Origin of the sequence: Nitrosomonas marina (genome assembly GCF_900110145.1) — a bacterium.
GTDB lineage: Bacteria > Pseudomonadota > Gammaproteobacteria > Burkholderiales > Nitrosomonadaceae > Nitrosomonas > Nitrosomonas marina.
Map to the genome: position 1 here is coordinate 57,003 of NZ_FOCP01000001.1, position 115,343 is coordinate 172,345.

Annotated in this window: 103 protein-coding genes, 1 tRNA gene and 1 pseudogene (1 of these 105 only partly in view); 48 read left to right on the forward strand and 57 right to left on the reverse strand. The window is 46.7% G+C overall.

All coding sequences use genetic code 11. The features are described from left to right. The 4 genes and pseudogenes from BMX44_RS00305 to BMX44_RS17610 all read left to right on the forward strand — a co-directional run. On the forward strand, nucleotides 1-458 hold the 3' portion of the coding sequence (locus BMX44_RS00305; protein ID WP_090626904.1) for a hypothetical protein. It extends 355 nt beyond the left edge of the window; 458 of the gene's 813 nt are visible here — the last part of the coding sequence; its start codon lies beyond the left edge, outside the window; the stop codon is at nucleotides 456-458. 165 nt (nucleotides 459-623) lie between these two features. Continuing rightward, nucleotides 624-2,606, forward strand: coding sequence for an eCIS core domain-containing protein (locus tag BMX44_RS00310; protein ID WP_090626905.1), 1,983 nt, complete (start codon nucleotides 624-626; stop codon nucleotides 2,604-2,606). Nucleotides 2,607-3,146: 540 nt separating this feature from the next. Next, on the forward strand, nucleotides 3,147-3,305 hold the full coding sequence (locus tag BMX44_RS17605) for an EAL domain-containing protein (RefSeq protein WP_177167620.1): 159 nt from the start codon (nucleotides 3,147-3,149) through the stop codon (nucleotides 3,303-3,305). Continuing rightward, nucleotides 3,302-3,962 (forward strand): annotated as a pseudogene (locus BMX44_RS17610) (EAL domain-containing protein). Before BMX44_RS17605 ends, BMX44_RS17610 begins: the two are co-directional and overlap by 4 nt. Nucleotides 3,963-4,248: 286 nt before the next feature. On the opposite strand, the gene BMX44_RS00330 reads toward BMX44_RS17610, so the two are convergent. After that, a complete protein-coding gene (locus BMX44_RS00330) occupies nucleotides 4,249-5,289 on the reverse strand; it encodes a sodium:calcium antiporter (RefSeq protein ID WP_090626912.1) in 1,041 nt (346 codons plus the stop codon). Next, nucleotides 5,282-7,750, reverse strand: coding sequence for a vitamin K epoxide reductase family protein (locus BMX44_RS00335; protein WP_090626913.1), 2,469 nt, complete (start codon nucleotides 7,748-7,750; stop codon nucleotides 5,282-5,284). Before BMX44_RS00335 ends, BMX44_RS00330 begins: the two co-directional genes overlap by 8 nt. Before the next feature lie 561 nt (nucleotides 7,751-8,311). On the opposite strand from BMX44_RS00335, the gene BMX44_RS00340 reads away from it, so the two are divergent. Both BMX44_RS00340 and BMX44_RS00345 read left to right on the forward strand, forming a co-directional pair. Beyond that, the gene (locus BMX44_RS00340) at nucleotides 8,312-9,742 is read left to right on the forward strand and encodes a sodium/proline symporter (RefSeq protein WP_090626915.1); all 1,431 of its coding nucleotides are present in this window, start codon (nucleotides 8,312-8,314) and stop codon (nucleotides 9,740-9,742) included. Nucleotides 9,743-10,177: 435 nt separating this feature from the next. Next, nucleotides 10,178-11,326 (forward strand): GGDEF domain-containing protein, encoded by a 1,149-nt coding sequence (locus BMX44_RS00345; protein ID WP_090626917.1) that lies wholly within the window; start codon nucleotides 10,178-10,180, stop codon nucleotides 11,324-11,326. A 253-nt stretch (nucleotides 11,327-11,579) separates the two neighbouring features. On the opposite strand, the gene BMX44_RS00350 is transcribed toward BMX44_RS00345, so the two are convergent. The 7 genes from BMX44_RS00350 to BMX44_RS16690 form a co-directional block, all read right to left on the reverse strand. Beyond that, nucleotides 11,580-12,728, reverse strand: coding sequence for an eCIS core domain-containing protein (locus BMX44_RS00350; RefSeq protein WP_218143888.1), 1,149 nt, complete (start codon nucleotides 12,726-12,728; stop codon nucleotides 11,580-11,582). 255 nt (nucleotides 12,729-12,983) lie between these two features. Continuing rightward, nucleotides 12,984-14,261, reverse strand: coding sequence for an O-acetylhomoserine aminocarboxypropyltransferase/cysteine synthase family protein (locus BMX44_RS00355; RefSeq protein ID WP_090626919.1), 1,278 nt, complete (start codon nucleotides 14,259-14,261; stop codon nucleotides 12,984-12,986). Between the two features lie 213 nt (nucleotides 14,262-14,474). Further along, the gene (locus BMX44_RS00360) at nucleotides 14,475-14,897 is read right to left on the reverse strand and encodes an acyl-CoA thioesterase (RefSeq protein ID WP_090626920.1); all 423 of its coding nucleotides are present in this window, start codon (nucleotides 14,895-14,897) and stop codon (nucleotides 14,475-14,477) included. 77 nt (nucleotides 14,898-14,974) lie between these two features. Beyond that, nucleotides 14,975-15,895, reverse strand: a complete 921-nt coding sequence (locus BMX44_RS00365; protein ID WP_090626922.1) for a sulfotransferase domain-containing protein — start codon at nucleotides 15,893-15,895, stop codon at nucleotides 14,975-14,977. A gap of 90 nt (nucleotides 15,896-15,985) precedes the next feature. Further along, nucleotides 15,986-17,998: a CocE/NonD family hydrolase gene (locus BMX44_RS00370; protein ID WP_090626924.1), complete on the reverse strand. Its 2,013-nt coding sequence runs from the start codon at nucleotides 17,996-17,998 to the stop codon at nucleotides 15,986-15,988. A gap of 23 nt (nucleotides 17,999-18,021) precedes the next feature. Further along, nucleotides 18,022-19,335, reverse strand: coding sequence for an ATP-grasp domain-containing protein (locus tag BMX44_RS00375; RefSeq protein WP_218143889.1), 1,314 nt, complete (start codon nucleotides 19,333-19,335; stop codon nucleotides 18,022-18,024). Nucleotides 19,336-19,585: 250 nt separating this feature from the next. Continuing rightward, complete coding sequence (locus BMX44_RS16690; RefSeq protein ID WP_177167622.1) at nucleotides 19,586-19,735, reverse strand: hypothetical protein; 150 nt, start codon at nucleotides 19,733-19,735, stop codon at nucleotides 19,586-19,588. 205 nt (nucleotides 19,736-19,940) lie between these two features. Between BMX44_RS16690 and BMX44_RS00380 the strand changes: the two genes are divergently transcribed. The 3 genes from BMX44_RS00380 (at nucleotide 19,941) to BMX44_RS00390 (ending at nucleotide 21,820) form a co-directional block, all read left to right on the forward strand. Continuing rightward, nucleotides 19,941-20,228 (forward strand): hypothetical protein, encoded by a 288-nt coding sequence (locus tag BMX44_RS00380; RefSeq protein ID WP_090626925.1) that lies wholly within the window; start codon nucleotides 19,941-19,943, stop codon nucleotides 20,226-20,228. After that, nucleotides 20,197-20,508: a hypothetical protein gene (locus BMX44_RS00385; protein WP_090626927.1), complete on the forward strand. Its 312-nt coding sequence runs from the start codon at nucleotides 20,197-20,199 to the stop codon at nucleotides 20,506-20,508. The genes BMX44_RS00380 and BMX44_RS00385 overlap by 32 nt, the downstream gene beginning before the upstream one ends. A 511-nt stretch (nucleotides 20,509-21,019) precedes the next feature. Continuing rightward, complete coding sequence (locus BMX44_RS00390) at nucleotides 21,020-21,820, forward strand: ferritin-like domain-containing protein (RefSeq protein ID WP_090627227.1); 801 nt, start codon at nucleotides 21,020-21,022, stop codon at nucleotides 21,818-21,820. 42 nt (nucleotides 21,821-21,862) lie between these two features. On the opposite strand, the gene BMX44_RS00395 is transcribed toward BMX44_RS00390, so the two are convergent. The 4 genes from BMX44_RS00395 to pmbA form a co-directional block, all read right to left on the reverse strand. Next, the gene (locus tag BMX44_RS00395; protein ID WP_090626928.1) at nucleotides 21,863-23,107 is read right to left on the reverse strand and encodes an EAL and HDOD domain-containing protein; all 1,245 of its coding nucleotides are present in this window, start codon (nucleotides 23,105-23,107) and stop codon (nucleotides 21,863-21,865) included. Between the two features lie 215 nt (nucleotides 23,108-23,322). Continuing rightward, nucleotides 23,323-24,609, reverse strand: a complete 1,287-nt coding sequence (locus tag BMX44_RS00400; RefSeq protein WP_090626930.1) for a TRAP transporter large permease — start codon at nucleotides 24,607-24,609, stop codon at nucleotides 23,323-23,325. Further along, a complete protein-coding gene (locus BMX44_RS00405) occupies nucleotides 24,606-25,157 on the reverse strand; it encodes a TRAP transporter small permease subunit (protein ID WP_090626931.1) in 552 nt (183 codons plus the stop codon). The genes BMX44_RS00400 and BMX44_RS00405 overlap by 4 nt, the downstream gene beginning before the upstream one ends. Before the next feature lie 12 nt (nucleotides 25,158-25,169). Beyond that, complete coding sequence (pmbA, locus tag BMX44_RS00410) at nucleotides 25,170-26,534, reverse strand: metalloprotease PmbA (RefSeq protein WP_090626933.1); 1,365 nt, start codon at nucleotides 26,532-26,534, stop codon at nucleotides 25,170-25,172. 269 nt (nucleotides 26,535-26,803) lie between these two features. Between pmbA and yjgA the strand changes: the two genes are divergently transcribed. Further along, on the forward strand, nucleotides 26,804-27,343 hold the full coding sequence (yjgA, locus tag BMX44_RS00415; RefSeq protein WP_090626935.1) for a ribosome biogenesis factor YjgA: 540 nt from the start codon (nucleotides 26,804-26,806) through the stop codon (nucleotides 27,341-27,343). A gap of 262 nt (nucleotides 27,344-27,605) precedes the next feature. Here the strand turns inward: yjgA and BMX44_RS00420 are convergent, their stop codons facing one another. The 9 genes from BMX44_RS00420 to coxB all read right to left on the reverse strand — a co-directional run bounded on the left by BMX44_RS00420 (nucleotide 27,606) and on the right by coxB (nucleotide 34,805). Further along, on the reverse strand, nucleotides 27,606-27,878 hold the full coding sequence (locus tag BMX44_RS00420) for a DUF6677 family protein (protein WP_245738764.1): 273 nt from the start codon (nucleotides 27,876-27,878) through the stop codon (nucleotides 27,606-27,608). 104 nt (nucleotides 27,879-27,982) lie between these two features. Further along, a complete protein-coding gene (gene cyoE / locus BMX44_RS00425) occupies nucleotides 27,983-28,876 on the reverse strand; it encodes a heme o synthase (RefSeq protein WP_090626937.1) in 894 nt (297 codons plus the stop codon). 102 nt (nucleotides 28,877-28,978) lie between these two features. Next, the gene (locus tag BMX44_RS00430) at nucleotides 28,979-29,521 is read right to left on the reverse strand and encodes a hypothetical protein (RefSeq protein ID WP_245738765.1); all 543 of its coding nucleotides are present in this window, start codon (nucleotides 29,519-29,521) and stop codon (nucleotides 28,979-28,981) included. Nucleotides 29,522-29,528: 7 nt separating this feature from the next. Further along, nucleotides 29,529-30,257, reverse strand: a complete 729-nt coding sequence (locus tag BMX44_RS00435; RefSeq protein ID WP_090626940.1) for an SURF1 family protein — start codon at nucleotides 30,255-30,257, stop codon at nucleotides 29,529-29,531. Nucleotides 30,258-30,427: 170 nt separating this feature from the next. After that, nucleotides 30,428-31,285 carry a cytochrome c oxidase subunit 3 gene (locus BMX44_RS00440; RefSeq protein WP_090626942.1) on the reverse strand — a complete coding sequence of 286 codons (858 nt, stop codon included), beginning with the start codon at nucleotides 31,283-31,285 and terminating at the stop codon, nucleotides 30,428-30,430. A gap of 23 nt (nucleotides 31,286-31,308) precedes the next feature. Continuing rightward, the gene (locus BMX44_RS00445) at nucleotides 31,309-31,521 is read right to left on the reverse strand and encodes a DUF2970 domain-containing protein (RefSeq protein ID WP_090626944.1); all 213 of its coding nucleotides are present in this window, start codon (nucleotides 31,519-31,521) and stop codon (nucleotides 31,309-31,311) included. A gap of 4 nt (nucleotides 31,522-31,525) precedes the next feature. Beyond that, complete coding sequence (locus BMX44_RS00450; protein WP_090626946.1) at nucleotides 31,526-32,077, reverse strand: cytochrome c oxidase assembly protein; 552 nt, start codon at nucleotides 32,075-32,077, stop codon at nucleotides 31,526-31,528. 246 nt (nucleotides 32,078-32,323) lie between these two features. Beyond that, nucleotides 32,324-33,910: a cytochrome c oxidase subunit I gene (gene ctaD, locus BMX44_RS00455; RefSeq protein WP_090626948.1), complete on the reverse strand. Its 1,587-nt coding sequence runs from the start codon at nucleotides 33,908-33,910 to the stop codon at nucleotides 32,324-32,326. 13 nt (nucleotides 33,911-33,923) lie between these two features. Further along, nucleotides 33,924-34,805, reverse strand: a complete 882-nt coding sequence (coxB, locus tag BMX44_RS00460; RefSeq protein ID WP_090626949.1) for a cytochrome c oxidase subunit II — start codon at nucleotides 34,803-34,805, stop codon at nucleotides 33,924-33,926. Between the two features lie 752 nt (nucleotides 34,806-35,557). Between coxB and BMX44_RS00465 the strand changes: the two genes are divergently transcribed. From BMX44_RS00465 to BMX44_RS00475, 3 genes are all read left to right on the forward strand, one after another. Next, a complete protein-coding gene (locus tag BMX44_RS00465; RefSeq protein ID WP_090626951.1) occupies nucleotides 35,558-37,198 on the forward strand; it encodes a L,D-transpeptidase family protein in 1,641 nt (546 codons plus the stop codon). 71 nt (nucleotides 37,199-37,269) lie between these two features. Then, nucleotides 37,270-37,875 (forward strand): peptidoglycan L,D-endopeptidase MepK, encoded by a 606-nt coding sequence (gene mepK / locus BMX44_RS00470; RefSeq protein ID WP_090626953.1) that lies wholly within the window; start codon nucleotides 37,270-37,272, stop codon nucleotides 37,873-37,875. Nucleotides 37,876-38,322: 447 nt separating this feature from the next. Then, the gene (locus tag BMX44_RS00475) at nucleotides 38,323-39,090 is read left to right on the forward strand and encodes a flagellar brake protein (RefSeq protein ID WP_090626955.1); all 768 of its coding nucleotides are present in this window, start codon (nucleotides 38,323-38,325) and stop codon (nucleotides 39,088-39,090) included. Nucleotides 39,091-39,185: 95 nt separating this feature from the next. Here the strand turns inward: BMX44_RS00475 and BMX44_RS00480 are convergent, their stop codons facing one another. Together BMX44_RS00480 and BMX44_RS00485 are read right to left on the reverse strand one after the other, a co-directional pair. Continuing rightward, nucleotides 39,186-41,372 carry a primosomal protein N' gene (locus BMX44_RS00480; protein ID WP_090626957.1) on the reverse strand — a complete coding sequence of 729 codons (2,187 nt, stop codon included), beginning with the start codon at nucleotides 41,370-41,372 and terminating at the stop codon, nucleotides 39,186-39,188. A gap of 99 nt (nucleotides 41,373-41,471) precedes the next feature. Then, nucleotides 41,472-42,878, reverse strand: coding sequence for an adhesin (locus BMX44_RS00485; RefSeq protein ID WP_090626959.1), 1,407 nt, complete (start codon nucleotides 42,876-42,878; stop codon nucleotides 41,472-41,474). Nucleotides 42,879-43,128: 250 nt separating this feature from the next. On the opposite strand from BMX44_RS00485, the gene BMX44_RS00490 reads away from it, so the two are divergent. The 3 genes from BMX44_RS00490 (at nucleotide 43,129) to BMX44_RS00500 (ending at nucleotide 46,533) form a co-directional block, all read left to right on the forward strand. After that, on the forward strand, nucleotides 43,129-44,235 hold the full coding sequence (locus tag BMX44_RS00490; RefSeq protein WP_090627230.1) for an aromatic ring-hydroxylating oxygenase subunit alpha: 1,107 nt from the start codon (nucleotides 43,129-43,131) through the stop codon (nucleotides 44,233-44,235). A gap of 19 nt (nucleotides 44,236-44,254) precedes the next feature. Next, on the forward strand, nucleotides 44,255-45,112 hold the full coding sequence (locus BMX44_RS00495; RefSeq protein WP_245738766.1) for a DMT family transporter: 858 nt from the start codon (nucleotides 44,255-44,257) through the stop codon (nucleotides 45,110-45,112). 824 nt (nucleotides 45,113-45,936) lie between these two features. Continuing rightward, nucleotides 45,937-46,533 carry a hypothetical protein gene (locus BMX44_RS00500; RefSeq protein WP_143056854.1) on the forward strand — a complete coding sequence of 199 codons (597 nt, stop codon included), beginning with the start codon at nucleotides 45,937-45,939 and terminating at the stop codon, nucleotides 46,531-46,533. Nucleotides 46,534-46,581: 48 nt separating this feature from the next. On the opposite strand, the gene cysG is transcribed toward BMX44_RS00500, so the two are convergent. The 18 genes from cysG to BMX44_RS00595 all read right to left on the reverse strand — a co-directional run bounded on the left by cysG (nucleotide 46,582) and on the right by BMX44_RS00595 (nucleotide 66,134). Further along, nucleotides 46,582-47,967: a siroheme synthase CysG gene (cysG, locus tag BMX44_RS00505; RefSeq protein WP_090626964.1), complete on the reverse strand. Its 1,386-nt coding sequence runs from the start codon at nucleotides 47,965-47,967 to the stop codon at nucleotides 46,582-46,584. A 43-nt stretch (nucleotides 47,968-48,010) separates the two neighbouring features. Further along, nucleotides 48,011-48,754 (reverse strand): hypothetical protein, encoded by a 744-nt coding sequence (locus BMX44_RS00510; RefSeq protein ID WP_090626966.1) that lies wholly within the window; start codon nucleotides 48,752-48,754, stop codon nucleotides 48,011-48,013. Next, a complete protein-coding gene (locus BMX44_RS00515) occupies nucleotides 48,755-49,156 on the reverse strand; it encodes a type II secretion system protein (RefSeq protein ID WP_090626968.1) in 402 nt (133 codons plus the stop codon). A gap of 10 nt (nucleotides 49,157-49,166) precedes the next feature. After that, nucleotides 49,167-49,688 (reverse strand): type II secretion system protein, encoded by a 522-nt coding sequence (locus BMX44_RS00520; RefSeq protein WP_090626970.1) that lies wholly within the window; start codon nucleotides 49,686-49,688, stop codon nucleotides 49,167-49,169. Further along, nucleotides 49,689-52,004: a secretin and TonB N-terminal domain-containing protein gene (locus BMX44_RS00525; protein ID WP_090626972.1), complete on the reverse strand. Its 2,316-nt coding sequence runs from the start codon at nucleotides 52,002-52,004 to the stop codon at nucleotides 49,689-49,691. Then, nucleotides 52,004-52,603: a hypothetical protein gene (locus BMX44_RS00530; protein ID WP_245738767.1), complete on the reverse strand. Its 600-nt coding sequence runs from the start codon at nucleotides 52,601-52,603 to the stop codon at nucleotides 52,004-52,006. The genes BMX44_RS00525 and BMX44_RS00530 overlap by 1 nt, the downstream gene beginning before the upstream one ends. Further along, complete coding sequence (locus BMX44_RS00535; RefSeq protein WP_090626973.1) at nucleotides 52,600-53,193, reverse strand: hypothetical protein; 594 nt, start codon at nucleotides 53,191-53,193, stop codon at nucleotides 52,600-52,602. Before BMX44_RS00535 ends, BMX44_RS00530 begins: the two co-directional genes overlap by 4 nt. Further along, the gene (locus BMX44_RS00540) at nucleotides 53,175-53,726 is read right to left on the reverse strand and encodes a PilN domain-containing protein (protein ID WP_090626975.1); all 552 of its coding nucleotides are present in this window, start codon (nucleotides 53,724-53,726) and stop codon (nucleotides 53,175-53,177) included. The genes BMX44_RS00535 and BMX44_RS00540 overlap by 19 nt, the downstream gene beginning before the upstream one ends. Beyond that, nucleotides 53,723-54,550 carry a hypothetical protein gene (locus BMX44_RS00545; RefSeq protein ID WP_090626976.1) on the reverse strand — a complete coding sequence of 276 codons (828 nt, stop codon included), beginning with the start codon at nucleotides 54,548-54,550 and terminating at the stop codon, nucleotides 53,723-53,725. The genes BMX44_RS00540 and BMX44_RS00545 overlap by 4 nt, the downstream gene beginning before the upstream one ends. Continuing rightward, nucleotides 54,531-56,183 (reverse strand): GspE/PulE family protein, encoded by a 1,653-nt coding sequence (locus tag BMX44_RS00550; RefSeq protein ID WP_425433704.1) that lies wholly within the window; start codon nucleotides 56,181-56,183, stop codon nucleotides 54,531-54,533. The genes BMX44_RS00545 and BMX44_RS00550 overlap by 20 nt, the downstream gene beginning before the upstream one ends. Before the next feature lie 35 nt (nucleotides 56,184-56,218). After that, nucleotides 56,219-57,403, reverse strand: a complete 1,185-nt coding sequence (locus tag BMX44_RS00555; RefSeq protein WP_090626979.1) for a type II secretion system F family protein — start codon at nucleotides 57,401-57,403, stop codon at nucleotides 56,219-56,221. A 16-nt stretch (nucleotides 57,404-57,419) separates the two neighbouring features. Beyond that, nucleotides 57,420-57,854 (reverse strand): type II secretion system major pseudopilin GspG, encoded by a 435-nt coding sequence (gspG, locus tag BMX44_RS00560; RefSeq protein WP_090627234.1) that lies wholly within the window; start codon nucleotides 57,852-57,854, stop codon nucleotides 57,420-57,422. A gap of 84 nt (nucleotides 57,855-57,938) precedes the next feature. Further along, entirely contained in the window at nucleotides 57,939-58,622 is a 684-nt protein-coding gene (locus BMX44_RS00565) for a zinc metallopeptidase (protein ID WP_090626981.1), read from the reverse strand. 356 nt (nucleotides 58,623-58,978) lie between these two features. Continuing rightward, nucleotides 58,979-60,367, reverse strand: a complete 1,389-nt coding sequence (locus BMX44_RS00570; RefSeq protein WP_245738768.1) for a KamA family radical SAM protein — start codon at nucleotides 60,365-60,367, stop codon at nucleotides 58,979-58,981. A gap of 735 nt (nucleotides 60,368-61,102) precedes the next feature. Beyond that, complete coding sequence (locus BMX44_RS00580) at nucleotides 61,103-61,483, reverse strand: exosortase system-associated protein, TIGR04073 family (protein ID WP_245738769.1); 381 nt, start codon at nucleotides 61,481-61,483, stop codon at nucleotides 61,103-61,105. Between the two features lie 623 nt (nucleotides 61,484-62,106). Continuing rightward, entirely contained in the window at nucleotides 62,107-63,432 is a 1,326-nt protein-coding gene (locus BMX44_RS00585; protein ID WP_090626984.1) for an amidohydrolase family protein, read from the reverse strand. A gap of 115 nt (nucleotides 63,433-63,547) precedes the next feature. Then, nucleotides 63,548-64,735 (reverse strand): glucuronyl hydrolase, encoded by a 1,188-nt coding sequence (locus BMX44_RS00590; RefSeq protein ID WP_245738770.1) that lies wholly within the window; start codon nucleotides 64,733-64,735, stop codon nucleotides 63,548-63,550. Further along, the gene (locus BMX44_RS00595) at nucleotides 64,695-66,134 is read right to left on the reverse strand and encodes an alginate export family protein (protein WP_245738771.1); all 1,440 of its coding nucleotides are present in this window, start codon (nucleotides 66,132-66,134) and stop codon (nucleotides 64,695-64,697) included. The genes BMX44_RS00590 and BMX44_RS00595 overlap by 41 nt, the downstream gene beginning before the upstream one ends. Nucleotides 66,135-66,392: 258 nt before the next feature. On the opposite strand from BMX44_RS00595, the gene BMX44_RS00600 reads away from it, so the two are divergent. After that, complete coding sequence (locus BMX44_RS00600) at nucleotides 66,393-67,178, forward strand: alpha/beta fold hydrolase (protein ID WP_090626988.1); 786 nt, start codon at nucleotides 66,393-66,395, stop codon at nucleotides 67,176-67,178. Nucleotides 67,179-67,199: 21 nt separating this feature from the next. On the opposite strand, the gene BMX44_RS00605 is transcribed toward BMX44_RS00600, so the two are convergent. The 8 genes from BMX44_RS00605 to BMX44_RS00640 all read right to left on the reverse strand — a co-directional run bounded on the left by BMX44_RS00605 (nucleotide 67,200) and on the right by BMX44_RS00640 (nucleotide 76,423). Continuing rightward, nucleotides 67,200-68,420 (reverse strand): MFS transporter, encoded by a 1,221-nt coding sequence (locus BMX44_RS00605; protein ID WP_090626989.1) that lies wholly within the window; start codon nucleotides 68,418-68,420, stop codon nucleotides 67,200-67,202. A gap of 118 nt (nucleotides 68,421-68,538) precedes the next feature. Beyond that, entirely contained in the window at nucleotides 68,539-69,741 is a 1,203-nt protein-coding gene (locus BMX44_RS00610) for an acyl-CoA dehydrogenase family protein (RefSeq protein WP_245738772.1), read from the reverse strand. Nucleotides 69,742-69,767: 26 nt separating this feature from the next. After that, nucleotides 69,768-71,402, reverse strand: coding sequence for a class I adenylate-forming enzyme family protein (locus BMX44_RS00615; protein ID WP_090626991.1), 1,635 nt, complete (start codon nucleotides 71,400-71,402; stop codon nucleotides 69,768-69,770). Then, nucleotides 71,399-73,285, reverse strand: coding sequence for a CoA transferase (locus tag BMX44_RS00620; protein WP_090627242.1), 1,887 nt, complete (start codon nucleotides 73,283-73,285; stop codon nucleotides 71,399-71,401). Before BMX44_RS00620 ends, BMX44_RS00615 begins: the two co-directional genes overlap by 4 nt. 35 nt (nucleotides 73,286-73,320) lie before the next feature. Next, nucleotides 73,321-73,593, reverse strand: a complete 273-nt coding sequence (locus BMX44_RS00625; protein ID WP_090626993.1) for a MoaD family protein — start codon at nucleotides 73,591-73,593, stop codon at nucleotides 73,321-73,323. Between the two features lie 120 nt (nucleotides 73,594-73,713). Further along, nucleotides 73,714-74,157 carry a M67 family metallopeptidase gene (locus BMX44_RS00630; protein ID WP_090626995.1) on the reverse strand — a complete coding sequence of 148 codons (444 nt, stop codon included), beginning with the start codon at nucleotides 74,155-74,157 and terminating at the stop codon, nucleotides 73,714-73,716. Nucleotides 74,158-74,201: 44 nt separating this feature from the next. Further along, on the reverse strand, nucleotides 74,202-75,374 hold the full coding sequence (gene moeB, locus BMX44_RS00635) for a molybdopterin-synthase adenylyltransferase MoeB (protein WP_090626996.1): 1,173 nt from the start codon (nucleotides 75,372-75,374) through the stop codon (nucleotides 74,202-74,204). Between the two features lie 973 nt (nucleotides 75,375-76,347). Then, nucleotides 76,348-76,423, reverse strand: a tRNA-Arg gene (locus BMX44_RS00640). Nucleotides 76,424-76,695: 272 nt separating this feature from the next. Here BMX44_RS00640 and trxB point away from each other — a divergent pair. Both trxB and BMX44_RS00650 read left to right on the forward strand, forming a co-directional pair. Continuing rightward, entirely contained in the window at nucleotides 76,696-77,649 is a 954-nt protein-coding gene (trxB, locus tag BMX44_RS00645) for a thioredoxin-disulfide reductase (protein WP_090626998.1), read from the forward strand. A gap of 20 nt (nucleotides 77,650-77,669) precedes the next feature. Then, complete coding sequence (locus BMX44_RS00650) at nucleotides 77,670-78,242, forward strand: Smr/MutS family protein (RefSeq protein WP_090626999.1); 573 nt, start codon at nucleotides 77,670-77,672, stop codon at nucleotides 78,240-78,242. 16 nt (nucleotides 78,243-78,258) lie between these two features. Here the strand turns inward: BMX44_RS00650 and BMX44_RS00655 are convergent, their stop codons facing one another. Next, the gene (locus BMX44_RS00655; RefSeq protein WP_090627001.1) at nucleotides 78,259-78,630 is read right to left on the reverse strand and encodes a TraR/DksA family transcriptional regulator; all 372 of its coding nucleotides are present in this window, start codon (nucleotides 78,628-78,630) and stop codon (nucleotides 78,259-78,261) included. Between the two features lie 140 nt (nucleotides 78,631-78,770). Further along, entirely contained in the window at nucleotides 78,771-79,325 is a 555-nt protein-coding gene (locus BMX44_RS00660) for a peroxiredoxin (RefSeq protein WP_090627003.1), read from the reverse strand. 196 nt (nucleotides 79,326-79,521) lie between these two features. Here BMX44_RS00660 and BMX44_RS00665 point away from each other — a divergent pair, with 196 nt between their 5' ends. From BMX44_RS00665 to BMX44_RS00680, 5 genes are read left to right on the forward strand one after another with little or no spacing between them, the layout of a single operon-like run. Further along, nucleotides 79,522-81,105 carry a YeiH family protein gene (locus BMX44_RS00665; protein ID WP_090627004.1) on the forward strand — a complete coding sequence of 528 codons (1,584 nt, stop codon included), beginning with the start codon at nucleotides 79,522-79,524 and terminating at the stop codon, nucleotides 81,103-81,105. Nucleotides 81,106-81,131: 26 nt separating this feature from the next. Continuing rightward, nucleotides 81,132-81,263 (forward strand): hypothetical protein, encoded by a 132-nt coding sequence (locus tag BMX44_RS17360; RefSeq protein WP_281246227.1) that lies wholly within the window; start codon nucleotides 81,132-81,134, stop codon nucleotides 81,261-81,263. 55 nt (nucleotides 81,264-81,318) lie between these two features. After that, nucleotides 81,319-81,789: a universal stress protein gene (locus BMX44_RS00670; protein ID WP_090627006.1), complete on the forward strand. Its 471-nt coding sequence runs from the start codon at nucleotides 81,319-81,321 to the stop codon at nucleotides 81,787-81,789. Nucleotides 81,790-81,804: 15 nt separating this feature from the next. Next, nucleotides 81,805-82,470 carry a hypothetical protein gene (locus BMX44_RS00675; protein ID WP_090627008.1) on the forward strand — a complete coding sequence of 222 codons (666 nt, stop codon included), beginning with the start codon at nucleotides 81,805-81,807 and terminating at the stop codon, nucleotides 82,468-82,470. Nucleotides 82,471-82,497: 27 nt separating this feature from the next. Continuing rightward, nucleotides 82,498-82,668 carry a DUF3330 domain-containing protein gene (locus BMX44_RS00680; RefSeq protein ID WP_090627009.1) on the forward strand — a complete coding sequence of 57 codons (171 nt, stop codon included), beginning with the start codon at nucleotides 82,498-82,500 and terminating at the stop codon, nucleotides 82,666-82,668. A gap of 27 nt (nucleotides 82,669-82,695) precedes the next feature. Here BMX44_RS00680 and BMX44_RS00685 read toward each other — a convergent pair whose 3' ends face one another. From BMX44_RS00685 to ygfZ, 4 genes are all read right to left on the reverse strand, one after another. After that, complete coding sequence (locus BMX44_RS00685) at nucleotides 82,696-83,091, reverse strand: hypothetical protein (RefSeq protein ID WP_143056855.1); 396 nt, start codon at nucleotides 83,089-83,091, stop codon at nucleotides 82,696-82,698. A 20-nt stretch (nucleotides 83,092-83,111) separates the two neighbouring features. Beyond that, the gene (locus BMX44_RS00690) at nucleotides 83,112-84,290 is read right to left on the reverse strand and encodes an acetyl-CoA C-acyltransferase family protein (RefSeq protein ID WP_090627013.1); all 1,179 of its coding nucleotides are present in this window, start codon (nucleotides 84,288-84,290) and stop codon (nucleotides 83,112-83,114) included. Nucleotides 84,291-84,406: 116 nt separating this feature from the next. Further along, entirely contained in the window at nucleotides 84,407-86,815 is a 2,409-nt protein-coding gene (locus tag BMX44_RS00695; protein WP_090627015.1) for a response regulator, read from the reverse strand. Between the two features lie 261 nt (nucleotides 86,816-87,076). After that, nucleotides 87,077-88,120 (reverse strand): CAF17-like 4Fe-4S cluster assembly/insertion protein YgfZ, encoded by a 1,044-nt coding sequence (gene ygfZ, locus BMX44_RS00700; RefSeq protein WP_090627017.1) that lies wholly within the window; start codon nucleotides 88,118-88,120, stop codon nucleotides 87,077-87,079. Nucleotides 88,121-88,291: 171 nt separating this feature from the next. Here ygfZ and atpD point away from each other — a divergent pair, with 171 nt between their 5' ends. The 22 genes from atpD (at nucleotide 88,292) to BMX44_RS00815 (ending at nucleotide 112,111) form a co-directional block, all read left to right on the forward strand. Then, nucleotides 88,292-89,689 (forward strand): F0F1 ATP synthase subunit beta, encoded by a 1,398-nt coding sequence (gene atpD, locus BMX44_RS00705; RefSeq protein ID WP_090627244.1) that lies wholly within the window; start codon nucleotides 88,292-88,294, stop codon nucleotides 89,687-89,689. Continuing rightward, entirely contained in the window at nucleotides 89,686-90,093 is a 408-nt protein-coding gene (locus BMX44_RS00710) for a F0F1 ATP synthase subunit delta/epsilon (RefSeq protein ID WP_090627018.1), read from the forward strand. Before atpD ends, BMX44_RS00710 begins: the two co-directional genes overlap by 4 nt. Before the next feature lie 11 nt (nucleotides 90,094-90,104). Further along, nucleotides 90,105-90,377, forward strand: coding sequence for an AtpZ/AtpI family protein (locus BMX44_RS00715; RefSeq protein WP_090627020.1), 273 nt, complete (start codon nucleotides 90,105-90,107; stop codon nucleotides 90,375-90,377). Beyond that, the gene (locus BMX44_RS00720; protein WP_090627022.1) at nucleotides 90,377-91,054 is read left to right on the forward strand and encodes a F0F1 ATP synthase subunit A; all 678 of its coding nucleotides are present in this window, start codon (nucleotides 90,377-90,379) and stop codon (nucleotides 91,052-91,054) included. The genes BMX44_RS00715 and BMX44_RS00720 overlap by 1 nt, the downstream gene beginning before the upstream one ends. Beyond that, on the forward strand, nucleotides 91,047-91,313 hold the full coding sequence (locus BMX44_RS00725) for an ATP synthase subunit c family protein (RefSeq protein WP_090627023.1): 267 nt from the start codon (nucleotides 91,047-91,049) through the stop codon (nucleotides 91,311-91,313). The genes BMX44_RS00720 and BMX44_RS00725 overlap by 8 nt, the downstream gene beginning before the upstream one ends. 26 nt (nucleotides 91,314-91,339) lie before the next feature. Then, nucleotides 91,340-92,089, forward strand: coding sequence for a F0F1 ATP synthase subunit delta (locus BMX44_RS00730; protein ID WP_090627025.1), 750 nt, complete (start codon nucleotides 91,340-91,342; stop codon nucleotides 92,087-92,089). Then, nucleotides 92,079-93,590, forward strand: a complete 1,512-nt coding sequence (locus BMX44_RS00735) for a F0F1 ATP synthase subunit alpha (RefSeq protein WP_090627027.1) — start codon at nucleotides 92,079-92,081, stop codon at nucleotides 93,588-93,590. Before BMX44_RS00730 ends, BMX44_RS00735 begins: the two co-directional genes overlap by 11 nt. Next, on the forward strand, nucleotides 93,574-94,446 hold the full coding sequence (locus BMX44_RS00740; protein ID WP_090627029.1) for a F0F1 ATP synthase subunit gamma: 873 nt from the start codon (nucleotides 93,574-93,576) through the stop codon (nucleotides 94,444-94,446). Before BMX44_RS00735 ends, BMX44_RS00740 begins: the two co-directional genes overlap by 17 nt. A 150-nt stretch (nucleotides 94,447-94,596) precedes the next feature. Continuing rightward, nucleotides 94,597-95,463: an FkbM family methyltransferase gene (locus BMX44_RS00745; protein WP_090627031.1), complete on the forward strand. Its 867-nt coding sequence runs from the start codon at nucleotides 94,597-94,599 to the stop codon at nucleotides 95,461-95,463. A 46-nt stretch (nucleotides 95,464-95,509) separates the two neighbouring features. Further along, the gene (locus BMX44_RS00750; protein ID WP_090627032.1) at nucleotides 95,510-96,961 is read left to right on the forward strand and encodes a lipopolysaccharide biosynthesis protein; all 1,452 of its coding nucleotides are present in this window, start codon (nucleotides 95,510-95,512) and stop codon (nucleotides 96,959-96,961) included. Between the two features lie 681 nt (nucleotides 96,962-97,642). Next, nucleotides 97,643-98,017, forward strand: a complete 375-nt coding sequence (locus BMX44_RS00760; RefSeq protein ID WP_090627035.1) for an Hpt domain-containing protein — start codon at nucleotides 97,643-97,645, stop codon at nucleotides 98,015-98,017. Beyond that, a complete protein-coding gene (locus tag BMX44_RS00765) occupies nucleotides 98,014-100,134 on the forward strand; it encodes an EAL domain-containing protein (protein WP_090627037.1) in 2,121 nt (706 codons plus the stop codon). Before BMX44_RS00760 ends, BMX44_RS00765 begins: the two co-directional genes overlap by 4 nt. Next, nucleotides 100,131-102,062 (forward strand): GGDEF domain-containing response regulator, encoded by a 1,932-nt coding sequence (locus BMX44_RS00770; RefSeq protein WP_177167623.1) that lies wholly within the window; start codon nucleotides 100,131-100,133, stop codon nucleotides 102,060-102,062. Before BMX44_RS00765 ends, BMX44_RS00770 begins: the two co-directional genes overlap by 4 nt. 130 nt (nucleotides 102,063-102,192) lie before the next feature. Then, nucleotides 102,193-102,396 (forward strand): YfiR family protein, encoded by a 204-nt coding sequence (locus BMX44_RS17490; protein ID WP_090627039.1) that lies wholly within the window; start codon nucleotides 102,193-102,195, stop codon nucleotides 102,394-102,396. A gap of 561 nt (nucleotides 102,397-102,957) precedes the next feature. Further along, on the forward strand, nucleotides 102,958-104,868 hold the full coding sequence (locus BMX44_RS00780; protein ID WP_245738773.1) for a TonB-dependent receptor plug domain-containing protein: 1,911 nt from the start codon (nucleotides 102,958-102,960) through the stop codon (nucleotides 104,866-104,868). Beyond that, nucleotides 104,865-105,257, forward strand: a complete 393-nt coding sequence (locus BMX44_RS00785; protein WP_177167624.1) for a hypothetical protein — start codon at nucleotides 104,865-104,867, stop codon at nucleotides 105,255-105,257. Before BMX44_RS00780 ends, BMX44_RS00785 begins: the two co-directional genes overlap by 4 nt. Nucleotides 105,258-105,361: 104 nt before the next feature. Then, complete coding sequence (locus tag BMX44_RS00790; protein WP_245738774.1) at nucleotides 105,362-105,844, forward strand: YfiR family protein; 483 nt, start codon at nucleotides 105,362-105,364, stop codon at nucleotides 105,842-105,844. A 154-nt stretch (nucleotides 105,845-105,998) separates the two neighbouring features. Beyond that, nucleotides 105,999-106,889, forward strand: a complete 891-nt coding sequence (locus BMX44_RS00795; protein ID WP_090627045.1) for a hypothetical protein — start codon at nucleotides 105,999-106,001, stop codon at nucleotides 106,887-106,889. A 399-nt stretch (nucleotides 106,890-107,288) separates the two neighbouring features. Continuing rightward, nucleotides 107,289-107,546 carry a PP0621 family protein gene (locus BMX44_RS00800; protein WP_143056857.1) on the forward strand — a complete coding sequence of 86 codons (258 nt, stop codon included), beginning with the start codon at nucleotides 107,289-107,291 and terminating at the stop codon, nucleotides 107,544-107,546. 5 nt (nucleotides 107,547-107,551) lie between these two features. Then, a complete protein-coding gene (locus BMX44_RS00805) occupies nucleotides 107,552-109,225 on the forward strand; it encodes a two-component system sensor histidine kinase NtrB (protein WP_090627048.1) in 1,674 nt (557 codons plus the stop codon). Then, nucleotides 109,218-110,639, forward strand: a complete 1,422-nt coding sequence (locus BMX44_RS00810) for a sigma-54-dependent transcriptional regulator (RefSeq protein ID WP_090627050.1) — start codon at nucleotides 109,218-109,220, stop codon at nucleotides 110,637-110,639. The genes BMX44_RS00805 and BMX44_RS00810 overlap by 8 nt, the downstream gene beginning before the upstream one ends. A 77-nt stretch (nucleotides 110,640-110,716) precedes the next feature. Continuing rightward, entirely contained in the window at nucleotides 110,717-112,111 is a 1,395-nt protein-coding gene (locus BMX44_RS00815; RefSeq protein ID WP_090627052.1) for an alginate export family protein, read from the forward strand. Here the strand turns inward: BMX44_RS00815 and lgt are convergent. Beyond that, a complete protein-coding gene (lgt, locus tag BMX44_RS00820; protein WP_090627053.1) occupies nucleotides 112,101-112,943 on the reverse strand; it encodes a prolipoprotein diacylglyceryl transferase in 843 nt (280 codons plus the stop codon). The genes BMX44_RS00815 and lgt overlap by 11 nt on opposite strands. Before the next feature lie 127 nt (nucleotides 112,944-113,070). Here lgt and ilvD point away from each other — a divergent pair, with 127 nt between their 5' ends. Further along, nucleotides 113,071-114,744 carry a dihydroxy-acid dehydratase gene (gene ilvD, locus BMX44_RS00825; protein WP_090627055.1) on the forward strand — a complete coding sequence of 558 codons (1,674 nt, stop codon included), beginning with the start codon at nucleotides 113,071-113,073 and terminating at the stop codon, nucleotides 114,742-114,744. Nucleotides 114,745-114,879: 135 nt separating this feature from the next. Beyond that, the gene (locus BMX44_RS00830) at nucleotides 114,880-115,299 is read left to right on the forward strand and encodes a VOC family protein (RefSeq protein WP_090627247.1); all 420 of its coding nucleotides are present in this window, start codon (nucleotides 114,880-114,882) and stop codon (nucleotides 115,297-115,299) included. The last annotated feature ends 44 nt before the right edge of the window (nucleotides 115,300-115,343 follow it).

Genomic DNA, 115,343 nt, shown 5'->3' on the forward strand with positions numbered 1-115,343 from the left:
ATGGCGCTTTTGTATGGCATGTCGGTTTCAACACCACCGGACGAACAGGCTGGATTATTCAGGATGTCGTCAATACCTGGCGGGCAAAAGATGCCCGGGGCAATGCTGTCCCAAGCCCGGTTACACCGCATTTTCTGGAAGCCTGGGCAGTGGATAACACCGGCAAAGTAACGCCGAGCATTGGCACAGACAACGATTACTGGGACAACCCGAATCTGGTCGCAACTTATGGCGCCGTCGAAGGGCATCTGGCAACCAGAGCAAAGCTTTATTTTACAAAAACAGATCCCGCTGCTCAGGGTTTTATCAAAAACAATCCGGCCACTAACGCTGCCGGCCTGTTATCGTCAACCACTACGCCGGCAAACCTTGGCATTGTCCGGTTATATCGTTACGCGCAAAGTACCTGGGACTCAACAGGGGCTGCACCCATTCATTTTGGCTCTGCAGGACCGTAGACACGGCCAGATCCAGAATAACCTTTCCTGATCATTTGGCTGGTCATTAATTAATAATCGCGGGTTTGACAAAGAATACGGGGATTTGTATATTTTCACTTGACCGTGTTTGTTCTTTCCACCACGGACTTGCGCGAATGGCGAAAATAATGGAGGCCATGGACCATGCATACTGGTTTTGCAACATTCGCTTCACTGGCAACAACGACCAAACGGACTCGTCCGGCGTGTCACAGCCTCACGTCAAATCAGCATTCTGCTGTGCGTGCGATACTGCAACGCACCCTCGTGCAACCCATTTCAAACGCCCCGAACCAGACTATTCAGAAAAAGATAAAAATCGGACCGCCCGATGACCGGTATGAAAAAGAAGCGGATCGCGTGGCCGACCAGGTGGTATCACAGAACCCCGGATTGAGCACCGCAGTTCTGCAAAATACGGTTTCGACCAACGTACAGCGGCTGTGCGATGAATGCGAAGAAACACCACAACAAAAAGCGATGGACGCAGTTTCCGAAGCTCGCAATCCGAATGGAATCAGACAGAAAACATTCCCGGAGATTCCTTCACTTACAAAACACAACTCGAACGGGCGTCCATTGCCTTACGCATTGCGGCAATTTTACGAATCACGCATGGGGCGGGATTTTCGCGATGTACGGCTGCACACCGACAACAGCAGTACACAATCAGCCGAAGCGATCAATGCCAGAGCGTATACACTGGGCAACCACATCACATTCAACCGCGGCCAATATCAGCCGGGTACGACGCAAGGCAGGCATTTGCTGGCGCATGAACTGACACACGTTGTTCAACAGGGAAAAGCGGCACCAAAAAACACCGCTGAAAATTTATACACCGGCGGCGCAGCTCATGAGACCCATACAGTCCGGACAGCTGTCGCGGACACTGTGCAACGGGCCTGTGGCAGTACTGCAATCGGCGCACCAGGCGGTTGCACGCGTTCGCCTGATTACGGCGTTTTCAATCCGAGCAGTCCGGTCTATAAATTTGACTTTGATTGCGATACTTTCAAACCTGGCGAAGACATCAACCTGGAAAATGATCACCGCGGACTGCCAATCGGTACGCGATTTGCCGTGCACGGCTTTGCCAGCGTTGACGGCAATCCGGGCTACAATCACAATCTGGCCTGCGCCAGGGCTTTGGCTGCTGCAAATTTAATGATGACACCAGGTCCTTTGGGACTGAGTATTTCTGTTGGGAATATCGATGTCTTTAATCATGGACCAACACCCGGTCCGGTGGATGAACGCCGCAGCGTGACCATCGAACACAACGCACCGGCACAACCGGTTCCGCCCGAGGAAAGACCGCCGCTGTGCGGACCGGACGCCACGCAATGGCTGATCGATCAGATGAATGCAGCGCGCACCGACGCCGCCGTGCTTGCAATACAGGCGGACATTACCGCGGCTGACGGAATTGCGAGAAGACACGGCATCACGGCGCATCAGGTAGCCGAGGGGGCAACGACATTGCGCTTATTGGCCGAAGAGGCTTTACTTCAGGCGCAGGGAAAGAACCCTGCCCGCAACCCGACAATTAATTTACAAATTGCCGCTGGCAGTGTCTCGGGAGCAGCTGTTTCCAGGGCGCTTCGCGCGCATCCAATCGATGCGCTGACCATTGCCAATCATATTAACAACGCGGCCACTGCCTGGGCCGCACTGGTGACCCATGGCGCACGTTATGACTTTAAACTGAATCCCGCGCAGATGCATTTTCCCCGGACAGCAAATTGTCCCGAAGAAGAATGCGACCAGGGTGAAGTCGGTATCATCACCCTGTGCCCCGGCATGCTTCCGGAAAACTGCTACCAGTCCGATTTACCGGGAAACCTTTTCTTTTCGCGAATAGGCCAGTTTGCAGGATTCAGCGAACTGACCCTGCAACTGGGCTCGCAATTCGCCGAATTGCTGGATACCGTTCCGCGTCCCGCCCGACCGCATGTGACCTGGGATTCACCGGAAGACACAAGCGCGATACATGTGGCATCTTCACTCACGCTACCGTTAACGCGATCCTCGCTGTGCAGCATCCTTGCCGCCCACCGCGGCAGCCTCTCGCGCCGGAATGGCTGCCGGGACTGCACTCGATTGACAACGGCTGTCATTACCTAGGATTAACTTCGAGAACCGGCGATTATTGTCCTTCAACCAGGCAGCATCCCGATTTTGAAACTCATCATGCTTAAACCACACTTCAACATGTAGATAATCATTCCCTGCTCGCTTTTTGTTCGTCAGAGACAGAAGCTTTATACCGTGGAATACGCCCGAAAACTGATTGCGCTTTGATAACTGCCCCCGGTTTCCGATGTTTTCGATTCTGTTAAAGGCCGAAATCAACAATCCGAATTACCAGCAGGAAATTTTATTGTTGCGATTACGCTTTTAGTCAATAAATCTGGCATCTTACGCGCTTCATTTTACTCTATATCCAGATACTGGATCCTTACTTGATGGTTACACGCTGAAATTTGAGCTGAGCCGATATTCTATCCATGCCAATCCAAACAAGATCAAAAATAAAGTTATTGATTGTTATCATTTTTGGCGCCGCATTGTTCAATTGTACTTTTTCAACTGCTGGCTATATTAATAATCTGCAAAGCTGCTTTCGATCGCGTAATCTGGAATTCGGCGGCTGGATCAATGGTGGTGTCACATTCAATCCAAGTCAGTCAGACGGTTTTAACGGCCCTGCGCCTTGCCGTTACTAATGAAGCGTTCTTCTTGCAATACCAGCCATGGATACGCAGCCGCACACAGAAAATTATTGGAACCGAAACATTACTTCGCTGGAAGCACCCGGAATGAGAATAGTCCCTCCAAGTCGTTTCATTTCTCAACTCGAAGAATCGACTCTCATCATACAGGCAGGAACCTGGGTAATCAGGGAAGCATGCCGCCAGAACAAATTATGGCAGGATCTGGGATTCGAACCATTTCGCATATCGGCAAACCTCTCATCGCGGCAGTTTCGTAGTGAATCCCTGGTAAACACTGTACGTTCCGCCCCCGCCGATTCCGGACTGGAGCCGCGCTATCTCGAACTGGAACTGACTGGAAATCTGCTGGTGGACAATACTGAGCACGCCATTTCAACCCATGCATGCTCTGAAGGAGTTCGGTATCACCCTGTTCATTGATGATTTTGGCACCGGTTACTCGTCACTCAGTTATCTCAAGCGCTTCCCGTTTGATTGGTTAAAAATAGATCGCAGCTTCATTACAGAAATTGCCTGCAATACCGAGGATGCAGCCATTGTAGAAGCCATTTCAACACTGACCCAAAATCTCGGTATCGGACTCGTTGCGGAGGATGTTGAAAATATCAATCAGGCCACACTGCTGAAAGAATACGGGCGCAACGAAATGCAGGGCTACTATTACAGTGGGCCATTTGGTCCCAATCACCCGGCCAGTGTAATCATTCTGCAATACTCATTGATGTCGCCTACCAAAATAGCCTGACCCATACCGCTGAGTAGTATTTCTTGCCGCCAGCTTGATGGCATGGACGATATACGCCGCGCAAAAATGTTTCTGGAATGTCAATCGCGAGAAGAATCCATAGAATTTATTGATCAACATTTTTCAGCTAGCGAACACAGAAAGCAATTCTCATTTCAAACTATTCCGGCAAATCAAAATTTACTTCTCGTCTAATTTCGAGTTTAAAAGAACAAAACCAGAAGAGTCAGTTAATTTGCAGGTATGGATTATTTTAGAATTTTACAGTCTTTGCTAGCTGTCAAATCTATCGTACCTGATAGAGAATAAATAACCCCGCCATATAAAAAATCAAAACCAGTAACGAATCGATATTCATGCCAAAAAATTTCAATTTTGGACGTATTGTAATTCCAATACAATAAATTGATGTCAAGAGAATACCACCAACCAATGCAACTGAAGCTGACAAATCAATATGATTTAAAACCGGGCCATCTGAAAAAAAAGCATCCACCGGGAGTATCAGAAACGTCATGATCAGGTTACTTCCAAAAATATTGGAAATCGCCATGGTATGGGCTTTCACCCTGATTGCAGCAATGGCTGTACTCAGTTCCGGCAGTGACGTTGTCAGCGCCAATAAAGAAACTCCAATGAAACTGCTGCCCAGCCCGGTCTGATCGGCCAATGTCTCAGCAACATAAACGATAAACACGCCGCACACTAATATGGCCACCCCTGCAGCTACTGAAAAAAGAATCAGTATGTGCAAAGACAGATTATCATAATGATTGCTCCGTGCCTCTCCACGCTCCGGCTGTTCATTTGGAAGGTCAACCGGGCTCCAGGTATTGCGGTCCTGAATTCTCCAAAGTAAGTACATAAAGAAAACATACAACAGAGCGATTAAAATGCTGCCAAGTCCGATATGCGCTACTATGGGTATATCACCAATGTAACTTATCATAAGCAGTATCGAAAGCGATGGAATCAATAACAAACCGGCTACTAATACCGAAAGATTGCGTGGCGCGGAACTGAGCACGCCTTTTATGATAAAAATTTCGGCGATGGCCAGTACGGCCAACTGCATCATAATACCGCCGAACATATTGTTGATGGCAAGCGTACCGTTACCTGCAGAGACTGCGGTAATACTCGTTACCATTTCCGGCAATTCGGTGATTGTAGCCAGAAAAATAAGCCCCATAAAAGCACGTGCGATTTTCGTCTGCTCGGCAATCGCATCAACGAAGTATGACAAATACGTGCCGGATGTCCATATCGCACCGGCAAGCACAACAAAAATCAATAAATTGGTTGTTATTGAAAACGCTTCAAACAATGAACCGCCTCCAGTTTCCGTATTCGTTATAAATTTTGCCGCGCGGCAGGCACAGCCCGATTAAAAGCAAACCGCAGACCATACTGGAAATCAGGGAAACTGTGCTTGTATCGAAGAAAAACGGGGTAACCAGTAATGCTGTTCCCAAAGGCAATATAAAAAAACGAAATGCGCGGCCCGATTCGGCCAACGCAGTAACGGTTACCGTCAGTACCAGTGAACCAATCAAATGATCGGCATTCGCCATGCCCGCCTCAGTGCCGATTGTCACACGTGTAAACATCAGCCAGACCCCAACAGGAATGCAGAATACCAGGTTCCAGGGTAGCGTCACGCCTCCGCCGAGCATTTCCTTGATAATGATGGATGGTTTCTGCGCAAAATCATCCTCAACCGTTTCCCATTTACCTTCATCTGTATCGCCCTGAAAAAAGACGCGCAAAAGAGAGCGGCCTTGTTTTTTTCTACGGTAAAGAAATTCGGTGGTGGCTATCAATTCATCCAAAGAATAAGGAATCTGTATCAGCATCGCGGCCGCAGCAATTAAACATAGCGTGCACCATGTTCCAATCAGGATAGGTTGGATAATGATAAAGAAAATTGAAACAATACCGAGTGGCACTATCATAATACCGAACAGTATCACCAGCCATGGCATGGTACGCCAGCGTCTGGACGAACCCATAATTCCGGTTAGTATTTCGAGCGCGTAAGTCATTGCCCCAAGTCCAGCATCCGGTACCGGCCAGGCTTTGGAAACCGAAGATGTAATGATCTCTTCAGTACCATTTTTTGGGTCCTGTAGCGAACCTGAAAAGAAAGGTTCCCACACACTATCGATATGACCCAGCTGATAAGCACATAAATAGCGGGATATAAAAAAACCGATAAATGCCAGAATGATGATTGGCAATCGCTGAAACCAGCTAGATGGGGAATAGGTCCATCCTGGTGGTATGGTAGGCCCGGTTTGGGCGGCAACAGGTGAAATGCCCGGTACCGGTCTAGTCAAAACTGCAAAGCCCATGACAAGCATGCCAACTATTGTATCGTTTAAATAAGCAGCTGCCGTTGGCGCCCAGAAAATTAACGGTGCCCCAAGCAACCAGAGTCCCACTCCGCCACAAAGCCAACGCGCCAGACCAAAACGCCAGGATAACGAAACAAATGAGAGCACTAGCAGCGCTATACCAGATAAGACATCGCTCCAGATCATTGCCTGTGATTCATAACCCAGCGTATAAGGCGCCATTATCAGCCAGCCAGCCAGACCCATATTAAGAAAATGCGCCCAAATATTCTCGCTGTGCTGGCGGCGATAATCCGATTCGTGCTTTTCTCTGATTCGGTCTGCATTTTTATGTTTCTCTTGTGCAGCCCGCACCCAGTCTGGCTCCGTTATATGATTTCTTTCATACCAGGCAGCAGGGTCTTTTTTGAGACTGGCAACAATACTTTTCAATCCATCATAAATGCGATGTTTGGGCTGCCAATCAAGCAATTTTTGTGCCTGAGTAGTATCCAGATCGTAATGATCGGAAGCCAGATCAATCATAAATGGTTTAATAAAAGGCTTTTCACCACGGTCGATTACATCAGGAATAACGGGCTCTGCTTTTTCCTCCAACCACGCGCCCGATTTTGCCAGAAATTCAGGCATATCTATGGTTTGCCATTCTTTTTTACCAAATACCAGATACCCGATCCTATTTTGCAATTCCTGGTAACCCATCACTTCGCTTTCACCCGCGAGCATGATACTGTTTTCCGGCAGTTTCTTACGCCTGTCCACCACTTTCTGAAATAAAGCCACCATGTCTTCTTTATGGATAAAAGCCTGGCCGGCCATCAGGTCGCCCGCATAAAGATGGCTCTTGAAGTCGCGTTCATAAATTCTGGAAATCTGATAGGCTAATGTCGGTACTGCACTGTCATCATCATATACACCTGCCAGCCGCAAAATGGTATATGGCATTCGACCGTGCTGCTGCTTGATGATCTCTTCTGCTTCGGCTTTGGATTGTGGGTATGCCCAGCCTGGATTCAGCGGCATATTTTCATCAATTTTCTGACCAGGTACCGTTGGCTCATGGACCAGCATGGTACTGGCATAGACAAATCGTTCAACATCGAAATCTTGAAGAAATTTCAGTAAACGCCGGGTTCCGTCAACTGTTACATTCCTATACAGTGGGTGGTGCGCTCCGGTGAAATCATAGTAGGCCGCCAAATGGATGACGGCCGCTATTTTTTCTCCATGCTGCGCACGGACAGTATCCAAAGCTGTTCTTACAGAATCGTCAGACGTCAGGTCACATTCAATACTGGCTTCTGCCTTTTCACAGGGATTGATATCAAACCCAATAACCCGGTATCTTTGTTTCAAGCTTTGACTGAGCGTTTCGCCAATATTCCCGGAAGCGCCTGTTACAATTACGAATGGTTTCTGTCGGCTGGCCATTACTCTATTTACCTCTCTGATTCAATGAATTAACAGATTGATCTTGAAGGGTGGATTTTGTACTGCCGCGTAATATGCCGCGCTGGCTCCAGAGTTTTTGAATAATCAAAAACCCGGTTTAATCATTTTGAAGCGACTTTGTCGTAAGAGTTACGATACCAGAGATATCATAATTTTTGAAATCTGTAATAGAAACCATGCATGTTGTATTCATTCACTGCACGGGTCAGAATCGGCTTCGGAAATGGCCGGTAAACACCTCTTATCTTCTGTCAATCGCCAGCCAGATAACCAATTTAAATCATCGCAAAAAATAAAACCCGGTATTGATTCTCATATCAAACTTTAGATTTTGAACGTAAATTGTATTAAAATGCGGCACATTATTTTAGGATTATATAATCTTATTCAACAGGTTATCAATTACCTACTTCGTAACAGCTTTGGAAAAGCTATTTTCATACTCACCAACCAACAAAACATCATTATTTATATGACGCTGCCCACCTGCCGATTTATGCTTAAATTAACACCAGAATCCACGCGGCAGACAACTCCAAAATGAGCGAAACAATCTGGTCTTTCATTATTGTAATGATCTTGCTTACTATGAGCGGAACCATGGCGATGGTCCGAAAACGCAAAACCCCTGAAGATTATTTGGTGGCCAGCCGCAAAGTAAATCCCTGGCTCACGGCACTCTCGACTGTTGCTACCAATAACAGTGGTTTCATGTTCATAGGTATGATTGCCTATACCTACCGTTTTGGTTATGAATCTGTCTGGCTTATGCTTGGATGGATACTGGGCGACCTTATCGTTTGGATTTTCATTCATCCACGTGTACGCAGAATTTCCGGGAATGCCAACATAAACACATTGCCATTGTTAATCGGGACCGAGAATAATAGCGTCAATCGCTTGATAGTCGTCAGCGCTGGTCTCATTACCATTGTTTTCCTTGGAATCTACGCGGCAGCACAGTTGAAAGCCGGCAGCACTGCGCTACATGCATTATTTGGCTGGGAAATGTATGTTGGCGCACTTATCGGCGCTTTCATTGTGATCGTTTATTCGTTTGCTGGCGGTATACGCGCTGACATCTGGACCGATGCTGCGCAGTCTTTTGCCATGATTATCACAATGCTGGCAATCCTGATTGCCGGATTTTTCAAAGTGGGTGGGCTGTCTGCGCTGACAGCGAATCTAGGCGCCCAGGATCCGGCACTTGTTTCCTGGTTTCCACAAGAGCTGCAGTTTGGCGTGTTTGCATTTATTACCGGCTATATTTTTGCCGGCCTTGGCACGATTGGCCAACCACATTTGATGACGCGCTTGCTGGCTATCAAATCAGTCGACGCAATCAAGCGTGCACGCATATATTACTTTATATGGTATATCATATTTTTTGCCGCCTCTATTGGTGTTGGCTTGTACTGCCGTGCGATTATCCCAGATCTTGCCAATTTGCCAAGTGTTGCAGGTTTAAAAGAACCCACCGAACTAGCGCTACCAGTGCTCACTATGCAGCTGCTCCCGGGAATTTTTGTCGGGGTCGCCCTTGCAGGGCTATTTGCCGCGACAGTCTCCACGGCAGATTCGCAAATTATCGTGTGCTCGGGCACCCTAACCCAGGAAATTTTCCCGCGTTGGAAAGATTCTTATCTTGCCTCCAAGCTTGGCACGTTTGCTATCACGACCACCGCACTTGCGATTGCGCTTTTTGCACATGAAGGGGTCTTCGGTTTGGTACTTATTGCCTGGTCGGCAATGGGTGCAAGCCTCGGACCAGTTCTGGTTCTTCGTATGTTTTATCTCCCTTTGACTGCGCCGGTTGCGCTTGCCATGATGGCAGTTGCGATTATCACTGCAACCCTCTGGCATTTTTCAGGATACGATGACGACTTGTTAAAGATCTTCCCGGCTACAATCGCTGCACTGTTAATTTATCTGTGCTGGTACGTGATGAATCACGTTAAACTTTTCAAGTAAACTTTTTTACTTCTTTTCAACTAGAAAAATAACTTCCAGGCATTCAGAATCACACACAAAAAACAAGTTGGTAACTGATTCTGTTTTACGACTCAGCACCAAAAAAGACACGCCATGTTTGAAACTTGAATTTTTCCGATAAGAATCGGACAGGATATACGCATTAAGTTCTAACAAGAACATTTTTCTGCATATCTTTCCACACAAAACAGCAACAGAATCAGCAACACAACTGATTGGCATGGAACAGGTTTAAGATTCTAATTAAATGTATAATATTTCTAGTCAATGCTGCTCATCACCATTTCGAATCGAAAATTCAATATCGCTCAACTGTTACAACTCATCCCGCAGCAAATGATGCTATACTTCTGCCGTCATTGATGCTTTGAATTCACTCATCATGCCCACTGCGCCACAACCCTTGAATTACGCATGAGTTTAAAAACCAGCACGTTGGCACATGCGCGCAATCGCCAGCTGCAAAATACGCTGAATGACCTGATCAGACAGGCCAGGGAAAACGAAAAAAAGCAAGAGCTTTACGAAACCCTCGGTTTTGAAATTATCGCTGCCGGTTCTCCGAAAGCACTGCTTGATCTGCTCCTGACAGAAACAATTGTACGCTGCCAGCTTGATGAAGCCGTTCTGTGTCTGATTGATCGTCATAGAGATATCAAACGCCTGTTTTTCAATCACAATGATGAAATTCGCGTGCTATACGAAAACAGGCTGGTGATACTGGATTGCGTCAAAGAGACCGGATTTGTCGACTCTCTGACCCGTACGCCGTTACTTGGTGCCGCACCGTTAAAAAATTTCCACTGGATGGCTTCCGGCTTGAAAACAAGCAGCCCGTTCAAAAGCGCGGCATACCTGCCGCTATTGAGAGGCAACAGCATTATCGGCGCGCTATTTCTGCTGAGCCACGACAGTAACAGGTTTCCGAAAGATGCAGGTACGCTTTTTTTGCAAAAACTATCCATCATGGCCGCTGTTGCCGTGGAAAACTGCCTTAATCAGCAAAGAGTCAAGGAGATCAGTTATCAGGATGTGCTTACCCAGGTTTATAACCGGCGTTATTTTGATTTGCGCTTCAAGGACGAAATTGAACGCACGCTGCGTCTGCAGGACGACCTTGTCTGCATGTTTCTCGATGTTGATTTTTTCAAAAAAATAAATGACACCTATGGTCACCAGACAGGCGATAAAACGCTTATACACATTGCGAATCTGATAAAAGAACATTTACGCGCCTGTGACATAGTAGCACGCTACGGCGGAGAAGAATTTGTGGCTGCGCTGCCGGCGACAACTCTGCAGCAAGCCCTTGAAATCGCCGGACGCCTGCGCGAAACCGTTCAGTCAACGGCCCACCACTTGGAAACCGAGTCTTTTCATGTCACCATTTCAATCGGCATGACGCACTTCAAAAGTCTGGGCTCGCTTCAGCACCAGAACCGACCGGATAGTGAACAGATTGCCGCCCTTATGCTTGACTATGCGGATAAAGCACTATATCAGGCAAAATCCGAAGGCAGAAACCGGGTTGTGGTGTACGATCCGGACATCGTCATCACTTAAGGACTTTTCCCTGCATTGCGCTTGTTATACCAGTTTTCAGCAGTTTTATTGAAGGACTGGCATGCATAAAGATCGTGCGATGAGCCCCGCACCTTATCTGCCATTTTGATATCGTCCAGATCGATTTCCAAAAATCAGCCAGGATTTTCCAACGTTCCAACTACAATTCCAAATTTTTGTGCCCGTCTTCATTACGCTGGGATAAATGCCATTATGCCTGTTCAATAACTACGGTCACTCTATGTTGGCGATACTACGCAATATTATTTCTGATCCAGGTTTTACAATCTATGAAATCCTGGTTAGCCTTGGTGCCTGCCAGTCCGTTGTTCTGAATCACCTGTTCCCAGGCATATCCGACCTGCCTTCTTGTTCTTCCGGCAAAGTTGACTCTTGTGGCGTTATTACCGTTGTATTTGACGTGATCCCCGAAATGGATATGCCATCCGGCGCCGATACCCGCATCGAATCTTTTCTGGATGACCTGGTTACCGGATATCTGAAGCTGGACGGAACCAGTCTCCAGCTGCGTCGCGGAATGATTGGGCACAGTGTCAGGCACAGTATTGCGCATCGCTTCGTTCGAAGAAGCAATTTCCAATGACTTGTTTCCCATCACATCTGCTTCACGCTCCAGCGCGTGATCATCATTCACCGGCACGCCTTCTTTCAATTGCATCGTTGGTTGAACCCGCCCCTGGGCCTGCTGCACCACATGCCAGGCCTCGTGCGGCAAATGCTGTTCCTGCCCCGTGGCCAGATGTATATCGGTCCCTTGCGCATAGGCAAGTGCATTCAGCTGCGCCGGTTTGTCGGAATTGTAATGCACGCGTACATTGTCCATGGAAATGCCGGAAAGTGACTCGATCCCAGTTTTGAGATTATCCGGCAGGCCGGTGTTATTCGATGGTGCATCAGGTGTTTCCTTACGCTGCAGCAGTTTGTCGGAAACGGACTTGCCCTGCAGGGTCTCTTCTTCAAGTTTTTGTACCGTCATGGATTTCCCTTGCAGCAACTCTTCGTCTTCCATGCGCTGCAAGGTGTCGAATTTACCCTGGACAGGTTCATCTTCCTCCATACGCTGCGCAGCATCGAATCGTCCCTGCATCAATTCATCTTCGGGTGTGTTCTGCAATTGTGCAGCAGCATTGCCTGCGTAATTAAACCGGTTTCTCTGTACAGTCATGCGGGGGCTGTTATGGACCGACTCAGCCTCTCTTCGTTGTGAAACAACGCGTGGGCTGGCAGCGATGCCGGCAATTAACCTGCGCTGTGCAATGGTTTCTGTACGTGTATCTGCAAGACCGGGGGTATTGACTGCGCGGTGATTCCGACCTGCACGAGGACTGTTGTTTGCATGGCGGTTGCGCTGTTCCAAATCAGGCGATACGACTCGTCTCATACCTTCCTCCGTTAAAATTTACATTCAACAGGTTGCTCATGCCCGTCTATGCCGCTACAGCAGCAGCCCAGGAACGGATAAAGTTATTTGCGAATATTTTGTCACGTCCTGAACAGATAAGCATATCATGTTGCGATAATACCGGCAGCATAGAATATGCAGACAGCTCCCGGGTGCACTACTGGCCTGGACAGACCGTCCCTGTATCAGCATGTGCTGCTGGTAAATTCCTGACATACCTCTGTAACAGACAAATTAGATATCAGTCACAGCAAGTGCCTGCTCGATATCGCCAATAATATCGTCGATATGTTCAATACCAACGGATAAGCGTACCAGATCCTGACTTACCCCGGCAGCCGCCAGCTCATTCTCATTCAACTGCCGGTGCGTGGTCGATGCAGGATGACACGCCAGTGACTTGGCATCGCCGATATTTACCAGGCGCAGAATCATGTTCAACGCATCAATAAACTGTACGCCGGCGTTAAACCCGCCCTTAATACCAAAGCTTAAAATGCCTGAAGCTTTTCCACCGGTAATTTTCTGACAGGTCTGGAAATACGGGCTATTGGGCAATGCCGCGTAATTAACCCATTCGATTTTGTCATGATTTTGTAAAAACGCCGCCACTTTTTCGGCATTTTCACAATGTCGTTCCATACGCAATCCTAATGTCTCAAGGCCCTGCATAATCAGAAACGAATTAAAAGGTGATAATGCCGCCCCCATATTTCTCAGGGGCACAACACGGCAGCGCCCTATATACGCCGCCGGACCCAAGGCTTCAGTATACACCACGCCATGATATGACGGGTCGGGTTCGTTCAGCATCTTGAATCTATCTTTATGAACTACCCAGTCAAACCGGCCGGAATCGATAATCGCGCCACCGATACAGGTCCCATGCCCGCCAATGTATTTGGTCAGCGAATGCACGACGATATCTGCACCCAATTCAAATGGACGGCACAAATACGGCGTCGCAACAGTATTATCGACAATCAGCGGTACGCCAAACTTGTGTCCAATAGTCGCCAGACGTTCTATATCAACTACATTGCCTGCCGGATTGCCGATTGATTCGCAAAATATCGCTCGGGTATTTGCATCTATCGCCTGCTCAATCGCATCAAAATCTTCATGCGACACCATGCGAACGTCTATGCCCTGTCTGGGCAGTGAATGCGCAAAAAGATTATACGTGCCGCCGTACAACTGGCTGATACTGACAATATTCGTACCCGCGTCGCAGATACACTGTATTGCGTACGTAATTGCTGCCATGCCGGAAGCCACCGCAAGCGCACCCACACCACCTTCCATCGCCGCCAAACGCTGTTCCAGCACGTCGGACGTCGGGTTCATGATACGCGTGTATATGTTCCCCGGTACTTTCAGGTCAAAAAGATCGGCGCCATGCTGCGTGTCTTTGAACGTAAATGAAGTGGTTTGATAAATCGGCACCGCTGCGGCGCGGGTTGTCGCTTCAGACGCATACGCGTGGTGCAAAGCCAGGGTTTCAAGTTTCATGTTTTTTCTCTGCTTTATAGGTTAAAGATAGATTTCTTGTGCGCACCTGACGCACCCGTATCGCTCTCGAATTGACATTTTTACACCGAAAGAAAAGGGATTGAACAATCCGTTTCCTTTCTCTAAAAATAAAAGCTTCCTTGTTGAAAAGTTGTATGATCATTGATTCCGGAGATGAATGGAGTTCACATCCCGTCCGGGCTCAATCGTCATTCAGATTTTTGGTACCGGTCTTGGCCGTCGGTTCTCGTCGATGGCAACGTAAGTCAGTTCTGCCTCGGTGACTTTGATACAGATTTCCTCACCACCTTCGCGCAACCCGCGTTGAGCGTATACCGCCACATCGACGGTAATTGAAGTGCGGCCAATTTTGATAATGTCGGCGTAAAAACTGACAAGATCACCAACCAGCACAGGTTGTTTGAACACAAAGGAATTGACAGCCACCGTTGCCACACGCCCGCGCGCGCGCCGAATAGCGGGTATTGTGCCCGCAATATCGACCTGCGACATGATCCAGCCGCCAAAGATATCTCCAGCATGATTGGTATCCGATGATTTGGGTACCATGCGCAATACCGGCTGTGCCTCCGGCAAAGGAACATGAAGTGCCGGATCACTGTTGTTCTCACGCATAATTATTTTCTGCCATAAGTTTGTGATTGAAAAAGTAATGAACAAGCAACTGCGTTTTCATTGTCACACATACACTGTCAAACCGGACCGCCATTTTCAAGCCATTTCCTGCTATCGTCCGTCAGAACCTGTTTACAGGCCGCTTCGTAGAGCACCAGTTCTTCATCAGACAATACTTCGCGCCACCGTCCGTTGGTGCCTTTGTGGAGAAAAGCGGCCGCCCCGCCCTTCCAGAACTGACCGCCCCCCGGCGCATACAAGTCGCCTTGTTGTTTCATTTCGTTAAATGACACGGCCTTGATAAGCGTATCCCAGGCATGATCCGGCACGTCAATCTCCAGAAATGCTGCCATGCGCCGAATCTCTCGTTCTGTATCTGCCAGCATATCGCTGTAATGAAACAGTTGGATATTTGGTAAATGACGGTAAGGCCACCACGACTGCACATTAGACAAATGTGACCAGTACGGCCAGCCATCGCTTTCCCATTCAAACGCGCCACGTGTCATCCAGTTTTTCCAGAAAACATGAATATCTTTCGGCGGCGGAGGAAGTTCGTCGCCCTGCCGGCCCGGCAGATGATTCATCAGCATGAATGTTTCTTCTTTCATCGCTGAATAATGATTCCATAATGACATAAACACATCACGGGCATCACGGGCGATATAAAGGTATTTGATATCCTGACGATACGGCAGGCCATCCAGCGGCAGGTGTGTCTTGATAAAACGACGGTGCTGCTGCGCTTTCAGCTTGTTCAACACCACTTCGAGCGGCACTATCCGCATATCCAGCCACGGCGACATATCAAAGGGCGGAGCAGGAAAACGACCGCCAGGAAAAAGCAGATGCGCCAGAATTGCCTGTGTCCAGGTAGTGCCTGCTTTATATGAAGTCGCAATGACGATATCATCGTTCCGCGGTTCAAAGTAGTCCCAGCGGGTGCTGTCCATATGATGGTTCTGATATGTCCGGGTGCGTCGAGGCAGATTACTCATCCTGTGTGTCCTGTTCGAGAAAATCGAAATAATTTAATAGAAAACATGCTGACAGGCAAATAATCCTGCTTGCGAATAAAGCGCAGCCAATTACACCAGATTGCGTTTAATGCGGCGGTTCCAGTTTCTGGAAAAAATGCGTTTATCCGTTTCATAAGCATCAAGTTCTGCATCCAGAAAGAAACTGTTTTCGTCACAACGCAATACAGTCCGCGTCACGGTTTTGACATGCCAGTCATTTCGCTTAAGACCCCTCGTCCACAACGTTTCACCCCGTGCTGAGCTGAAATCATCACCCTGGTATGAATACCACTCTTCTGCTTTGCGCTGCACCGTCAAATCGATTTCCTCCAGCTGGTAAACGCCATTGTCGTTGATAACTTCCAGTATCGAAACATCCTGATCGAGTTCACGTATTACACGCCAGTTATGGCGCCCTTCAGTTATCTGGCGTTGCCCGCTGCTTACTGATCCCTCGGCCTCTGAGAAGCTAATGCATTCTTCCCGCTGCGAGCGTATCGGCAATATCAGCCGGCTGTTTCCAGTAAAAATTTTTATCTGGGTTGATTGCGGTGGTGGCCAGGCGAGCGGAAAATAAGAGGTGGAGATCGCGATGCGAATACGGTGACCCGCCGGAAATGTTTGCGCTACATCATTGAGCTGAACGCGTACAGAATAGCGTTTACCCGGCTCCAGGGGCAAAGGACTGGCATGGCTGTCGCGGTGTGTAAGATTCAGTAATCCGTAGGTAATACGCGTTACTTTATTGTCCGGTCGCATATCAGACAGGCGGACTGCAATCATGGCCACCGGCTGATTTGCCGACACGTCCAGCTCGAGTACGGGTGCACCCAGTATTTCAAGCGTATGAGGTAAAAAAGCTGAGGTAAACACCAAGGCACCGCCATCTTCTTCACGCTGGTCATGCGGCAAATCGGGTGTTGCACTGTAGGAGCACCATTTGCCGGCAAACAGACCGTTGCTCAAAGGTGATTGTAGTGTCAGCTCATGCTCCACTGTTGCCTCATGCTCTTCAACCAGACGGTATTCATCCAATGTGTAAACCATCGGTTTGATATTGGATGACGGCCAGCATGGCTCACTGATCCAGCGCCCGTAGCGCTGATGATAAAAGGTAGACGGTGGCATGCTGTCGAGCATCCATGCGCGCAGCATGGGTTCATTCATAATCCCGGTTTCCTTCTGCTTTAGCCATTGATCCCACCAGCGCAGACATTCCCGCAAGAAACCGATTGCAGGCCCGGGCACGCCTAAATGTGGATATTTATGACTCCACGGTCCGATCAGTCCCTGCCGCGGTCCGGGCAGATTTTTCAACAAACGGAACACTGCGTTTGAGTATCCGTCAGCCCAGCCGCTTACCGCCATAACAGGAATCTGCACACGGGAAAAATCTTCGCAGACAGAACCATGTTGCCAGTATTCATCCCGATGCTGGTGCTGCAACCAGGTATCGAGCCATAGTCCACTGTTCTCAAGTCGCTCGTACCACATATCGCGCCATTTGTCGCCGACAGTAACTGGATCGGGCGGCAGCGAATTATAGGCAAACATGGTTGAAGCCCAGGAAAGATTGTCGCCGAGCAGGCAGCCACCCATATAATGCACGTCATCTGCATATCGATCATCAGTAGAACAGACGCTGACAACCGCTTTTAACGCGGGCGGCTGCAAGGCGGCAATCTGCAATCCATTGAAGCCTCCCCAGGAAATACCGATCATTCCGACATTTCCATCGCACCAGCACTGTTGTGTCAGCCACGCAATGATGGCAACGCCGTCATCAAGCTCGCGCTGCAGATACTCATCGCGTAAAACGCCTTCTGAATCGCCGCTACCGCGAATATCTACACGAACACAGGCATAACCGTGACCCGCAAAATACGGGTGCATGCTTTCATCGCGCAAACGGACACCGTCTCGCTTGCGATAGGGAATATATTCAAGTATGGCAGGAACCGGATGCGTATTCGCAGACTCGGGCATCCAGATACGTGCGGCCAGCCGCACACCATCCGGCATTTGAATCCACTGATGTTCAATGTGAAGTATCCGACAAGGGAAGTCTTCAACCGTTTTCATAGGAATACACCTTTGTTCAGCAGTCAACTGACGGGATCGAGTTCGATCTGCATCGCTTTTTTCAAATCACGGTATTTTTGCAGCAATTCCTGTTGACTGTTACCCGCAAGAAAAATAACTGCGATTTCATAGCTGTAACTGTCCTGGTCCATAAGTTCCGACAAACGCATACCACTACGCACATGCAATTGAATGTTAGCATCGGCGTATTCATGTTCGAGTATCTGAAGGTCCCGCGCTGAGGGAACATGCCGTATATACGCGTCATGATAAACACGCCACATAAATTTTGCTGCTATTTTGTGTTTTCCCTCGCGACGTGGAAAAACCGGTTTTTCTCCTAATCCCAGCTCCAGCATGACTTTCTGATGTGTAGCGCCATCGACATCGCGAAATAACGGGCAATGTGATTTCGAAATCCGTGTATTGATCTCAAGCAACCAGATCCTGTCGTGACCAGCTTTATTAGATTCCCAGTAGTACTCGATATTAAACGGACCGTTATCAAAACCGATATGCTTGAGGAAACACTCTGTTGTAGCGACCATTTCCCGCTGGATACGCACTGGAATCGTTGACGGGTACTGATAACGCGCAAAGCTGGAACGATGCTGTCCTTCACGAATCGAGTCGACAACGCCATACACCGTCATTTCACCATGATAAACATAACCTTCGAGCGTGCATTGTCGTCCTCTGGAGATAATCCCTTCCACAATACAATAATTTCCATCCACGGCATCGATTTCGTCTGGTAGCTCAGCAAATTGCAACATATAGTTAAATGGCCGGGAAAAACGGAAAATTTTCTTACGGATAATCTGCAAAACCTGATCGAGCTCAGTTTCATTACGCACTTTAAAACCCAGATGAGAAGAAGCTGATTTGATCGGCTTGATCCAGAACGGGTATTGAACTGTTACAGATCGTTTTGCATTGTCGGCGAACGGATTGATGGCACAAAAATCAGGAATATAATCGGGAATAACTTTTTTTTGTTCCAACCGACACCAATATTTATGTTCACAAATAAGCACTGATCGATAGCTGGGCGAGGGTAAACCAAACGGTTGCCGAAGTAGCGGTAGCATTGTACTGACTGGAAAATCCCAATAGCCGACAATTGCATCGATTGATCCCGGAAAGGCCTTTAAACGCTCCATCGCACTTTTGTGAATATTTTGCAACGAATATCCATTCCAGCCTTTAACCTGTTGATGCGTAAGTAATTCATGAAAACAATAATCTTTTGCGGAAGCGAGCGCCTGCATTTGACTGATATTGAATTCGTCCGCTCCAAAAACGAAGATATTTTTAATACACGTATCATGCATCATGATATTTCACCCATCTTCCTGTAACACCGTCTCAGTCGTTACGATAACACATACCCGCATGGCATTCATGGACAAACCAGCACCACTCAAATAAAACGGATCACGTTCCCGCAACCGTACCAGTTGTGACGTAAAATCTATCTGCAGGAAAAAACTGAATACTGTAGAGAAATTTGAAATGGCACACGGACAACAAGTCTAACAGGCTCCAGAATAAAAAAACGGCCGGTTAAAGCTTCAGTCGTTTATATCAGCCATCATCAAGAACACCGGCAAGAATCCACGCGTCAAAATAATTCGCGGCTACATCGGGGAATCCGATGAAAAGGATTCTGTCAGGATTTAACTTGACGTTGAGCTGAGGTGTTTCGTCGATGTTCCTAACGATGGTATGGTGCATACTGAATACACCTCCAGAAACCGTAATTCCCTTGGGACGTGCCTATCTCTGGGTCCGTCAGGAGGCCCGGATTTCCCATCATGGTTCCTGATATGCTCTGGAAAACCCAACAACGATGGCCACCGAAGAAGAAGGTTCGGGAATAGAAAACCCGCTCGCTATCATCGCAACTCCCTTTGGCAGACTCTGACTGTTTTTGCTATCCATGGACAAGTCACTGACTCAATCCCGGCCTTCTACCAGGACCGACAACAAGCGCAAAGGAAAAATCCTGATTACCGAAGGACTGCATGACCCCGGTATTGCTTCGATCCTTCAGGCAACCAAAAGCCTGCATGTTGAAGTCATATCAATATTGATCGGAGAAAACTGCCATCCTTCACTAATCTGTGACCTTAATGCCAATACCCTGTCTATCAACGGGAAACAAATACAGGCAACGGCATTGTTCATGCGGCGCAATGTTTTTTTCCGGCAACATCGATGCCGCTAACGCCGATTTCCGTGTTTCTTCCTGGACTACAGCCTTGAACGGCTGGCTTGTCACCACAGCCCTTATTCGGATACTGAACCGTCAATGCATAGGACGCTTAACCATAAAACTGGAAACGCTGTACTGTGCAAAAGCTGCTGGTCTGCAGATACCCGTCACTCTGGTTACAAATGATTATAAATATTTTAAGTCGCGGAATTCAGCTCATGAAATGATTGCCAAGACTGTTACTGACGGCGGTTACGCAGAAAACATCCATAACCTGATGGAACAAACGTAGTTAAGAAACGGCATAGCCGTTTGTCCTGCAATTGTGCAACGCAAGCTGACCCGGACCGATCTGTGTATTTACGCACTGGACAAGATCTATTTCGGTTTCCATATTCAATCGGATGGTATTGACTGCCAGAAAGGCACAGAACCGTAAAATCACGCGCATCCAACGACTCTCCGATACCCTGTTAACCGGCCTTGATCAGTAAATGAGAACCTTGCGAATGGAGTGGAGCGCTGCAGATTTCAAATTGAACCCGGTAACAGGCGAGCCGGTATTTCTCGAAATCAAATCACAACCCATGTTCTCGGTTTTTGACTGAATAGCGCATGGGGATATTTCAAATGCTATCGTTGCCTATCTGTCAGAAAAAAGTGGCTGATTATTATGCCCGGTACTGCATTCAGGTATTTGCTTATTGGGCTACTATAACCGCCATCCCCAACTATCATAGCTTTGTTGTTTAAAACAGGCGACAATGATTAACAATCACAAATTTTCTGTTTTTGACATTACTATGGAATCGCTTTTTGACGCAGCTCAACGCTGTTTGAACGCTCGGGAAATAGACCATAAGCTGTATTTAACCAATCAAACCGCCCAAATGTGGCATCAGGAACTGTTATCAATCGAATCCCGACAGGTACCCGAACCCATTGGAGAGCCCGGACGCCCGGCGAAGCCAGAGCTGGTATTACCGGCCAGTGTGCCCAAACGTCGACTAGGCACGAAAACCGGGCTTGTCTCATTAATTCATGCTGTTACACACATTGAGTTCAACGCCATCAACCTCGCCTGGGACGCGGTGTATCGTTTTCGCCAGCTTCCTGCGCAATTTTATAGTGACTGGATACGTGTCGCCTGCGAGGAAGCCCAACATTTCCAGTTACTGCGAAATCGCTTGCTTGAACTGGAGCACGATTACGGCGACTTTCCAGCCCATAACGGCTTGTGGGAGATGGCCAGAAAAACGGCCTTTGATCCAATGGTACGTATGGCCCTGGTCCCGCGTGTACTGGAAGCCAGAGGGCTAGATGTAACACCGGGCATTATCAATCGCCTGCATATCGCTGGAGATGAAAAAACCGTTGCGATACTTGAAATTATATTGCGCGATGAAATCGGCCACGTAAAAATCGGTTCATACTGGTTTCAGTATTTTTGCAATCAACGACAATTGAACGCGGACCGCACATTCAGCGACTTGCTCAATCAATACTTCACGGGACAGCTCTCGGGCCCGCTTCACTATGAAGCGAGGCAACAGGCAGGTTTTACTGAAACCGAGCTTAAAGCACTCGAAAGCATGAAACGCTGAAATCCTGGCAAGTTTTTTTCCACATGGATTGTTACCTGAGCATCAGCATTCTGAGTTGACCATATCGTTGATACGATTTGCCCAAACCAGTGCCTCCAGTTCCAGTTGTGTAAATTCTGTCATATTGAGGAATCCCAGTTCCGACAGTATTGATGACACTGTTTCGAATTCACCAATTTCATGTGCTTCAATCAGTGCCAGTTGGCGGCCCAGATAACCTCGCCTTGACAACAACGCATCACTCATATCTTTCTGGATACTCAGCGTTTTAACGAGCTCGGACATTTTCATGCCCAACAAGGTATCCAGTAACGATAACACACCCACCATGAAAGCACGGTCATGATGATTCTTGTCATGAGGCCGGTCTGCTATTGCGATGAGCTCGAGTAATTTTCCACGAACAGATGCGGTCTGAATAAGTGCATCCGATGTACTGCCATCTTTTTGTTTGGCAGAATAAAGCAGAATCTGCACCCATCGCTGGAGCTGTTTTCTGCCCAAAATCATGATTGCTCTTTTAATCGAATTTACCGTTCTGGCCGTACCCGTGGCAGCAGAATTCACCATGCGAAGCAGGTTGTAACTCAATCCAGGTTGATACTTAAGCTCGTTCTCGATATCGACAACCTCGCTGTCTTTGACAACGAGCAGCAATAGTTTCAGTAGTGACAGTTTAGATGGATCAATACGTTTTCCAGAAATGATCTCGGGTCTTGCAAAATAAAAGCCCTGCAACATATTAAAACCCTGCTCGATGCATTTCCTCGCTGTTTCCCGGTTTTCAACTTTCTCTGCCAGCAATAAGACAGGCCACCGTCTCAGTTTCTTGATCAGCCTGACTAACTCTTTACTCTCCAGCTCGCTAACATTAACTTTAACCACATTTACCATTGGCATTAGCCTGTCCAATCGCTCATCGACATACACCACGCCTGTCAAAGCGATCTGATAACCCTTCCGCCTTATTTCCTTGCAGCGCTTTATGAGGGCATCGTCTATTTCAACACTTCTAAGAATTTCGAAAACAATCTGGCTTTTAGGCAGCAAAAATACAGCGTCACTCATTAAAAATTTGGCATCAACCTTGATGAAGCCGCGCCGTTTGCCCATGACTTTCTCAATACCCAATTGCCCGTAGGTATCGATGATGACATTCGCCGATGCCGCCCGGTTGTCCGTAACACGCACTTTATTCAGCTGATTGGAACGAAACAAGAGCTCAAATGCAACGATGTTCTGTTTATTGTCCAGTATCGGAAGCCTGCCTAGAAATACTTCATTCATTCATTGTTTGTCCTGTAAACGCGCAAGCTGTAGCAGATTCTTCAATATTAACGTTTTAAGCTATATTTACTTGTTACGCACAATCTGACACAGAACATGCGATTCGTTGATATCGAGCAGGAGTCTAACCGATAATAAACTCGCAGGATTCTTCGTTTAAGGAATGTTTATGCCTTTATTTATCCGTTTTAGCACTTTATGCGACTGATCGCGCTTTATAAAAGCACCCGCACAATGTCAGGAAACATCATGACGATTACCAGCCCAATCAACTGCAAAATAATAAACGGTATCACGCCGCGATAAATATGCAACGTACCGAGGGATACCGGTGCCACTCCGCGCAGATAAAACAGTGAAAACCCGAATGGCGGCGTCAGGAAAGAGGCCTGCAAATTCAGTGCAATCAGGATACCGAACCACAGTGGATCAATATCGAGTTTCAGCAGTACAGGCGCTATCATGGGAACGAAAATATAGGCTATCTCGACAAAATCAATAAAAAATCCCAGCAAAAAAATGACGATCATCATCAAGACAACAAATCCCCATTGGCCACCAGGCAGATATTCCATGATTTGTTCAACTGCGTCATCGCCACCCGTATAAGTAAAAACCATTGAAAAAAAAGTTGCGCCAGCCAGGATGGTAAAAACCATGGCACTGATCTTTGTCGTTTCCATCGCAACCTGATGCAGCATGGAAACGCGCAGGTTACCGCCAAGCACAGCAAGAATGATTGCGCCTACGGTACCCATCGCTGCTGACTCGGTAGGAGTTGCGATACCTGTTATCACGGTGCCAAGCACCACCATCACCAATGTCAGTGCAGGAGCAATTGCAAGGAATGCCTGCCAAAATTGTTTTGAACTTATCCGGGATGCCCGCGGAATGGCTGGAGCGATTTCCTTTTTAAAATAAGCTGCCGCCAGACAGTAAATTATATACAGCAGAACCAGAAGCAGGCCGGGGAACAATGCAGCACGATAAAAATCACCCACGGGCTGGTGCAACACATCAGCCAGAATGATCAATACGATCGAGGGTGGAATGATTTGGCCCAATGTACCCGAAGCGCAAATCACACCACAGGCAAGCCGCTGATTGTAGTTATATTTCAGCATGACAGGTAAAGCAATCAGCCCCATAGTCACAACCGAAGCACCCACGACGCCAGTGGATGCAGCAAGCAACATGCCAACAACGACTGTGGATACCGCCAATCCACCGCGGATGTGCCCGAACAGCAGTCCCATAGACTCAAGCATTCTTTCTGCGATGCCGGATCTTTCCAGTACCAGCCCCATGAAAATAAAAAGCGGTACTGCCATTAACGTGATATTGGTCATTATTGCGTACAGGCGATACGCAATCAGCATAAACAGGTCTAGTCCTTCAGCGTAAAGTCCGAAGAATACAGAAACACCGGCAAATGTAAAAGCTACAGGATAACCCAGTGTCAGCATCAACAAGCAGACGACAAACATGATCAAACCGATCATGATTTTTTCCGATGTCCTGGGGTGCTTTGACCTGGATCTAGAGAATCACCGGCAAGTAAACGAATATTTTGCGATATAACCGCGATCGCCTGGACCAAAACCAGAAAATATCCAAATGGCAGCAGCGCCTTGAACGTAAACCGGTAATGCAAACCGCCAGGGTCGTTGGATACCTCCTGAGTTTCATAAGAATAAGCAACAAAATCGAATGAGCTGTACAGAATCAATGTACTCATAGGAATGACAAAAAACACTGTTCCGAACAAATCAATCGCAGCCTTTCTGCGAATGGAGAGTTTTTCATACAATACGTCTACACGCACGTTTGCATTTTCACGCATGGTATATGCCGCGCCCAGCAAAAACACAGCAGCAAATAAATGCCATTCCAGTTCCTGCATGGCAATTGACCCGGATTCAAATGCGTAGCGCGCTATCACATCAACGAACACGACAGCAATCATAAGTATACACAGCCAGCCAGCCAACCAGCCAAACAGACCGGATATTCGACCTATGTATAGCTCCAATTGACGTAACTTCTGCATAACGGATATGCTTTAGCCACCAGCGACGGTCATATGATCAATCAGAATAGAACCGCTTAGTTTGGAGCCGCGAACGACGACGTCGTTACCAATTGCTGCGATTCCCAGGAACATATCTTTCAGATTGCCTGCAATGGTGATTTCTTCGACGGGAAAACTGATCTCACCATTTTCTACCCAGTAGCCGGACGCACCCCGCGAATAATCCCCGGTCACTGTATTGATGCCATGTCCCATCAATTCGGTTACCAGCAATCCTCTGTTCATTTGCTTCAGCAGAACGTCAAAACCCACTGGCTCACCGTTTTCTATCATCAGGTTGTGTACACCGCCAGCATTGCCCGTTGTCTGCATACCCAGTTTTCGTGCGGAGTAGCTGCTCAGGAAATAGCCCTGGACTATGCCATTTTCAACCACATTTCGTGTCGCCGTGGCAACGCCTTCGTCATCAAAAGCGCTGCTGGCCAGCCCTTTGGGTAAATGAGGCCATTCACGTATATTGATATTGCCGCCAAAAATTTGCTGACCCATGCTGTTCAATAAAAAGGTCGATTTACGATACAGGTTGCTCCCGCTGACAGCTGATGCAAAATGACCAAGCAAGCTAGCCGCGACCGGCGCTTCAAACAATACGGGTACTTCGCAGGTCGGAATCTGGCGTGCTCCCAGACGCGTAACAGTGCGCTCCCCTGCTTTTCTGCCTATTTGCTCGACAGATTCCAGATCTTGAACATCACGTGCTACGCTATACCAGTAATCCCGTTGCTTGGCGCCATTTTGCTCGGCAATAGCAACACAACTCATGCTATGCCTCGAATATGGGCACCCCCCTACAAACCCCAGGCTGTTGGCATAAACAAACTGCGATTCATCCGTTGATATACTAGCACCCTCAGAGTTGGTAATCCGTGCATCAATTGCAAAAGCGGACTGTTCGCAATTTCTGGCCAATTCGATGGCCTTTTCTACAGGTAAATTCCAAGGGTGGTACAAATCCAAATCAGGGAAACTTCGGGCAAGCAGTTCTGGGTCAGCCAGTCCTGCACAATCATCTGTAGCGGTATGTCGCGCTATCGACAAAGCGGCACTTACTGTTTCACTGATCGCTTGTGGCGTAAAATCCGATGTGCTGGCATTTCCACGCTTCTGCCCAATATAAACAGTAACCGAAAGCCCTTTATCGCGGTTATATTCTATGGTCTCGACTTCATTTTTGCGAACCGTTACCGTTTGCCCGAAACCATCGGAAACATGCGTTTCACAGGCACTGGCACCGCCACGTTTGGCATGATCCAGAATATCGCAGGCAATTTGCTCAAGCCTCGAAAAGGTATTTGAAAATCGAGTAGGTTGCTTTTCGGCTGATAACGTATTCATAAAATTATTTTCTGTATTGATTAAATTATTATTAATTCTCTAGACTGATTACTGTAGAGACAGATTTGAAGCATGACATGCAAAATGCTACTGTGAAATGAATTGCTAATCTACAGGCGCATTATCTGCACGAGTGCTTCCTTGATATAACAGGATTATACGCAATATTACAAAAAGAACAGATTGGGTTCGTGTTAATAAATAAATGTGGTTAGACTTTGATCTAAAGGTTAAGATGAATCGCATTCATTCTAACTTACACAATTAACGTGCAAAACACTGCTGATAAAATCGACAAGAGAGATGATAAACCCAGTAAAACGCAGCGCAAACTAGCGATGCATTCATTGCAAAAAACTGGGGAGCAGCTGGTCACACTGAGTGATAACCAGCTTGCCGAGCTGAATTTACCTGAAGACCTGCATGAAGCAATCATAGTTGCGCGCCAAATCACCAAATTTGGCGCACGCCAGAGACAGATGCAGTTTATTGGTAAGTTGATGCGGCGAATTGATGTTCTTCCGATTGAAGAAAAGCTGAGAGCCTTGCAACATAACTCCTCCCATCAGATAGCTCTGACACATCTGGCAGAGCGCTGGCGTGACCAGCTTTTATCCGACAATGAAGCTTTAACAGAATTTACCAGGCAATATTCAGGTGCTGAGACTACACAAATCCGGGTGTTAGTGAGAAATGCGCGCAAAGAAATAGACAACAATAAAGCACCTAAAAACTATCGTCAATTGTTTCACACATTACTCGAAACGATTAAAAACGAACGAAATTCACTAAATGACGATATTAGCTAGTGCTCTTTCAATATGATATTGTCAGGTACAGCGTTATCGTGGTGTTATGCAGCAAGGCACAGTACACGGGAAAGGGTTATTCCCTTTTCAAGTACTGTAACGCGGCTGCAGGACACCACGGTAACGCCCGGTGGGTGCGCTTGTCAGCGCCCATGGACTGTGTTGTGTCTTTTGGTAATAGAATGACTATTTCCTGCAAGACACGCCTTGCCATAAGCGCTGACAAGCGCACTGAACCCGGCAATATCATATTGAAAGAGCACTAGTCATCCTTGTTAAATTTTGCGGCATCAAGAATGGACCACAAATGAATAATGCCGCCTACAACTGCTGGAATAATCAAAGTGGCAAAAAAGTAATTAGTGCTGACTACAACGAAAAACAATAATGCCGATAATGCACGTCCTTGAACTAATTGACCTAATCCAGGGATCAGAAAGCTGCATATTGCCGCGAGCACGTTTCCACCGGAACCTTGCCTTGTCATAATATACGCTGTTTTGTCATGGAGTAATGCCGCAAGAAAAGTACTCAACGATTGACGCAATTCCAGCTTGAGATCATTTAATGGCTGGAATTGTTTGAAACTTCTAAACAGAGAGACTACGGCAAAAATCCGTAGTCTCTGTATTCGCTAATTTAAATATAGATGTAGTGATCGACAAGCAATGCTACAAACAGTAACGCAAGATACAAAATGGAATAGCGGAAAGCTTTCCGTGCCAGCTGATCACTGTAATTTCTGTAAATTTCTATTGCGTAATACATAAATACCGCATTTAACGCAAGCGCACTGATGATATAAATCATACCACTCATTTGCGTTAGATATGGAAACACGGTGATGATACAAAGAATGATTGTATATAAAAGCACATGCAATTTGGTAAATTGATCACCGTGCGTAACAGGCAGCATTGGCATACCAATGGATGCGTACTCATTCTTCCGATAAAGAGCTAATGCCCAGAAATGGGGTGGCGTCCACGCAAAAATAATCAGGAACAGCAGTAAAGCATCTGCAGTAATTTCACCCGTGACAGCAGTCCATCCCAAAACCGGGGGCATTGCACCTGAAGCACCGCCAATGACGATGTTCTGCGGTGTTAAAGGTTTTAATATAACTGTATAAATAATTGCATACCCGACAAACGTTCCCAGTGTCAACCACATCGTCAACGGATTGACCCATGCATACAGTATAAACAACCCGGCACCGCCAACTAAAAGGAGAAAAAAAAGTGTCTCCGGAACGCTCACTCCGCCCTGTGGCAGCGGACGGCCTTTAGTTCTGGCCATAATAGCGTCCATCTTATGCTCAACCAGGCAATTCAACGCTGCTGCCGCTCCTGCAACCAAAGCAATTCCGATAGTTCCAAAAAACAATGCATCTATTGGCACTGCGCCTGGAACGGACAAAAACATTCCAATCACGGCAGTAAATACGATTAAGGAGACCACTCTTGGTTTTGTTAATCGGTAGAACTGCTGAATACGTGTTGCTGCTTCATGCCATGCTAAACTCGTTGCCATTTTACTCATCTCCTGCCTTATTTATCTTTTGCCTTATTGATGATTTAATCTGTCATTCCAAAAGCCAAAGTAAGTAATTTGATATTTCGATTCTTTTAATATTTACATGTGCTCATCATGTGACACTTGCAATAATCGCTTGATGTCATCGCTCATTTTTCTAGGCTCCAGTTCTTCCGGAAAGCGCATCATTAAATTACCGTAAGGATCAATTAAGTAGATATGATTACGCTGTATTTCTCTGTCAGGAATCTGATCAAGAAGCTCACTATCTCGTGCGTTGACTATCAGCGTACCTTCATACTCATTCCAGAACCTGTCTTCGACGGGTACATTGTCATCCACCAACCACAAACGTTCTATGCGATTCATATTCTTGTTTTGCATGGTTCGGATCTGCCGCATAAGATATAACTTTTGCTGACATGCCTGATCACAATCTCCGGAATCAACCGTCAGCATCACCCACTTTCCATGCAAATCCCTAATTCGTAGAATGATATTTTCATCTTGTGTTACACCGCTACCTGACAATTTATGTAGATCAAGAAGCTCTCCGTAATTCACACTACTTCCGGGCCGGTATCCCGCAAAAAAAAGTGTGTATGAAATTATGAGCGGAGCAAGTAATAGTACTCCGATCATGACAAATTTAATCCTGTTGGCTCTTCTTGTTGCTTCGTCTAACATTTAACACCAGAAAAATAATGATTGTCGTTATAGCAAGGGAAAACCATTGGATTGCATAACCGATATTTTTTGATGCACCCGAGTCTGCTTTTTTCCAATCCCGGATTAAACCATCATTGATCCGGTCAGATTGTTGAATCATGATCGGTTGCATTTTCAGATCAGTAGCTTGCTGATAACGTTCTATATTGAAATTTATCCAAACATTTCCAGAAGTATCTGGTTCAGCAAGTTCCAACATTCTCAATTCTGGTGATACGACAGTACCAGTTATTTTTGTCTTCCCAGTAACCATGGGTACCTCGGGCAGCTCAGATCGATCATATCCGGATGGTATCCAGCCCCTGTTGATCATCACATGTCGCTCACTATTTGCAATTTGCAAGGGAGTCAGCACATGATAGCCTGCCTGTCCTTTATAGGTTTTGTTATCCAGATAAATTGTGAACTCCGGTCGATAACTACCCTTGACCTCAACCTGACGATATAGGAAATCTTCCATCGTCACGCGACTACCCGGGATATTGACTACAGGCTCTTTTGATAATTGTTCCAGTTGTGCGTGGCGTTCATTTCTCTCATCAGCACGAGATAACTGCCATTTCCCCAACTCAAGAAAAATTACTACCATACCTGCTGTAACAATCCAAGCCCAAAGCTTGGGCTTAAACTGATAACCTTTAAAAGTCATAGTGTATGTGTAGCAACAGCAAAAAACTTATAATCGTCTTCCCGTGTATTTGATTGATTAACATATAAATAGGATTCCAGACTTTTGCATCCCAATCCTGAATGCAGATAATTATCTAGCAGGAGCAGCTATGTAAAAGCTGGAATCCCATTCATATTACTGTGTCTTGTTTATAACAGGTAAACAAAGATAAACAGACCCAACCAAACCACGTCCACAAAATGCCAGTACCAGGCTACACCTTCAAAACCGAAGTGTCTTTCCGGTGTAAAATGTCCAGCGGCACATCTGAAATAGATAACAAGCAACATGATCGTTCCCAATGTCACATGGAAACCATGAAAGCCTGTAAGCATAAAGAATGTTGAACCATATGCGCCTGTATCCAGTCTCAGGTTCAAATCATTATAGGCGTGTACATACTCGTAGCCTTGCAGTCCAATGAACAACGCACCCAGGAAAACTGTCGCCAACATCCATTTCTTCAGCGCATCACGTCGTCCTTCTTTTAAAGCCCAGTGAGCATAGGTTACAGTCACACCTGAAGTTAACAGAATCAGTGTATTGATTGCCGGTAATCCCCATGCACCCATTGGCGTAAATGCAGCATGCTCTCCTGGCCCCGTGGTTGGCCAACCACCTTCATAGGCACCCCAGAAAGATTGGCCCAATACCTGGCTTTCATCGGCAAGCCATGGAACTGACAAAACGCGCATGTAGTACAACGCGCCAAAAAAAGCTGCGAAAAACATAACTTCCGAGAAAATAAACCATGTCATCCCCCAGCGGAACGATTTATCTACATCCAGACCATATTTTCCGCTTTCGCTTTCGGCTGCCACTGTGCCAAACCAACGAAAACACATGTAAATCAATATCGCAAAGCCAATCGCCAACAGACCATAGCCTAACTCCATTTTATTCATCGTTAACGCGGCACCAAACCCCATAAATAATAGCGCCGTTGATCCGATAACCGGATATGTTGACGGGGCTGGTACATAATAGTGACCCGTTTGTTGACTCATTCTTACCCTCCTAGTTCCAATTTTCAATTCAAGTTAACAATAATTTTGACCAGTACCAAAATACTGATTACAAAAAGCGTTGCTCCGATTAGTCCCCCGATGATTACCTGCGCCGGTTTTAAATTGGCAGCATCGTTTTCCAAATCACTTTGCTTTCGGATTCCCATAAATGCAGCCAATACAGCCTTTGCCACCTGCATGAATGTACCGGAAGTATTTTTCTCTTCTTTACTCATACACCTATTTTTCGCTGATAGCCGGTGTGCCTACAGGAAGTTCAAAAAAAGTATACGAAATGGTGATCGTATGAAACTCCTTGGGCAAAGTCGGTTCAATCACAAACTGAACCGGCATTTGCTTAACTTCCCTCGGCTTTAAAACCTGCCTGGTAAAACAAAAACATTCGAATTTTTTCAAATGCTTGTCCAAAAATCGCGGACTATAGCTCGGTATCGCCTGTCCTGTAATCTCTCGATCCGAGTTATTGATAATTTCGTACATCACTTCTACTGACTCACCTGGATGGACGCGCACGCTGCGCTGTAACGGCTTGAAGTCCCATGGTAATCCTCGTGTATTTGCATCAAGCTCTATTGTTACCCAACGTGCGGTATCCGTTTCCAGTTCCTGAGACAGCGTATCTGGCTGTAGCAGATTATTGATGCCGGCTACTTCACAAAATTTTTCATAAAATGGAACCATTGCATAACCAAAAACAAACATCACAACTGTGAAGATCAACAACTTCTTCATCATTGTCAGGTTATTTTCTACCTTGTCTTTGATTGCCATTTTGTCTTTCACCTTTTACCAATTCATCGGCTACAGCCACAGCGTACAGATTTAATGAAGGTATTTAATCTATTCAGCGGCCATACCTTTTCTTTTGCAATATTTGCAGATTAGTCTTCTTTTATAATTTCATGTAAAAGAAGGCACCTGCATATATTGCAATCACTAAAATAAATAAGATAACTGCTGTCTTGATCTTTCTACGCTTTAAATCTGTTTCTTCTGACATACGAATCTCGTCGGTTATTATTTAACAACTGGCGGTGTTTCAAAGCTATGGTAAGGTGCTGGTGTAGGCAAATGCGTCCACTCCAGTGTTTTTGCACCATCCCATGGTTTCTCAGGTGCCGGCTCTTTACTGCGTATACATTTGATAACAATGTAAACAAACAGCAATTGTGTCAGACCGAATCCGAATGCGCCGATACTTGAAATCATATTGAAATCAGCAAATTGCAAAGCGTAATCGGGAATTCTGCGCGGCATGCCTGCAAGCCCCAAGAAATGCTGAACGAAAAACGCCATGTTAAAGAAAATCATTGACAACCAGAAGTGCCATTTGCCAAGAGTCTCATCATACATGTGACCAGTCCATTTTGGCAGCCAGTAGTAAGCACCGCCAAATAATGCAAATAACGCACCTGATACCAGTACATAATGGAAATGCGCAATTACATAGTAAGTATCCTGAACCTGGATATCAATTGGCACGATAGCGCAGATAACGCCACTGAAACCACCAATCACGAACAGGAAGATAAAGCCGATAGCAAAAAGCATTGGCGTTTCAAATGTCATCTCACCTTTCCACATAGTTGCAGTCCAGTTGAACACTTTCACGGCTGTTGGTACAGCAATCAGCATGGTTGCATACATAAAGAACAGCTGTCCGACGGTCGGCATACCAGCAGTGAACATGTGATGCGCCCATACGATACAGGAAAGGATTGCAATAGATGCTGTCGCATACACCATTGAAGAGTAGCCAAACAGCGGTTTGCGTGAGAATGTAGGAATGATTTCAGAAACAATACCGAATGCCGGCAGAATCATGATATACACTTCCGGATGACCAAAGAACCAGAAAATATGCTGGAACAATACAGGATCACCACCACCAGCAGCATTAAAGAAGCTTGTACCAAAGTGACGATCAGTAATCAGCATTGTCACCACACCTGCAAGTACCGGCATTGCCAACACCAACAGATATGCAGTAATCAACCAAGTCCAAACGAACATTGGCATTTTCATCAGCGTCATACCTGGCGCGCGCATATTCAGCACTGTCGTAATAATATTGATAGCACCCATAATCGATGATGCGCCAAGAATATGTACCGCAAACAGCATCATATCGACACCGAGGCCACCCTGCGCTGACAGCGGCGGATAAAATGTCCAGCCACCAGCTGCCGCACCTCCTGGTACGAAGAACGATGAAACTAGTAGTAACGCCGCGGGTATCAACAACCAGAAACTCCAGTTATTCATACGGGCAAACGCCATATCGGGCGCACCGACCATCATCGGTATTTGCCAGTTAGCAAAACCCACAAACGCCGGCATGATGGCACCAAATACCATAATCAGGCCATGTAATGTGGTGAAAGAGTTAAACAATTCGGGTTCAAGAATCTGAATACCGGGCTGGAACAATTCAGCGCGGATACCCATCGCCAGAAAACCGCCCGTAAAGAACATTGTCAGACTGAACCACAGGTACATTGAACCAATGTCCTTATGGTTGGTCGTTGTTACCCAACGCATGATACCTGTTGGATGGTGGTCATCATGCCCGTGACCATGTACGTCACCATGTACTGCTGCCATAGGTTATCTCCTCTTAATTATTTTCTGAATCTTTTTCTGCTGCGTCAGCCGCTTCGGCATCGCCTGCTACTTCAGTCGCCACAGAAGCCAGGTTTACAGAGTCTTTTTTCATGCTAGCCAGTTTCTCAGCGGCCCACTCTGAGTAAGCCTCTTCGTCTAGAACTTCAACTACAATTGGCATATAGCCATGATCCTTGCCACACAATTCAGCACATTGACCACGATAGATGCCCGGTGTGTCAGCTGTGAACCATGAATCACGAATAAATCCCGGAATCGCATCCTGCTTAACACCCAGTGCAGGCACCCACCACGCGTGAATCACATCATTAGCCGTCAAAATCATGCGAACTTTTTTGCCTACCGGCACCACGACGTGATTGTCGACTTCCAGAAGATAGTGCTCGCCTTTTGGCTCCTTGTTTTCCAATTGTGCTCTAGGTGTTGAAAGCTTGCTGTAGAAGCTGATGCCCTCGCCTTCACCCTGCAGGTAATCGTAACCCCACATCCATTGATAGCCTGTCGCCTTGATTGTCATATCCGGACTGGATGTGTCTTTCATCGCGATGACGGTCTTGGTTGCCGGCCATGCCATTACAATAAGAATCAAACAAGGAATTACTGTCCAGATCACCTCGGCTGTAGTGCTGTGGTGAAAGTTTGCAGCTTTGTGCCCTACTGACTTGCGATGTTTCAGAATCGAATAAAACATGATGCCGAAAACAGTGACAAAGATAGCCAGACAAATCCACAAAAGCATCATATGCTGATCATAAATATCCTGCGCAATGACACTCTGCGGCTCTTGAAAGTTATATTTTGAACCCAACGCCATGCTTGAATACAAGGCTAGAGCGGTAACCCCCGCCAAGGTTGCTACTGATTTATTTCTCATATTTCCCCCACATGATTATTACGAACTCTTCGATTCCAGGCATCACTTTTGCATTAGAGAACAAAACATGCATTATTGTTCATTCTGTATATACTTAAGCGAAGCGCCGTAATCTCATCTTGCAAAAAAATAACCATACTATATCGACGACAATTACTTTTTTTGGCCGAAATTTTTTGTTATCTACGACTTAGATTTACCAAGTCTAGGACAACTTTTTTGTGTTACTAAATCGAATGGAAATTCTAGCATGCTGACGTGCCCCGAACAAGGGAAAATCATGATTTTTATAGCAATATTCCCCTGTTTATAAAGTGGTATTTTCAATTTGACGTCATTAAAAAACCCTGTTGACATCTCGATAATCACACTTTTATTTTATGGTTTACCTGCTGCATCCAGATTTATCCGGCATTAAAATTTTGCAGAAATAAGGGTCGCTATTAGCATCATTCGCTCATACCGACAGCCTGGGTATTGACACTGTAATTTCAAAAACAGAACAATACATTTTGTGATATCCGGTGTTGTTCTACGCAATGGGTAGCGGGAATTTCTTACCGATATCAGCCTGCACATGATCAGATTATTTATTTAAGCTGAGAAAACAGGAGAAAATGCCGTTAATCAGGCCATATACATCAGTAACAATCGATTATTTTCAACATAAATCAAAATTATTGATCAAATTATACCAATCTCACCAATCAATATTAACTGGCCAATCTGGAACTTCTTAATCAATACCAAATATGCCACCAACAACGTTTTTTTTTAATTTTATTTCAGGACTGGTACTTTTACACTGTACTACATTAAGTCAGGCCACTACATCCGGCAACGAAAATCTGCAATTGGCGCTAAACACTTTCGTGTCCCAGTACGTTGATGACCCGCGACATGAATACGTTGATCTGACCAAACTGCAGGACTTTTATTCTGCAAGAAACTATCGGCCCGCATGGACTGATTCCATCGCACAATTGTCGCGCTTGGAAACCGCTTTGTCTTTTATTGCCACCGCTGAAAATGAAGGGCTGGAGAGCCGGGAGTACCGACTTGATCGTCTAATGCAGTTATTCAGAACGCGAAACCCATCCGAGCGCTTCGAGCTTGAATTTCTGACAACATTGTCATTATTGCGGTTTAGCAACGATTTATACCGTGGACGATTTACCGCTTCCAGACTCGATCCTGACTGGCACATTCCACAACCGACTTTCAATGCGATCAACTTCTTACAATCGACAGTAGATACTGACACCTTTCAACAATCACTTCTGGGGCTGGCACCCAATATACCTAATTATCATCTACTCAAGCAGGTGCTGTTGAAATTTCGCGACCTGGCTGATCGCGGGGTTTCCTGGCAACATATCCCGAATATTCCGTTGCTTCGACCCGGCGAATCGCATCATGCCATTCCACTAATACGCATACGTATCGATCAGGCCTACGAAACACATGGCAAAACTGAATATGATCTGCCCCACTCGGAAGAGACCATAAACAGCAGACTATATGATCGCAACCTAGTCAATGCCATTAAGGCCTTTCAACTGCAACACGGATTGAATGCTGACGGCATCATCGGAAAAAATACCATAGATGCGCTCAATAAAACGCCCAACGAAAAAATACAGCAGTTGCGCATTACCATGGAACGCCTGCGATGGCTGCCACGCGAACTGGGCAATCGGTATCTGCTCGTAAATATTGCAGGCTTTCAACTAGCCGCTGTGGAAAACGATGAGTATATGCTAGACATGCGTATTATTGTCGGTCGTGATTACCGCTCAACGCCCAGTTTTAACAGTCGTATCACACATATGATTATTAATCCCTACTGGAACATTCCGGCCAGTATAGCCCGCAAGGATCTGCTGCCCAAACAGCAGAAAAATCCAGATTACTTTACATCTCAAAATATCAAGGTCTATTCCGACTATGCTTACAACGCAGAACCGATAGACCCAGACAGCATCGACTGGTTGGCAATCAGGCGTGGTTTTCCGTATATCCTGCGCCAGGATCCCGGTATTCACAACGCGCTGGGAACTATCAAATTCATGCTGCCGAATCCTTTTAGCATTTATCTCCACGACACGCCCACCAAAGTCCTGTTTACAAAAGATATTCGCACCTTTAGTTCAGGTTGCATACGTCTGGAGAAACCACTGCAGCTGGCAGAATTCGCGCTAAGAAAACAATTTACGAAAAAAGCTCTGAAAGCACAGATCGAATCCGGAAAAACCAAACAAATTAATCTTCCCGAGCCGCTGCCGACCTTTATTGTGTATTTGACAGCCTGGATAGACAGCGAAAACAACATACATTATTCACCGGATAGCTATCAAAGAGACAAACGAGCTCTCGCCTTAACGCGCTGGTAGTTTCATTTACTGCATTGTTAATTATGAAAAATCATGTTAGGGTTCGAACACTCACACAAGGAGGATCTAGAATGTCAACCAGCTTACACTCCCACTCCCGAGATCACTCAGATTCGGTCAGGATATTCAATAAAAAGAAATATGGTCGCCGCCATTTTTTGAAAGCCGGCATCGGCGCGTGCACACTACTCGCTCTGCCTAATGTGCAAGCATCCCCACTTGATTTGAATGAACGCAAACTCGCCTTGCTGAATCTGCACACGGGTGAACGGGTTAAAACAACATACTGGGCAGAAGGCCAATATGTCTCAGAGGGTTTAACGGCGATCAAAAAAGTATTGCGCGACCACCGTACCGGTGAAACTTACGAAATTGATCCTAACCTGCTGGATATGCTGCAACTTCTAAACTACAAAATGCGATCAAAAAAAGAGTTTCATGTGATATCCGGTTACCGTTCACCCGCTACCAATGCGCAGTTGAGCGCACGCAGCAATGGGGTGGCAAAACGCAGTCTTCATATGCAAGGTAAGGCAATCGATCTGCGCCTGCCCGGACATATGCTTTCAGACCTACACAATGCAGCACTGTCACTACAGGCTGGTGGAGTCGGTTATTATCCAAAATCCGATTTTATTCATATTGATACCGGACATGTTCGTCAATGGAGAGGATAACACACGGACCTGACGGTTAAACCGGAACTGTATTCCACTGCCCCAGATAACAATAGCACACGCATCCATATTCAATTAATTCAGACACACCAGATACCTGGTTCTGATGAAATCAACCTGCACCCCAGCAATATTGGCGCGATAGCCCCGTGACTGTACCAGCAGTCTACTACCGGCAAATCATGCCTTGAAAAAGGCATATTGCGAATATCCGGCCTCGTCACTGCGTTGCTGGGATGCCCTATTCGTACAAAAAAACTATTGTCCCAACCAATATTGCCGTTAACTAAACGGAGTTCTTCGATTATTGCAGAAGTACAAATGAGACAGAAAACCGGCTGGTAATCTAAACCTTCCGGGCCTGCATGATGCTTGGGGAATATTTAACACCTTCTTTTCCAATTCTTTGATTGAAAATTAGCTTTTTTACAGGAGTGACAGTGGCTTATGAATTTAACCGAAAATATAAATGATATAGAAAGGCCGTCTACTTCCACTAAAAACAGCGACGCTACAACCCGGAAAAAACAAGATACCACAAACGAAACTGTTTTTTCTTTTAAAGACATGCAGTTAAGAATTACAGACAAATTGCAGGTCCAGCCCACTTCCTTGGCAAAAAAATCACAAAGTCCTACCCAGGTTACATATTACACGGCCAAACTCATAGGGTACTATCTTAATTTAGGACTGCTGATTTCAGAACCTCACGCCGCTAAAATCAATGAATATCCACTTCTGGAAGGCGATGAATTATTTGTTTTTTATTTCAATGGACAAACACTGTTCAAATTCACTTCATATGTTGAAAAAATTATAACGCTACCTTTCAAATATTTGCATTTAACATTTCCAAAACATATTTCAGGCAAGCAAATTCGCAGATCCAAGCGCGTTAACGTAAATATAGAAGCGACAGTTAATAGCATTACCTCACCCGTCATCATCACTGATATCAGCACTTCAGGAGCAAAAATTGAAACCAACCAAGAATTAGGCGGCATCAACACGGCTATTGATATTGCTTTTGAAATCAATCTGCATGACCTCAAAACCAAATTGCAATTAAAGGGAAATGTTCAGTCATTCAACATTTCCCATACAAACGCATTGAATCCACTATGTTACGGCATTAAATTTACCTCGCTGCAAAATGACCAAAACCTTCTTTTGCACAACCTGATTTATCAGAATCTAATGGATGAATTCGCTTAAGCATTGGAAATGTCCCTGTTAATTTTTCAGATTGCAGAATCGAAACCATTTATAACTGAAAAACAAAGCTGAGATTCAATTCGGTCAAAATTATTTCAAAATTCGATAGGATCCACATCGAGCACCCAACGCACTTTAAATGCGGTCAGGACACTCAACTGTTCACACCAGCGCGCTAAAAACGACTGTAATTTTCCGCGCGAACGGGATTGCACCAGCAGATGAGCACGCTCCATACCTTTCAATCGCGCCATATTCGCTGGAACAGGATCGAATATTTCTATACCGACATGATAAGAGTGCGCTATTTTCTGTGCCGCACCCAAGAAGTCCATCACTCTGGGCAAATTGTGCGCCTCTGCGCGCAGCAGCGCCTGATACACAAATGGCGGGAAGCCTGCCATTTTTCTCTCGGCCAGAATCGACTCGGCCAGTACATCATAATCATGCAGACGCAGCGCCTGATACAACGGATGGTGTGGAAATTCAGTCTGAACAAGAACACTGCCGGAAACAGCAGCTCGACCAGCACGGCCGGCTACCTGCATGAGCTGCGCAAACAGACGCTCACCTGCCCTGAAATCAGTACTATATAAAGATCTGTCCGAACCCAGTATACCTACCAGCGCCAGATTCGGAAAATCATGCCCCTTGGCCAGCAATTGCGTACCAACCAGAATATCAACTTCTTGTCGGTGGATAGCTTGCAGAATCGTTTGCCAAGAGTTCTTGCGGCGTATACTGTCACGATCGATACGCTGGATGCGTGCCAACGGAAACTGCGTTGCCAGGGCTTCCTCGATACGCTGAGTACCTCGCCCAAATGGAATCATATCCTGATTCCCGCACTGCGGGCATGCGCGTGGAAAGTATTCCTGATGACCGCAGTGATGACAGGATAACCGCTTATCTTGCAAATGAACGACCAGGCGACTGGAACAGCGTTGACAAACAGCTGCCCACCCGCAGGAAGGACACAACAATACTGGCGCATAACCACGACGATTAATAAAAATCAAGCATTGCAGCTGACGTTCCAGACATTTTCCAATAGCGTGTATTAACCGGGCTGACAAGCCATCTGCAGTTTTTTCAGGCCGCATGTCAATACATTCAACCGACGGTAATACAGCATTACGGACAGCGCGACTGCGCAAACGCAAACAGCGGTATTTGCCAATCGTAACATTATAATAAGTTTCCAGTGAAGGCGTAGCTGACCCAAGCACTACCGGTATTCGCATCTGCCTTGCGCGAAATATGGCCAGATCACGTGCCGAGTAACGCAGCCCATCCTGTTGTTTGAAAGAACTATCCTGCTCTTCGTCAACAATAATCAGTCCCAATCTCGGCACCGGCGTAAACACTGCCAGTCTTGTTCCAAGAATAATGTCCGCCTTCCCTTGTTGTGCCTGCAGCCATCCGGTCAGCCGCTCGGTATCATTCAGACCGCTATGTAAACTGACTATTCGAGAAGCTGCAAAGCGTTTGCGAAAAACGGCTTCCAGTTGTGGTGTCAAGCTGATTTCCGGAATCAACACCAATGTTTGAACGTTTTCTTTGAGTGCCCGGTCTATCAACCTCAAATAAACTTCAGTTTTACCGCTTCCAGTGATGCCATGTAAAACCCAGGTCTCGAATTGTTTGAATTTTTCGGTAATATCAGTAACGGCAACCGACTGATCTTCCGTCAACTCTGGAACACTTTTTTTAATCGAATCACCGCCTGCTTCGACTGCTTCCTCCAGCCAGCCTTTATCCAACCAGTCTTTCAAAATATTGACTGCACGTGGTGAAATGTCTCTGGCTTGCCGTATCGTCAACAACTGTTGATTTTGCAAAACAGTCAACAAACGACGCCTCAACGTATTTCGTGCAGGAAAGGTCGAAATATCAATATCTTGACCAGCTTCGGTTAACACAAACCCAACATGACTCGCTGTGTCCTTTAAGTTGACCGGCTTATTACTGCGGATCTTGCCTGGCAGGCTGTTCATTACGACCATACCCAAAGGGTGGTGGTAATAATTACTGCAGAAGCGCAAAAGCGCCAGCAACTCAGTTGACAGTGGCGGTATATCACGAAAAATACAGATGATGTATTTTAGCTTTTCCAGTGGCACATCAGAATCTGAACAGATGTCCAGAACGATACCGGTAACTTTCTTTTTACCAAATGGAACACAGACACGCAAACCGATATCGTTTTCATCGGCTTCTTCTGCAATATAGTCAAACAACGTGTCGACAGGAATATTGAGTGCGACACGCAGAATGGGCATATCAGGAGAAAATGGACCACCGCTGAATCACCGAAAATATATATCTTCCGGCAACTCAGCGGCATATGAGTTAAATCAAAAAACGATTACGGCGACGTATTAACCGGAAACGCGATAGACGGTTACTGGATCTTCGCCTTGAACTTCAAGCTTGGCCGTATCACCACTCGAATCTATGGTAAAGCGGTGCGCACCATCGCTACCAGAGAATCCTAGACAACCGTCCGTATTATACGTAAAGCTGGAGACTTTCAATTGATTGCTGCCTTTATTGTAGTCGTACGTTGCAAATTCCACACCCGGTTTGGCGCACCGTGCCTGATTATCGCGCGCGCCCTCACCAATCGGATCAATCGAAATGACGCGATTATTGACAAAAAATACCAGCATTTTTGTGTTAATAGCATCCGCATCAAACGCCCATGCACCGACTATGCCCTCAGGATCGTTATCGATTCTTGAAAATCGCGTTTCTTTGATTTCCTTCTCGACCACTTCATTCTCATCGCTCAGTTCGATCGGTTTGGCAATATGAAACATCTCGCCAAAGACGCTTTTCTGTTCTCGTTCACGTTGTACCGTCACAATGTCGGAGTGAATCATGTCCAGACCATCTGTACGGATACGGCGAGTGGGACCAGGATCGGACAGGCCGGCTTTTAAGTTGGTGTCAATCGACGTTTCCCCGATAACCTTGAAACCGCGGGTATCGAATTCGATAGCCTTGGCAACACCATGCTCGATGCCTGCTTGAACAATAGTACGACCACCACATACCCGGTTCTCATCACATGAATCATCGGGGGTTGCCTGGCCCTGCAGATATTCACCGCTATCGTCAGCAGCAACGCGCAATACCGAGGCGGTACTGTCGCTAAAATTTACCCAAATTTGTGCACTCAAGGAAGTTACACCTGAAACCATAAAGTGCTCACTGACTTCTTCAACCGTTTTAGCTGCATGCTCGATACCGGCAGTTTCCAGAACACTTTGCAACTCAGACGAGTTAGCGAACGCTTCAGGCTCTTTATTAAGCTTGATAGCGTTAGTCACAGCAGCCGCTGCCTCATTGGTAATGTTGATACCGTTTGTCGCATCACCATCTTCATCCAGTGATTGTAATAATATCAATAGATTGATCAGTCGCTTTTCATCGTTTTCGGCCAGATCAATCGGTGTTACGATCGGGGTACCCTGTACCTTTCCCAAGGCAAGTTCGCCCAGTTTGAATTCAACAGTATCACCATAATTGAAATCAAACTCACCCGCCGCATTAGTCACACCACTTTTACCAGACGATGCGTTATACGTAACTCCCGATACAGGGCTGTCAAGCAAAACACCAGTGGCAGCCCCGGTTGGCATCACACGCTTGGCAGTCGATGTTTCGCTACTGCTGCTCATACCGTCTGTATCACTATCACCACACGCAGTCAGTCCAGCAACCAGAGCAACAGAAGCCAGGCAAACCCATGGATTCATTCGAATCTTTTGATTGCGTCTCATCAAAACTCTCTCTTTATGTTTAATAAATTAATCGATTAAATGGTTGTATTGCATCAAAACCACATGCATTTTGTATGTTAATTGACTGATAGAAGGATACGGAAATTTTCTATCACAACCACTATTATAGCCAAGCTGTTTCGTTTAGGTTCTTCTTATCTTGATTTTTTGACCTTAAAATTATAGCTTTTTAATTTTCCAAGCTGTCAGTAATACACTGCGGAGAACGGATTAAGATAGGATGTTTAACATGTCTGACATGACAGAAATTGCGCAACTGGCCGGATCATCAACCCAGTTGCCCATTGAATGGTATTTCAACCCAAAAATACTGGAGGCCGAAAAAAAACTTTTGTTCGATAACGGGCCAAGCTATATTGGCCATGAAATCATGGTGCCTGAGGTCGGAGATTACTATGTGCCCGAATGGCTGCATCATGCTAAAATTTTGATCCGTCATCAAGAGGGTATCGATTTAGTATCCAATATCTGCCGTCACCGCCAGGCACGTATCCTCGAAGGCAGGGGCAACACAAAAAGTATTGTTTGTCCCCTGCATCGCTGGACGTATGCACTGGATGGCCAGTTACTGGGCGCACCGCACTTTGATCAAAATCCCTGCTTGCATCTGGAAAGAACACCGTTGCAAAACTGGAACGGCCTGTTATTCAGCGGCAAACGCACAGTCGCTCAAGACATGGCCGGCCTCGGCGTAATGCATGATTTTGATTTTTCCGATTACCTGCTCGATACAATACGAATCGATCACTATAATTGCAACTGGAAAACCTTCATTGAAGTCTATCTCGAAGACTACCATGTCGATCCTTTTCATCCAGGACTTGGCAATTTCGTCAGCACTGCCGATCTAACCTGGGAGTTTGGAGACTGGTACAGCGCTCAAACTGTTGGCGTCAACAGCGCGCACCTGAAACGCTCCGGGACACCCGTATACGAAAAATGGCAGCAACAGGTTTTGGCCCACCATGAAAACGAGCCCCCACAACATGGTGCAATATGGTTATTATATTTTCCTAATATCATGCTGGAATGGTATCCACACACACTTGTTATCAGCACCATCATACCTACCGGCACTGAGCACTGTATGAACGTTGTTGAATTTTATTACCCTGAGGAAATGGTGCTTTTCGAGCGTGAATTTGTCGAAGCAGAGCAGGCCGCCTATATGGAGACTGCTGCAGAGGATGAAGAAATATGCAGACGTATGACTGAAGGTCGCCGGGCTTTATATAAGTTATCTATCAACGAAACGGGGCCTTATCAAATGCCCATGGAAGCAGGCATGGTCCATTTCCATCAGTTTCTCCGTCGTGAAGTAACACCTTTCCTGTAAACATACTCATACTCTAGCAATGCGATCAATCTGGATGCTGGTAGCCGCTTTTTTATTTGCCTGCATGGGGGTTCTGGTCAAACTCAGCGCGGGTCATTTTACCAGTATTGAACTGGTGTTCTACCGGTCCTTGATGGGCGTCGGGATTACCTATTTGTTTGTACGCCACCACCGTCTCACACTTAAAACGGGGCAATGGAAAACACATTGCAGCCGGGGCCTGGCAGGACTTGGCAGTCTGTTGATGTTTTTTTACTGCATCACCGAATTGCCACTGGCTACCGCCATTTCGCTCAATTACACCTGGCCACTGTTTATGGCGCTGTTTTCAACTTTCATTCTCAGGGAACAGTTGCACTGGCCAATGGTCTTTGCCATCGCACTGGGGTTTGTCGGTGTCGTATTCCTGTTGAGGCCGACGCTGAATAATGACCATTGGATAGCCGCGTGTCTTGGGCTGGCCTCCGGTTTCTTTGCGGCAATAGCCTATCTGAATGTCCGTCAACTGGGCAGCCTGGGTGAGTCTGAATGGCGAGTCGTGTTTTACTTTACGCTGATCAGCACGCTGATCACAGGTGCATGGCTGCTACTGACCGCATTCAATCCTGTTACGTTCCAAAATATTTATCTGCTGATCGGCATTGGCATCACCGCCACACTGGCACAACTGGCAATGACGCGCGCCTACCGGACAGGCACAACGCTGGTTGTCAGTTCACTGGGCTATAGCACCGTTCTATTTGCGGGAATCTGGGGCATTCTGGTCTGGAATGAAACTTTGCCCTCTGTCGCCTGGCTTGGCATGTGCTTCATTATTGCAGGTGGCGCCTTAAGTGGTATTCTTGAGCATTACACAGCTTTGAAAGCTCGCAACTGACAAATACTCCCCAACAAGAATGCTCAAGGTGAATTTATCAGTAATATCAAAAGCCATTTTCTTAGTCTGCGATCAATCACATGCTTTACCAGCCATGTATACATGCCTTGTTCAAACATAACAAAATAGCAAAATGACAAGGTTTTCAGATATATAGACAGAAAAACACCGGCCAGAAGCCGGTGTTTTTCTGTTTTTATTATTATTATTTTTGGATACGCTTAGAACTGTTTTATTTTGTTTTGTTTTCTTTAAACAACAAATGATTCAAGTACCAGGAACATAAACAAAACAATTATCATTCCATAATAGGTTTTAGGCAGTTTTTCCTTTTTCATAATTTTCTCCTCATTTAAAAAGTTTTTAGAAATAACGACTCAGTAAAGTTTCTTTATCAATTTTGATGCACATCATAACATAAAGTTCACAAAAACTTTACAAAAATTTCACATTTAATTGACAAAAACTTCACAAAATCTTCATTTCTACAAATATTATTTTAAATCAATGGCTTTTATTCTGGGTGCACCCAGGCAGGATACGAAGGCAAGCATGATACTCAAACCATGAGCCAGCTTTCTCAAGCTGACGGCCACTATAGCCGTAACAAATACCATACTTGTTTGTGTGTGATATCAGTTTAAAAGACAAGATAAGAATTTCTCATATTTTATAAACTAAAACATGATATTATCTCCCGTTTTTAAGCTACTGCATTAAATATAAATACTTTCTGCGGCGCGTCCCGAAGAACATTAGTATCTACTGGCATGCACCCACTGTTCGCAAAACAATGCTACATGCCAACATAAAGGAATAATTAAATGAAAAACCTATTGTTATGCTTCTTAGTATTAATGTTTTCCGGAACCATTCATGCCGCTATGATTAATGGCTTTAACGGCCCGTATCATGTCGCCAACTGGTCTACTACAAGCGGTCTCACGGGCGCACTGAGTGTCGACAACCCAACAGCACAATCAATAAATTTCGAAATTGCCAACCCTTCATACAACTATCCGGTTAATACTTTCCTTGAATATCAAACGGTGGCGGCCGGAACAGGAATGGTTTCGTTTGATTTAATCATGAGCCTTATTTTCAGACCATTTGGCGCCTACGCACCGACCCTGTCGTTCTTTACTGTCGTGGACGGTATTCACTCAGTTGAAGCCACACACAATTTGGATAACAGCCTGTTTCAACACGTAGACATCATGGTTCATAACGGCCAGCGTTTTGGATTCAGATTTGACGCGCAAAATGTTCAACAGGGTGTATTCGCCGGCGCAACAATTACAAACTTCAGCGCGCCTGTTTCAGAACCGGCTACATTGTTAATTGCCGCGACAGGCTTCATGATAATGTTGCGCCTTAATCGTAGTAAAAAAGGGAAACAGCGCCTTAACTTAGCTGAATAACGATTTTTCTATTCTTTATACTTTAACAGCAAATCTGAATCATCACTCTTAGTCAGCTTCAAACCAGGCCAGTCTCTGGTGCAGTCGCACAACTTCGCCAACGATAATCAGCGTTGGCGCTGTAAGCTTCGCATCTGCTGCCAGTTTCGGCAATGTCTCCAGCGAGCCAGTTACAACCTTTTGTGTTTGCGTGGTGCCCTGCTGAATGATGGCAGCCGAGGTATTGGCCGGACAACCGTGGGCGATTAATTGCTGACACAATACTGGCAGCCCTAACAGACCCATGTAAATGACAATCGTCTGATTCGGTCTCGCCAAAGAAGACCAGTCGAGATCAAGACCATTGTGTTTCAGATGTCCCGTCACAAAAATACAAGATTGTGCATAATCTCGGTGTGTCAGCGGAATACCTGCATACGCCGCAACACCTGAAGCGGCAGTAATGCCGGGCACAACCTGAAATGGAATCCGATGGTCTGCCAGCGTTTCAATTTCCTCACCGCCCCGACCAAATATAAACGGATCACCTCCTTTAAGTCTGAGTACACGCTTGCCTTCTTGCGCCAACCGTACCAGCAGCTGGTTAATGGTTTCCTGACTCAGTGTGTGGTGGTTACGCTCCTTACCGGCATAAATACGTTCGGCATCGCGCCGAACAAGGTTCAGGATATCCGGCGATACCAACCGGTCATAGACAACCACATCGGCCTGCTGCATCAACCGCATGGCACGGAATGTCAACAAATCGGGGTTACCAGGTCCCGCACCGACCAGGTAAACTTCACCTTCAGGTATGTTATCCAATGCATCTTTCAGCAATTGCTGAAAATAATCGTGCGCAGAACTGTCTTTTCCAGCCAAAACCATTTCTGCAAACCGACCATGCAAGACTTTTTCCCAAAACAGTCGCCTGTTCTTTTTGTGCACAAAATGCTCTTTTACCAGAGGGCGGAACTTTGCCGCATAGGACGCCAAGCGGGCATATGTATGCGGAATCAATGTTTCCAGCTTGGAACGCACTATTCTGGCAAGTACAGGTGCATGCCCTCCGCTGGAAATAGCGATCATCAACGGCGAACGGTCAACGATTGCGGGCATGATAAATGTGCATAATTCAGGACTGTCCACCACATTGACGGGAATATTTATTGCAGCGGCAGACTCGTATATCCTGCGGTTTGTAATTGAATCACTGGTTGCTGCTATTACCAGCGTGCATCCATTCAGATGGTCTGGGTTGAATCCGCTTGAATCATGCGTGATTTTATTCTGCTGCAGCAGCACTGCTACCGACTCAGCCAGTAGGGGCGCAACGACATGAACCGCAGCACCCGCTTCGAGCAACAACGAAATCTTGCGAAAAGCCACGGATCCGCCACCAACAACCAGGCAGCGCTGATTCCTGACATTCAGGAAAACGGGCAGAAAATCCATTTCATTTGCACCATACAAATCAATGCCTACTTACTTGGTTATTTTATCGCGCAAAAGGATTCTGTCCAGTTTGTCCGCTCGCAGGTGGAGCAAAGGGAGACGCAGGCGAGGCCGTGCCTCCACCAGATGTTCCTGCACCACTCGATGCACCAAACAGCGAGGAGGACGTACCCGCCGATCCTGATTGATTCTGCTGGTTTGCCTGGTTTGATTTGTTTTCTCCCCCGGCATCACTTGAAAAAACAAACTGCCAGTCCTGGTAGGTTTCTGCCTCTGTAAATTTGGCAAAATGGTCCGGAAAATTGTCCTTTTTCAAAGGCTGTTGATTTGAAAGGCTGTACACTCCGGTGATGCCCTTGCGGGAACTGATCTGACTTCCTCCCAATGTGTTACTGGCAGGACCGGCAGGATTCGCATTTCCTGCACTATTATTCTGGCTCTGTGCCTGCTGCGCAACTGCCTCTTCCTCAACAACCCCCCATTTATCCTCCATAGTCATGGGATCGATATAAATTTTTCTTAAATGCCGCACTGTCGCAGGACCGCGCTTGTCCTCCAGCAACTCTTCCAATGATTCAGGAAATTCTCGAACGCCTGCTACCTGGCTGTTATAGTATGACATGATTGCTTTTCTGTACTGATCACCTATGAACAGCAACTCCAATTCTTTCTCCCGCTTCATTTTAATCTGCCATATCTGTCCTGTAGCTGCCAGTGCTATACCAGCCGCCGTCACAGCAAACAACGCCCAGAGGTAAACAAAACCCTTGTCCGAGCGCTTTTTCATTTACCACTCTTCATAAAATGTTCCATCCAGCGCCCTGCCCGTAAAACCGCTGTGAACATCGTAGACACCTTCTTCATCTTCATTTGGGGAAGGCATTTCAACCCAAGTCATGTTACTTTCAGTCATCGGATCAATGGGTATATTGCGTAAATAGCGCCTGTCAACAAGTTCCTCAAGATCAAGCGGATATTTTCCAAAATCTGCGTAATACTGATCAATTGCGTCACGCATGATTTTGAGATCTTGCCGCAAAACCGCTTCTTTGGCTTTTTCGACAGAGTTAAAATAGCGTGGTGCGACAATACTCAACAACGTGGCGATGATAGCCATTACCACCAGTAGCTCGATCAACGTAAACCCGGCCTCATCGCTCACAACTGCAACCTGTTTTTTGGGGTACATTAGCGCACAATTACCACTTGGAATATTCAACGCCATTCAAACCGATCGCTTCCGAAAGTGAATAAATATCGAAAACATCATCACCCTCCTTGGGGTTTTCAGCTGAACTCTCATAACTGCGAAGCCCCCAGGTTTCGGCTGCCGGCGTCTGTTCGATCCCGGCAACATCCATATCCTCAAACATCGGATCACGCGGCAGGCGCCGTAAAAAATAAATATTTTTCGGATCAGCGCTTTTAATGTCAGGCACACCCCTGATCAGATCCTCAAGCGTTGGCGGATAACCGGATTCGTCCGCCTTTATCTCAATGCGACCGTCATCTGCAGCCTGTTTATACGCATCGATTGCATTACGTATCTGACGTAACGCAATGCGCAGTTCCTGTTCTTTCTCGCGCTTGACCGTCAGCTCGCGTAACGGTATTGCGGCAGTAGCCAATACCGCCATGATGGCAAGCACAATCATTAATTCAATGAGTGTAAAGCCGCGTTGCCGATAAAATTTGCAGAAACAGGTCTTGTACCGAATCATTTACTGAATTTTTATAGTCGCAGGTTCTGGTAGTGAGATCTCTAGCGATTCGCCTGTTTCGGAATCTTCACCGGCGGCGCTCTGCACGCTGATCTCTGTTTCGCCCTCATTGGGTGTAATCACTTTGAAACGTAACTGCGCGGCCATGCCACTGGGTTCGTTCTTGCCGAATTTAATCGAATGTGTGCCCGTGTTGCCGGATCCGTCAAGCAGTTCCAGCATATCCGAGTCGTAACTGACCAGCGCTTCGCCGGATACAGAGGCCCTGGCGCCGACCAGCCTGACTCTCACGGAAAATTCCTTTTCAAATGTCATGAGGCTTGGAGCCTGTATCGTCAGTGTTGGTTCACCTGCGGCATTGATTGCGGCCTGCTGCGCAAACGGATTAGGCTGAACACGTGAACTGTCAGACGAAAACGCCTGCGCTCCACGGCTCAATATTGAAGAAGCGCCACCCCTGCCCGCAGGGCCGACAGGCGCTATCGCCAGACCGCCGGCCGATGTCTTACGTATTCTGACAGGCAGTTTACCAGCCTCGTTGGAAGTACCGTAATGAAATTCGCTTTCGAGTTGGCTTTGCTGCGAAATATTGCGAATAATTCGTGGTGTCAGCAGCAATACGATCTCGCGCTTGGTTCGATCAACTTTTTGTCCGGAAGTCAGGCGATCCAAACCCGGAATATTGATCAAGCCTGCCAACCCCCTGACAGACCGGTTATCCAATTCCTCAAGCAACCCAGCCAATACCTGCGTTTCACCGTCTTTCAAGACCAGAACAGTTTCCGCATTAGTCGTCGAAATCACGGGTGCCGTGCTTCGCCCATCAGGAGCAGGTCGACTATCAGTAATGGAACTGACCTCAAGCTGGACTTTCATCGTCACTTCATTGTTGGTACTGATGACCGGCTCGATATCCAGTTTCGTCCCAACGTCAATAAATGTCGGTGTCGACGTCACCACGGCACTCACACCCGCTGCAACGTTAGACGTAAAAACTGGTTCCTTGGTACCAATGTGGAATTTTGCCGCTTCACGGTTCTTGACCCGCACCCTTGGATTTGCGAGCACATCACCCAGCGAGACGTTCTGTAGAAAATCCAGTTTGACCTGGTCAGTTATGGCAAAACTTTTTAAATTTGGAAAACCCGCGTTACTGATCGCATCAAAGGTCACCGACGCCGCCGCCTCGGCACCCGGCACAGCCGCGCGAGTGAAACTGAAGTTAGCACTTTGCGGCAGATTGGGTCCTAATAGAAAATTATTATTGCGGCTCACAGTAAGTATCAATACTTCAAGCATGACTTCCGGCTCGGGCAGATCGTTCAGCGACACAAGCTTCTCTACCATACGAATCGCCTCCAGCGTATCGCGCATGATAAACAGATTCAGTTGTTCATTGACGTAAATATCCTTGGCCTTGACCAGTCCTCTAACCATGGCCACCATCTGCTTGACATCCGTATAGGCCACATGAAAACTGCGCACCATCAATTCCTGGTATTCCTTTTGCTTGGCCGGTGTATTTGGATAAATCAACAGGGAATTGTCATTCAGACGTGTATATGCCAGTTGATTGGTCATCAGCAGCAATTTAAGAATATCTTCGACCGTATTGTCGCGCACGAATACAGAAATCTTGGCTTCCTGACGTACATCCTTGTCAAAAACGAAATTGACGCCCGCCGTTCGCGACATGATTTCAAAAACGGATTTGAGTTCGGTGTCTTTGAACTCCATTGACAGCGGTTTCTTGAACGCGGTTTCCAAGGTCAGGTCCATGCTCTCTGCGCGGGCAATATGCTTGTTGAGTTCTTTGATAAATTCGCGGGCCTGCGGTTGCATCGGGTTTTCCTGCAGCACGGTTCTGACCGCTTTTTCAGCGCCCTCAACATCATTGAGCGCCAGCAGCTGCTCTGCGTATTCAACAGAAGCGATATGATGACGGTCCTGACCGACTGCATCCAGTCCTGCCTGCGCTCGGTCGTTGCGCGGGAACAGATCAAGAATCCGCAAGAATTTTTCTTCGGCAAGATCCAGCTCGCCGGACAGACGCGTGTTAATAGCATCAGCAAGCATTTTTCCTAACACGGCGTCGCGATGCCGAACCAAGACTGTTTGAATTTCCTTATTATTCGGTTCCTCCTGTGCTGCCTGCTCCAGCCTCATCAATCCCAGCTCCAGTTCACCGCTTTGAATCAGTTGCTGTCCCTCTTCAAACGCCTTGTTGCGGGTACCGAACGTTTTGTTATTTATCGCGCAACCACTGATAATGAAAGTCGTTATCAATAAAAAAACAGCGCATTTATCCGTTCTCATCAAAATTTTCCTGTCTGCTGATCATTTATAGAAAGCGTTTGTTTTACGTTCAGCGGCAAATAGGTCAAAGTGACCGATTCATCATTGACGGTATCCAGACGGTATTTTTCATCGACCTTTTCACCAATTCTGGCTATAAAGTTTTCGTCATCCTGTGCAAGAAAAACCCAGATTTTGTTGCCTTCAATGGCCTTTCCGATATATTTAAACTGCAGCGGCGGTGGCGTTGGAGCCGGAGGAGTTGCTTTTGCTTTCGCTCTGGCCTCCGCTTCGGCACGTTTCTGTGCATTGATCGCCTGCTCCTGCGGGCTGATCGGCGGACGTTTGGGCGCCCATGAAGTTGACGCAAACAGCTCCCCGGCCTGCGGGTCGAACTTTCTCTGACCAAGCCGACCGACGTCCAGATAATCATTGTGTACGGCTTGTGCGTCTGCTCTCCCTGATGCCGCCCGCTTCATTGGTTTTGGCGCTACGGGCTGCGCCGTATCTACAGCCATCTCTTCTTCATCTTCAACCAGCACAACGGCTATCAGTGTTGCCACCAGCGCCAGGCCAATGATCGTTTTTCGCTTTTTTTCTGCTGCATCCATCGTATTCATTCATTCAGATAAAGGCTCATCTCGAATCGCACCTCAAGCAGTGCAGACTGGACATTGTCGCGTTTAATGGAAAATCCTGTAATTGCCAGTGCCGGGACAGCTTCCAGCGCATCTGCCATGAATGCGCGAATCTGGGCATACCGGCCTGAGACGGGCATAGTGATATCATACCGGGACAACCGCCAGTCCCGTTCAAGTGTTAATCGAAAATCACCGCTGTTAATTTCAAGGCCCTGCTTTTGCGCGACACGCACCAGTTCGCGTATCCAGAACGGCGATGAATCAAAACGAGGAAAAAAATTATAAAACTGCTGTAGTGCCTGGTCGTTGGTCAGTTTTTTTTCAGCCACAGGTGCGCCGTCCAATCCGGATTGAACTTGCAGCCTCAGTATTTTTTCGCGTTCCCTCAACGTCTCCAGCGCATTTTGTTCAGGCAAAACAGCACCTATAAAAAAAATACCGGCGACGACCAGAAGGCCCACGCCAATTTTACCGGTATTTCCCAAACGTGCCACCTGCCAGCGGAGTAACAGCATAATCCGCTGACTTTGCGCCAGTATTACATCGCGCCTCAAGATTTTGTTGTCCATATGGTGGTTAACAGAAAATCGACTGGACGATAGGGATTGTCCTGTTTGATTTTGTAGTTGACAAGATGCGCTTTTTCAAAAATAACTTCGCGTTCCATCGCTTCGATAAAATCGAGTAATACGGCCATATTTCTCGCTTCCCCGCTAATCCGCAAAACCCGGTTAGAAACATTCGGTTGTAGCGCCAGTAGCGCAATATCTTCGGTGACAATATGTTCTATGGCATCAAACAACCCTTCCCAGTGCAAATTGATCTGTCCCAAAATGATATTGGCATTCTGCAGCTCCTTGCCGATCTCATGGCCAATCTCCCGTTTACGCGATGAAGGGCGTGAGCGTGAAACCGCAGCGGTACCGGATTGCTGCTTTTCCAGGCGCTCCACGCGCGCACTTAGCGTGCCCGATTCTTCGGCAATTTGTCTGAACTGGTAAAAAGCAACCAGTACGGCGAACAATCCTATGCACAACAGTGTCAGATCAATAGTGCGTGACTGCTGACCCGAATATGGAAAAGATAATTTCAGCCGGGTCATGTCCCTTCCTTACGCTTGTCCGCTATAACAACCGGGAAATACCTTGGTGCGGAAATTCGATCATTTTGTAATGGCACAGTTTGCCAGCCGCTTTCAATGGGCAGCGTCAATTCCGGATGTTCAGGCGCAAATAGAAAAACCTGCTCAGCAGACTCTTTCTGACCAGACAATACGGCTTCCTGGTCCAGCGTCGCCCATAACTCTCCGACCGTGTCGTTCAAAACACGCTGATTGCGTATATTCCGCCAGACACCATCCTCCAGCAAAGCAACGCAAATCCGGTCGGTTTCAACCAAAGCGACAAAAGACCTGTGCCTGTCCATTACTTTGTTCCATGTATCCAGAACCACGGTCAAATACGGTTCGATACCTTCAAGCGTGATTTGATGTCGTGCTGATAATTCCTCAAGTTTGACAAGCAAGTCCTGTGAAATCGCCGCGCAGACAGCACCATATAGAGGGCTCCACGAGCTGATACTGAGCACCCATTGATCTACGCGCGCGCCATAAATCTCCCGCATACGGAAATTCGCATACGCCAGTACTTCCTCGGGTGAGGTAATTTCGGATTGTGGCGGCAGGGTTACATAACGAACAAAATGATTTGAAAGTGTTACTCTCATACTGACGCCAGCAGTTTCAGCCAACAATAGCTCCAGTTGCTGCACGGTCTGCAACCATGCCGGATACGCACCTGCATCATTATCAATCAGTTCAGTAGTCACAGGCAATTGCACTGGTTTTATGCCACGTTTCGAGCGTGCCAGATCTATACGTCCGGGTGCAAAAAACACCTCTATTCGATCACGCCACAATGGTGACACGATTGGCCTCCTCTAAACTGGTTTCTCCTTTCCTGACCATATCCAGCGCGGCCTCGCGCAAGAACTTGGTACCGTTTGTCCTGGCCGCCTCCTTGATCTTGCGTATCGGTTCCTGAGCCACAATCAGTTCGCGAATTTCATCATTCAAAATCAGTATTTCTGAAATTGCGTGGCGTCCTCTGTAACCACTGCCACGACACTGACCGCACCCTTTTCCAATTCGGAATACAAAACTGCTCACAGCTTCGGGTTCGATACCGGCCTCTTTTATCTGTTCGTCAGTGGGACGTTCATCCACTGTACAGTGCGGGCATAACAAGCGCACCAGCCGCTGTGCAGCAATACCATTCAACGCCGATACAAAACTATAGGGGTCCACGCCCATATGGGCAAAGCGGCCTATCACATCAAACACATTGTTGGCATGTACCGTGGTGAAAACCAGATGCCCCGTCAGTGCAGCCTGTATCGCAATCTGGGCCGTTTCAGCGTCGCGAATCTCGCCTACCATGATTTTATCGGGATCATGCCGCAGGATTGAACGCAATCCTCGTGCAAATGTCAGTCCTTTTTTTTCATTTACCGGAATTTGCAGCACTCCCGCCAGCTGATATTCGATCGGATCCTCAATGGTGATAATCTTGTCATTACCTCGATTGACTTCTGAAATGGCTGCGTATAGCGACGTTGTTTTTCCACTTCCGGTCGGACCTGTAACCAGCAACATACCATATGGTTCTGAACTGAGCCGACGCAAAGTTGCAATATCCGGAGCGCTAAATCCCAAATGGTTCAGTGTCAGTCCTTCTACATGATCAGACAATGCCTGACGATCCAGAATCCGCAATACAGCATCTTCACCGAAGATGCTCGGCATGATGGAAACCCGGAAATCAACTTCCCTTCCCTGTATGGATACTTTGAAACGCCCATCCTGTGGCACACGCCGCTCAGCGATATCCAGTTCTGACATCACTTTAATTCTGGAAATCACCTGCTCGGCCAGATCGGCGCCTTTAATCACACCCACCGACATCAGAACGCCATCAATCCGGTATTTGATCGACAGTGCGCCAACCACCATTTCCAGATGTATATCGCTTGCCTGTGATTTGTGTGCATCATACAGTGTAGAATGCACCAGACGAACCACCGGGCTGGTGCCTTCGTTAATGGTTTTTAATGAAAGATCTTCAATGGTGCTCTGAATTTCGTCCAGATCCTGATCTGGCAAGACATGATCCATGGCACGCATATTTTTTTCCTGCTGCGTAAAGAAAGCCGCCAAATCAGCAGGATGCACCAGACGCCACGCAACTTTCATTTCAAAACGTTCTTCAGCCCACAGCCGCAGCTTCGGTGAAAAAGGATTACTGATAATCAGTAAAAAATCGTTATCCGTTTTGAACAATACACATTCATGCCGTACCGCTTCGGCAAACGGCAGGATATCGAAAGCCGGCTCAAGTGCGTGGATTGTCTTCATTTCCAGTGCCGGAATATGCAGCAGCTGTCCCAATTCCTGAATCAGTTCACTGGGCGAATATCCGCTGGTTTCCTCAAGCAGTTCAACTACCGAAACACCTTGCTTGCTCGCCTGAGCATATGCAAGGCTGACATCGTTGAGATTCAGCGATTGCTTTTTGTGGGATTGCGCAAGCGTCTCTGTCAATTGATGCTTCCTGCAAGCTCAAAAATTGGCAAGTACATCAAAATAATAATGCCGCCGATAACGACACCGATAACTGCCATCAGAATAGGTTCAATCAATTTTGTAGTCCACTCAACCCAGCGAGCAATTTCCTCATCGTGAAAAGCGCCGATGCGCTCCATCATATCCCCCATAAGACCTGTTCGTTCACCCACTCTTAACATGCGATTACCCACGGCTGTTGTCAACCCCTCCATCTCCATCGCGCTGGAAATGGTTTGTCCTTCACGAATTCGATTCGCCGCGGCTTCGATTCTGGGTCGAAAATGCGATTGCAACAAACCGCTGACCATTTGTAGTGCCTGCGTTATCGGAATTCCACCGCGCTGCAGCATGCCCAATGTCTTGTAAAAACGGGCCAGCTGATATACACGCATGTGCTCACCGATTGCAGGTATCCGCCACAGTAATTCCAGCAGATAGACGCGAAATGTCTCTCGGCTGACTGCATAGGCTATAACCGCCAGCAACGTGATGAAAAAAATGGCCAGCTCCCATCCATGCTCCTGCACGAAATGCCCCCATTCAATCAGTAACACGGACATCCAGGGCAGATCAGAGCCCATGTCATCATAGATAGCACTGAATTTGGGCACCACAAAAATCAGCAAAAACAGCGACACCAGCAATCCCACAACCAGCAGCAACACGGGATAGATCGAGGCCCCTACCAGTTTTTTGCGGACAAAGTCCATCTGTGTCTGGTATGTTACAAAACGTGTCAGGGCTTCTGCCAGATCACCCGTGCGCTCACTAGCCCGAACCGTCGCAATATACAGCATTGGGAAAGCCTGAGGATATGATTCAAGCGCCTGTGAAAAAGTTATACCTTCGTAAAGCCGCTCAAGTAAGCCGTGTATAAGCTTCCGGTTGCTTGTGTCCTGCTCTTTATCCACCAGTGTTTCCAGACATTCTACAAGACTCAGGCCCGCAGTGATCAGCGACAGCAACTCCTGACTGAAATGAACCAGCGGAAAACGCGTTCTGGACTTGAACGACAGGCCGGTAAACCTTCGCTTGACACTCAACACCATACCGCCCTGCTCTGTTACCTGGCGCCGTGCTTCCTCTTCGCTGCTTGCCTCAAGTTCAAGATTCACAGCACCCTGGTCGGACATGACAGCTTTTACTTCATAACGCATGGTTCAATTGACCTGCTCACCAGTTGGTAATATCAGCTCCCTCGCCTTCTCCGCCAATCTGTCCATCCCTTCCCATTGAAAACAAATCGAACTCAGAATTGTCACCCGGATATTTGTATACGTAAGGACGACCCCAGGGATCATCAGGCGGCACTTTGGATAAATAAGGCCCCTGCCATTTAGGTTCATCATTTGGTTGCGCTACCAGTGCAGAGAGTCCGTTTTCTGTCGTCGGATAGCTGCCAACATCGAGACGATACTGGTGCAATGCTTTTTCCAGGGCATCAATCTGGGCCTGTGCCATTTTGATTTCAGATTTACCCACTTGTGAAAAATATTTCGGGCCGACATAGGCCGCCAACAGACCGATAATAACCATGACGACAAGTAACTCAAGCAAAGTAAAGCCACGTTGAAACCAGACTTGTCGTTGCTTATATCCAAAATGCATCATATTGATCCTCTTTCAACACAAAATACTTCAATGATAGTTCCTAATCATGAAAGAAATTTTAAACCATGTTCGTAACCCAACTCACCTGCGAAGTATCGCCCACCACCGGCCGATATTCAACAGTGTCATCAACGATGCAGAAACATAAGTCCATGCAGCCGCCCTCAATATCCGGCGTGCATGTTTTTCATCGCCTTTAATCAAATACCCGCCTTTATCGAGCATTGGCAGCGCACGCGAAAAACTGGCGTGCATTTCCATCGGTAAGGTAACCAAATGAACAAGTGTCGTCGCACCCAGCGTCAATAAACCCCCGACAAAAAATAACGCACCCGCCATTGGCGCACGCGTAATAATCATTATCAGCGGTGCAAACATTAAAATTGCTGCACCCAATTTTTCTGCTGGTGCTGCAATCTGAACCAAACGGGTGCGTATTTTCAACGGCAGATATCCGTCACGATCCTGAATTGCATGACCAACTTCGTGCGCTGCTACGGTAATAGCGGTCAATGACTTGCCATTATATTTATCCGGCATTAGCCGAACTGCCTTGGCTAATGGATCGTAATGATCACCTTGCTCTGTCATTTCGACCTTGACAGACTGCAGCTTGGCCCAATCCAGCAGAATACGCGCAAGTTCGGCGCCCGTTCCGGGATAACGGTCCTTTGGGTAACTATATTTTTCAAGTGTATGTCTCACCCAGTAGGACGGCCCGTAAACTAACGCTGCAACAATGATGATAATGACTATATACAACATACAATGCCGGATGTTTGATGCGAAAACGGATACAATACCAAACCTCAGCCCGACTCCCGCAAAACAATATTTTAAATTATATCTATAGTCAGGCAGCTCTGTATCAGACCGCCCAATAATGTTAATTTCTCAAAAACCCGGATACAAGAACAGCATTCAATTATCAATTGGTTAAAAGTACAGAATATCAAATCATGAAATGCTGCCAGGTTAGAAAACATGCCGCCATCAGACCCAGTAATGATGAATCATTTCGAATAAACCAGAAAACGGCAGCCTGTCTCGTTGATAGCACTAAAACATTGTCCTTTTCTCTATAGCACCTCAGCGAGACAAACTATCAAATTTTAAAACGCTTATTCATACACGCGCGGACTGACTTGTTTATTGCGCATCGCATCATACTCATCCTGAAAGAAAAACTTTTCTTCCCCAAAAGCCGGTTTTAAATGATCAAGCCAGGTGGCCTCGGGATCAAACCGTGCGAAAAAAGGACGTTGCACCCAGTCCGGATTACGCGCCTGAAGAAAACGTAAAACGAAAACCTGCTCGCCGTTGATTTCTGAAACACCCTGGATTTCGACCTTGCCGGGTCCGGCACTCATGGACGGCCCTCGTGCAGTTCGACCCAACCCAGATACACGCTTCAATGCCTCGCGATAAACCTCCCAGGCACGCGCCAACGGCACCTCAAAATAACGACGCGCACCCGTATCACGCTCAACGAACATATAATACGGCACCAAACCCAGGCGCACCTGTTCGCGCCACATACGGGCCCAAACATCAGGATCATTATTGATATGATTCAGCAACGGTGATTGCGTTCGGATAACAACGCCAGATGCTCTCAGCCTGCTGATCGCCTCGCACACAATAGGCGTTGACATTTCCTGCCAATGATTAAAATGCGCCATAATCGCAACATGCTTTCCTGCTTTAACCATTCTTTCCAGCAACAATAACAACTGGGCGGAATCTTTATCGCTGACATAACGCTGCGGCCAGAAACTTAATGATTTCGTTCCGATACGAATTGTTTGAACATGATCAAACTCCGGCCGGAGAAGCGGTTCCAGATAGGCAACCAAATGATCTGTCTTCATAACCATAGGGTCGCCGCCAGTTATTAACAGATCACTGATGCTTTTGTATTTTGCCAGATATTGATGCAGCTTTTGCGCCTCAGTATTCGAAAAACGCAAACTCTTGTCACCGATAAACTGCGCCCAACGAAAACAAAAACTACAGAAACTGTGACATACCTGCCTCTGACCTGGAAAAAACAGCACTGTTTCACGGTACTTGTGTTGAATGCCTTCTACCGGTTCATTATCTTCATAAGGCACGTTCAAAGACTGTTGCTCTGCAGGATGCGGATTCAATCGCAACCTGATCTCATTCGCATTTTTCAGAATTACACTGCGATCGTTCGTGCTGCGCAGGACTGAGGCCATTTGATTATAATCCTCATCCGACAACATGCCTTTTTGTGGAAACACCAACTGGAAAATCGGGTCTTCCGGCACATTCTGCCAGTTAATCAAATTGTCAATCACATACCTGTTCACCCTGAAGGGTAAAACATTTGCAACTACTTTCATCTCAAAGCGCTGTGCCTCGGACAACTGTTTTAACGCTTCGATCTTGTCAATTTGACGTTCTGTATAAACCTGAAAATGCTCAGGTGCATTATATTGTGTTGTAATAAACTGTTTTTTAATCAATGGTAATACGGGTGTCATACGCTTCTCCGTTAAAAATAAATTGCTCAAAGGAGAAATTGCCACCAGATTGAATCATAATGACAAAGCCAAATTTCGCTTGATAAGATAAAACAATAATGTTTCTGATACGTTAACCGTATTCTTCATAAATACTAACGCACGTTATGAATAATCCGGCCTTTCTAACGCAGCGCTTCTCACGGCGCATCCCAGCAAGGCTTCTGCGGCTATTCCAAACATTAAATAGCCTTCAATATCAACTGCTTAAAAAATCAATAAAAAACCAAGCAATTCAATTGCTCATCGTTAGATTATAACATGCCCAAAAAATTGCTCTTATCAGCCCTTTATTTCACCAAATATCTGGACAAATGAATGAATTGGAGCATTTTTACCCTGTTTGTATCGACATTCACCAGACAGCACTATTGTTAAAATCAGTTTACGATTTCATTTCATTCAAACTGACAGCACATCCCGAAGAATGATTTTAGTGCAGCTTATCCATGGATTTGGTAAAGGGAACTCATATGATAAAAACACAATATGCTTTTAAGGCGAACAATACTCAGCTCATAAAATGCGAATTAAAAATAAAAACCCGGACCGGTAACGTATTTGTCTATCACGGCCTTTTCAACTCCACCACAGCAGCCATCACAGATGCAATAGACAGGTTCGAAATCGCCACGATTTTTGTTCGTGCGGTTTAACTGGCAATAAAAACAGGCGAATCAGTAACCAGCACCAGATTCATCCGCCTGTTCTAAATGCAAGGTATTTCGATTCCTGGTAAAAATCATCCCAAATCAATGAAGGGTTTGGTGTTGGATAGGTCGGAAGCCAGAATGTCGCCAGATCCAGTACGCCACTACCCGTTCGGCTTGCCGTATGCACGACGCCCCTGAGTATACCCTCCGTCCAGCCAATAAACTGACTTTGCTCTCTTTGATTCCATAAAATAATATTTTTAGGCAGCTCCAACCAGCCGGTCGCCACATTGGCAACACCACTTAATATCTTCATACCGGCTTTACTGAAATATGTGTCTGCGGCACTTTCCTGCGCACTGGCAGCGGACGAAAACAGGAGCGATAGACACAACATCAATAAATACACGCATGTTCTCATCATGTTCAAATCCCTTTAAATATGTCGATACCGATATGAAATATAACCATCTTGCTGCATTTGCCCCAGCACTATCACCGGAAGGAGTAAAGCTACCGGCCCGGGCAAATCATATCGACTGAAAACAAGATAACAATCCGTCGCAATAGCCTGCGACCTAACAGCAATCTTAACGTAATATTGAAAACCGTATTGGATAATTAAAGTCCGACCAGGCGCAGTAAACAGCGTGTTTGGTAGCAGAGAGACAATTCTATAACTATCGCATCTTTTAAAGTCCCGGTATGAAGCAGCCTCGCTAAAGCCATGGTCGAAAGTAACACACTGCGATTAAAAAAAGCCATGGAATTTTATCCGCCGATAGATATCCACTTACAAGGAACCGCGACAGTCAGCCTATCATAGTCATTGTAACCATATTTCAAAAACTCCCTCATTTTATATATGCAAAACAGGAGAGTCTGGCGTATGTTTCATAAACATACGCCAGACCCTCTTTCGCCGAAAGACGAGAAATTCCAGCTATCTTCGATCGGGCCCTAAACAGTGTGCAGACCCAAAATCATAAATTTCTTGAGTCTCCAGGTATCGTTTTTACGATGCTAAATTCCAAGTAGTTTATTCAATTAATCTGAAAATCTATTGACAACGATCTGACCACCCGAAATGACAAGTTCTGGGTATTCCAGTTTCTTCAAGTCAAGCGCAAGATCGCCTCTGACAGCAATGATATCCGCTGGCGAACCTTGTTGTATAGTACCCACTTTCGGAAACAATTTCAGATGCTCACCAGCCAGAGAGGTAGCGGCGCGCAAAGCTTCGACTAATGACATACCAGTCAACTGCATCATATACAATAATTCCTGGGTGTTGATTCCCCAGGGGATCTCCGGATGAGCAATTTCAGCTCCATATAATATTTTTCCACCCAGTTCAGACCATAGCTTTGTGTTACGCTCAATTCCGGTACATTTAGACAATGTATCAATTGTGGCAACGATTTTCACATTCTGTGAAATTGCTTGTTTTAACAATGCGTCAGGAACTTCATCACATGGCATGTGAGCCCATTCGTCCACTCCTGCATTCAGCGCAATCTGCACACCTTTCTCTTCTGCAACATGAGCAGTTACGCTGCGATCATGACTGTGCGCCTCATTGACAATGGCTGTTACAATTTTTTCTGATAATAATGGCCACGCCTGTTTTGAATCGAAAGAATGATCACTGTCAGAATTTGAGTGTTGATGGCTCACTTGCTTATTATTATGCATATGCCCGTATTCTTGATGCTCGTGAGTGTGTTTTCCATGGTGATCGTGGGAGTGTTCTCCATGATCATGGTGCACAGACCACGGCGCACCTATTTCTCCTCCCGGTTCTAGTGCTACCTTTATAACAACTGCACCCGCGCCGATAAGTTCACGAACGACTCTCTCTGCCTCTTCTTCAGAGGAGACTGCTTTGGCAATATTGGAAGCACCAAGGTTAACAATTGGATAACCATCATGCGCTGTTAGAATGGGGCCGGAAGTCAATACGCGCAAACTTCCGTTACCCCCGTACGGTTGATGTACAGGCCCGCCCAAATCCCGAATTGTCGTTATTCCATGTTGAAGTACAATATCGGCAGGAACATTGCGATAGGACAAATGCGCGTGCAATTCGATCAATCCAGGAAGAACGGTAGCATCACCCAGATCAATAACCTTCGTCCCTTCATCTATCGACATTAAATCACGTCTATTAACTTGCGATACCTGTCCGTTTTTGATCAGTATTGATAAATTGTCTCTAAACTGAGACCCATCAAAAACCCGTGATGCGTGCAATAACAAGGGCTCCGGATGCATCTCAGCGGCAATCGCTGGATACGACATGACGCCCGATATCAACAGTGTCAAGACCCAATGAGCCTTCCTGAATAACTCAAAAAAATCGTTTTTTATCATTTGATTTCCATAGAAATAAGAAAATGACTGAATTAGTACTTCCTGCTCTACTGCCGGTTTTAAAGATCAGAAACACCTCGTCGAACGGAATCACACTCGATTAAATTAAAGATTGTCACACTTCATTTGGTTTAATTCTTTGAGCAAGTGCACATAACGCTGCCATTAAAAGAAAGCTGCCCCACGGTGTTTCTGCCAGTTCTTTTACGCCCGGTTTCGTTTTATAGCAGCATCCCCTGAATGCACCAGAGTCCTCTCTCAGACCCTTACCCTTAATCCCAATATCCTGAAAACCAGAAAAATACGGACTACAAACAATATCGGTGATTATTTTATGCGCAGCAACTACCCACTGATCTCCTTCCTGTATCTGATCAGCAAGCGACATCATGGCCAACGAAGCAATTACCGCAGAAGACGGATCACGAAGTTCATCTGGACCATCTAAATTATCTAACGGGAACGCATCGACACGGGAATCTCTCCAATATTCACAAGCTGCCTGGGAATATGATCTGTACGGCTCCCCCCATTTTTCAGTCGCCCGACATAAACCCAACATGGCCCAGGCTTGACCGCGAGACCAGGCACCTGCTGTGTCCCTGAATGTAAATTTTCTCCCGTTGTGAAAACCCAAAGCCTGAAATGCGCCTTGATTATGTGTATCGCAAAAGTTTTCCAGGATTGTGTCGACGTGATGCCGTAACATTGTCTGAACCTCATCTTCATCTGCGTGTATACCTAGCAGTTGAATAAGCGCTGCCAGACTATCGATCGAAACATATTGCTCTCCTTTTTCTCCCCCGCCCATATCCGTTCCCAGCGGGAAATATTTCAACACCGGGTTAAATGTTGCGACAATGGCAGTATTGGCATTTCTTACCTGCGTTAGCGCATCCATATCACCAAACCAGTTGTATCCTAACGCGGCCCCATACCAGAAAATAAAACTTCGGTTGATTGAATCAGCAGTTATTTTTGACGACAAGCGCCGACAGATCGCAATGGCTTTAATTTGATCAGATTTTGATTGAGTGATTCGCGCGCGCAGCCACCACCAACCACCCCAGAATCCACCGGTCCAGGAGCCTCCCCTTGAAGTCACCCAATGACCGTCAGCACCAGACGAATAAAGTGGAAATTGATTGCCGCACATGGATTCAATGCGGTTCATGCGGTTTATTAACAACTCAATCGCCAGTGTTATTTCCTCATGACTGAGAAAATGGCGATTCACACCGGAATCTTTATATGAACTATTTTCAGAACGAGAAGGTAAAGTCCGCCCAGAAAGAATTTGCATTGTGTTTTCCCTTGAAATTGTGTTGAATCACATTGCCACCAAAAGCACGACCGTAATACATTCTCATCGCTAACTGCTTATTGAAAATGTATCGGAAACTGATGTCGATCAACTGTCCAACATCACTGCTTCCCCCTGACAACTTACCTACATAGCCGAACGCGCCCGATTTTGTCGATGCACCCAGCCCCCGGTATAACAAATCGTTGTCATTGGCCAGTGTCAGATGATGCAAATTGATGCTCACCTGGCTTTTCTCAGTTGGAGTAACATTCAGCTCTATAAACGCATCCCGAATATTCATTTGATCAAAAAACGGAAATTTTGCAAAAATTCGACCGCTCGGAACCATGGAAAAAAAGGTCTTATGTGTATTGTCTTCAGCATTGCCATCACCCGAGCTTTGATAATAGATAGCGCGCAACCATGGTTTAAAAGGCAGGCGCGACCATTGATAACCAAGTTCTGCGGAAATCGCCCAGGCCTGATGATCCTGGTCGGTCCAGCGACCAAACTGGTAGGCACCCCAAAGCAGGCTATCAATACTGCCCGGTCCTACCTGCTGCAGAGAAAGCAAATGAGCACCTATCGTATGCAGGTCAACTTTTTCTTCATTTAGTCTTGGCCTGGTCTCCAAAGAACGATTATCAACAACTTGTGTATCACGATCATCATCATAATTTATATAAAACAATCGCCCCTCTACCCCTGGCACAACCGCATCTTTTTTAGCAGTAAGCGCGGTATATATCATATTAATATCTTCAATTTGTTTCTGCCCATCGGCGGAGAGCGCGCCTTGTGTTGGTCGCAAGCCACTTACAGTCCAATTGAATGCGGGTTGATCATAGGCAATTGAGAAACCGTCAAAACTTCGTCCCACGTAAATTGCATTAAAACCACCAATCAAACGCTGCCCGATTCGTCTTTGTTTTAATGCGTCAAATTTGGCAATCCCCGTTTTATATTCCAACCCATCGGCAAATGCGAAACGACCCAGTTTTATGGACGCTCCGTGGATACCCATCGAATCCAGTTTAATTTTGGCAAAACCTTGCTTTAAAAAAATGTCATGAACATTTGTCGATTCCTGGTTGATCAGGAAATAGCCTGCACCCAAACCTAAAGGACCACCGGGGACCGCGACCGAATCATTCGGAAGATCATAAAGGCCGATATATTGAGCCTGCCCATACACTTCCACCACAGGCGTGGTCAGCAATGCGCCCATTCGGGCACGCAATACCCACAAATCATAGGTATTATTATTGTTGACCGCCGGTTCCGGCCGAAAAAAGTCCCAGAGCTCATAACTACCCATAAGCTCGCCATCTATTCGAAGATGTTTGTTTAACTGTCCCAGGCTCTTTGTATCAGTTGTTGCTACTGCGTTACTCACAGACAAGAAAATACCAGTTACACAGATCAGAATCTGAAATTTTGAATTTCTTACTAAACAAGAAACGAAATCGATTTGAACATTAACAGTTAAAAAAATCATAAATATTGTTTTGTTACATTTCATTCCAGCAACGACCTAGCAGCGACCTGACTGTTTATCTCTATTGGCCATATCTTTTAAATTGGTGTATAAATTTTTTAATAGCAATCCTGATTCGAAATATTTCACTTTAATTTCTTTAATTTATTTTCATTCATGAAACGCATAATTTCTAAAGACGGCACGTCTATTGCATGCTGGCAAGAAGGCATAGGCGACCCGCTCTTGCTGGTACACGGCACCACCAGCGATCACCTTGCATGGTCACCTGTTACATTGCTGAAACAACAATTCAGCGTATGGACTATGGATCGTCGCGGACGCGGCCATAGTAAGGATTCCCCAAATTATTCTTTGGAACGGGAATGTGAAGATATCGCAGCAGTTATTGATGCCATCGGTACCAGCGTACACCTTGTTGGTCACTCTTTCGGCGGACTGTGCTCATTAGAAGCCACGCGTTTGACAAACAATCTTCAAAGCCTGATTCTTTATGAACCATCCATCTCACTGGCTGGCAGCGGGTGGTCATCAGCAGTCAAAACCAGTATGGAGAGACTGCATGATTCAGAAGATTGGGAGGAAGTCTTGCTTCATTTCTATCGCGATATACTCAAAACACCCCGCGCCGAACTCGTTGCGTTACAGACAGGGCCTGGCTGGAAAGCACGCGTAGCAACATCCCACACAGTTTTGCGTGAATTACGAAGTATCGATCATTATGTGTTTAACCCTCAACGATTCAATTCTCTCCAGATTCCGGTATTACTTCTACTAGGCGGTGATAGTTCATCTCGTCGATACGAAACTGCCAGTCTGCTTTCTCAAGGCCTGCCGAATAATCGGATAGGAATTCTGCATGGACAGCAGCATAGCGCGATGAGAACAGCGCCCGATTTGTTTGCTCATGAAATTATGAAATTTTTAAAGGAACAGCCATAGTTATCCGGACCATTCCAGATTCTATGTCGTCTTCTCTGTCAACCGGTCTGCGTGTTGCCGTCGGCTGAATGCCAATGCCAGCGCCAGAATACAAGCGCAAACAAATACACCTGACAACAATTTCCAGCCAAGCAGAAAACCGCTTGAATAATCAACCAGTAAAGCGTAAAGCGGCGGGCCCAGCGCAAAACCGCCAAAAAACGCAACGGAAATAAAACTGGAAGCAGCCGTTACCGGGCCAAAAGCTGAATCCCGGATCACCATACTCATTGCTATCGCATTTGTACCGACTGCGCTGAGTCCTACACACGCGGCCCCAAGCCACAGCAATTCATGACTGTTGATATCAGCGTACATAGTACACACGATGGCGCCGGCAGCTATTACTGCGAGCGCGCATAGCAACCAGGACTCATCTCTAAGTTTTGCGCCCACCGGGGTCAGCACGATTCGTGACAGCATTCCCATAACGCCAAATACAGCAATCAGGCTGTCCGCCTTAAACAGTGTCATGCCTTGTTGTATTGCAAATGTCGGCAGAAAAGTGACATAGGCTGATAGTGATATTCCAATGCAGAACTGAATACACATCAGCCAAAGGAGCAATGGATTCGGGAAAGTATATTCAAAACTCTTCTTCACGCCGAATTGTACTTTCGGCGTAACAAAGAGTGTTGATAATAAAAAAATAACCGCTACCGGGACTACTGCTCCAAAAGCTATGCGCCAGCCATACAGCAGGGCTATTCCCGGCAGCAATAAACCCGCAAATAGCGCCGCCAGTTGTACACCTGATTGTTTGATACCTACTATCTTTGCCCTTTTCTTTTGAGTAATTTGTTGTGCAATCAGTAAATTTGTAACCGGATTGGCCAGAGCTTGTGCAATTCCGCAAATCGCTACAGCAAATACCAGCCCGGTAAAATTCTGCGCAATGGCAATAAGCATAAACGCTACCGCGATCGTAAAGAAAATCACCAACAGCATGTTGCGTGCGCCAAAATATTCAACTATGACCCCTGACCATAGCGACAAAATAGCTGCAAGACCGAATGAACTCATTACCAGATAACCTAACATGGTGCTATCAAAGGTCAGGTCCTGACTCAGTAACGGTCCCAGCGTACTGATTGCATAAAGCACCAGCATGGGCAAAGCCATGGCAAAAATCAGAACGACAACGAACAGGTACCCTGTCAGGGTTGAATTTTGAATTTGCAAAATATTTTTTTCTTCAATCATTTTGTTTCTGGGTCAAATAATTGATACAAACACTGTTATCCAGGCATTGCATCAATCATGTTCTTTAGGCAACCAAAAGGTCATGATTCAGTATATAAGTATGAGAAACGATACGCGGTTAATTGAAGTGATATGCACTTTGTTGCTGATAAAAATCAATCAACTGACGTCCCACCGAACTGATCAGTGATTCATCTGTACCGTCAAGAATCCGAGTGGTCCGCGCAATGCGCATAATGTTTGAAAGCGGTGTCAGCTCACTGACACCTTCCGCCCCAAAAACCTGCACAGCGGAATCAGATGCAATGCAAAGTGCCTGGGATGCCGCCATTTTGGCGGTATTGATTTCGATATTACTGGAACACTGTGTATCTACACCCCGGGCTGCTACTCTAATCATCTCCCGAGCGCTTGCAATTGCGTGATAAGCCTTTGCCATGTGCTGACGAACGAGCTGTTTTTCCTGAAGCCTTGCGGTCAAACCGCGCCGCGAATGAATTCTGGCACCCATCATATCCAGACATCTTTGTGCCAGGCCTACCCAATGCATGGAGCGTAGCAGCCTGCCTACCCCCAGTCGTTGATTCATCATGTTAATACCGTCACCGCAAATGCCCAGCAAATTCGATTCTGGCACTTTCACCTCGTTGAACGATATTTCGCTCTGCTTTAACGTACTTTCCATGACAGTTATCTGACGTTCTATCCGAAAGCCCTTGGATTCCACAGGAACGATGATCATTGAAAGAGTTTTTCTAATATCAACCTCGTCATCAGTTGTGCGCACCAAAACAGTAGCAAATGTTGCATCGCTGGCATTCGAAACAAACCATTTTCTGCCGTTTATGTACCAGTTGCCGCCTGATAAACGGGCTTTTGCATTGATCAACCCTGGAATCGAACCGCTGTGATCGGGCTCGGTCATTGCATAACAAGGCAGTGCATTTCCAGTGGCCATTGGACGCAAAAATTTTGTGTGAATTGTTTTATTACCAAATCTTTGCAGCATTCGTGCGTCTAAAGCAGTATGACTGCCAAAAATTTCATGGGAAAACACAGTACGCCCCTCTTGCTCCGCTACTATCAGATAACTTTCCAGCGAATCTATTTTCCCACCGTACTCAAGGGGATAAAATAATCCCCACAATCCCGCTGAACGCGCCTCATTAGTGAGTTTGGTAAGTAATTCAGATGAATGACGCCCTTTGCTCGACAACCGCTGCTCATTCGGAATAATCATGTCATCCACAAAATTTCTGACCTCATTTGAAAGTGATTTGGCCAATGTGGCGGGTTCTTTCTTTTCTATTTCACTAAGCACGTTTACAGTCCCCGAATAAATGTGATTTAGTTAATCATGGAAAATACTGCTTCGTCAGACAATTGTTTCTTGTCGACTTTCCCTGCAGGATTGAGCGGTAACTGACGGAAATATCGAAGATATTCTGGAAGCTTGTTGGTTTCCAGTCCTTTTTCCAGCAGGTATTTGGTAAATTGCGATAGTGATGGGCGGGCAGCGCCATCTTGCGATACCACGCAAAGACAGATTCTGTGCCCTAAGTCCGGGTCAGCAACAGGAACGCAAACAGCACTGACGACTGCCGGGTGAGATATGGCAATATTCTCGATCTGCGCAGGACTGATGTTGACACCGCCCCGGATGATGATTTCCTTTTTGCGGCCCGACAGCACCAGATAACCATCATTGTCTATATATCCCAGGTCTCCGGTGTATACCCACCCATCATCATCCCTGTACAATGCATCCAGCTCAGGTGAGTTAACATACTGCATTGGGCTGATTGGGCCTCTGGCTGCAATTTCACCTATTTCACCTTGGGATAGTTCCTGTTTCTGGTCATCAACAATTTTGATGGCACAAATCCCGGGATTTGGTCGACCTGCTTTATGTAATATTGCATCCAGATCGTCATCAAGTGTCGTATGGCAGTTCACGCCATCAGCAGATCCATATAGACTGATAAAACCGCACCGGAACGCTTCGGTACAACGGCGGATTGATACTTCATCAATTTTTGCGCCGCCACTGATAATAGCCATTAAGCTGGATGTATCCGCTGCTGATAATTCAGGGTCCGCAGCGATCCTCTGAAACATCGTTGGCACGCCGAAAATATAATTCGGCCTAAGGTGTGCAATTGCATTAATTGCCGCAGTTACTTCAAACTGGCGCATTAATAGTACGGTGCCACCTAGCCAGGATAAAATACCAAATGTGGCAGTTGACCCAAAAGCAGTTCCCAACGGCATCAGGTACAGGCCCCGAAATGTTTCATTCGCTGGATGAATACGCTGCAAAAAACGGCCCCTTCCACCAATGATTGCATTATGGGAATACGCTACCCACTTGGGGTCTGATTCAGTACCTGACGATACAAGAAAACGAACGGGAGAATCGGGGCAGACAATTGGGAATTGATCACTTTCAAGAGGCTCTGAGTTGAAAAAGTCATCCAGTGCGTGCCAGTTTTCCGTTGCTGCACCATTGACAACGAGTATGCGCAGTGACAGCAATGTCGGACGTATTGATTCAATGAGTTCGCAAAGATCAACACCCGCATGTTCCGGTTCTACAATAATCACGCGCGCATCACACTTCCTGAGAAGAGATTGAACATCAAGCATTCCGCGACCGGGTGGAAAAGGCGCCACAATGGCCCCTAGCGACGCCGCAGCCAGATCTATAGCGCAACTCCGCCAGTTATTATGAAGCTGATAGGCAACTACATCTCCGGTCACAACGCCATGCTCTTTGAATGCAGCAGCAAGCCGCTGCACTTTGTCCAGCAACTGAACATACGTAATGGTCTCATGCAAAGTCACAACTGCCGGCTTACCGGGAGTTTGCAATGCACGATCCACAAACAGCTCATAGACTGATTTATTTGGATAAATACCGCTTTTTATCCATTGTTGACGAACCTCAGTAGGTATCAGATCAATAATTCCTGCATGATTCATTTAAAACTCCAGGGAGACATCACTTTGGTATAACAATCCGGGCTCAATTGCTGCTGCAGGTGGGCCTGATTTCGTATTGTTGCCAGATCTTCAATAACCTGTGCGACAGGTACACCTGCGCGCTCAAGGATCAGAAGCCATTCTTCGGCCGTCTTGGTGAGTAGCAAAAGTTGCAAAAACTGATGAAAATCGATTTCATTCAGGTCATTCGCTATCTCCAATACATTACGCAGCCGGCTTACTGTGTTAAGGTCAGGACACTCAATTGCGAGTTTTCCTTGCTTTGTATCAAAAACACCATTGATTATGCTTTTTGATTTTATGCGGCTATTCAGCATGTTTTTATCTGGGAAATCATCTATACATAACAGTGTTGCTGCGCTTAACAGCGATGAAGTCACTTTTACACTGGCATTATCCAGATGCCGCTTGAGTAATGCCGCGGTAATCCCTTGAGCGGCAATAACCCCTCCCAAAACATCAAGGACTGTAAAAAGAGAACCGCCTCGAGTACCGGAAGCTTGAGAGATTTTTCTGGCAACTCCAGAGTAGGCTTGCGTCATGAAATCAGTCCCTGGCAATGTATTTGTTGCTGATTCAGCGCTTCCATTTGTAGACCAGCCCGCTGCATAGGCATAAATGAGCGCGGGATTCAAGTCAACAAAATCACTGTAATCCAGACCGAGCTGCGCCGCCTTATCAGGCGCCCAATTGTGTAGAAAAACATCTGCAGATTGAACCAGTTCCTTGATTTCTGCGCGCCCTGCTGCTGACTTTATATTTATTTCCCTGATTGTTTTAAGTCGATTGAGCGCATCGAAACGGGCAGAGCAGCCATCGGCCATGGGTGGCATCCCACGTAGCGGGTCTCCTCCCGGCGGTTCAATCCGAATGACGTCAGCACCTAGAAGCGTCAGTAAGTGACCGGCAAGCGGGCCCTGAATCCGTCGACAGGATTCAATCACCGTTAGACCGCTTAACGGAAGCTGATTTTCAGCTTTCTTTATATCCGTTCTGGCTCTGACATTAGGGTTGAACTCAAATGACCATGGTCCTTGCAGCCAGTCGTGCATAAAATGCTCATCCTGTTGTCTTTCTTCAACAGAACGTAACTGGCAGATGGACATTCCGGTGCGCGCGCACACTTCTGAAATGTGCTGAAAAGTATAATTAGAAAGCGCATCGACCAATTCAACGGGTAGTGGAGAGATCGCCCTTGCATAGCGCAACAAAAATGCACTCCATCCTTTGCCTGACAGGGCCGAATTAATGCCAAACTGCGCCCAGAATTTTTGCCAGGGCTCGACATCAAGAGTTTCGAGTTCAAAACAAACGCCGTCCGACGACATGAAGGGAGGCGCTGTTTGACGAGAAGCTTTTTCAAACATAACAGAATCTGGCATTTCAGCCGCGGTTGCATCTGCTAAATATTGCGATACGCTCAACAGTGCAGCGGATGAGACAGAAAGATTGCTGCCTGACACAGGCATTCCGCGCAATCGACCCAGTGCTGCTGCAAAACAACCCTGTAGCGCAAGCGCCCCCGTCAATGTAGACACATATTGCAATCCAAGCGGACGCGGTTCACCACTTACTCTTCCATGTACCGACATAATTCCACAAGCAGCCTGAATAATGTTCTCGGTAATGCAAGTCGATTTCGATGCATCACTCCATCTTGCTATATCACAGCTCACTAACGAGGTTCGTGATGTCTCAAATTTAAATGACAACGACAAATCGTTCGAATACTCGTCAGTTGAAATGACGTTTAAACCCAGCATGCTCGCCTGATAGCGAAGAGATGCTGCAATTGACGCAAAATCATTTGCCACATTATTAAATGGGCCCGCAAGAGTGCAACCGGTTAACGGTCGATTCATTTCCATTTTTTTAGCGAGGTGAAATTATGATCAACTTATCCTCCGGCTACCGCAGGCAATATTGTCAGGGCATCTCCATCTTTTAAATTTGTTTGAAGGCCGTCACAAAAACGAATATCGCTGTCATTCACATAAATGTTAATGAAACGATGCGGCTGATCTTCTGCAATCAACTTTTCCTTAATACCCGGATACTGCTGATCCATTTGATTGATCGCTTCCAGTACATTTACACCAACCACTTCAACCAGTTTTTGATTATTTGTTATAGACCTCAGGATGGTAGGAATTGAAACTTTGACAGACATTTGTTCTCCTTCATAAAATATTACGAGTTGCTGTTAACCAAATACAGCAAACGATTAATTGATACGACTTCCCGGCATAAAGCTAGCGAAAGATTCACAAAGTGAGGAAGCAAAAACCGATCAGGCCACTTTTAGCTGCTTCAGATCCGGTTCATAGGTTTTTACAATTTTGATCCTCTCTTCTATGACTATGTCATCAACAATCCGAAAACTACGAACACTCTCTCCTGATAATAATGCTGTTGAAATAATCACATAGTGTGCTCCTGGTTCCGCTGCATACTCGATATCCGTGCGGCTGGGATATGCCTGCGTACTGGTGTGTGAATGATAGATAACAATCGGTTCCTCACCACGCAATTCCATTTCTTTCCAGACTTGCAACTGTTGTTGTGGATCAAATTGAAAAAAATCCTCGGAATGCGCCGCATTTTCCATGGGTATTAAACGTTGTGGCAGATTAGAACCAAGCGCGCCGGCTATGACGCCACATGACTCGATAGGATGATCTTTATTTGCCTGAGCAAGCATTGCTTCAACAAGTTTCGTATGGATGGTCAACATCTACAGGTCTCCTGAAGATAAATTTATTGATACAAATCGAACCGTTAGTAACTTGGCAGTGACTGATCTACATCATTGATCCAGGACAGAATCCCGCCATCAAGGCTTTTAGCATTTGTAAATCCATGCTTTTGCATTTCGATCACTACATCTCTGGATCGCGCGCCCATTTTGCAATGTACAACGATAAAATCTCTTTTATTCATTCCGGACAGGACATCTTCCGTCATCATTTCACTCTTAGGAATGTGAGTGGCCCCGTCAATTCGCACAATATTCCACTCCTCGATACCGCGAACATCTATTAGCCTGATCTTCTCGCCTTTATCACGCATCTCCTTTAACTCCCGGGCACTGATTATCGGAATTTCTTTCTGGTGTTCTTCTGACTGTTGTCTGCCACCACAAAATTCTTGATAATCGATCAATTGTGTAATAGATGTACGAACGGGTGCTTTCCTGATTGGTATAAATCTATAGCTCATATCCAATGCATCATAGACCGCCAGGCGGCCCAACAATGACTGACCGATTCCGGTGATTAACTTGATAGCTTCTGTAGCCATCATTGACCCAATCGACGCGCACAAAATACCAAGCACGCCGCCTTCGGCACATGAAGGCGCCATTTCAGGTGGAGGCGGCTCTGGGTATAAATCGCGGTAATTTAGCCCTGCATCACCCGGCGCATTTTCCCAAAAAACTGAAACCTGACCTTCAAAGCGAAAAATAGATCCCCACACATATGGCTTTTTCGACAGCACGCAAACATCATTCACCAGATAACGCGTAGCAAAATTATCTGTACCATCCACGATCAGGTCATAATCAGAAATAATCCCGCGGGCGTTAGCCGCTTCGAGGCGTTCTTCATGCAGTTCCACCTGAACATGTGGATTAATTTCTTTAATTGTGTCCCGGGCACTCACCGATTTGCGTTTACCGATATTGGATTGTTTATGGATAATCTGCCTCTGCAAGTTGGATTCATCCACAACATCAAAATCAACAATACCGAGTTTTCCAACACCCGCTGCGGCAAGGTAAAGCAGCACTGGCGACCCCAGCCCACCCGCACCAATAACCAATACCCTGCTGTTTTTTAATCGTTTCTGCCCTTCCAACCCAACTTCCGGGATAAGCAAATGTCGGCTATAGCGTAAAACCTCACTTTTACTCAATTCAGCTCCAGGTGCTACTAAAGGCGGTAGTTGCATAATTTCTCCAATCAATATCTGGTTTGTCGTTCAATTTTCATTAACAAATCGTTGAAAAACCGTCTGCTGTGCGCAAATCAAATTCTATTTATTAATAAAAATAACAATCATTATGATTTCTATTAAAAATATTAGTACTTAATAACACTTTAATTAACAATTTTTATATCCTGAACAACGTTCAAATTCTCTTTAAAGAAAGCACATGCACAAATCCAGTTTTCCTCGCATATCAAATTTTCATACGCGGATCCGCGAATTTGTTTCTTAGTGATATTGCGTCATCAGCCATTACTCATCACAACTTCAGAAAAGTCAATTTGTACTTCATGCCGAGGACTGCGGTAAATTTAAAGCAGATTATAAAATTTTGGAATGTGACAAATTGTCGCGCGACAATTTGTCGCATGCGTGATTGGAATTGCAAGGACTTCATAATTGCTACAGGCAGATCTGCGGCAAGGCAGACATTGTATAATTACAACTGCTGTGGCAACAGCACATTCGATGGCTGAAAAACACTCTGCCGAGAAAAACACGCAAACAAACGCTGTCTTAATAGGGACTGTATTTTAAACTGTGCAACTGCCTGGTTAACATATCCCATCATGCGATCCGCTATTTTGATCATAAAAAGTTCAAAACTGATGCTCAATTTTTTTCTGCATCGCCCGGCTCTAAATGCTACCTGGATTGTTTAGGAGATAATTCTCAAGGCAAACTAATTGGCTGAAAAAATTTGAATTTTCTAGATTACTTTTCGCATATCTTCTTGATATCCGAAGAGTGTAGAAATATTGTCCCGATGTGCGCTCTACGACCGGTTGAACTGCAGTTACTAATGCCTGTACAAAGATTTGACTTCCGCTTCTGCTTTCAGATTCATCTCAAAATGATCACGAATCACGCTTCAAGTATCGTGGCGCCATAATAATTACTCGCCTAACGATATCATTTAATATAGTGGATTAATTGGCGCCCTGAGCACGAATCGAACGTGCGACCTACCCCTTAGGAGGGGGTTGCTCTATCCACTGAGCTACCAGGGCGTAGTTTCAAGACCGTTATTTTACGCTACTCTGTCATATTATCATAAGCCGCTTATACACTCACAATCCCGTTACCACCTAGCGACCAAACCCTAACCGACTGTTTATAAATATACTTTATTAAAAATAATTACAACACATTATGTATATCTATCACTACATTATTTTTGGTTAGCGACCATGGACTGCAACCACAACTTGAGATCATGCGCGTTACTCAGTATAGTTGCCGGATTTATTTTGAATTTCATAGAAAAAGAAACACATAAATTATGACAACAACACGACACTGTCCATTGTTAATTCTCGGCTCCGGCCCTGCCGGTTATACAGCGGCTGTCTATGCAGCGCGCGCTAATCTGCACCCTGTCATCATCACCGGACTGGAACAGGGAGGCCAGTTGATGACAACTACAGATGTTGATAACTGGCCAGCCGACGCCATGGGGGTACAAGGCCCTGAACTCATGGAACGTTTCCAGAAACACGCCGAACGATTTAATACCGAAATCATTTTCGATCATATTCATACTGCCAGACTGACGGATAAACCGCTGACACTGGTTGGTGATCAGGGCACATACACCTGTGATGCATTGATAATCGCCACTGGAGCGACCGCGAAATATCTTGGCATTCCTTCCGAAGAGGCATTCATGGGACGCGGCGTATCGGCCTGCGCCACCTGTGACGGTTTTTTTTACAAGGGGCAGGATGTTGCTGTGATCGGCGGCGGTAACACTGCTGTTGAGGAAGCGCTCTATTTATCCAACATTGCCAAATCTGTCACTGTCGTACACCGCCGGGAACAATTCCGCTCTGAAAAGATTCTGATAGACAGAATGATGGAAAAAGTCAGTAATGGGAACATCCGCCTTGAACTCAACTACGTACTGGATGAAGTGGTAGGGGACGATAGCGGTGTGACAGGCATGCGCATCAAAAGCACACAGGACAACAGCTTAAAGACCATTGATTTGCATGGCATTTTTATTGCAATCGGACACAAACCCAATACAGATATTTTTGTCGACCAGCTTAAAATGGAAAATGGCTACATTCTGACCCAGGGCGGCAATCAGGGTAATGCGACCGCCACCAGCATTCCAGGTGTATTTGCAGCCGGAGATGTGCAGGATCATATTTACCGGCAGGCAGTAACGAGTGCAGGCAGCGGTTGTATGGCCGCATTGGATGCTGAAAAATATTTTGATCAATTGACCTGAAATTTGCGATAAACAACGCGATGTCCAAGAAAAAAGAAGCGGCCAATGCAATGAATGACGACATAACAGAGTTCTATGAAGCAATGAAACATGTCGTACCGCTGACCGCTTCTGACAGAACTATATTGGAATCAGAGAAACCGGCTCCCCATCCCCGAAAAAAAAATCCTTTTACGCTATACGACCCGGTATTTGAAACTGCTGACGCAAATGACGCCAATCTTCCAAAGATAAGCGCCGACGATGAATGGTCTTATTCAGGACCGGGTGTTTCGCACCAGACATTACGCCGGCTGAAACGCGGTTACTGGCGCATTCGTGACAGTATCGACCTGCACGGGCTCACTCAAGACATCGCAAGACGACACATGACAGATTTTCTGAATACCGCGTTGCAAAAGCGTCTTCGCTGCGTAAAAGTCATCCATGGTAAAGGCCTCAGCTCGCAAGACGGCATTCCCGTTTTAAAATACAGCGTCGGCAGCTGGCTGGCACAGCATCCAGCTGTCCTGGCGTTTTGTCAGGCCAGTCCGGAAAATGGCGGCGGCGGTGCAGTTATGATTTTACTCAAAAGCAAAGAGCATAAACAATAAACACGCCAGAGTACCGCTATAACGATGGATTTGACTCGTGCGGATATAATTTCTCATATTTTCGCTGACACGCTATACAGCGCTGAGCGGAAGGATTGGCAATAAGCCGCTCAAAGCCGATTTCTTCACCGCAATCAACACAGTCACCAAATTCCAGCTCCATCAGATATTTCTCTGACATTTCAAGCTCCCGCATTTCGTTAATCTGCTTGTCAACCAGTGCAGTATCTACGTCAGCCAGGATATTATTGATATCATCCGCCTGCCTGATATCAAATTCTTCGCCGCTTTGCACGAGCTCATTGCGAATTTCTTTCTGCAATTCGAGGTAGCGTTTATGTAACGCGGATTTGATTTGAGCCAGTTGTTCTTCTGTAAAATTTGCCATAATATTCTCTCCTGCCCGGGATATAACGTCCTATTTAATCAGCGCAATCAGCGATTGCTGATCACAATCAACGTAACGCATTATCCTATATGCTCAGCGAACACAAGACCTTCGGGCTTGCGGTACGCATCCAAAACCATTCATGCCTCAACATGGGTCAAATGTTTCAGACGCTTCAAATCTGAAACAATCTCACCTGCGTTTTGCGACGCCTGTGCTGACCAGTAAACCTTGACTATGTTGCCAAGCGGATCAATCAGAAAAGTATTGCGTTTAGCGAATTTTACTATACCCACATTCAAAAGCGAGCAGTAACGTGCGGCCGTTTCAGCAGTCGTGTCAGCCAGTAACGCAAAAGTCAAACCGAACTTGCCTGCGAAACGATCATGGCTGCTGACTGTGTCAACGCTTACACCGACCACTTCGGCATCGAGTGTCTTCAGTTTTTCAAAATTGTCGCGAAAAGCGCACGCCTGACGCGTGCATCCCGGCGTGTCATCCTTGGGATAAAAATACAATACCAGCCATTTACCTCTGAAATCACCCAGACGTTGTGTATTACCATGCTGATCCGTCAGTTCAAAGTCAGGTGCAGCCTGGCCAAGTTTAAGCGACTCGCATTTATTTGCAAGTTTGAGTAGCCAACCTGCCAGTCCCAGTAATGCCAATAAAATTACAACAATCAACCATTCCATCAAACGCCGCTCCGTCTATTGATAACAGATTGTTAACCCAAACCATAACGCTTATCATAGGCCAATTCACACCGGGATGCCAGATACGAAAAAAATGCGGACAGGCTTCCCTTCTACCAGATACAGACTCTATTTTATATAATTACAGGCTGAGAATACTGACTATTCAAGCACTATTATTCATCGGTTAAATATCATGATTTATACTCAGAAAAAACCTGCACTGCTTATCATGGGCTTGTTAATGCTTGCCATTTGGTTTGGTGCGGACACAGGGTTATTAAACCCGGTACTGACGTACCTATCATCGGGAAAACCCTATAAATATCTGAACGAAATTAGCTCTCTGCCACTTTATTTTGGCGTCGTGGCCGTCGTCACGGGATGCTGGCATTGGCTGGGTCCACATCAAGAAGGTCAACTGGATTATTATTCCTCCACGATTGCGGGCGGCATGCTTATTCTGCTCATAACCATGTTGATACGCTGGTTCATCGCACCGCAAATCGAGGTTGTCAGCGTGGATTTTGGCTTAATCGGCAACACCGGAAAATATATTCACGAATTGCTCGGCCTTAACTACGTCGTCCTTGGCATTGTCGCTGGCATTATTATCGCCAACGTTTTCAAAGTGCCGGATTGGGCCAGGAACGGCGTTCGCCTGTCCCGGCTGGGGCTCAAAACAGGTGTCATTCTGCTCGGCGCCCTCTACAGCGCAGCCGAACTGAAAAATCTGGGAGGCCTGTCTATTATCATGATAGGTTTTTTTGTGCTGGGCTCGGTAGGTATCGTGCTATGGATAGGCTCGCGACGCAACATTTCCAATTCAATGGGCGGCGTGCTGTCAGCCGGCATGGGTGTTTGCGGGGTATCAGCCACTGTAGCAGTCGCTCCCGTCGTTCAGGCAAAGCCTGTTGAAATTGCCTATACGATTGGCACCATCTTATTGTGGGGCGTAGGCTGCATGTTTGCTTTTCCCATTATTGGCCACTTGCTGGACATGAGTCATGTACAGTTTGGTGCATGGGCTGGCACGGGCATTTTGAATTCGGCACAGGTCGCGGGTGCGGCGCTGGCTTTCCAGCCCGACGGTATAGAGACGCTGATGGTGGCTGAAATTTTCAATATCACTCGCGTCCTGATCCTACCGGTTATCGTGCTCTGGCTGGCCATCTGGTACGTCAAAAGAGAAGGCACAACCTCATCCGGAATTAACGTTGGTCACGTTATCATTACAAAATTTCCTGTGTTTGTACTGGGTTTTATCCTTATGTTTGCATTATCCACAACAGGAATGTTTGCGCCGGCCAGCCATTACCAGGGTAAATATTTCGGCAATACGCCAGCACAGGGATTCAAACAGGAGAACCTGTTAAATTCCGAACAGACCGAGCAATTGCATGCTGAAATAATTGGTATCGACAAAAATGAGCACCGCGTTGCAGTAAGCCGCTTGATCGAAAATGGAAAAATCATGACGATTGAAGATGATAATGCCATTCGCAGCATTATCAAAACCGGCACTTTGTCCGATGAAGCCATTGCCATTCTTAGCGCCGCACATGATGCGGTACGACACACCGCCAGGAAAATCGAGGCATTCCGTCAATGGATTACCTGGCTGTTTGCATTTGGATTGGTCGGCCTCGGTATGCAGATCACGGTCAGCTCAATGAAGCAGGCGGGCGGAGAACCAGCGATTATCGGTGGCATTGTCGGTTTTATCAAAGCGGCCTTGTCGCTGATTGTGGTCGTCCTGCTCATTGGTGAAACCGTATAAAATACAATTAATCACGGAGATGTTTTATGCAGAACAAAGAGATTAAAACTTTTGAACGAGGTTCAGCATTGTCGATTTTCAGCAGCGATCGTAAAGAGGATGTGATAGCCCTTATTCTGGCTTTTATTCTGGCCATGGCGATTTACTTCATCTATTAGGCAGCCGTCGATTGCCTGCTTTTTCATTCTAAGACTTTAAAACTTTCCTAACGCGATGCTGTTCAGACATATTCTGCTTGCAAGCCACGGCACTCTGGGTGCCATTGCGGCTGAAGACACGGCTTTGCAGATTTGCGCTGACAACGGAATGATCGATCACCTGATCGTAGTACCCGAATTCTGGCAAGGGATGACCGGCGATGACTGGCTCAATAACGGTGTTACCCGGGATCAGTTCCGAAACTATCTGCAAGCCGAATTGGGCAGGGAAGTCGACCAGCAATGCGAACGACTGCACCGCAAGATTTCGGCATCCGCCTGCACATACAGCAGCCTGATTCAGTTTGGCAGACCCGATCAGGCCTTGTTGCAATGCACGAAAAAGCAGACATACGATCTGGTTGTCCTTGGGTCGCCACGACCACGACGCATGTCTGATTTGATGGCGTTACGATCCAAAATGCTGACCAAACAGCTCATGACTGCCATGCAGACAGCAATGCTGATCGCACCCCACCCAAAATAACACTGCAAAAGCACCGTGATATCACAGCGCGAGAATGAAAAATTATCCACATTACACAGACCAAGCAGCTGTCAGGATGCTGCATGGGCTATTTTACACACGCCACTGGAAGCCGCTGAGCTTACACTGTTCTGTCACGATATCGAACGTTTATTTCGTATCAACCCGATGATCAATTTCAGCACATGGCATAAGACCGGTCTCAATCGCTACCATTGCACAGGCCAAAACATCAGCCAACAACCGCCATTCAATTTTGAACTGACATTTACTGTCAGGCACTTACCCGATGGTGTCCAGATCGACTACGAACAAGGCTTAAAAACCCGAACAACATTTGTTATTGAACCAGTATCACCTCCTCAGGGGAGTCAGCATCCCGGTCAAACAAAACTGACAATTACCGATTTTTATGACGGCATGTCCGAAGATGAACGCAAACAATGTTTGCACCTTGTAGACAAAAGCATCACCGCCTGGGCTGGCGATTTACAGCAGTATCTGATCAACTGGAACAAATGGTCGCGTTATCGGTTGTGGCGCACCTACATGCAGTATGTCTGGCAGCCAATGAGGCCCATGGGTCGACGCATCGTCGCCATCCTGATATGGTTGACCGTTTTCGAAATGATTTTGATTTTACTGGGTGCAGCGGTATATTATCTGGAAAATAGTCAATGACAATATTTAACGTAACGAGGATGAATCATGAATGAAGAACTTAAACCGATCGACCCGGAAATGGTTGCCTGCGAAGTGTGTTTAAAAGAAATTCCATTATCCGAAGCTAAAAGCAGCGAAGCCAGTGACTACGTTCTGCATTATTGCAGCCTGGAATGTTACGCGAAATGGAAAGAGCAACCCAAAGACAAAGAATAATAATATCAATGCTTCCCTTGCGTTCATTCACTCCGACTGCTGCCGCTGCAGTTGATTGATCTGTTCCATCAACAACTGCCGTTCTTCCTCCAATGCCCTGAAACGCGCATATAACCTGTCAAGATCTACTGTGTATTTTTCAATACGGTCTTTTCTGTCCTGCTGTTGCTGCTGCGCCTCTTCATATTTTGGTGCAGGTCCGCTTTTTATGTTGACTTCCGGATATTCCGCCAGTTGCGAACCCAGCATTTCATGTCGACGTAACTCCTGAATCATAAGAAATTGTTGATGAGCAGCCTGCGCATCCTGCTGGACGCGCATCAACGCCCGTTCCAGTTCTGAAATCTGCTGTTCCTTTTCAGTCCGGCCATCAAGGGGAAATGCCAGCAACACTAGCAACATCATTACCATGCTTGATTTCAAAACCACACCTCCTTTGTGCGTTATAACCGTTCAAACACTGCCGCAATACCCTGTCCTCCGCCTATGCACAGCGTTACGAGCGCGAATCGTCCGCCTGTGCGGTGCAGTTCATAGATCGCTTTAATCGTCAGTATTGCGCCGGTAGCGCCGATGGGATGCCCGAGCGCGACCGCACCACCGTTGGGATTGGTTTTCATCGGGTCGAAGTGCAACTCTTTTGCCACTGCGCAGGCTTGTACTGCAAATGCTTCGTTAGATTCTATAATATCGATAGCGTTCATCTTCAAATGAGCGCGCTCAAGCGCCTGCTGTACCGCCAGAACCGGCCCGATACCCATATAACGCGGGTCTACACCGGCATGCCCATAAGACACCAGACGTGCAATAGGCTTCAAATTACGTTTTTCGGCTGTTCTCCCTTCCATTAAAACAACCGCGGCCGCGCTGTCATTGATGCCGGATGCATTACCCGCCGTCACCGTGCCATCTTCGCAAAAAACCGGTTTGAGTTTCGCCATGGCCTCCAAGTCAACAGCTTCACGCGGATGTTCGTCCGTATCAAACATAGTGACGCCAGTACGCGTTTTTATTTCGACCGGCAGAATCTGCTCCTTAAAATATCCCTGACGAATTGCATGAATAGCACGTCGATGACTCTCAACCGCATAGACATCCTGCATTTCACGGCTGATTTGCCATTTGCGCGCAATGTTTTCTGCAGTAATGCCCATGTGCACATGATCAAACGGATCCGTGAGCGCGCCAACCATCATATCGACTGCACCAGTGTCCCGCATCCGCTGGCCCCAGCGCAATGCGGGCAATAAATATCCGCCACGGCTCATTGATTCCGCACCGCCAGCGATTGCGGCATCGGTATCATTAAGTGTAATTGCCTGGCTTGCAGAAATAATGGCCTGCAGGCCGCTGCCGCATACGCGATTGACGGTTAATGCTGCTGTTCGCTGTGGCAGCCCGCCATTGATACAGGCCACCCGCGCCAGATACATGTCCCGCGTTTCACTGTGAATCACATGACCGAAAACGCCATGACCAATTGTTTCGGGATCGACCGCAGCCCTGTTTACCGCTTCCCTGACAACCTGTGCGGCCAGATCAGCCGGTGCAACACCCTTGAGTGCACCGCCATAATCGCCAATCGCAGTCCGCACACCGCTCAGTACATACACTTCTCGCATGAAAATCCCTTTATTGTATTTACACGGTGTTTATGGGTATTTCAGCCGATACCCGGCAGTACGACTTTCCCCATCAATTCATTTAATCACAAAACCGACATCAAGCTCGATCTGTTTCAACCGTTTACCACTTGTTCCTCATTCAGTCTGTCTAGCTGCTCGCCCTTTATTGAGTCAGGCAGCCATTTTTCCAGCATCGCTCGCAGTTGCGCCAAAGAAAAAGGTTTCGCCAGCAAGTCATTCATACCGGCATCCAGACATTTTTGCAGATCGCCCGACAGCGCATTGGCTGTCAAAGCCACGATCGACAACTCAGCGTATTCTGGCAATTGCCGGATCAAGCGGGTAGCCTCATAGCCGTCCATAACCGGCATTTGGCAATCCATGAATATCAGATCATACTGTTGATGCTGTACCATCTGATAGGCTTCCTGACCGTTGAGTGCAAATGCTACTTCAATTCCGACATTCTGCAACATGGAACTGGCGACCTGTTGGTTCACCAGATTATCTTCCACCAATAACACCCTGCCCCGCAGTAATTTTTCCTCCTGATGCTGCAGCCTCACCGATGCCTGGTTCTCAACAGGAGCTTGCGACAGTAGATTTGCAATGACATGATAAAGATCGGCATGCCGTACAGGCTTATAAATAATACGTGCTATACCCACATTCCTGCTTTCTTCAATCTGTTCCCTGCTGGCGACTGCTGAAGCCAGCATCAACAGGCTGGGTCGGCCATATTGAGAATTTGCCTGTATGGCGTGCGCAAGCTGCAGCCCGTTCATTCCGGGCATATGCAAATCTACAATAACCAGCCGGAATAATAAATTATTCTGCATGGCCCGTTCCATAGCCTGGAGTGCCTCACCGCCATCAGCTGCACAATCAACCCGCATTTTCCAGCTTGTCAGCTGATTCATCAGAATTTCACGATTGGTCCGGTTGTCATCGACGACCAAAACCGGTACGTCGGTGAATGGTTCGCCTGCATTTTGATCAAGTATCGGCTCTAACGCCTTGTCTAATTGCGCTTCAATATAGAAACGCGATCCTTTTCCCGGACTACTGTCGACCCAGATACGGCCACCCATTAATTCTACAAGTAACCGGCAAATTGCCAAACCCAGACCTGACCCACCATACTGCCGCGTTGTTCGGGCATCCGCCTGGGAAAAATGCTCAAATATTTTTTCAATAATCTCAGGTGCGATTCCAATGCCGGTATCCTCTACACAAAACCGTATTTTGATTTGTTTTTCAGTTTCGTCTATCTTCACCGTTCGCACGATGACCTCGCCCTGCTGTGTAAATTTAATGGCATTATTGATCAGATTAATGATAATCTGCCTGAGTCTAAATGGATCGCCACGCAGATTTAATGGCGTATTCGGCGGTTTAAACTCAACTGCCAGCTCCAGCCCCTTGTTTTTAGCTTGTTGCGAAAACATGGCGACAGCGTCATCAACAAGATGCACCCAATCGAAATCGACCGACTCCAATTGCATGAAACCGGATTCTATTTTTGAAAAATCAAGGATATCGTTAATGACTGCCAGTAAGTGCTGACCGGATGTCTGCACGGATTCAGCCCAGACCATCTGCTGCGGACTCAATTCACTGTTCAGCAGCAATTCACTCATTCCAAGTACACCGTTTAACGGTGTACGGATTTCATGGCTCATGGTCGCAAGAAATTCACTTTTGGCGCGACTGGCAGTTTCCGCAGTTTCTTTGGCCGCAACCAGTTCGGTTGTACGTGCAGCAACTTCCGCTTCCAGCAGGCTTCTTCGGTTGGCCAGGCGTTTGTCTCGCTGACCAATTTGTTCCACCATATGATTAAATCCACTGGCCAGTGTATTGAGCTCCGCAATAGCGCTCTGTTCAGCGCGCACCGTAAAATCGGCCTTTCCGGAAACATGTGTTATTAATTTACTCAGTTCGGTCAATGGATTCAATACGGTCGTATTTAACCGGTACAACAAAACATGGCTAACCACCAATGCGATTGCAGCGGTTACCAGAATAACCAGCGCCAGCCATGCAGTTTGCCAGTAAATGGCGGACAAACTTGTCGCGAGATAAAAGTTTCCGTATTTTACTTGCTGGAAAAAAATTGGCGTGGTCAATCTGATATGGTTGAGCGAAATTTCCAGTGTCTTTTCAGGCAGCATCTGCAAATCCTGAGGGAAATCCTGCCTGATTTGAGAACGGGCAAACAGCTTGCGATCTTGTGTAAATACCATCGCCACCAGCACGTCATTCGAGCTGGCCAGTGTATTTAGCAATTCCTGCGCCGAACCGACATCATCGAATACCAGTGATGCAGCTATATTTTCAGCAAACGCCGTCGCCCTGGATTCATTCGATTTGATCAGCGATAACAGGTTGAGCGTAAAATTCCCTGCGATCAGCGCAACTGCAACAATAATCAGCGCAGCACCCAGGGTTATCCTGGCGATTTTCAGCAAACGCTCATTCAGCGTGGATTGAACGATTTTCTCGGTTTTTTTTTTGCTTCCCATTGAGATACCTTCACGGTCAAACCAGGCAATGATGCGCTGTCTGTGTATGAAATTAATGTGATTGTGTTCTGATATTAACGGCCAATCGTGAAAAAAAGCGAGCTTTGTCCCTTTTTGAATTGATCATACTGCTTTTAGAACTGCGCCAACAACATTAAAAACACTATAAACCAGTGACAAATCACTATTTGTGTTTCAGCAGCAGAATTCGGGCATTACTGGAAGCAACTCATTATGTAAAAGAAATACTGCGCAAATCCATCAATCCAGTATATATGGCAACGTGCCAATAATAAGTTCCGGGCCACCGGGTTTACGCCAGAAAAGACTACCTGCATTAATGCTGTTTTGCTGTATGACTGCAAGTACATCATACCCACCTTCAACTGAAGGTACAGCATTCACAATAGTGCCACAGGATTGATCCTGCATTTCTGTACTGAACACATCATCCCCATCGTTCACGGGCTCACCTGTCGCGATCTTTGCCAAACACATGCGACGCTTGAGCTTACCGAGAAATTGTGTACGTGCTACAATTTCCTGACCCGGATAACATCCTTTTTTAAAACTGACGCCGCCAATGATATCCAGATTGATCATTTGCGGCAGAAACTGCTCCTGTGTTGCCGTAGTAATAACAGGAACGCCTTCGTGTATTTCCCGCCAGCGCCAACAGGCTGCGCCCGCAGGACGGGCATTGCCATTGAATAAACACCATAATTCCTGTGCATCCTTCTCAGAAACGATCAACTCGAAACGGTCGGGTGCATGACATATCACATGGGCATGTTCGCTGTGGATGATTTTCAACGCTGAACCGTTATCCAGGTCGAGCCTGGTACCAGCAATTGACGCGACAAGCTTATTGGCCTGTGCGCCCGCAATGCCCATACGCACGTATTGCCCGCTGCGATCATGAATATCAACTTTCGATCGCAATACGAACATGGATAGCCGTTTCTGAATTGATGCGCACAGATCCATGGGAAGCTGAAGCAGCCATTCACCGTCTATATCCATAATGATGAAATTCGCGAGTACGCGGCCTTTTGGTGTGCAGTAACTGCCATACTTCGCCTGATCTGCGCTGACTTCTCTGACATCGCAGCTTAGCTGATTCTGCAGAAACACGCCCGCATCCGCGCCTGAAAGACCTAACAAACCATAGTGCGACAGATCGACCAGTATCGTACCTGCCTGTGTATGCGCCAGCTCCGATACCGGATCGCCAAAATGTACGACTTGCCCGTTCTCGATCAAGGCTTGCTGGGCTCGTAGAAAATTACGCCAGTTTTCCTGCATGTGCTCAATATATCAGAATTTCTCAAGGGAGCTGATTATACGGCTATTCACATTGAAGCAAAACATCATGCGTTCAATGTCAGAATTACTGCGATAGCATTTTGTTTGTATACTGTAACAAGTTTGAGGTATAACAAAGCCTTTGCGCACACGAACCCGAGATACACGATTATGGAGCAAATGGTTCAGGCGATTGAAAATTCGACAACGCCGATCGGGCATATTGAAGAGGTTCACGGTCCGGTTGTTGATATTGTCTGCGAGCGCCTGCCACCACTGCACCAGGCCTTGTTCTGCAATTCAGACCATCAGCACTACCTGTTCGAGGTGTACCGTCACCTGGACGCCCAGCGCGCCCGCGCCATTGCGCTGCATTCGACCAGTGGCCTGAAACGTGGAATAACTGTTTTCGACAGCGGCGGACCTTTACGCGTTCCGGTCACACAGGATTGTCTGAGCCGCATACTTGACATGTTCGGTATGCCTCTTGATGACAAACCGCCACTGAAAACAACGGAAATGCGCAACATTATCGCACCGCCGGCGTTGCTTTCTGAAACGGTGCCTGCGTCCGAGATCCTCGAATCCGGAATCAAGGTCATCGATTTACTGTGCCCGTTTATCAAAGGTGGAAAAACCGGGCTGTTCGGTGGCGCCGGCGTGGGCAAAACCGTGCTGATCATGGAATTCATGCATGCGATTGTCAACTTGCATCAGGGTGTGTCGGTTTTTGCCGGCGTTGGTGAACGCATTCGCGAAGGACATGAATTGTGGCATGAAATGCGCGAGGCCGGCGTCATGCCGCAAACGCTCATGCTGTTTGGACAAATGGACGAGTCACCGGGTATTCGTTTCCGCGTGGGACTGTCAGCCCTGACTTATGCCGAATATTTGCGTGATTCCATGCACAAGGAAATCCTGTTGCTGATGGACAACGTTTTTCGTTTTGTACAGGCTGGCAGTGAAATTTCCGGTCTGCTCGGGCGCATGCCGGCCACGGTAGGTTATCAACCGACACTGATGAGCGAAGTCGCGGAGCTGCAGGAACGCATTATTTCAACACACAGAGGCAATATCACAGCTGTAGAAGCCGTTTACGTGCCTGCTGACGACATGACGGATCCGGCCGTCAGCACAATCCTGTCACACCTTGACACCACGATCATTCTGTCGCGCAATCAGGCCGCCAAAGGTATTTACCCTGCTGTTGATCCGCTTTCTTCATCCAGCAAAATGATGGACCGGGTGTTTCTGGGTAATCGCCATTATGAAGTCGCAGAACGCGTGCGCGAACATCTGGCACGGTACCAGGAACTTGAAGACATGATCGCAATGATGGGCATGGAAGCGCTGTCTGAAAAAGATCAGCGCATTGTGATGCGCGCACGCAAACTGCAACGCTACTTGACACAACCTTTTCACGTTATGGGATCGCACAGCGGCATTCAGGGCGCATCGGTCAAGCTGGAACAGACTTTGACCGATTGCGAGGCTTTCCTGCGCGGTGATTTCGATACCGTTCCGGAAGAACAATGTTATATGCGAGGTACCATGGGAGCACTGTCATGAGAACGTTCACTTTGCACCTGCAAAGCGCGACGCAATATACCGTGATAAAACAAGCCACCAGCTTTGTCGGTGCGGATGCATCGGGCAGCTTTGGTATTCTTGCAGGCCACGCGCGCATGATGACTGCACTGGGCTACGGCCTTGCGCGTTACCAGACCCGTAATGGCGACTGGTACTATCTTGCATTTCCGGGCGGAATTCTTTACTTTCTTGATAATCAACTGTATCTCAATTCGCGGCGTTTTTTGTGCGACAGTGATTATGAACGTATCAGCGCCGGACTCATGCAGCAGTTACTGGCGGAAGAGCAGGCACTGCAAACGATAAAAAACAGCCTGAATCAACTTGAACAGGAAATGTTCCGCCGCCTGTGGGAAATAAAGCGAAGCGGCGCTCATTTATAGGCAATAGAGCAATGAACGACAGGCAGTTAAGAAAAACTGTTGAAAAACAGATCAAGCGGATGAAAAAGGCCGAAAAGGAACGATCGACGCTCATCGCACAAACAATCTTCATGGGTACATTGTCATTATTGTTCATATTACCGGTCCTGGCGGGAATTTACCTCGGCATCTGGCTGGACGACCGGACGGATGGCTATTCCATCCACTGGACAATAGGTTTAATGCTACTCGGCATTATTATTGGCGTTGTTAATGTTTACCTGTTCGTGCGAGAACACAAATAATGGAAACAACCGCTACCGCATTCTATATCGGACCTTTCGGCATTACTTCCATCGTCATCACGACATGGGGAATCATGCTGGGGCTTGGTGTCTTTTGCTGGCTGGCCACCAGAAACCTGTCACTTGAACCCGGCCCCATGCAAACGTTACTGGAAGGCATTATTTCGGCCAGCGAAGCCGCCATACAAATCGTATTACCTGAACATGCGCGCGAACTGCTGCCGTTTATTACAACCTTGTGGATTTATCTTGTGATAGCCAATCTGACCGGCCTGATTCCACTGTTGCACTCGCCAACCGGCAATCTGTCCGTCACAGCCGGTCTCGCGCTGCTGGTCTTCTTGTCAGTACACTGGTTTGGCATCTACCACAACGGCATCCGCCACTATTTGAAACATTACTTAAGTCCAACACCCCTGTTGCTGCCTTTTCATGTGATCAGTGAAGCAACGCGCACAATCGCACTGGCCGTACGTTTGTTTGGCAATATCATGAGCCTGGAGCTGGTGGCGCTGCTGGTATTAATCGTCGCCGGGTTACTGGTGCCGATTCCATTACTCATGCTGCATATTATCGAAGCATTGGTACAGGCTTATATTTTCGGAATGCTGGCACTGATTTATGTTGCCGGCGCTATGCAATCTCAATATAGTAAAAAGGAAAACGACAATGAGTGACATGGCCTGGTTTACCATACTTTCTACCGTATGCGCTGCGCTGGCTGTTGCTATCGGCATGATGCTACCGGCGCATGCAATGGGACGCACAATCAGCCAGGCGCTTGACGCACTCGCCCGCCAGCCCGAAGCTGAAAAATCCATTATTCGTACATTGTTTATCGGTCTGGCAATGATCGAATCGCTGGCAATTTATGTACTCGTAGTAGTGCTGATTATTCTGTTCCGCAATCCGTTGCTGGAATATCTCGTTCAATAACTCTCGACAGTATTCGTACACAGCAGATGGATTTCGACTGGACCACATTTACTCTTGAGGTTATCAATTTTCTGATTCTGATCTGGATCCTGAAACGGTTTCTTTATCAACCCGTATTAAATATTATCGATAAACGACGCGCCGATATCGATCAGGCCATGGCGGATGCAAAACGCATTGAAGCAGAAGCCGTTTCACTCAAAAAGCAGAACGAACAATATCTGATCGAGTGGGAAAATCAAAAGGAAGCAGCACATGCACAGCTGGCTGCGGAACTGGCAGAAATTCGCAAGAAAAAACTTGCCGAACTGAATCAGAAATTCGATGAAGAAACTGATCGCCGTCGAATACTTGAAGAGCGCCGACGCATCGAATATGAAAAAAAGATTGAAGAAAAAGCGATTGCGCAAGGTACCAAATTTGTCAGCAGGCTACTGTCGCGGCTGGCAACACCCGAACTCGAAACACACCTGTTTGCATTACTGCTTGAAGATCTTGCCAATCTTGATGAAGCGGATAAGCGTGTCATTTCTGAAGCAGTTACTGACCATGCAACATCTATACTGGTACAAAGTGCCTTTCCTCTGACAGACACTCAAAAACAGACCCTGTCCAGCGTTTTGTGTGAACCATACCAGACCGGATTCTCCATTGATTTTCAATGTAATGACACGTTGCTGGCCGGTTTCCAAATAACAGTCGGTCCCTGGGTATTACATGCCAATTTACGTGACGAACTGAAGTTTTTCAGTCAACCGCTGCAGCATGAAAAATAAAACCCCTTCGTCCAAGGCACAGCTAGTTGAATCTCCGATGACCAGACGAGCCGACTGGTTGTCCCGATATTCCTACAGGTTGCGCCTGTCTGAACAAGGCACGGTCATTTCAGTCGGTGACGGCATAGCCTGGATCAGCGGATTACCGTCCGCTTGCCTGGACGAAATGGTTCGCCTTGCAGATGGCAGCACCGCCCAGATTTTTCATCTGGGACGTAACCGGGTAGGTGCTATCCTGTTGGAGCAAACGGCCCGACTCACCGCTGGCACATCTGTTTTTCTAACAGGCAACCGTTTGCGAATTGGCACCGGGGATATATTACTGGGTCGTGTTATCGACCCGCTGGGCAGACCTCTGGATGGCGCGGGTTCGTTAACATTCGACGCGTACCGCTTACTGGATATGCGCTCACCGCCAATTATTGCACGCGATTTTGTTTCCCAACCCATCTACACCGGAAACAAAATCATTGACACACTCATTCCCGTAGGCAAAGGCCAGCGTCAGTTGATCATCGGCGATAACGGCTGCGGAAAAAGTACACTTGCAATCGATACCGTCATCAATCAACGCGGAAAAGAAGTTTGCTGCGTGTATGTACTCATCGGTCAGAAGCGCTCTGCCGTTGCCAGCACTATTGACTTGCTGCGCCGATCAGGCGCCTTGGCTTACACCGTGGTTGTCGTTGCCGAGGCAAACGCCATGCCGGGACTGAAATATCTGGCACCTTTTGCCGGGTGTACAGTCGCCGAAGCCTGGATGACACAGGGGCGCGACACGTTGATTGTGTATGACGATCTCAGTACACATGCGCGCAGTTATCGTGAATTGTCCCTGTTATTACGCAGACCGCCTGGGCGTGAGGCCTACCCGGGGGATATATTTTACTTGCATTCTCGTCTGTTGGAACGCTCAACGCGCCTTTCAGCCAATCAGGGTGGTGGAAGCATGACAGCCTTGCCCATCATTGAAACTGAACAGGGCGAAATTGCCACGTATATCCCCACTAATCTAATCTCGATTACTGACGGCCAGATCTATTTGGATCATCGCCTTTTTGTGCGCGGTTTTTTACCCGCAATTGATGTCACCCGTTCGGTCTCGCGTATCGGCGGCAAAGCGCAGCACCCGGTGATAAAAAAGGAAGCCGGACGTATGAAACTGGATTATCTGCAATTTCTGGAACTGGAGATTTTCACGCGCTTCGGCACCAAGCTGGATAAAAGCATGGAAAAACGGATACAGCGTGGGCAACTCCTTCGCGAAATCCTCAAACAGGAATCGCTGTCTCCAGTAACCATCGAATTTCAACTGGCATGGCTGATTGCCTACAATGAAGATTTATTCGATACAATCCCGCAAGAACACATCAAGTCCGCACTGAAATATCTGCAGGAACAAGTGGACAACTCGGATCTGAATATTGATTCAGGACGCGATCAATGGAAGCGGCTTATCAACGCCTGGTTAAAACAGTATCGCAATGAGCAAGCGGCATGATATAAAAACACATATTGGCACCCTGGGTGAAATAAAAGGAATCCTAAGCGCCATGAAAAATCTGGCGCTTCTGGAAATCCGCAAGCTGGATGTTTTTTTGTCTACCCAGCACCGAGTGATCACCAGTATCGAATCCTTATCACACGATTTTCTCGGTTTTTATAGGCACCTGCAAACTGTACCGGACGATTTCGAGCATCTTTGGATTGTGATCGGCTCAGAGCGTGGTTTTTGTGGCGACTTTAATAAAATGTTAACCGAGTTTGTACAAACTCATGATAACCTGGACGATAATTCGCTGCTCGTAATTGTCGGGAATCAGTTGCTGACCAAATTTACAGATGATAGGCGCGTGGTGGCAAGTATCAGCGGTCACAGCGTATCCGAAGAAATCCAGGTTACATTGCTGCACCTGGCGGAGATACTCAACCAGTTACAGCAGCAATTCAAATTTGAAAAAATTGGCCGGATCAGTGCTGTCTATCATGATAATTATGAAAAAGCAGTAAGATTCCGGCAATTACTGCCACTCGAAACACCACAGAAAGCACCCGATTTCGCATACCCACCGCAGCTGCAATTAAAACCCTCTCAATTTTTGGCGCAATTGACCGATCAGTACCTGTATGCTGCACTGCACCAGATATTTTATTCATCCCTGATGGTGGAAAACCACATGCGCCTGGAACATATGGAAAACGCCATACATCGTCTGGAAAAAAACGTGGAAAAATTACAATTGCAATATAACAAGGTACGACAGGAAGAAATTACCGAAGAGATAGAGATCATTCTGCTCAGTGCAGAGGCATTATCAGATACACAGACGTCCGCACCTCCCCGGCATTCACAGTAATCCACGTCGCGCGCTGACAACCATCTCTTGCCAAACGAAACATCAGACATATGAAAAATAGTATACTGGCGCAACAAATAGACAAGGCCGCACAAAACCGTAGTCGATTCCTTACTTGAGAAACAATAACAAGCTGTTATAGGTAGCCATATGAAATCAACTATTTCAAGCCCTCCATGGTATTTTCGTCTGGGAAAATGGATGATCAGGAATCATATTCGGGGCGGTTACCGCCTGCTGAATACTGCCGGAAATCTGGGACTGCTCGATAAAACCGCAGAATACCGGTTGAATGAACGCATCACGATCAATGTTCCACTCAACCGCTCAGGCACATGGTGGGATGGGGAGGATGTTTTGCAATACGATGCACCAACCGTCCGGTTGCTTGCCAGCACAATCGATACACTTGCTGACCCCGCTGTATTTGTCGATTGTGGCGCAGATATCGGCATGATGTCGTTACTTACAGCAATCCACACCGACAACATAGAACGCTTCATCGCGATCGAACCAAATAAAAAAGCCTTTGACATCCTGACTGAGAATTATCGCCGACTGCCAGTCGCTTCAGAAGCAAAATTTGGTGCAATAGGTCGCATCAAGGGCACAGGCAAGCTGAACAGTCCCGATTATCTGCCGGACGACGATCATGCCCGATTCATCTCTGAGTCAAAAGACGGCGATATTCCAATATATACCATAGACGACCTGGGGATAGCGCCACAGAAAAGTGTAGTTTTGAAGCTCGATGTCGAGGGCAGCGAACTGGACGCCATATTGGGCGCCACCAACACACTGGCCAATGCCAGAAAATTTGTAGTGGACCTGGAAGCACACCCATTGGTTGCCAAGAGAACACATATCGACCCGATTGAAATACTGCGTCAGCTGAACGAAATTAAACCCTGTCAGTTTACAATCTGCGAGAAACCCGAAATTACTCTGCAACTGGATAAAGATTTTTTTTCACAGGTCGAAACAGTCAACTACGACATCATCGCAGTTTCCAAATAATTAATTCCAATCCTTTCAAGACATAACGCAGTTATTTGTTTATTCAATGTCACAATTTCCTGCAGTGGACATAAAAGCTAAGGTACTGTCCGGGCTTCGCTGGACGATTAGCGCCCGTTTTGCCAGTCAATTAATCAGCTGGATGGCTACCATCTTTGTGATAAGGCTGTTGAATCCAGAGGATTACGGTTTGCTCGCCATGGCAACTGTTTTTATTTCGTTTCTGGTTTTACTGAACACACTGGGTCTGGACGCACCACTGGTACAAAAAAAAGATCTGACCGAGGAAGAGCGGCGGCGCATTTTCGGTGTGATTATCGTAGCGAATTTGACTATTTTCACCGGTCTGTTTCTTTCTGCACCGTTCATTGCGTCATTCTTTGACGAACCATCTTTGACTGCAATCGTCAGAGTACTGTCAACCACGTTCCTGATCGATATTTTCATGACGTTGCCCCTCGCAACACTGGACAGGGAAATTGCCTTCAAGCATCGATCGATTATTGAGTTTGTTACTACAATTGTATCCAGCCTGTCCACTCTGGCACTGGCTTATTATGGGTTTGGTGTCTGGTCTCTGGTTTATGGTTCGCTGTTATCGCATCTCTTAAAAACGATTGGGCTCAATCTGATTGCGCCTAGCTGGTGCAAGCCCGACTTCTCCCTGACCGGTCTAAAATCCCTGTTTTTATTTGGCAGTTTCGTGACGCTGGAACGCGGTTTATGGCATATCCATTCTGAATCCGATAAACTGATCGGCGGCCGTATCATGGGAGCCGACCTTCTGGGATACTTTGCCGTTGCTTCACATCTGGCGTCATTCCCGATTCAGAAGCTTTCCAGCCTGATCCAGTCCATAGCTTTCCCTGCCTTCTCGAAAGCCAAGCAGATTACTGACAAAACCGGCATATATTTCCTGAAAGCCAGCCAGGTGGCCAGTGTCATTACATTTCCTGTCTTTTTGGGGATTTCATGCATAGCGCCCGAACTGGTTAAAATTTTTCTGGGCGAAAAATGGGAGCCGGCAATCCTTCCCTTACAGATTCTGGTACTTGTCATGCCATTTCGAGCACTAGGCAACATTATTACACCTTTACTATGGGGAATTGGCATGCCACGGGTCAGCGCAACCAATCTGCTAATCGCTGCCATCGTTATGCCGATCGCTTTCTTGATCGGTTCTCAGTGGGGTCCGGTTGGACTCAGCCTCTGCTGGATACTTGTTTTTCCCTTCATCTACCTAGTGTACCTGGTCAGAACCTGCCCACTCATTGGAATTAAAATAACCGATTGTTTAAAAACAATTACCGGGCCAATGATCTCAAGTATTCTTATGTATCTGTGCGTGACCTCCATTAATCCATACCTGTTCGGATCATCGGGCGACATACCGCATTTGATGCAATTGATTGCGATCGGTGCAGTTACCTATCTATCTGTAATGCTGGCTTTCTTTCGTAACGATTTACTCACGGCGCTCAATTCGCTCAGAAACTAGAACTATCTGTTTTTTCAACTCTATCAACTGTCTTGCCGGTCGGCTGGTTTATAGCGACTGCAATGACAATTTTCATGCCATAAGCAACTGTTTCCCTTGCCGGGCCAAAGGTTTGTTTGGACCCATTGGAAGCAATTTGACAAAAACCCAAGTATCGCAATACAGGTCAACAGGCGATACCAAGGCGCTTTGAACTGACCGTTTTGCTTCTCTGAATCCGCATCAACTAGAGCAAACCTTGCTTTACATTTCTTAAACCGGCTGCTGTTCCAACTGGTTTTGTAGCAAGCGAGGCACTCAACAAATCACTGTTTTATAAATTGAACAGTCATTTTGCTTCTATTATAAGTATCAGTACAAAAAAAAATACTATTATAGCGTTAATGCCCTTTAGGCTGATTTTTTCAGGATCGCGGATATGCACATTGCTCAGTAAAAAAACTTTATCAATGCCGCTATTAAATCTCTCAGCAACAAATTCTGAAAAGTACAGGCATAAAACCCTAGACTTTAATAGCCCAGTGCACTGACTGCGTGTCATTACTTTATGGATCAAAGAATTTTGTTCTTTCGACAAATAAATTTACATAACATAATCTTTGCTCAAATTAAACATTGCATTTCAATGCCAAGCAGAACCAGTCAACTTAAAAGCAGTATGTAGGGGGTAAAAAACCAAGCATGACACCAGAACATAACCATCAGTCCATTCTTAATCTGATCCAGCTTGATTCAATACGTAGTTTGAACCCTTCAAATGGCGATGAATTGGTCACAAAGATTTTAGGAATCTTTCTCGAAACCTCTATCGATCAAATCAGACAAATTGAACGCGCTTTAGAAGATGAAGACTGCGAAAACTTGTGTAATGCCGCACATACGCTTAAGTCCAGCTCCGCAAATATTGGCGCTGATAGTTTATCAAGTGTAGCCAAGAGACTTGAATTACACGGACGTTCGCGCGAACTTGCACAGGCAGTGCAACTGCGCTGCGATCTTTCTCAGCAATATCAGCTGGTAGTTTCCGAAATTGAAAAAATGCGCGACAGATCATGACCTCTGATTCATTTAAAGTCTTGCTGGCTGATGATGATGCAACCATCAGATACCTGATGCAGATTGCTCTGGAGCGGGCGGGGCTTATAGTATCCCTGGCGCAAAACGGTGAAGAAGCCATTCGTTTGTTCAACGAATCACCAGCAGATATGGTTTTACTTGATGTGGAAATGCCCGGTAAAAGTGGCTACGAAGTATGTTCTTATTTGAGAAAAAAAGTCGGCAGCGAATTACCGATCGTCATGGTCACCGGAATGGATGATGTTCAATCAATTGATCATGCATTTGACCTAGGTGCTACAGATTTTATCGTCAAGCCCATAAACTGGAGTTTGATTCCGTATCATATTTTATATCTAAAACGCGCGTATCTGAATCTGATCGAACTCAAGCATGCCAATGCACGCAGCAAAGCAATATTCAATACCATACCGGATGCAATGTTCATTTTGAATGAAAACGGAATGGTGATCGAGGTACTTAGTCACACTCCTCAAACATCGTGTTTGACGATTCAATCAGGCAAAGTATTGAATCAATCATTTCCCGAACAGATTGTAAAAAAATATCTTGATGCAAGTTTGTCGGCACGCAAACAGCAAAGAACCGAACATTTCGAGTTTCAACTCAAATTTGACCAGCAGATTATTCGATATTATGAATGCCGTATCGTCACAATCGACTTGAATGAAACACTATGCCTGGTTCAGGACATCACCGATCGAATCAATAGTGAAAACAAAATCTACCGCCTGGCCTATTTTGATGGCTTAACAGGGTTACCTAACCGCCAGGCCTTTATGAAACGGTTAAAGCGGGAAATCTCACGTGCACAGTTTGCCCACAACCAGCTGGCTGTATTGTTTCTGGATCTTGATGGATTCAAGTGTATTAACGATGCGATGGGCCATAATACCGGTGATCGCATGCTGCAATCAGCCGCCGACCGTCTGCAAAAAGATATGCGTACAACAGATTTTCTGGCTATCAACCCGCAATATGTAAATAACACACCCACAGCCGAACTTGCACGCATCGGTGGCGATGAATTTACCATTATCATCTCCAACTTTCTCCGTACGGAAGATGCCTTAATGATGGCACATCGTATACGTGAAGCGATGCAGCAACCATTTCATATTGACAATCAGGACGTTGTACTGACAGCGAGCATAGGAATTGCGCTCTACCCGGATGACGGCTCAGATGCGGAAACGTTACTTAAGCATGCCGACACCGCCATGAATCATGCAAAAAATGAAGGTCGCAACAACTGCCAGTTTTACAGCAGCACGCTTACGCGTCAGGCTGAAAAAAGATTGCAACTGGAAAACGGCATGCGTCGTGCATTACTACAACATGAATTCTATCTTACCTATCAACCACAGCTGGATATTGCGAGTGGACAATTTAAATCGGTTGAAGCACTGATTCGGTGGCAACATCCCACACAGGGCCAAATCTCACCAGGTGACTTTATTTCCCTAGCTGAAGAAAACGGATTGATAATCCCGATTGGAGAATGGGTACTGCGAACGGCCTGCATCGAAGCCATGAAATGGAAAAACAGAGGACTTCATTCACGAATTTCTGTCAATCTTTCGCCAATGCAGTTGAAGAATCCGGATCTAGTAAAAAACATACTGAATATTCTCGTCGAAACAAATTTTTCACCTGATGCGCTTATTCTGGAAGTGACAGAAAGTGCGCTTATGAATTGCAACCAGTCAACTTTGAATACATTGCATAGTTTACGCCGTCACGGCATTGAAATATCTCTGGATGATTTCGGCACAGGCTATTCCTCAATGAATTATTTAAAACACCTTCCGATCACTAACATCAAAGTCGACAAAATCTTCGTGAACGGCATGCTGGATGACGACAAAAGCCTGGCCATTATTCGATCCATTATTTCCTTGTCCAAAAATCTGGGTTTCACTGTGACGGCAGAAGGCATCGAGTTTCTGGAACAGGCAGATTTACTGAGAACCCTGGGCTGTGATTATCTGCAAGGTCATTATTTCAGCAAACCGGTGAGAGCCGTTGAAATTGAAGCAATATTCACAAAACAGCACCCTACCAAGGCCGCTTATACTTTACATAGCATAGCATGAAAATCGCAAACACAGACCAACTGGGAATCAGTCAACTGCTGCCAACACCCAGCGGCGTGGCCCTTGCTCTAATGACTGCCTGCCGCAAAGAAAGTGTCACCATCAACGAAATCACCAGGCTGATACAAACCGATCCTGCCTTGTCTGGCCGTTTAATCAGGAAAGCCAACATGGCCTGCCAGGGCACACGAAAAATCACATCTGTTCCAGAGGCGATAGCCCGTGTCGGTTTAAACGCTGTTAAACAGCTTGCAATGGGCTTCTCGCTGATTGATCAGTACCGGGAAGAGACTTGCAGCCAATTTGATTACCAGAAGTTCTGGTCCCATTCATTACTTATGGCAATTGCAGCACAGGAGTTGATCAAGTTGACGAGGCTATGTTCACCTGATGAATTGTTTGCCTGCGGGTTAATGGGACGAATCGGAAGTTTGGCACTGGCCACGATACATCCGGAAAAGTACGGCGAATTACTCCAGCAACAGTCCCATAACGTGGCGTTGGCAGAACTGGAAAAACAATATTTACAAACCAGTCATCAGGAATTAACTGCCGCAATTCTCAATAACTACGGATTCCCGAAGATTTTCGTTGAATCTGTCTATTATCATGAAACACCCGAAGAATCCGGTTTCTCCGAAGGATCTCGTCCATATAAAATTGTCCAGGTGCTTTACATGGCGAAACTGATTGCCGATTTTGGCTTGAGTTCGGAATCAGAGCAGAACAAATCCACATCCGAGCTTATATTACTTGGCGGCAAGATGAGTCTTGACACAGAATCTCTCGGATTCTTAATCGATCATACCATCAGGGAATGGCAGGCCTGGGGAGAACTGCTAAAAATACCTGCAACCGGATTGCCCCCATTTAACAAAATAATCAATAACCCGGTCACACGTTCCGAGAATACGGATAACAGATCTTCGCTTCGAATACTTGTAGTCGAGGATGACCTATCCAGCCTGGCCATTATTGAGGAGCTATTATCGAATGTTCTCGGCCACACAGTATTCTCAGCAAGCAACGGCAAAGAGGCCTTGTCTTTATCGGTCGAAGTAATGCCGCATATTGTAATCACCGATTGGCTCATGCCCGTCATGGACGGCCTCAAACTGACACATGCTCTACGCGCAACTGACTGGGGACAGAACTTATATATCATTATGCTGACAAGTCTCGATGATGAGGAAAAAATTATCAAGGCTTTTGACTCAGGTATTGACGACTATGTCACAAAACCCATTAACATTCGCGAATTTCGTGCCAGAATGCGCGCTGCATGGCACTATCGCAAGTTGCAGGAGTCATGGGAACGCGACCATGAACAACTCAAACGATTTGCTGCCGAGCTGGCCGTTACAAATCGCAAACTGGAGCATATCGCACTCACCGATATGCTCACCGAATTACCCAACCGGCGCGCAGCTACAGAAGCAATCGAAAAAGCATGGAACGACACCATCAGGTCCAGCCAAAAAATGTACATCGTTTTAATCGATATTGATCATTTCAAAAAAATCAATGATACACATGGTCACGCTATCGGTGATATGGTACTCAGAAAAGTCGCTGAAGTCTTTCGCTCCACAGCAAGAAAAAACGACATTTTTTTTCGCATGGGAGGCGAAGAATTTATGGCCATTCATTTGAATAACGATATCGATGCCAGGTCGGTTGTACTTTTTGCTGAAAGACTGCGCCAGCACATAGCCGCACTAGAGATAAACATCGATATGTTCAGCATTCACATTTCGATCAGCATAGGTATAGCAATCAAAGAGAAAAACATGAAAAATAAAGATCAGTTATTAAGTACAGCTGATAAAGCACTATATGCAGCCAAGAAAACTGGCAGAAACAAAACCTGCTTGTGTGTTCAAAATAAAATTGTGGACTGCGTCTCCAGTTTGTCTCAGTACGTTTGATACGTTTATCTTCCCGACATTCTTCAGCAGGATCCGTCAACCGACGAACAATAAAAGTATTGCGTTTGTCAACACTTGACAAAGCGAGCAATTGCCAGATGCTGTTTATCTCACAGTCTGAAAAAACAACCTGTCCAGTATTTTAAGCAGTATACGAGAGCAGACTATACTGACGATAGCTGACACCAGCCATGCAGCCAGAACAGGCATCATGACCAATCTGCAGTTGGTTGATAACAAAATAAAGTTTGAAATCAATCTGGAGGCTGCATGCCGGGTTGGATTAAATATCAGTGCAAGATTGCTACAGCTTGCAACCCAGGCACATCAATAAGTGGAACCTGCGTACATTCGTTAATCAGACATTTTACTGGAGCTGCCAAACGGCTTCTTTTCACCGCAGGTTCCTTCAGCGAAACTTTTAATATAAGCACTATACACTGTAAACAGTCTCCGTCCTGCTTGCTTTTTTTGCACTCCTGTTCCAGTAAAGGAGTTATACAGAAATCAGCTCCTTAACTGGATTATTGTGGCGATTCCATAACCTGAAGCGCCCCGGACTACAACCCTTTCTTCCAATATCAAAATCCGTAGTCAGCGCAAAAAACACTTTTCTTCACTATTAAAAAGAGGCCCTAAGTTTCTCTTTTCATGACTTTATTCCAACTGCATCACGGATATCATGGTTGTCTGGAAATAACCAGATATTCCAGTTCTTTGAATAAATTTATCAACACTACAGAAAAATCGATGCATGTTTTCAGGTAACCGCAAAATAAAGCAACCAGGCTTTAAATTTTTGGTCTTCAGTATTATGTGTTGCTTTACACACATTGCAACCGCCGCTGGAAGGGGTATTGATAATCAATATTTTGGCCTCAGCATCGAGGAATTGATGAACATCGAAGTTACCACGGTATCCAGACAATCACAAAAGCTGATTGATGTTGCTTCTGCAATTTTCGTAATCACAAGCGATGATATACGCCGCTCAGGAGCAACCAGTATTCCTGATGCGTTACGCATGGCGCCTGGTGTTCAGGTTGCTCGCGTTGGTACCGATAAATGGGCCGTTAGTGTACGCGGGTTTAACGGTCTTTATGCCAATAAATTACAGGTTCTCATGGATGGACGAAGCGTTTATTCGCCGATTTTTTCTGGCGTTCTATGGGAACAGCAGGACACACTGATGGCGGATATAGAACGTATCGAGGTCATTCGCGGACCTGCAGCCACCTCATGGGGCGCTAACGCAGTCAATGGTGTGATCAATATCATTACCAAAAAAGCGGCCGATACGCAGGGTACGTTTCTTACCGCCGGTGGCGGCAGTTTCGAGCATGGTTTTATTGGCGCACGCTACGGCGGAGAAATCAACGCGCAGACGCCCTTCAGAATTTATGCCAAAGGATTTACACGTGACAATACTACTGCTTTGTCAGGTGAGAACATTCACAACCAGTGGCACTCGGTCAGAGGCGGGTTTCGCGTGGATCACGCGCGTGGAAATGACGAATTCACCCTGCAAGGCGACCTTTTTTATCTGTCAAAAGGAGACACACTCAGCCGAGAAACTATTCAGCTTCCAAGCCACATACCAACCAATGGCTTGCGCGGACATCAGGAGGGCGGCAATATCCGTTTTCGCTGGAACCGGATATTTTCCGAACAAAATTCGATCTTGCTGCAAACTTATTATGACACTAATCAAACGCGTTTATTACCGATAGGAAGGACACACGATGAGCGCTTTGACATTGACTTTCAACATCGTTTTCTCCTGTATGGTCGTCATGATTTAACCTGGGGTGCGAATTACCGACTTTATCACAACAAAATTTCCGAAACCGAATTAGTAAAATTCACGCCAGCCGAGCAAACCAACCATCTGATCAGTGCTTTTATCCGGGATGATCTTACGCTAATACCGGACCGTCTATTGCTCTCACTGGGTACACGGATCGAACACAATGACTTTACCGGATTTGAAATACAGCCGAATGGACGCCTTATGTGGACGCCCAACGCAAGAAATTCAATCTGGATGTCAGTTTCGCGCGCGGTACGTACGCCTTCACGCGCCGAAAATGATGTTACAAACACCGTAGGTCAATTGGACTCAGCGGGAACATTCGCATTACCAATACCTATCTTGTTAACATTACAAGGCAATAGTAGCTTCAATTCAGAAAAACTGATTGCCTACGAACTTGGATACCGCCACCAGTTTTCACCGCAGGCATCCATCGATATCGCCGGATTCATCAATGATTACAGCCAATTGCGTGACTTAAGTTTTGGCGCATTAACGTTCAGCACTGGACTGCCGCAACAATTCATACTCCCTGCAACGGTCAATAATCAGGCCTCGGCACTAACTTATGGTTTTGAAACCTCTATTGACTGGCGGCCACTGTCCAGTTGGCGTCTACAAAGCAGCTACAGCTTTCTGGACATGGACATTTCCTCAAATAAGGAATTAAAAAGACTTGACCCGATCACAGGCGGAGCAGACAAAATCAGTCCGCAGCATCAGCTGTCCCTGCGCTCAAACTACGATATCTCTGAAAAACTACAGCTTAATCTTTGGCTACGGTATATTAGCAAAATCGCATTTTACGATATTCCCGATTATGTCACGATGGATGCCAAACTGGCGTTCAAACCCTACAAAAACATTGAATTGTTTCTCGTAGGTCAGAATCTGTTTGCCGAAAGCCATAGGGAATTCGTCGCCGACACCATCCCCTCAATACCAGGCGTCATACCACGCGGGATTTATGCAGGGGCAAGGTGGCATTTTTGAGCGGGAACAACCACACCATGCACGACTTCTCTCAGCTCGTGAAATTATTACATCCGTTTGCCAACTTCAAACAGTTGTCATTGACATCAACAACCCAGCAGCACGTGAATGTCGGGCTGCTGTATAGTTTCGGAAGTAATTCAATTGCCAACCGCAGGATTGATGAAATGTGGTTGCACTTTACCAGCAGCAATGCAATTTACGGTATACCGGAATTTATCGCGACGGATGCAAAGCTGGCATGCAACTCCGTCAAATACTCAGAGCTGTTACCCGTCGGCCGAAATTTATTCGGCGAGCATCACAGAAAATTCGTGCCTGATATTGCACCATCCATGCCTGGGCGCATTTCGCGAGGCACTGATATAGGGGCGCAACAACGCTTCTAGAACAAAACGCGAACATGCATATCTTCAACCGATTCTTCAGATTATTCAGTGCCTCAGCAAGAAAAACTGTTTTCTATTGCTTGTACGCTGTATGTATCGGTTATATGTCTTCATCGCTGCATTCTATGGCCAATGCAGATGAGCCGGTTGAATATAAAGTAAAAGCCGCATTCATTTATAACTTTATTGCATTTACACAATGGCCTGAGGAAACAGGTCAAACATTGAACGTCTGTTTCCACGGAGAAGACTACTTTGAAAATGAAATTGATAAGCTGCAGCACAGGTCCGTAAACAACCATCAACTCAGTGTCATTCGCACTGACAGTATCGATCAGTTGCAGGACTGTCAGGTTGTATTTTTTTCGAAATCCGAGCGCGAAAAGTTTCCTGCTCTGTTAGATGCCTTACAGGATAAACCTGTTCTTACGCTTGCAGACAGTCCTGATGCAGCAGCACAAGGGATAGCCATCAATATGGTGCTTGTTAATGAAAAAATTGTTTTTGAAATCAATCTGAATAGAGCGCGCAGCTCGGGCCTGAATATCAGTGCAAGGCTATTGAATCTGGCCACCAAAGTGTATTAATGAAACGATGATCACACTGTTTCTAACGCATGAAATATTAACCTTTTATCAGTCAGATCCGACCTATGGTTTAACACTTAAACAGGTATGCTTGAAAAGTTATGTCAAAACTGAATTTTACAAAACCTGATTAATTAACCGGAGTTTTTCAACCATGAAACAGCGTCTCAAAAACCTTATTCAACTGATTTGCTCACTTGTGCTGATCGCACATACGCACTTCGTAGCTGCTGAAAATACCGCCAGTGATACGGACAACGTGCTTAACTGGGCTGAAAACACATATCCGGCGCTGTTTCCTGGTCATAAAGCCACGCAGAGTATCGATCCGTGGTTATTCCGGTTCTATCCAGAAACTGGTATTTATGCGGGCGTTAATGTGAATGACAACAATGTGTATGTACTTGGCGGCCCCTGGAATACCGCAACAGCGGTTGATACCCTGCCTAACCTGGTCAGTTTCATTCAAAATTCAGGCGGTAATACAAGTATCAGCGCCTGCAATACCACGAACGTACCTGACGGAATTTTTTATAGCCAGAGTGGCAATGTGGTTACAGTGACAACCAATGGTCAGTGCATACCCGCGCCGGACATGAATGACCCAACCAGCAGCAATCTTTGCGTAACCCCTCACCAAACTGAGGCAAGCGGCGTATCTGTACTCAGCAATAACACGATTACATCCTCGAGCCTCAACGGTATCACAACCACAATACCTGGTCTGCCCAACCCATTTAAATCCATTGTCGATGCTGGCGCAAGCGTCAAACACTGTACCATCAATGCCGCGCCTGATTCGACCAATCTGGTCGTAAACTCCGATATTTGTTTTGATATAACAGACTCCCTGTCAGGCGCTCTGTCCAGCTTTCCCATTGACGGAATCCAGGTAACACCCCCTATCACTTATAGTTCGTCAGGCACCTATTCCGGCCAGGTTGTAGCCGACTGCTTCACCACGGACGCAACGACAATAAGCGATGCATTTACCGGTGAAGTCTGGGTCAGGCAAAACAACACTTTCGTCAAGATTGCAAACTAGCGCTGTTAGAACCAGGCTGGGAATTTCAAATCATTTTCTGGTTATGCATGTCGCCGTAAAAAATGCATAAGCTTTTTTTGTTGCATTAGCCGCTGTTTCTGGACAGCGACTCTCGAATATCGCTCATGACAACAGCAACCCCAGTCCCGGGAGTACATGGATGCACTCGCAGCCGGCCGTTCTTCATCCTGATCCGAGTTTACTAATTAAAAGGCAAAGTCACCGATTAATCCGGCGATTAAATTTTGTTTTTTTCGTTAAGCTTGCACTATTCATCTGACAAATACAACTTCGCATCAAAACCGGCAGTTTCAATCAAATCCGTATGTGATTCGGAAAGGAAGGTTTATACTGGTTACTGCGTTTGCTAACAGTCATGTGATACAGGAGAACATTGTTTTGGGAAAATTGGCTTTTTTCTTAATGATCGCCGTTCTGGTTTATTGGCTTATCAAAACACGGTCATCTGAAGATACAGACAATCTGGAAGATAACAGCGACGAGGAAAATGCGGCGTCAATATCGCTCGAAGACATGGTGCGTTGCGCGCAGTGCGGCGTACACATGCCAAGAAGCGAAAGCGTTACCAGTCAGGGTGAATTCTATTGCTGCAATGAACACCGCCTCGAACATCAACGTGAGGATTCTTCCTCATAATCACTGTGATTACGGATATTCATTCACCGCCACTGCTTGAATCCAAAACCGGACTGAATAATCCGGCGCCCACCTATCCGGATTCATTCTGGCATTCGCTTCATCTATTCAACATTTCGCGCATTATCATAACCAGTGGGCTGGCCATATTCGCGTGGTCGTTTCAATATTCCACGCTGGGCTCACACGATGACACGCTTTTCTTTTATGCGGCGTCACTCTACTTGCTATTGAGCTGCCTGTTTACGCTGCTGATCAAATTGCGTAAACCCGATTTTAACTGGCAGCTAATCCAGCAGGTTTGCGCCGATGTTATTTTTATTTGCGTGATGAGTTACGCCAGTGGCGGACTGGCAGGAGGGCTGGGTATTCTACTCATGATTTCCCTGGCTGGCGGTGGCCTGATCAGCAAAGGAAAACTGGCGCTGTTTTTTGCTGCAATTGCCACGATCGGCATTTTATTGCAGGAAATCTATGCGTTTCTTTATATCGATTTCTATACTCCTCAGTTAACCCATGCCGCATTGCTTAGCATGGGTTACTTCGTTGTTGCCTGGCTTGCACACAAGCTGGCGTCACGTGCGATAGCCAGCGAGAAGCTCGCTTTTGAGCGAGGTATCGACCTGGCAAATATGGCGCAGATTAATCAGCTGATTATTCAGGATCTGCAGGAAGGGATTCTGGTTGTCGACAAAGATGGAAACATACGTCAAAGTAATCAATATGCTGAAAAACTGTTAAACCTGGAACCACAGTTCGATTATTTCGAACCCTGCAATCTTGCCGACCATACGCCTGAACTCGCATCCAGATTATCCTGCTGGCGCGAGAGCACCAATATCGCTTTCGATCTGCTGCGCCTGCCCCAGAACAATACCCTGGTCAAGACCCGTTTCATTTCGATCAAAAATAACCCGCATGCCAGCGTTATCATTTATCTGGAAGACACCAGCCGCTTCCAGTCACAGATACAGCAGCTAAAGCTGGCCGCATTAGGTCGGCTTACAGCCAATATAGCCCATGAAATCCGGAACCCGCTGTCTTCCATCAGTCATGCAGCGGAACTGCTCGAAGAAGACGAACACTATGCCGGCAACGCCAGTCACAGCGAAATTGACAGTAATCGCCGTCTGCTGCGAATTATTCACGACAACACACAACGCCTAAACAGGATTGTCCAGGACGTTCTGCAGCTGAATCGTCGTGATAAAGTCAAATCAGAAATTATCGATGCCACGGAATTTATCCGGCATTTTGTGAACGATTTCTGCCTGACGGAAAAAATCGACAACACGGTTTTTCAGTTTGACACCACATTTGACAGCTCTGCATGCCGAATCGACTTTGACCGGAACCATCTGCACCAGATTCTCTGGAATTTATGCCGCAATGCCTGGCGGTATTGCCGACAACAACAAGGCAGTATTACAATCGGGATCGACCGCTGCAGTCACAGCAACAGTCTCTGTCTGGATATCCGGGATGACGGCCCCGGAGTCCCGGTGCACCAGGCCAAACAGCTGTTTGAACCTTTTTTTACCACGGCTTCCAATGGTACCGGCCTGGGGCTTTATATTGCACGGGAGCTGTGCGAAGCCAATCACGCCTCGATTGAGTATGTTAATCTTGAAAACGGCTTTTTCAGAATACTCTGCAAGGATGCCAGTCGCCATGTTTAACAAAGACCTTTCCGGCTCCTCGCCAGCCGGTCACCAGTCAGCGCCACATGTTCTGATTGTTGATGATGAGCCGGATATTATCGAATTACTCGAATTGACGCTGGCACGCATGGGCATGCAAGTAATCAGCACAATGAATACCCAGGATGCCAGGACACTGCTGCAGTCTCGCCCGTTTCAACTTTGCCTGACCGACATGCAATTACCAGACGGCACCGGGATCGACCTGGTACAGTATATTTCCCGACACTGCGCCGGACTGCCAGTGGCTGTAATCACAGCATACGGAACAGCCGAGAATGCAGTTGCGGCGCTGAAAGCAGGCGCCTTTGATTACCTGACCAAGCCGGTTTCTTTGAAACAGCTTCGCGCCCTGGTCAAATCAGCACTGAGTCTGCCACCGATCCGCACCGAGACCATGCCTGAAAAAAATACCGGCAACCAGCGCACCCTGCTCGGCGAATCGGAGCCCATGCGCGAGCTGCGTTTAACCATAGAGAAACTGTCACGCAGTCAGGCCGCCGTTTATATCAGCGGCGAATCCGGTAGCGGCAAGGAACTGGCCGCCCGCATGATTCATGAGCGCAGCGCGCGTCGCGATCTGCCCTTTGTTCCCGTCAATTGCGGCGCGATTCCCGAAAACCTGATGGAAAGTGAATTTTTCGGTTATAAAAAAGGAGCGTTTACTGGCGCCGACAAAGACCACGACGGTTTTTTTCTGGCCGCCAACGGAGGCACGCTGTTTCTTGACGAGGTCGCTGATTTACCCCTTGCCATGCAGGTAAAACTGCTCAGGGTTATCCAGGAAAAGCAGGTACGCCGGTTAGGCGATACCCAGGAAAAAAATATCGATGTGCGCATCATCAGCGCTACCCATAAAAAACTGGGCGAATGCGTTGAAAACGGGCAATTCCGCCAGGATCTGTACTACCGGTTGAATGTTATTGAGCTGGATATGCCCGCACTGCGCCAAATGCGTGAGGATATACCACTCATCGCAAGCAGTATTCTGACCAAAATCTGTCGCGAAACGAACAGACCGCGCTCCCGACTCGATCAGGACGCGCTTGACACACTTACCGGATACGACTTTCCCGGTAATGTGCGCGAACTGGAAAACATTCTGGAGCGTACACTGGCGCTGTCTTCCGCCGAAAAAATTGGTAAAGGCGAATTGCAGCTCAAACCCAGGGAAATTCATCAAGCACCTGACAGCCTAGCGGCCACGGCGGGTCAGGAACTGCCGCTACAGGATTATCTGGACCGCCTGGAAAAAGAATCCATCGTCAAGGCACTTGAACAAACCCGCTATAACAGAACAGCTGCAGCAAAGCTGCTGGGTATAACGGTGCGATCCATGCGCTACCGTATGGATCGCCTGGGGCTCGATCTGAAAAAACCATTCAGGTTATAGCCGCCACAGTTCTTTCTGCGCTTCTTGATATTGCAGTTGAACAATCGGCTGCGATGTAATAAATTGGCGGTTTTAAATTGAACATTTATCGTCGCTCAGGCTCCCTTTTTCTTATCATCTTCCTGATTCTGAACGGCGCAAGCATTCTGTTCACAAGCAGAGCGCTACAGGCGCAATGGTTACTGAACGATCTATTGCCACAAGGCTTTTCATTACAAGTCAATCATCGCAGTCGATACGAATTCATGGACGATGAATTCAGGGCCAATCAGACAGACCAAACAGATATTATCGCGTTTCGCACTCTGGTCCATGGCCGAATTCAACTGCCGGCCGGTTTTACAGTAGGCGGTGAATTACAGGATTCACGCACGACAGTTGACAGCAATGCACTGCTCAATACGACCATTGTCAATTCCGCTGAACTGCTGCGCGCCTACCTGGAATACAATCGGCCAGATACACTGGACGGAAATCTGACGATCCAGGCCGGCAGAATGACGCTGGATGTCGGCAGTCGCAGATTCGTTTCTCGCAACCGATTCCGCAATACCATCAACAGTTTTACCGGTATCGACATTAACTGGCACAGCACTGCCGGCCTCAACGGCCTGCATCTGCGCGGATTCTGGACTCTGCCCGTCATTCGCCTTCCCGACACACCAGCGCTGCTGTACCAAAACAAAACTGTATTTGACGAGGAAGGATTCGATTTGCAACTGTGGGGAATTTTCGCCGCAACCAATATTTCCAGATACGGGCGTGGCGAATTGTTCGTATTCGGCTTGCATGAACAGAATTTACCGGGCAATCCAGCCCAGAACCGGCAGCTGTTCACGCCGGGTTTTCGAATTTTCAGGGCGCCAGCAGCGTCCAATATCGACTATGAACTCGAGTCTGCCTTTCAAATAGGACGGTCCCGCGCATCGCCGACCGATTACAGGACCCTGGAGCATTTTGCCCATTTTTATCATCTTGAAATCGGCTTTACATTGCCAATAGGCTGGTCGCCCAGAATCGCAGCGCTCTATGACTTCGCCAGCGGCGATGAAAATCCCGATGATGGCAACAATGGACGTTTTGATACCTTATTTGGCTCGCGCCGCTTTGACTTTGGGCCAACTGGAATTTACGGCGCACTGTCACGCACCAACATGCATTCACCCGGACTGCGTTTACAGTTCATTCCAAATACCCGGCTCAATGCGGCAGTGGATTATCGTGCGCTGTGGCTTGCCTCCGATCGGGATACATGGGGAAACAGCGGTCTCAGGGACGAAAGCGGCCGCTCGGGAAGTTTTGTCGGTTCACAGATCGATACACGCATACAATGGCAACTGTTACCGGGAAATATGGACATTGAACTGGGGTATACGCACTTTTTTTCCGGTCAATTCATGCATCAGGCACCCAATGCGGCTCATCGAGACGATATCAACTATTTCTATACCCAGGCCACAGTCAGTTTTTAGTTTTTTTTCTGCGGCGCCTTGTTGTTGTCGCGACCGGTATATCGTCAGCCTGCGGCTGTCGCCCCGCCCATACAATCAGAGCAGCACCGGCCATTATCATTGGAAGCGACAGCCATTGCCCCATGCTGACGCCGAATGTAAGCAACCCCATGAAGCCTTCTGTCGGTTCGCGGAAAAACTCCGCAATTGAACGCACCACGCCATAGCCGATCATAAATATACCTGTCACGGCGCCCATTGGGCGCGACTTTGACGAATATATCCAGACCAGCAGAAACAGTACAATTCCTTCCAGAAAAAACTGGTACAGCTGTGACGGATGGCGCGGCAAATCGTCGACATACGGAAAAACCATTCCCCAGGGCACATCAGTCGGGCGTCCCCAGAGCTCGCCATTGATAAAATTACCGATACGCCCCGCACCCAGTCCCAGCGGCACCAGCGGCACGCCGAAATCGGTAATGTTCAACCAGTGAACACCATGCTTGCGCGCCAGAACGACCATCGCCACAATGACTCCGAGAAAGCCGCCGTGAAACGACATGCCTCCTTCCCATATAACGAAAATACTCAACGGATTTTCCAGATAGTAGCCGAACTGGTAAAACAGAACATGACCCAGCCGACCGCCGATAATCACCCCCAACATGCCGTAAAACAGAATATCGTCGAGCAGTTCATTGGTAACGACCGTTTTCGGACCATATTTGATGCGATAACGTCCCAGCATGAAAAACAGCAAAAAACCGATCAGATACATCAATCCGTACCAGTGAATAGACACCGGCCCAAGGGAAACGGCTACAGGATCAATCTGAGGATGAACAAGCATGGGTGATCGCCTTTTATTACGGTAAAATACGCTTATTATAACAAGGGCGCATATCACAATAGAATGCTTTCTCTGTTACATTTTTTAAACACAGACACATTACAATATAAAAATTTCAGGAGTCAGTATGCCAGACAACAAACGCAGCCAGGCCATCACGCAAGGCACCCAGCATGCGCCAAGCCGTGCAATGTTACGCGCAGTCGGTTTTACCGATGGCGATTTCAACAAGCCTATCGTCGGTGTCGCGAACGGTTACTCCACAATCACACCGTGCAACAAGGGCCTGAATGATCTGTCGTTACAGGCTGAACAGGCATTGCGCCAGGCCGGCGCAATGCCGCAGATGTTCGGTACCATCACCGTATCGGACGGCATTTCCATGGGCACAGAGGGCATGAAATATTCGTTGGTTTCAAGGGAAGTCATTGCCGATTCGATTGAAACCTGCGTACAGGCCGAAAGCATGGATGGCGTCATTGCCATTGGCGGCTGCGACAAGAATATGCCCGGCGCGATGATTGCCATCGCCCGCATGAACGTACCCGCTATTTTCGTTTACGGCGGCACCATCAAGCCCGGCAAATACAGAGACCAGGATCTGACCATCGTCAGCGTGTTCGAAGCCGTCGGTCAGCACAGTGCACAAAAAATAGACGATAACGAATTGCTGCAGATTGAACGGCACGCCTGCCCCGGCGCAGGTTCCTGCGGCGGTATGTTCACAGCCAATTCGATGTCGTCCGCATTTGAAGCAATGGGTATGAGCCTGCCCTACTCCTCCACGATGTCGGCCGAAGACGAGGACAAACTGATCAGTTCGGGCCAGTCAGCCGAGGCGCTGGTAAACGCAATAAAAAAACAGATCCTGCCGCGCGACATCATTACCCGCAAATCGATTGAAAATGCAATAACCGTCATTATGGCTGTCGGCGGATCCACCAATGCTGTTCTGCATCTACTGGCAATCGCTCATGCTGCTGAAGTCGATCTGACCATTGACGATTTCGAGACAATCCGCGCACGCGTTCCGGTAATCTGCGACCTGAAACCATCCGGTCGCTACGTCACCGCAGATCTACACGAGGCGGGCGGTGTTCCACAGGTGATGAAAATGCTGCTGATAAACGGTCTGCTGCATGGCGACTGCATCACTATTACTGGTCAGACAATTGCAGAAGTGCTGAAGGACATACCCGAAACGCCCCGTGCCGATCAGCATGTCATCCGTTCGTGGAGCAATCCATTGTACGCACAGGGACATCTGGCCATCCTCAAAGGCAATCTGTCTTCCGAAGGGGCCGTCGCAAAAATATCCGGCATTAAAAACCCCAAGATTACTGGCCCCGCACGCGTGTTTGAATCCGAAGAAACCTGCATGCGCGCAATTCTGGACCGCAAAATCAACCCAGGCGACGTTGTCGTGGTCCGTTACGAAGGCCCTAAAGGCGGACCCGGCATGCGCGAAATGCTTTCACCGACATCCGCCCTTATCGGCGAAGGGCTTGGCGACTCCGTCGGTCTGATCACGGATGGCCGCTTTTCAGGCGGCACCTACGGCATGGTCGTCGGTCATGTCGCACCGGAAGCTTTTGTCGGCGGCACAATCGCACTGGTCCAGGAAGGCGATTCGATCACCATCGACGCCGGGGAACGTCTGCTGCAGCTGAACGTGTCCGACGAGGAACTCGAAAAACGCCGCGCGGCCTGGCATCCACCCGCACCACGATACACCCGTGGCGTTCTGGCCAAATATGCAAAACTGGTATCGGCGGCCAGCAAGGGAGCGATCACGGATTAAAAAAAACCAACCAGAAAGGTGCCATGTCATACAGATATGGCACCCGTTTCGTTCATTTACCCGGTCAGGCAACTCAATCAGCGCATTGTGTCTGTTCAGACAGGCAGGTTTCATCAACAGCACGAGGCAAGCGTAATGTTCAGGATTAAGCATATCGATCATGTAGTACTAAGAGTAATCGATGTAGAGCGGATGATGCGTTTTTATCTGGATGTGCTCGGCTGCGAACTCGAAAAGACCCAGGAAAGCGTTGGTCTGTACCAGTTAAGGGCGGGTTCTTCGCTGATTGATCTGGTACCGGTGGATAGCAAGCTCGGGAAAGCGGGAGGAGCCGCTCCCGGTATGGAAGGCCGGAATCTCGATCATTTCTGCCTGAGAATTGAATCGTTCGATGGCGAGTCAATTTTGAGCTACCTGCGTGAAAAAGGGTATGACGGAGGCCGTGTCGAATCAAGGTACGGTGCCGAGGGAGATGGTCCATCTATTTACCTGAAAGACCCGGAAGGCAACACGATCGAACTGAAGGGCGCACCCTGGGAAACACAGGAAACCTGAAACCCTCCTTGGCGAGTACCCACAACCGAAACATTCGTTATGAC

Excerpts from the sequence above, each read along its gene's own strand:
- BMX44_RS00760 (WP_090627035.1), top strand. The coding sequence starts at position 97,643 with ATGACACCAGAACATAACCATCAGTCCATTCTTAATCTGATCCAGCTT.
- BMX44_RS00670 (WP_090627006.1), top strand. The coding sequence starts at position 81,319 with ATGCTGTTCAGACATATTCTGCTTGCAAGCCACGGCACTCTGGGTGCC.
- BMX44_RS16690 (WP_177167622.1), bottom strand. The coding sequence starts at position 19,735 with ATGCACCATACCATCGTTAGGAACATCGACGAAACACCTCAGCTCAAC.
- BMX44_RS00340 (WP_090626915.1), top strand. The coding sequence starts at position 8,312 with ATGAGCGAAACAATCTGGTCTTTCATTATTGTAATGATCTTGCTTACT.
- BMX44_RS00365 (WP_090626922.1), bottom strand. The coding sequence starts at position 15,895 with ATGAGTAATCTGCCTCGACGCACCCGGACATATCAGAACCATCATATG.
- BMX44_RS00770 (WP_177167623.1), top strand. The coding sequence starts at position 100,131 with ATGAAAATCGCAAACACAGACCAACTGGGAATCAGTCAACTGCTGCCA.
- BMX44_RS00615 (WP_090626991.1), bottom strand. The coding sequence starts at position 71,402 with ATGAATCATGCAGGAATTATTGATCTGATACCTACTGAGGTTCGTCAA.
- BMX44_RS00345 (WP_090626917.1), top strand. The coding sequence starts at position 10,178 with ATGAGTTTAAAAACCAGCACGTTGGCACATGCGCGCAATCGCCAGCTG.
- trxB (WP_090626998.1), top strand. The coding sequence starts at position 76,696 with ATGACAACAACACGACACTGTCCATTGTTAATTCTCGGCTCCGGCCCT.
- BMX44_RS00395 (WP_090626928.1), bottom strand. The coding sequence starts at position 23,107 with ATGAATGAAGTATTTCTAGGCAGGCTTCCGATACTGGACAATAAACAG.
- pmbA (WP_090626933.1), bottom strand. The coding sequence starts at position 26,534 with ATGAATACGTTATCAGCCGAAAAGCAACCTACTCGATTTTCAAATACC.
- BMX44_RS00440 (WP_090626942.1), bottom strand. The coding sequence starts at position 31,285 with ATGAGTCAACAAACGGGTCACTATTATGTACCAGCCCCGTCAACATAT.
- BMX44_RS00535 (WP_090626973.1), bottom strand. The coding sequence starts at position 53,193 with ATGGACAACAAAATCTTGAGGCGCGATGTAATACTGGCGCAAAGTCAG.
- BMX44_RS00630 (WP_090626995.1), bottom strand. The coding sequence starts at position 74,157 with ATGTTGACCATCCATACGAAACTTGTTGAAGCAATGCTTGCTCAGGCA.
- BMX44_RS00435 (WP_090626940.1), bottom strand. The coding sequence starts at position 30,257 with ATGACTTTTAAAGGTTATCAGTTTAAGCCCAAGCTTTGGGCTTGGATT.
- BMX44_RS00515 (WP_090626968.1), bottom strand. The coding sequence starts at position 49,156 with ATGTACCCCAAAAAACAGGTTGCAGTTGTGAGCGATGAGGCCGGGTTT.
- lgt (WP_090627053.1), bottom strand. The coding sequence starts at position 112,943 with ATGCTTGTTCATCCTCAGATTGATCCTGTAGCCGTTTCCCTTGGGCCG.
- BMX44_RS00590 (WP_245738770.1), bottom strand. The coding sequence starts at position 64,735 with ATGCAAATTCTTTCTGGGCGGACTTTACCTTCTCGTTCTGAAAATAGT.
- BMX44_RS00445 (WP_090626944.1), bottom strand. The coding sequence starts at position 31,521 with ATGAGTAAAGAAGAGAAAAATACTTCCGGTACATTCATGCAGGTGGCA.
- BMX44_RS00680 (WP_090627009.1), top strand. The coding sequence starts at position 82,498 with ATGAATGAAGAACTTAAACCGATCGACCCGGAAATGGTTGCCTGCGAA.
- BMX44_RS00665 (WP_090627004.1), top strand. The coding sequence starts at position 79,522 with ATGATTTATACTCAGAAAAAACCTGCACTGCTTATCATGGGCTTGTTA.
- BMX44_RS00690 (WP_090627013.1), bottom strand. The coding sequence starts at position 84,290 with ATGCGAGAAGTGTATGTACTGAGCGGTGTGCGGACTGCGATTGGCGAT.
- BMX44_RS00350 (WP_218143888.1), bottom strand. The coding sequence starts at position 12,728 with ATGAGACGAGTCGTATCGCCTGATTTGGAACAGCGCAACCGCCATGCA.
- BMX44_RS00405 (WP_090626931.1), bottom strand. The coding sequence starts at position 25,157 with ATGCAGAAGTTACGTCAATTGGAGCTATACATAGGTCGAATATCCGGT.
- atpD (WP_090627244.1), top strand. The coding sequence starts at position 88,292 with ATGGAGCAAATGGTTCAGGCGATTGAAAATTCGACAACGCCGATCGGG.
- BMX44_RS00695 (WP_090627015.1), bottom strand. The coding sequence starts at position 86,815 with ATGGGAAGCAAAAAAAAAACCGAGAAAATCGTTCAATCCACGCTGAAT.
- BMX44_RS00475 (WP_090626955.1), top strand. The coding sequence starts at position 38,323 with ATGAATTTAACCGAAAATATAAATGATATAGAAAGGCCGTCTACTTCC.
- BMX44_RS00520 (WP_090626970.1), bottom strand. The coding sequence starts at position 49,688 with ATGATTCGGTACAAGACCTGTTTCTGCAAATTTTATCGGCAACGCGGC.
- BMX44_RS00450 (WP_090626946.1), bottom strand. The coding sequence starts at position 32,077 with ATGGCAATCAAAGACAAGGTAGAAAATAACCTGACAATGATGAAGAAG.
- BMX44_RS00510 (WP_090626966.1), bottom strand. The coding sequence starts at position 48,754 with ATGAAAAAGCGCTCGGACAAGGGTTTTGTTTACCTCTGGGCGTTGTTT.
- mepK (WP_090626953.1), top strand. The coding sequence starts at position 37,270 with ATGTCAACCAGCTTACACTCCCACTCCCGAGATCACTCAGATTCGGTC.
- ctaD (WP_090626948.1), bottom strand. The coding sequence starts at position 33,910 with ATGGCAGCAGTACATGGTGACGTACATGGTCACGGGCATGATGACCAC.
- BMX44_RS00620 (WP_090627242.1), bottom strand. The coding sequence starts at position 73,285 with ATGAATCGACCGTTAACCGGTTGCACTCTTGCGGGCCCATTTAATAAT.
- BMX44_RS00725 (WP_090627023.1), top strand. The coding sequence starts at position 91,047 with ATGAGTGACATGGCCTGGTTTACCATACTTTCTACCGTATGCGCTGCG.
- BMX44_RS00795 (WP_090627045.1), top strand. The coding sequence starts at position 105,999 with ATGAAACAGCGTCTCAAAAACCTTATTCAACTGATTTGCTCACTTGTG.
- BMX44_RS00660 (WP_090627003.1), bottom strand. The coding sequence starts at position 79,325 with ATGGAATGGTTGATTGTTGTAATTTTATTGGCATTACTGGGACTGGCA.
- BMX44_RS00400 (WP_090626930.1), bottom strand. The coding sequence starts at position 24,609 with ATGATCGGTTTGATCATGTTTGTCGTCTGCTTGTTGATGCTGACACTG.
- BMX44_RS00585 (WP_090626984.1), bottom strand. The coding sequence starts at position 63,432 with ATGATAAAAAACGATTTTTTTGAGTTATTCAGGAAGGCTCATTGGGTC.
- BMX44_RS00370 (WP_090626924.1), bottom strand. The coding sequence starts at position 17,998 with ATGAAAACGGTTGAAGACTTCCCTTGTCGGATACTTCACATTGAACAT.
- BMX44_RS00485 (WP_090626959.1), bottom strand. The coding sequence starts at position 42,878 with ATGAGACGCAATCAAAAGATTCGAATGAATCCATGGGTTTGCCTGGCT.
- BMX44_RS00555 (WP_090626979.1), bottom strand. The coding sequence starts at position 57,403 with ATGCGTTATGAAGTAAAAGCTGTCATGTCCGACCAGGGTGCTGTGAAT.
- BMX44_RS00495 (WP_245738766.1), top strand. The coding sequence starts at position 44,255 with ATGCGATCAATCTGGATGCTGGTAGCCGCTTTTTTATTTGCCTGCATG.
- BMX44_RS00715 (WP_090627020.1), top strand. The coding sequence starts at position 90,105 with ATGAACGACAGGCAGTTAAGAAAAACTGTTGAAAAACAGATCAAGCGG.
- BMX44_RS00375 (WP_218143889.1), bottom strand. The coding sequence starts at position 19,335 with ATGATGCATGATACGTGTATTAAAAATATCTTCGTTTTTGGAGCGGAC.
- BMX44_RS00730 (WP_090627025.1), top strand. The coding sequence starts at position 91,340 with ATGGATTTCGACTGGACCACATTTACTCTTGAGGTTATCAATTTTCTG.
- BMX44_RS00360 (WP_090626920.1), bottom strand. The coding sequence starts at position 14,897 with ATGCGTGAGAACAACAGTGATCCGGCACTTCATGTTCCTTTGCCGGAG.
- BMX44_RS00650 (WP_090626999.1), top strand. The coding sequence starts at position 77,670 with ATGTCCAAGAAAAAAGAAGCGGCCAATGCAATGAATGACGACATAACA.
- BMX44_RS00380 (WP_090626925.1), top strand. The coding sequence starts at position 19,941 with ATGGACAAGTCACTGACTCAATCCCGGCCTTCTACCAGGACCGACAAC.
- BMX44_RS00385 (WP_090626927.1), top strand. The coding sequence starts at position 20,197 with ATGTTTTTTTCCGGCAACATCGATGCCGCTAACGCCGATTTCCGTGTT.
- BMX44_RS00465 (WP_090626951.1), top strand. The coding sequence starts at position 35,558 with ATGCCACCAACAACGTTTTTTTTTAATTTTATTTCAGGACTGGTACTT.
- BMX44_RS17360 (WP_281246227.1), top strand. The coding sequence starts at position 81,132 with ATGCAGAACAAAGAGATTAAAACTTTTGAACGAGGTTCAGCATTGTCG.
- BMX44_RS00430 (WP_245738765.1), bottom strand. The coding sequence starts at position 29,521 with ATGATCGGAGTACTATTACTTGCTCCGCTCATAATTTCATACACACTT.
- BMX44_RS00355 (WP_090626919.1), bottom strand. The coding sequence starts at position 14,261 with ATGAAACTTGAAACCCTGGCTTTGCACCACGCGTATGCGTCTGAAGCG.
- BMX44_RS00580 (WP_245738769.1), bottom strand. The coding sequence starts at position 61,483 with ATGATGAGAACATGCGTGTATTTATTGATGTTGTGTCTATCGCTCCTG.
- ilvD (WP_090627055.1), top strand. The coding sequence starts at position 113,071 with ATGCCAGACAACAAACGCAGCCAGGCCATCACGCAAGGCACCCAGCAT.
- coxB (WP_090626949.1), bottom strand. The coding sequence starts at position 34,805 with ATGAGAAATAAATCAGTAGCAACCTTGGCGGGGGTTACCGCTCTAGCC.
- BMX44_RS00750 (WP_090627032.1), top strand. The coding sequence starts at position 95,510 with ATGTCACAATTTCCTGCAGTGGACATAAAAGCTAAGGTACTGTCCGGG.
- BMX44_RS00565 (WP_090626981.1), bottom strand. The coding sequence starts at position 58,622 with ATGTTGTATATAGTCATTATCATCATTGTTGCAGCGTTAGTTTACGGG.
- BMX44_RS00570 (WP_245738768.1), bottom strand. The coding sequence starts at position 60,367 with ATGACACCCGTATTACCATTGATTAAAAAACAGTTTATTACAACACAA.
- BMX44_RS00480 (WP_090626957.1), bottom strand. The coding sequence starts at position 41,372 with ATGCCCATTCTGCGTGTCGCACTCAATATTCCTGTCGACACGTTGTTT.
- BMX44_RS00605 (WP_090626989.1), bottom strand. The coding sequence starts at position 68,420 with ATGATTGAAGAAAAAAATATTTTGCAAATTCAAAATTCAACCCTGACA.
- BMX44_RS00735 (WP_090627027.1), top strand. The coding sequence starts at position 92,079 with ATGAAAAATAAAACCCCTTCGTCCAAGGCACAGCTAGTTGAATCTCCG.
- BMX44_RS00335 (WP_090626913.1), bottom strand. The coding sequence starts at position 7,750 with ATGGCCAGCCGACAGAAACCATTCGTAATTGTAACAGGCGCTTCCGGG.
- BMX44_RS00780 (WP_245738773.1), top strand. The coding sequence starts at position 102,958 with ATGAACATCGAAGTTACCACGGTATCCAGACAATCACAAAAGCTGATT.
- BMX44_RS00600 (WP_090626988.1), top strand. The coding sequence starts at position 66,393 with ATGAAACGCATAATTTCTAAAGACGGCACGTCTATTGCATGCTGGCAA.
- BMX44_RS00390 (WP_090627227.1), top strand. The coding sequence starts at position 21,020 with ATGGAATCGCTTTTTGACGCAGCTCAACGCTGTTTGAACGCTCGGGAA.
- BMX44_RS00790 (WP_245738774.1), top strand. The coding sequence starts at position 105,362 with ATGTCTTCATCGCTGCATTCTATGGCCAATGCAGATGAGCCGGTTGAA.
- cyoE (WP_090626937.1), bottom strand. The coding sequence starts at position 28,876 with ATGGCAACGAGTTTAGCATGGCATGAAGCAGCAACACGTATTCAGCAG.
- BMX44_RS00740 (WP_090627029.1), top strand. The coding sequence starts at position 93,574 with ATGAGCAAGCGGCATGATATAAAAACACATATTGGCACCCTGGGTGAA.
- BMX44_RS00500 (WP_143056854.1), top strand. The coding sequence starts at position 45,937 with ATGAAAAACCTATTGTTATGCTTCTTAGTATTAATGTTTTCCGGAACC.
- gspG (WP_090627234.1), bottom strand. The coding sequence starts at position 57,854 with ATGCATTTTGGATATAAGCAACGACAAGTCTGGTTTCAACGTGGCTTT.
- BMX44_RS00765 (WP_090627037.1), top strand. The coding sequence starts at position 98,014 with ATGACCTCTGATTCATTTAAAGTCTTGCTGGCTGATGATGATGCAACC.
- BMX44_RS00540 (WP_090626975.1), bottom strand. The coding sequence starts at position 53,726 with ATGACCCGGCTGAAATTATCTTTTCCATATTCGGGTCAGCAGTCACGC.
- BMX44_RS00745 (WP_090627031.1), top strand. The coding sequence starts at position 94,597 with ATGAAATCAACTATTTCAAGCCCTCCATGGTATTTTCGTCTGGGAAAA.
- ygfZ (WP_090627017.1), bottom strand. The coding sequence starts at position 88,120 with ATGCAGGAAAACTGGCGTAATTTTCTACGAGCCCAGCAAGCCTTGATC.
- BMX44_RS00810 (WP_090627050.1), top strand. The coding sequence starts at position 109,218 with ATGTTTAACAAAGACCTTTCCGGCTCCTCGCCAGCCGGTCACCAGTCA.
- BMX44_RS00830 (WP_090627247.1), top strand. The coding sequence starts at position 114,880 with ATGTTCAGGATTAAGCATATCGATCATGTAGTACTAAGAGTAATCGAT.
- BMX44_RS00310 (WP_090626905.1), top strand. The coding sequence starts at position 624 with ATGCATACTGGTTTTGCAACATTCGCTTCACTGGCAACAACGACCAAA.
- BMX44_RS00530 (WP_245738767.1), bottom strand. The coding sequence starts at position 52,603 with ATGAATACGATGGATGCAGCAGAAAAAAAGCGAAAAACGATCATTGGC.
- BMX44_RS00625 (WP_090626993.1), bottom strand. The coding sequence starts at position 73,593 with ATGTCTGTCAAAGTTTCAATTCCTACCATCCTGAGGTCTATAACAAAT.
- cysG (WP_090626964.1), bottom strand. The coding sequence starts at position 47,967 with ATGGATTTTCTGCCCGTTTTCCTGAATGTCAGGAATCAGCGCTGCCTG.
- moeB (WP_090626996.1), bottom strand. The coding sequence starts at position 75,374 with ATGCAACTACCGCCTTTAGTAGCACCTGGAGCTGAATTGAGTAAAAGT.
- BMX44_RS00720 (WP_090627022.1), top strand. The coding sequence starts at position 90,377 with ATGGAAACAACCGCTACCGCATTCTATATCGGACCTTTCGGCATTACT.
- BMX44_RS00710 (WP_090627018.1), top strand. The coding sequence starts at position 89,686 with ATGAGAACGTTCACTTTGCACCTGCAAAGCGCGACGCAATATACCGTG.
- BMX44_RS00655 (WP_090627001.1), bottom strand. The coding sequence starts at position 78,630 with ATGGCAAATTTTACAGAAGAACAACTGGCTCAAATCAAATCCGCGTTA.
- BMX44_RS00490 (WP_090627230.1), top strand. The coding sequence starts at position 43,129 with ATGTCTGACATGACAGAAATTGCGCAACTGGCCGGATCATCAACCCAG.
- BMX44_RS00525 (WP_090626972.1), bottom strand. The coding sequence starts at position 52,004 with ATGAGAACGGATAAATGCGCTGTTTTTTTATTGATAACGACTTTCATT.